The organism is Paraburkholderia sp. HP33-1 (genome assembly GCF_021390595.1).
GTDB lineage: Bacteria > Pseudomonadota > Gammaproteobacteria > Burkholderiales > Burkholderiaceae > Paraburkholderia.
Genome location: NZ_JAJEJR010000001.1, coordinates 2,344,524 through 2,459,584, shown reverse-complemented (window position 1 = coordinate 2,459,584; position 115,061 = coordinate 2,344,524). Strand labels below are relative to the sequence as shown.

Annotated in this window: 102 protein-coding genes and 6 tRNA genes (2 of these 108 cut by a window edge); 74 read left to right on the top strand and 34 right to left on the bottom strand. The window is 64.0% G+C overall.

Going from position 1 to position 115,061, the window contains the following annotated elements; genetic code table 11:
• Positions 1-460, bottom strand: partial view of a GTP 3',8-cyclase MoaA gene (gene moaA / locus L0U81_RS11145; RefSeq protein ID WP_233802603.1) — the 5' portion only. It extends 650 nt beyond the left edge of the window; the window shows 460 of its 1,110 coding nt (coding positions 1-460); it begins with the start codon at positions 458-460; its stop codon lies beyond the left edge, outside the window.
• 190 nt (positions 461-650) lie between these two features.
• A complete protein-coding gene (locus tag L0U81_RS11140; protein ID WP_233802600.1) occupies positions 651-3,893 on the bottom strand; it encodes an Rne/Rng family ribonuclease in 3,243 nt (1,080 codons plus the stop codon).
• Between the two features lie 728 nt (positions 3,894-4,621).
• Here L0U81_RS11140 and L0U81_RS11135 point away from each other — a divergent pair.
• From L0U81_RS11135 to L0U81_RS11120, 4 genes are read left to right on the top strand one after another with little or no spacing between them, the layout of a single operon-like run.
• Positions 4,622-5,671, top strand: coding sequence for an RluA family pseudouridine synthase (locus L0U81_RS11135; protein WP_233802599.1), 1,050 nt, complete (start codon positions 4,622-4,624; stop codon positions 5,669-5,671).
• A complete protein-coding gene (locus L0U81_RS11130; RefSeq protein WP_233802597.1) occupies positions 5,664-6,323 on the top strand; it encodes an HAD-IA family hydrolase in 660 nt (219 codons plus the stop codon). The genes L0U81_RS11135 and L0U81_RS11130 overlap by 8 nt, the downstream gene beginning before the upstream one ends.
• Entirely contained in the window at positions 6,320-6,736 is a 417-nt protein-coding gene (locus tag L0U81_RS11125; RefSeq protein WP_233802595.1) for a Rieske (2Fe-2S) protein, read from the top strand. Before L0U81_RS11130 ends, L0U81_RS11125 begins: the two co-directional genes overlap by 4 nt.
• 28 nt (positions 6,737-6,764) lie before the next feature.
• The gene (locus L0U81_RS11120) at positions 6,765-7,766 is read left to right on the top strand and encodes a S49 family peptidase (RefSeq protein WP_233802593.1); all 1,002 of its coding nucleotides are present in this window, start codon (positions 6,765-6,767) and stop codon (positions 7,764-7,766) included.
• A 115-nt stretch (positions 7,767-7,881) separates the two neighbouring features.
• On the opposite strand, the gene L0U81_RS11115 is transcribed toward L0U81_RS11120, so the two are convergent.
• Positions 7,882-8,601 carry an SAM-dependent methyltransferase gene (locus L0U81_RS11115; protein ID WP_233802591.1) on the bottom strand — a complete coding sequence of 240 codons (720 nt, stop codon included), beginning with the start codon at positions 8,599-8,601 and terminating at the stop codon, positions 7,882-7,884.
• Positions 8,598-9,215, bottom strand: coding sequence for a Maf-like protein (locus L0U81_RS11110; protein ID WP_233802589.1), 618 nt, complete (start codon positions 9,213-9,215; stop codon positions 8,598-8,600). The genes L0U81_RS11115 and L0U81_RS11110 overlap by 4 nt, the downstream gene beginning before the upstream one ends.
• 302 nt (positions 9,216-9,517) lie before the next feature.
• Between L0U81_RS11110 and L0U81_RS11105 the strand changes: the two genes are divergently transcribed.
• From L0U81_RS11105 to nagZ, 22 genes are all read left to right on the top strand, one after another.
• Positions 9,518-10,174, top strand: a complete 657-nt coding sequence (locus tag L0U81_RS11105; RefSeq protein WP_233802587.1) for a DUF177 domain-containing protein — start codon at positions 9,518-9,520, stop codon at positions 10,172-10,174.
• Between the two features lie 102 nt (positions 10,175-10,276).
• Positions 10,277-10,456: a 50S ribosomal protein L32 gene (rpmF, locus tag L0U81_RS11100; RefSeq protein WP_006401275.1), complete on the top strand. Its 180-nt coding sequence runs from the start codon at positions 10,277-10,279 to the stop codon at positions 10,454-10,456.
• 171 nt (positions 10,457-10,627) lie between these two features.
• Complete coding sequence (gene plsX / locus L0U81_RS11095; RefSeq protein ID WP_233802585.1) at positions 10,628-11,734, top strand: phosphate acyltransferase PlsX; 1,107 nt, start codon at positions 10,628-10,630, stop codon at positions 11,732-11,734.
• Positions 11,734-12,723, top strand: a complete 990-nt coding sequence (locus L0U81_RS11090) for a beta-ketoacyl-ACP synthase III (RefSeq protein WP_233802583.1) — start codon at positions 11,734-11,736, stop codon at positions 12,721-12,723. Before plsX ends, L0U81_RS11090 begins: the two co-directional genes overlap by 1 nt.
• 115 nt (positions 12,724-12,838) lie before the next feature.
• Entirely contained in the window at positions 12,839-13,774 is a 936-nt protein-coding gene (fabD, locus tag L0U81_RS11085; protein ID WP_233802581.1) for an ACP S-malonyltransferase, read from the top strand.
• 79 nt (positions 13,775-13,853) lie between these two features.
• A complete protein-coding gene (gene fabG / locus L0U81_RS11080) occupies positions 13,854-14,603 on the top strand; it encodes a 3-oxoacyl-ACP reductase FabG (protein ID WP_233802579.1) in 750 nt (249 codons plus the stop codon).
• A 152-nt stretch (positions 14,604-14,755) separates the two neighbouring features.
• On the top strand, positions 14,756-14,995 hold the full coding sequence (gene acpP / locus L0U81_RS11075; protein ID WP_004197638.1) for an acyl carrier protein: 240 nt from the start codon (positions 14,756-14,758) through the stop codon (positions 14,993-14,995).
• 255 nt (positions 14,996-15,250) lie between these two features.
• Positions 15,251-16,489, top strand: a complete 1,239-nt coding sequence (gene fabF, locus L0U81_RS11070; RefSeq protein ID WP_233802578.1) for a beta-ketoacyl-ACP synthase II — start codon at positions 15,251-15,253, stop codon at positions 16,487-16,489.
• An 11-nt stretch (positions 16,490-16,500) separates the two neighbouring features.
• A complete protein-coding gene (locus L0U81_RS11065; RefSeq protein ID WP_233802576.1) occupies positions 16,501-17,019 on the top strand; it encodes a hypothetical protein in 519 nt (172 codons plus the stop codon).
• Between the two features lie 101 nt (positions 17,020-17,120).
• Positions 17,121-17,720, top strand: coding sequence for an RNA polymerase sigma factor RpoE (gene rpoE / locus L0U81_RS11060; RefSeq protein ID WP_006051939.1), 600 nt, complete (start codon positions 17,121-17,123; stop codon positions 17,718-17,720).
• A gap of 86 nt (positions 17,721-17,806) precedes the next feature.
• A complete protein-coding gene (locus L0U81_RS11055; protein WP_233802574.1) occupies positions 17,807-18,424 on the top strand; it encodes a sigma-E factor negative regulatory protein in 618 nt (205 codons plus the stop codon).
• A gap of 4 nt (positions 18,425-18,428) precedes the next feature.
• Positions 18,429-19,469, top strand: coding sequence for a MucB/RseB C-terminal domain-containing protein (locus tag L0U81_RS11050; protein WP_233802572.1), 1,041 nt, complete (start codon positions 18,429-18,431; stop codon positions 19,467-19,469).
• A gap of 37 nt (positions 19,470-19,506) precedes the next feature.
• Positions 19,507-21,024, top strand: a complete 1,518-nt coding sequence (locus L0U81_RS11045) for a DegQ family serine endoprotease (protein ID WP_233802570.1) — start codon at positions 19,507-19,509, stop codon at positions 21,022-21,024.
• Complete coding sequence (locus L0U81_RS11040; RefSeq protein ID WP_233802568.1) at positions 21,021-21,293, top strand: glutaredoxin family protein; 273 nt, start codon at positions 21,021-21,023, stop codon at positions 21,291-21,293. The genes L0U81_RS11045 and L0U81_RS11040 overlap by 4 nt, the downstream gene beginning before the upstream one ends.
• Positions 21,294-21,497: 204 nt before the next feature.
• Positions 21,498-23,291 (top strand): translation elongation factor 4, encoded by a 1,794-nt coding sequence (gene lepA, locus L0U81_RS11035; protein WP_233802566.1) that lies wholly within the window; start codon positions 21,498-21,500, stop codon positions 23,289-23,291.
• Positions 23,292-23,309: 18 nt separating this feature from the next.
• Complete coding sequence (gene lepB, locus L0U81_RS11030) at positions 23,310-24,203, top strand: signal peptidase I (protein WP_233802563.1); 894 nt, start codon at positions 23,310-23,312, stop codon at positions 24,201-24,203.
• Positions 24,204-24,388: 185 nt separating this feature from the next.
• Positions 24,389-25,681, top strand: a complete 1,293-nt coding sequence (rnc, locus tag L0U81_RS11025) for a ribonuclease III (protein WP_233802561.1) — start codon at positions 24,389-24,391, stop codon at positions 25,679-25,681.
• A 54-nt stretch (positions 25,682-25,735) separates the two neighbouring features.
• Entirely contained in the window at positions 25,736-26,635 is a 900-nt protein-coding gene (era, locus tag L0U81_RS11020; RefSeq protein ID WP_233802559.1) for a GTPase Era, read from the top strand.
• On the top strand, positions 26,622-27,527 hold the full coding sequence (gene recO / locus L0U81_RS11015; RefSeq protein WP_233802557.1) for a DNA repair protein RecO: 906 nt from the start codon (positions 26,622-26,624) through the stop codon (positions 27,525-27,527). The genes era and recO overlap by 14 nt, the downstream gene beginning before the upstream one ends.
• A complete protein-coding gene (gene pdxJ / locus L0U81_RS11010; RefSeq protein ID WP_233802555.1) occupies positions 27,524-28,288 on the top strand; it encodes a pyridoxine 5'-phosphate synthase in 765 nt (254 codons plus the stop codon). The genes recO and pdxJ overlap by 4 nt, the downstream gene beginning before the upstream one ends.
• 24 nt (positions 28,289-28,312) lie before the next feature.
• Positions 28,313-28,780, top strand: a complete 468-nt coding sequence (gene acpS / locus L0U81_RS11005) for a holo-ACP synthase (RefSeq protein ID WP_233802554.1) — start codon at positions 28,313-28,315, stop codon at positions 28,778-28,780.
• Positions 28,781-28,847: 67 nt separating this feature from the next.
• A complete protein-coding gene (nagZ, locus tag L0U81_RS11000) occupies positions 28,848-29,876 on the top strand; it encodes a beta-N-acetylhexosaminidase (RefSeq protein WP_233802552.1) in 1,029 nt (342 codons plus the stop codon).
• 111 nt (positions 29,877-29,987) lie between these two features.
• Here the strand turns inward: nagZ and L0U81_RS10995 are convergent, their stop codons facing one another.
• The 3 genes from L0U81_RS10995 to earP form a co-directional block, all read right to left on the bottom strand.
• Positions 29,988-31,370 carry a sigma-54-dependent transcriptional regulator gene (locus L0U81_RS10995; RefSeq protein ID WP_233802550.1) on the bottom strand — a complete coding sequence of 461 codons (1,383 nt, stop codon included), beginning with the start codon at positions 31,368-31,370 and terminating at the stop codon, positions 29,988-29,990.
• Between the two features lie 399 nt (positions 31,371-31,769).
• Entirely contained in the window at positions 31,770-32,327 is a 558-nt protein-coding gene (gene efp, locus L0U81_RS10990) for an elongation factor P (protein WP_008919334.1), read from the bottom strand.
• Positions 32,328-32,721: 394 nt separating this feature from the next.
• Positions 32,722-33,915 carry an elongation factor P maturation arginine rhamnosyltransferase EarP gene (gene earP / locus L0U81_RS10985; protein ID WP_233802548.1) on the bottom strand — a complete coding sequence of 398 codons (1,194 nt, stop codon included), beginning with the start codon at positions 33,913-33,915 and terminating at the stop codon, positions 32,722-32,724.
• A 226-nt stretch (positions 33,916-34,141) separates the two neighbouring features.
• Here earP and uvrC point away from each other — a divergent pair, with 226 nt between their 5' ends.
• The 5 genes from uvrC (at position 34,142) to L0U81_RS10960 (ending at position 37,706) form a co-directional block, all read left to right on the top strand.
• Positions 34,142-36,337, top strand: coding sequence for an excinuclease ABC subunit UvrC (uvrC, locus tag L0U81_RS10980; RefSeq protein ID WP_233802546.1), 2,196 nt, complete (start codon positions 34,142-34,144; stop codon positions 36,335-36,337).
• Positions 36,338-36,495: 158 nt separating this feature from the next.
• A complete protein-coding gene (gene pgsA, locus L0U81_RS10975) occupies positions 36,496-37,089 on the top strand; it encodes a CDP-diacylglycerol--glycerol-3-phosphate 3-phosphatidyltransferase (protein ID WP_233802544.1) in 594 nt (197 codons plus the stop codon).
• A 199-nt stretch (positions 37,090-37,288) separates the two neighbouring features.
• A tRNA-Gly gene (locus L0U81_RS10970) sits at positions 37,289-37,364 on the top strand.
• A 63-nt stretch (positions 37,365-37,427) separates the two neighbouring features.
• Positions 37,428-37,503: transfer RNA gene (locus tag L0U81_RS10965), tRNA-Gly, on the top strand.
• A 129-nt stretch (positions 37,504-37,632) separates the two neighbouring features.
• Positions 37,633-37,706, top strand: a tRNA-Cys gene (locus L0U81_RS10960).
• Positions 37,707-37,802: 96 nt separating this feature from the next.
• Here L0U81_RS10960 and L0U81_RS10955 read toward each other — a convergent pair.
• Complete coding sequence (locus L0U81_RS10955) at positions 37,803-38,837, bottom strand: hypothetical protein (protein WP_233802543.1); 1,035 nt, start codon at positions 38,835-38,837, stop codon at positions 37,803-37,805.
• A 733-nt stretch (positions 38,838-39,570) separates the two neighbouring features.
• Between L0U81_RS10955 and L0U81_RS10950 the strand changes: the two genes are divergently transcribed.
• Positions 39,571-40,320, top strand: coding sequence for a TraB/GumN family protein (locus tag L0U81_RS10950; RefSeq protein WP_233802541.1), 750 nt, complete (start codon positions 39,571-39,573; stop codon positions 40,318-40,320).
• 129 nt (positions 40,321-40,449) lie between these two features.
• Positions 40,450-40,950 carry a GNAT family N-acetyltransferase gene (locus L0U81_RS10945; protein WP_233802539.1) on the top strand — a complete coding sequence of 167 codons (501 nt, stop codon included), beginning with the start codon at positions 40,450-40,452 and terminating at the stop codon, positions 40,948-40,950.
• An 11-nt stretch (positions 40,951-40,961) separates the two neighbouring features.
• Here L0U81_RS10945 and L0U81_RS10940 read toward each other — a convergent pair whose 3' ends face one another.
• The 3 genes from L0U81_RS10940 to L0U81_RS10930 are packed head-to-tail and all read right to left on the bottom strand — an operon-like array spanning position 40,962 to position 42,981.
• Positions 40,962-41,846, bottom strand: a complete 885-nt coding sequence (locus L0U81_RS10940; protein ID WP_233802537.1) for a cytochrome c oxidase assembly protein — start codon at positions 41,844-41,846, stop codon at positions 40,962-40,964.
• Between the two features lie 39 nt (positions 41,847-41,885).
• Positions 41,886-42,347: a copper chaperone PCu(A)C gene (locus tag L0U81_RS10935; RefSeq protein WP_233802534.1), complete on the bottom strand. Its 462-nt coding sequence runs from the start codon at positions 42,345-42,347 to the stop codon at positions 41,886-41,888.
• A 28-nt stretch (positions 42,348-42,375) separates the two neighbouring features.
• The gene (locus tag L0U81_RS10930) at positions 42,376-42,981 is read right to left on the bottom strand and encodes an SCO family protein (protein WP_233802533.1); all 606 of its coding nucleotides are present in this window, start codon (positions 42,979-42,981) and stop codon (positions 42,376-42,378) included.
• A 408-nt stretch (positions 42,982-43,389) separates the two neighbouring features.
• Between L0U81_RS10930 and otsB the strand changes: the two genes are divergently transcribed.
• Together otsB and otsA are read left to right on the top strand one after the other, a co-directional pair.
• Positions 43,390-44,139: a trehalose-phosphatase gene (otsB, locus tag L0U81_RS10925; RefSeq protein ID WP_233802531.1), complete on the top strand. Its 750-nt coding sequence runs from the start codon at positions 43,390-43,392 to the stop codon at positions 44,137-44,139.
• Between the two features lie 52 nt (positions 44,140-44,191).
• Positions 44,192-45,670 carry an alpha,alpha-trehalose-phosphate synthase (UDP-forming) gene (gene otsA / locus L0U81_RS10920; protein WP_233802529.1) on the top strand — a complete coding sequence of 493 codons (1,479 nt, stop codon included), beginning with the start codon at positions 44,192-44,194 and terminating at the stop codon, positions 45,668-45,670.
• Between the two features lie 86 nt (positions 45,671-45,756).
• Here the strand turns inward: otsA and L0U81_RS10915 are convergent, their stop codons facing one another.
• Positions 45,757-47,592 (bottom strand): ABC transporter ATP-binding protein, encoded by a 1,836-nt coding sequence (locus L0U81_RS10915; protein WP_233802528.1) that lies wholly within the window; start codon positions 47,590-47,592, stop codon positions 45,757-45,759.
• A 697-nt stretch (positions 47,593-48,289) separates the two neighbouring features.
• Here L0U81_RS10915 and L0U81_RS10910 point away from each other — a divergent pair.
• The 3 genes from L0U81_RS10910 to L0U81_RS10900 all read left to right on the top strand — a co-directional run bounded on the left by L0U81_RS10910 (position 48,290) and on the right by L0U81_RS10900 (position 51,083).
• Positions 48,290-49,354, top strand: coding sequence for a glycosyltransferase family 4 protein (locus tag L0U81_RS10910; protein WP_233802527.1), 1,065 nt, complete (start codon positions 48,290-48,292; stop codon positions 49,352-49,354).
• A 259-nt stretch (positions 49,355-49,613) separates the two neighbouring features.
• Complete coding sequence (locus tag L0U81_RS10905; RefSeq protein WP_233802526.1) at positions 49,614-50,468, top strand: hypothetical protein; 855 nt, start codon at positions 49,614-49,616, stop codon at positions 50,466-50,468.
• A 150-nt stretch (positions 50,469-50,618) separates the two neighbouring features.
• Positions 50,619-51,083, top strand: coding sequence for a DUF2214 family protein (locus L0U81_RS10900; RefSeq protein ID WP_233802524.1), 465 nt, complete (start codon positions 50,619-50,621; stop codon positions 51,081-51,083).
• A gap of 84 nt (positions 51,084-51,167) precedes the next feature.
• On the opposite strand, the gene L0U81_RS10895 is transcribed toward L0U81_RS10900, so the two are convergent.
• The 5 genes from L0U81_RS10895 to L0U81_RS10875 all read right to left on the bottom strand — a co-directional run bounded on the left by L0U81_RS10895 (position 51,168) and on the right by L0U81_RS10875 (position 55,804).
• Positions 51,168-53,024: an ABC transporter ATP-binding protein gene (locus L0U81_RS10895; RefSeq protein ID WP_233802522.1), complete on the bottom strand. Its 1,857-nt coding sequence runs from the start codon at positions 53,022-53,024 to the stop codon at positions 51,168-51,170.
• Between the two features lie 517 nt (positions 53,025-53,541).
• A tRNA-Val gene (locus L0U81_RS10890) sits at positions 53,542-53,616 on the bottom strand.
• A 48-nt stretch (positions 53,617-53,664) separates the two neighbouring features.
• Positions 53,665-54,399 (bottom strand): DNA polymerase III subunit epsilon, encoded by a 735-nt coding sequence (dnaQ, locus tag L0U81_RS10885; RefSeq protein WP_233802520.1) that lies wholly within the window; start codon positions 54,397-54,399, stop codon positions 53,665-53,667.
• An 80-nt stretch (positions 54,400-54,479) separates the two neighbouring features.
• Entirely contained in the window at positions 54,480-54,926 is a 447-nt protein-coding gene (rnhA, locus tag L0U81_RS10880) for a ribonuclease HI (RefSeq protein WP_062127769.1), read from the bottom strand.
• Positions 54,923-55,804, bottom strand: a complete 882-nt coding sequence (locus tag L0U81_RS10875; protein WP_233802518.1) for a class I SAM-dependent methyltransferase — start codon at positions 55,802-55,804, stop codon at positions 54,923-54,925. The genes rnhA and L0U81_RS10875 overlap by 4 nt, the downstream gene beginning before the upstream one ends.
• Before the next feature lie 18 nt (positions 55,805-55,822).
• Between L0U81_RS10875 and gloB the strand changes: the two genes are divergently transcribed.
• The 7 genes from gloB (at position 55,823) to L0U81_RS10840 (ending at position 66,044) form a co-directional block, all read left to right on the top strand.
• Positions 55,823-56,614: a hydroxyacylglutathione hydrolase gene (gene gloB, locus L0U81_RS10870; protein ID WP_233802516.1), complete on the top strand. Its 792-nt coding sequence runs from the start codon at positions 55,823-55,825 to the stop codon at positions 56,612-56,614.
• Positions 56,615-56,771: 157 nt separating this feature from the next.
• A complete protein-coding gene (locus L0U81_RS10865) occupies positions 56,772-58,427 on the top strand; it encodes a transglycosylase SLT domain-containing protein (protein WP_233802514.1) in 1,656 nt (551 codons plus the stop codon).
• Positions 58,428-58,689: 262 nt separating this feature from the next.
• Positions 58,690-59,931 (top strand): MFS transporter, encoded by a 1,242-nt coding sequence (locus L0U81_RS10860; RefSeq protein WP_233802512.1) that lies wholly within the window; start codon positions 58,690-58,692, stop codon positions 59,929-59,931.
• 385 nt (positions 59,932-60,316) lie between these two features.
• Positions 60,317-61,471: a glutamine-hydrolyzing carbamoyl-phosphate synthase small subunit gene (gene carA / locus L0U81_RS10855; RefSeq protein ID WP_233802510.1), complete on the top strand. Its 1,155-nt coding sequence runs from the start codon at positions 60,317-60,319 to the stop codon at positions 61,469-61,471.
• Positions 61,472-61,629: 158 nt separating this feature from the next.
• The gene (gene carB / locus L0U81_RS10850; protein ID WP_233802508.1) at positions 61,630-64,884 is read left to right on the top strand and encodes a carbamoyl-phosphate synthase large subunit; all 3,255 of its coding nucleotides are present in this window, start codon (positions 61,630-61,632) and stop codon (positions 64,882-64,884) included.
• A 153-nt stretch (positions 64,885-65,037) separates the two neighbouring features.
• The gene (gene greA, locus L0U81_RS10845; RefSeq protein ID WP_062127755.1) at positions 65,038-65,514 is read left to right on the top strand and encodes a transcription elongation factor GreA; all 477 of its coding nucleotides are present in this window, start codon (positions 65,038-65,040) and stop codon (positions 65,512-65,514) included.
• A gap of 20 nt (positions 65,515-65,534) precedes the next feature.
• On the top strand, positions 65,535-66,044 hold the full coding sequence (locus tag L0U81_RS10840; protein WP_233802506.1) for a DUF4149 domain-containing protein: 510 nt from the start codon (positions 65,535-65,537) through the stop codon (positions 66,042-66,044).
• A gap of 197 nt (positions 66,045-66,241) precedes the next feature.
• Here the strand turns inward: L0U81_RS10840 and L0U81_RS10835 are convergent, their stop codons facing one another.
• Entirely contained in the window at positions 66,242-66,772 is a 531-nt protein-coding gene (locus L0U81_RS10835; protein ID WP_233802504.1) for a YhbY family RNA-binding protein, read from the bottom strand.
• 190 nt (positions 66,773-66,962) lie between these two features.
• Here L0U81_RS10835 and L0U81_RS10830 point away from each other — a divergent pair, with 190 nt between their 5' ends.
• From L0U81_RS10830 to phoR, 11 genes are all read left to right on the top strand, one after another.
• On the top strand, positions 66,963-67,625 hold the full coding sequence (locus tag L0U81_RS10830) for an RlmE family RNA methyltransferase (protein ID WP_233802502.1): 663 nt from the start codon (positions 66,963-66,965) through the stop codon (positions 67,623-67,625).
• 189 nt (positions 67,626-67,814) lie between these two features.
• The gene (gene ftsH / locus L0U81_RS10825) at positions 67,815-69,704 is read left to right on the top strand and encodes an ATP-dependent zinc metalloprotease FtsH (protein WP_233802500.1); all 1,890 of its coding nucleotides are present in this window, start codon (positions 67,815-67,817) and stop codon (positions 69,702-69,704) included.
• A gap of 83 nt (positions 69,705-69,787) precedes the next feature.
• Entirely contained in the window at positions 69,788-70,687 is a 900-nt protein-coding gene (folP, locus tag L0U81_RS10820; RefSeq protein WP_233802498.1) for a dihydropteroate synthase, read from the top strand.
• Between the two features lie 29 nt (positions 70,688-70,716).
• Positions 70,717-72,075 (top strand): phosphoglucosamine mutase, encoded by a 1,359-nt coding sequence (glmM, locus tag L0U81_RS10815; protein ID WP_233802496.1) that lies wholly within the window; start codon positions 70,717-70,719, stop codon positions 72,073-72,075.
• 397 nt (positions 72,076-72,472) lie between these two features.
• Positions 72,473-73,504: a phosphate ABC transporter substrate-binding protein PstS gene (gene pstS, locus L0U81_RS10810; RefSeq protein ID WP_233802494.1), complete on the top strand. Its 1,032-nt coding sequence runs from the start codon at positions 72,473-72,475 to the stop codon at positions 73,502-73,504.
• Positions 73,505-73,674: 170 nt separating this feature from the next.
• Positions 73,675-74,676 (top strand): phosphate ABC transporter permease PstC, encoded by a 1,002-nt coding sequence (gene pstC, locus L0U81_RS10805; RefSeq protein ID WP_233802492.1) that lies wholly within the window; start codon positions 73,675-73,677, stop codon positions 74,674-74,676.
• A complete protein-coding gene (gene pstA / locus L0U81_RS10800) occupies positions 74,673-75,569 on the top strand; it encodes a phosphate ABC transporter permease PstA (protein WP_233802490.1) in 897 nt (298 codons plus the stop codon). Before pstC ends, pstA begins: the two co-directional genes overlap by 4 nt.
• 16 nt (positions 75,570-75,585) lie before the next feature.
• On the top strand, positions 75,586-76,434 hold the full coding sequence (gene pstB / locus L0U81_RS10795) for a phosphate ABC transporter ATP-binding protein PstB (RefSeq protein WP_233802488.1): 849 nt from the start codon (positions 75,586-75,588) through the stop codon (positions 76,432-76,434).
• A gap of 28 nt (positions 76,435-76,462) precedes the next feature.
• Positions 76,463-77,167: a phosphate signaling complex protein PhoU gene (phoU, locus tag L0U81_RS10790; protein WP_233802486.1), complete on the top strand. Its 705-nt coding sequence runs from the start codon at positions 76,463-76,465 to the stop codon at positions 77,165-77,167.
• Between the two features lie 26 nt (positions 77,168-77,193).
• Positions 77,194-77,895, top strand: a complete 702-nt coding sequence (gene phoB, locus L0U81_RS10785; RefSeq protein ID WP_008922879.1) for a phosphate regulon transcriptional regulator PhoB — start codon at positions 77,194-77,196, stop codon at positions 77,893-77,895.
• Between the two features lie 80 nt (positions 77,896-77,975).
• Positions 77,976-79,289 carry a phosphate regulon sensor histidine kinase PhoR gene (gene phoR / locus L0U81_RS10780; RefSeq protein WP_233802485.1) on the top strand — a complete coding sequence of 438 codons (1,314 nt, stop codon included), beginning with the start codon at positions 77,976-77,978 and terminating at the stop codon, positions 79,287-79,289.
• Positions 79,290-79,408: 119 nt separating this feature from the next.
• On the opposite strand, the gene ppk1 is transcribed toward phoR, so the two are convergent.
• Positions 79,409-81,472 carry a polyphosphate kinase 1 gene (gene ppk1 / locus L0U81_RS10775; RefSeq protein ID WP_233802483.1) on the bottom strand — a complete coding sequence of 688 codons (2,064 nt, stop codon included), beginning with the start codon at positions 81,470-81,472 and terminating at the stop codon, positions 79,409-79,411.
• A gap of 203 nt (positions 81,473-81,675) precedes the next feature.
• Here ppk1 and ppx point away from each other — a divergent pair, with 203 nt between their 5' ends.
• Entirely contained in the window at positions 81,676-83,328 is a 1,653-nt protein-coding gene (ppx, locus tag L0U81_RS10770; protein WP_233802481.1) for an exopolyphosphatase, read from the top strand.
• A gap of 93 nt (positions 83,329-83,421) precedes the next feature.
• On the opposite strand, the gene L0U81_RS10765 is transcribed toward ppx, so the two are convergent.
• The 4 genes from L0U81_RS10765 to L0U81_RS10750 all read right to left on the bottom strand — a co-directional run bounded on the left by L0U81_RS10765 (position 83,422) and on the right by L0U81_RS10750 (position 85,542).
• A complete protein-coding gene (locus L0U81_RS10765) occupies positions 83,422-84,234 on the bottom strand; it encodes a GNAT family N-acetyltransferase (RefSeq protein WP_233802479.1) in 813 nt (270 codons plus the stop codon).
• 156 nt (positions 84,235-84,390) lie between these two features.
• A complete protein-coding gene (locus tag L0U81_RS10760; RefSeq protein WP_233802477.1) occupies positions 84,391-84,849 on the bottom strand; it encodes a SixA phosphatase family protein in 459 nt (152 codons plus the stop codon).
• Between the two features lie 204 nt (positions 84,850-85,053).
• A tRNA-Pro gene (locus L0U81_RS10755) sits at positions 85,054-85,130 on the bottom strand.
• A gap of 235 nt (positions 85,131-85,365) precedes the next feature.
• The gene (locus tag L0U81_RS10750; RefSeq protein ID WP_233802475.1) at positions 85,366-85,542 is read right to left on the bottom strand and encodes a hypothetical protein; all 177 of its coding nucleotides are present in this window, start codon (positions 85,540-85,542) and stop codon (positions 85,366-85,368) included.
• A 183-nt stretch (positions 85,543-85,725) separates the two neighbouring features.
• On the opposite strand from L0U81_RS10750, the gene L0U81_RS10745 reads away from it, so the two are divergent.
• Positions 85,726-85,893, top strand: a complete 168-nt coding sequence (locus L0U81_RS10745) for a hypothetical protein (protein WP_233802473.1) — start codon at positions 85,726-85,728, stop codon at positions 85,891-85,893.
• A gap of 259 nt (positions 85,894-86,152) precedes the next feature.
• Here the strand turns inward: L0U81_RS10745 and L0U81_RS10740 are convergent, their stop codons facing one another.
• From L0U81_RS10740 to L0U81_RS10720, 5 genes are all read right to left on the bottom strand, one after another.
• Positions 86,153-87,532, bottom strand: coding sequence for an MATE family efflux transporter (locus L0U81_RS10740; RefSeq protein WP_233802471.1), 1,380 nt, complete (start codon positions 87,530-87,532; stop codon positions 86,153-86,155).
• Positions 87,529-87,837 carry a DUF2288 domain-containing protein gene (locus L0U81_RS10735; RefSeq protein WP_233802469.1) on the bottom strand — a complete coding sequence of 103 codons (309 nt, stop codon included), beginning with the start codon at positions 87,835-87,837 and terminating at the stop codon, positions 87,529-87,531. Before L0U81_RS10735 ends, L0U81_RS10740 begins: the two co-directional genes overlap by 4 nt.
• 974 nt (positions 87,838-88,811) lie before the next feature.
• Complete coding sequence (locus L0U81_RS10730) at positions 88,812-89,138, bottom strand: hypothetical protein (protein ID WP_233802467.1); 327 nt, start codon at positions 89,136-89,138, stop codon at positions 88,812-88,814.
• Positions 89,139-89,235: 97 nt separating this feature from the next.
• A complete protein-coding gene (locus tag L0U81_RS10725; protein ID WP_233802453.1) occupies positions 89,236-89,961 on the bottom strand; it encodes a peptidoglycan DD-metalloendopeptidase family protein in 726 nt (241 codons plus the stop codon).
• 153 nt (positions 89,962-90,114) lie between these two features.
• A complete protein-coding gene (locus L0U81_RS10720) occupies positions 90,115-91,023 on the bottom strand; it encodes an aldose epimerase family protein (protein WP_233802451.1) in 909 nt (302 codons plus the stop codon).
• 538 nt (positions 91,024-91,561) lie between these two features.
• Between L0U81_RS10720 and L0U81_RS10715 the strand changes: the two genes are divergently transcribed.
• From L0U81_RS10715 to L0U81_RS10695, 5 genes are all read left to right on the top strand, one after another.
• Positions 91,562-92,392, top strand: coding sequence for an undecaprenyl-diphosphate phosphatase (locus L0U81_RS10715; RefSeq protein WP_233802449.1), 831 nt, complete (start codon positions 91,562-91,564; stop codon positions 92,390-92,392).
• A 119-nt stretch (positions 92,393-92,511) separates the two neighbouring features.
• A tRNA-Arg gene (locus tag L0U81_RS10710) sits at positions 92,512-92,588 on the top strand.
• A gap of 195 nt (positions 92,589-92,783) precedes the next feature.
• On the top strand, positions 92,784-94,349 hold the full coding sequence (locus L0U81_RS10705; RefSeq protein ID WP_233802447.1) for a methyl-accepting chemotaxis protein: 1,566 nt from the start codon (positions 92,784-92,786) through the stop codon (positions 94,347-94,349).
• Positions 94,350-94,452: 103 nt separating this feature from the next.
• On the top strand, positions 94,453-94,836 hold the full coding sequence (locus tag L0U81_RS10700; RefSeq protein WP_233802445.1) for a hypothetical protein: 384 nt from the start codon (positions 94,453-94,455) through the stop codon (positions 94,834-94,836).
• Positions 94,833-95,282 (top strand): NUDIX hydrolase, encoded by a 450-nt coding sequence (locus tag L0U81_RS10695; RefSeq protein ID WP_233802443.1) that lies wholly within the window; start codon positions 94,833-94,835, stop codon positions 95,280-95,282. Before L0U81_RS10700 ends, L0U81_RS10695 begins: the two co-directional genes overlap by 4 nt.
• A gap of 16 nt (positions 95,283-95,298) precedes the next feature.
• On the opposite strand, the gene L0U81_RS10690 is transcribed toward L0U81_RS10695, so the two are convergent.
• Both L0U81_RS10690 and L0U81_RS10685 read right to left on the bottom strand, forming a co-directional pair.
• Positions 95,299-96,279 carry a transporter substrate-binding domain-containing protein gene (locus L0U81_RS10690; RefSeq protein ID WP_233802441.1) on the bottom strand — a complete coding sequence of 327 codons (981 nt, stop codon included), beginning with the start codon at positions 96,277-96,279 and terminating at the stop codon, positions 95,299-95,301.
• A 104-nt stretch (positions 96,280-96,383) separates the two neighbouring features.
• Positions 96,384-98,093: a glutamine--tRNA ligase/YqeY domain fusion protein gene (locus tag L0U81_RS10685; protein WP_233802439.1), complete on the bottom strand. Its 1,710-nt coding sequence runs from the start codon at positions 98,091-98,093 to the stop codon at positions 96,384-96,386.
• A gap of 295 nt (positions 98,094-98,388) precedes the next feature.
• Between L0U81_RS10685 and ggt the strand changes: the two genes are divergently transcribed.
• Positions 98,389-100,188, top strand: coding sequence for a gamma-glutamyltransferase (gene ggt, locus L0U81_RS10680; RefSeq protein WP_233802438.1), 1,800 nt, complete (start codon positions 98,389-98,391; stop codon positions 100,186-100,188).
• 47 nt (positions 100,189-100,235) lie between these two features.
• On the opposite strand, the gene L0U81_RS10675 is transcribed toward ggt, so the two are convergent.
• Positions 100,236-101,456: a CaiB/BaiF CoA transferase family protein gene (locus tag L0U81_RS10675; RefSeq protein WP_233802436.1), complete on the bottom strand. Its 1,221-nt coding sequence runs from the start codon at positions 101,454-101,456 to the stop codon at positions 100,236-100,238.
• A gap of 320 nt (positions 101,457-101,776) precedes the next feature.
• On the opposite strand from L0U81_RS10675, the gene alaS reads away from it, so the two are divergent.
• The gene (gene alaS / locus L0U81_RS10670; protein ID WP_233802434.1) at positions 101,777-104,401 is read left to right on the top strand and encodes an alanine--tRNA ligase; all 2,625 of its coding nucleotides are present in this window, start codon (positions 101,777-101,779) and stop codon (positions 104,399-104,401) included.
• 158 nt (positions 104,402-104,559) lie between these two features.
• Here alaS and L0U81_RS10665 read toward each other — a convergent pair whose 3' ends face one another.
• A complete protein-coding gene (locus tag L0U81_RS10665; RefSeq protein WP_233802432.1) occupies positions 104,560-105,492 on the bottom strand; it encodes a LysR family transcriptional regulator in 933 nt (310 codons plus the stop codon).
• A gap of 101 nt (positions 105,493-105,593) precedes the next feature.
• Between L0U81_RS10665 and L0U81_RS10660 the strand changes: the two genes are divergently transcribed.
• The 9 genes from L0U81_RS10660 to L0U81_RS10620 all read left to right on the top strand — a co-directional run bounded on the left by L0U81_RS10660 (position 105,594) and on the right by L0U81_RS10620 (position 114,078).
• On the top strand, positions 105,594-106,907 hold the full coding sequence (locus tag L0U81_RS10660; RefSeq protein ID WP_233802430.1) for a YbfB/YjiJ family MFS transporter: 1,314 nt from the start codon (positions 105,594-105,596) through the stop codon (positions 106,905-106,907).
• Positions 106,908-106,994: 87 nt separating this feature from the next.
• Entirely contained in the window at positions 106,995-108,026 is a 1,032-nt protein-coding gene (locus tag L0U81_RS10655) for a threonine aldolase family protein (protein ID WP_233802427.1), read from the top strand.
• Between the two features lie 49 nt (positions 108,027-108,075).
• The gene (locus tag L0U81_RS10650) at positions 108,076-108,606 is read left to right on the top strand and encodes an NUDIX domain-containing protein (protein WP_233802425.1); all 531 of its coding nucleotides are present in this window, start codon (positions 108,076-108,078) and stop codon (positions 108,604-108,606) included.
• A gap of 64 nt (positions 108,607-108,670) precedes the next feature.
• Entirely contained in the window at positions 108,671-109,819 is a 1,149-nt protein-coding gene (locus tag L0U81_RS10645) for an iron-containing alcohol dehydrogenase (protein ID WP_233802423.1), read from the top strand.
• Positions 109,820-109,836: 17 nt separating this feature from the next.
• Positions 109,837-110,286, top strand: a complete 450-nt coding sequence (locus tag L0U81_RS10640; protein ID WP_233802421.1) for an acyl-CoA thioesterase — start codon at positions 109,837-109,839, stop codon at positions 110,284-110,286.
• 4 nt (positions 110,287-110,290) lie between these two features.
• Positions 110,291-111,229 (top strand): branched-chain amino acid ABC transporter permease, encoded by a 939-nt coding sequence (locus L0U81_RS10635; RefSeq protein ID WP_233802419.1) that lies wholly within the window; start codon positions 110,291-110,293, stop codon positions 111,227-111,229.
• Complete coding sequence (locus L0U81_RS10630) at positions 111,222-112,559, top strand: branched-chain amino acid ABC transporter permease (RefSeq protein WP_267956659.1); 1,338 nt, start codon at positions 111,222-111,224, stop codon at positions 112,557-112,559. Before L0U81_RS10635 ends, L0U81_RS10630 begins: the two co-directional genes overlap by 8 nt.
• Positions 112,556-113,356: an ABC transporter ATP-binding protein gene (locus L0U81_RS10625; protein WP_233802417.1), complete on the top strand. Its 801-nt coding sequence runs from the start codon at positions 112,556-112,558 to the stop codon at positions 113,354-113,356. The genes L0U81_RS10630 and L0U81_RS10625 overlap by 4 nt, the downstream gene beginning before the upstream one ends.
• On the top strand, positions 113,353-114,078 hold the full coding sequence (locus tag L0U81_RS10620; protein WP_233802415.1) for an ABC transporter ATP-binding protein: 726 nt from the start codon (positions 113,353-113,355) through the stop codon (positions 114,076-114,078). The genes L0U81_RS10625 and L0U81_RS10620 overlap by 4 nt, the downstream gene beginning before the upstream one ends.
• Positions 114,079-114,087: 9 nt before the next feature.
• Here the strand turns inward: L0U81_RS10620 and iolB are convergent, their stop codons facing one another.
• Together iolB and iolE are read right to left on the bottom strand one after the other, a co-directional pair.
• A complete protein-coding gene (iolB, locus tag L0U81_RS10615; protein ID WP_233802413.1) occupies positions 114,088-114,888 on the bottom strand; it encodes a 5-deoxy-glucuronate isomerase in 801 nt (266 codons plus the stop codon).
• On the bottom strand, positions 114,885-115,061 hold the final stretch of the coding sequence (gene iolE / locus L0U81_RS10610) for a myo-inosose-2 dehydratase (protein WP_233802411.1). Its footprint extends 732 nt past the window's final position; 177 of the gene's 909 nt are visible here — the last part of the coding sequence; the start codon falls outside the window, past its right edge; it ends in the stop codon at positions 114,885-114,887. Before iolE ends, iolB begins: the two co-directional genes overlap by 4 nt.

Here is a 115,061-nt window from a genome sequence, read left to right as displayed (position 1 = left end):
GGCTGACGGTCACGCGCGTGAGGCCGGCGTCCTTCAGGCTGCGCGCCTTGCGCGCGAGCAGCGACCCATTGGTGGTCAGCGTGAGATCGAGCGGACGGCCCGCGGGCGTGGTCAGGCGAGCGAGCCGGTCGATCAGGAATTCGAGGTTCTTGCGCAGCAGCGGCTCGCCGCCGGTCAGGCGAATCTTCTCGACGCCATGCGCGACGAATAGCTGCGCGAGCCGTTCGATCTCCTCGAAGCTCAACAGCGCGCTGTGCGGCAGGAACGCATAGTCCTTGTCGAACACCGCTCGTGGCATGCAGTAGACGCAGCGGAAGTTGCAGCGGTCCGTCACCGAGATGCGCAGATCCCGCAGCGGACGCGCGAGCGCATCGTGCAGCGCGCCGCTAGGCGTCTGCGTCGGGCCGGCGATGACCGGCGCCGTGCTGAGATCGGCAACGGGGATGATGCGTCGGGACATGAAGTGCTTCGTCGGGTGCTTGAACGGACCGCGGATGATTCATTCTATCGGAAATGCCCGTGGCAGCAGGCCTGCGGCGGGCGTTGTCGGGGTATACCAGGGGCGGCATGACGCGGCTCGCGGCCACGAAAGGCCACCAAAAAAAGAGCCCGCCGGGAAGGGCGGGCTCTTTTACTGACAACGACGCGGCTTACTGCGGATGCTTGATCGTTTCGACCTGTTGCATCGGCGTGCTGTCGGCCGGCGGCAACGCCTTGCGCTCACGGATCACGCGCGGCGGCTTGATCGTCTGCGCCGCCGCTTCCTGCGCGGCGCGCAGCTTGTCGGCGTCGGTGTTGACCCAGGTCAGGCCAGCCTGTTCGAGGACCGGCTTCAATGCATCGGCCGATGCGGGTGCGGCGCTGCGGGCGGGAGCCTGCTGCGCAGCCGCGGCGACGGGTGCCGGTTCGACCGCGGCCGGCTCCGTTGCGACGGCCGGTTGCGGCTCGACGATTTCGGCCTGTGGTGCCGGCTCAGCTGCCGGGGCCTCGACGATCGTGGCCGGAGCCGCGGTGTCGAGCGCAGCCGGAGCGGCTTGCGGTTCGCTCGGGACGGCAGGTTGCATTTGCGAGGTCGGCTCGACTGCCGGCGCTTCGACATGCGCGACCGGTTCAGCCGGCGCAACCACTTCGCTCACGGCCGGCGCGGCTTGCTCTGCTACCGCCGGCGCTTGGACAGCCGGTTCCACCGCCGCTGCCGGTTCGATCGATGCCACCGGAGCCTCTTCGACCGGCACTACTTTTTCGGCCTTTGCGGCATTTTCCGCAGCCAGGGCCGGCGTTTCGGCTGCCGCGTGCAGTTCGGTCACGACGACGGTTTCCGTCGCGACCGCGGCGACGACCACTTCGACCGGCGTCACGTCTTTTGCCTTGCTGGCTTCAGCCGTGTGCTCGAGCGGCTGGTCGATGCGCACCGGCGCTTCGTCGCCGGCGGCTACGTTGTCGCCTTCTGCTTCCGCGACATCCGCTGCGAGGTTGCCGTTCACGTCCTCTTCACGCTCACGACGGCCACCACGACGGCCGCGGCGGCGACGACGACGCTCCTCGCCGTCACGCGCGACCGCTTCCTGATCGAGCGGCGCACCGTTTTCACCCACTGCGGCGCGGTTGCGCGCCTGTTCATCGGCGGCCTGAGCGTCGGTTTGCGTCAGTGCCGCGGCGACTTCCGCCTGCGGCTTGCGGCGCTCGCCTCGTTCGACGCGTTCAGCGCGCTCGCCACGCTCGCGGCGCTCACCGCGTTCCTGGCGCTCGGCGCGTGCCGTGCCTTCGACGGCTTCGGCGCGCTCAACACCACGGTTGTCGCGCTCGCGACCTTCGCGCGGTTCACGTGCTTCACGCGGCTCGCGGCCCTCGCGCGGTTCGCGGCCTTCACGGGCCTCACGCGGTTCGCGCTGTTCACGCGGAACGCGCGGTTCGCGGCCCTCACGTGCCTCACGGCCTTCGCGTTCCTCGCGACGCTGCGACGGTTGCTGACCTTGCGCCTGACGGCCGCCGGTCACGCCTTCGCCGCGCGCTGCCGCGTCGCGTCCGCCTGCACCGCCACGGCGGTTGCGGTTGCGATCGCCGCCACGCTCGCCCGTGCGCTCACCGCGCTCAGTGCGTTCGCCGCGTTGCGGACGGGCCTGCTTGTCGGTCGCGGCCGGCGCGGCGGGTGCCGGAGCAGCCGGCTGCATGCCGAACAGATTCTTCAGCCAGCCGATGAAGCCGCCGCTGGCCGGTGTCACCGCGACCGGAGCCGGCGTGGCCGCCGGGCGGACCGGTGCGCTCGGCGCCGGCTTCTCGGGCGTAATGCCCTTGACCGCCGCTTCCTGCTTCGGCTTCACTTCCTCGGTGCGCTTGCTGTAACCAGTTTCGGATTCGAGCTCGCGGGCCGCTTCTTCGGCCATCTTCCACGATGCGCGCGGGTCGTCGAGACGCGCGTCGTCGTGACGCAGGCGCTCGAGCTTGTAGTGCGGCGTGTCGAGGTGCTTGTTCGGGATCAGCACGACGTTGACCTTGAAACGCGACTCGATCTTGTTGATTTCGGCGCGCTTCTCGTTCAACAGGAAGGCGGTCACTTCGACCGGCACCTGGCAGTGGATCGCCGCGGTGTTTTCCTTCATCGCTTCTTCCTGAATGATCCGCAGCACTTGCAGCGCGGACGATTCGGTATCGCGGATGTGGCCCGTGCCGTTACAGCGCGGGCACGTCACGTGGCTGCCTTCCGACAGTGCCGGACGCAGACGCTGGCGCGACAGTTCCATCAGGCCGAAGCGCGAGATCTTGCCCATCTGCACGCGGGCACGGTCGTGCTTGAGCGCGTCTTTCAGGCGCTGCTCGACTTCGCGCTGGCTCTTGGCCGATTCCATGTCGATGAAATCGATCACGATCAGGCCGCCCAGATCGCGCAGGCGCAACTGGCGGGCGACTTCGTCGGCGGCTTCGAGGTTCGTGCGCGCGGCCGTTTCCTCGATGTCCGCGCCCTTGGTCGCGCGCGCCGAGTTCACGTCGATCGCGACGAGTGCTTCGGTGTGGTCGATCACGATCGCTCCACCCGACGGCAGCGGCACCGTGCGCGAGTAGGCGGTTTCGATCTGGTGCTCGATCTGGAAGCGCGAGAAGAGCGGCACGTCGTCGTGGTAGCGCTTCACCTTGCCGACGTTGTCCGGCATCACGATATCCATGAAGGCGCGTGCCTGGTCATGGATTTCGGTGGTGTCGATCAGGATTTCGCCGATATCCGGCTGGAAGTAGTCACGAATCGCGCGGATCACGAGGCTCGATTCGAGATAGATCAGCATCGGCTGACCGCTCGCGCCGCTTTGCGACGCGGCTTCGATCGCGCGCCACAGTTGCATCAGGTAGTTCAGGTCCCACTGCAACTCTTCGGCACTGCGCCCGATGCCGGCCGTGCGCGCGATGATGCTCATGCCTTCCGGCAGTTGCAGCTGCGCCATGGTTTCGCGCAGTTCCTGACGGTCGTCGCCTTCGATCCGGCGCGACACGCCGCCGCCACGCGGGTTATTCGGCATCAGCACCAGATAGCGGCCGGCGAGCGAGATGAACGTGGTCAGGGCTGCGCCCTTGTTGCCGCGTTCTTCCTTTTCGACCTGGACGATCAGTTCCTGACCTTCCTTCAGCGCGTCCTGGATACGCGCGGAACGCATGTCAACGCCTTCGCGGAAGTACTGGCGGGCGACTTCCTTGAACGGCAGGAAGCCGTGGCGGTCTTCGCCGTAATTGACGAAGCAGGCCTCGAGCGACGGCTCGATGCGCGTGATAATGCCCTTGTAAATATTGCCTTTGCGCTGTTCGCGGCCGGCAGTTTCGATGTCAATGTCGATGAGTTTTTGCCCATCGACGATGGCGACGCGCAGCTCTTCCTGCTGCGTCGCATTGAACAACATTCGTTTCATTGAACGACTCCAGAGCGGCCTCGCCGGTCCAGCTGCGCGGTTGTCAGTCGCGAGAGCGGAGGAGGCAGGCGTGCCGCGTCTTATTGTGTTTTCACAAGCACGCTGGAGCGGGAAAGATGGCGGGAGAATTGCCTGAGAGGGCCCGCCCCCAATAAAAAGAAGGGCGCGGTGCCGCAGGGCACATGCGAACACGGCTTCAAATCATGGCCTGACACGCCGCGTTTTGCCAGCAGACCTTCATAAGCCTTCGGCCTGTGGTGCCGGCGCGCCAAATGGGCGCGCGAGCAAAGGGTCGAAGTCCGCGGTCATGCCGCAACGGGAAGTTCGCGCAGGCGGCGCGTCTTTTCCTGCTGGGGGTGTCTCGCCTTCTTTTGACGTCGCCATGTCTTGTACTTTCTACAAGACGCCTCGGGCGCACGCCGTATTTTCGCGACTTGCAGCTTCGTCCAGCAGGGCGTCATACCACCCGGATCACGAAGCTGAAAGCTAAATTCTTTTTTACCAAAATTCCGTTACCGTCGAAGCCGACCTTGACCGAACGCGCCTGTGGGCGCCGTCCCTGCCGCGTGCCGACTTCGTGCGTGCAACTTGTTGCATCTCATTTTAAGGGTGAGCAACCAGACCCCAGCGCAAGTAAAATAATGGTTTATCGCTTGCGCTCGCGCAGTCCACCCACATTCCGGACACTGCGCCGGCCGTCGCAGACTGCTGGGCAAATTATATTCAGAATGAAAGAGTTAGGCAAAACATCCCAGAGATCGGTTGCAGGCGCGGTCGAAGGCTCGGTTTCAAGCGACCAGGTCTCGCTGATCGAGATCGACGACAGCTCGGCCGGTCAGCGCATCGACAATTTCCTGCTGCGCGTCTGCAAGGGCGTGCCGAAAAGCCATATCTATCGGATCCTGCGCAGCGGTGAAGTGCGCGTGAACAAGGGCCGGATCGACGCGCAGTACCGTCTCGAACTGGGCGATCTCGTGCGTGTGCCGCCGATCCGCGTCGCCCAGCCGAACGAAGCCGCAGCCCATGTGCCGGTGCCCGCCGGCGGCTTTCACATCCTGTTCGAAGACGAGCATCTGCTCGTGATCGACAAGCCGGCCGGTGTCGCGGTGCACGGCGGCAGCGGTGTTGCATTCGGCGTGATTGAACAGATGCGCGAGGCGCGGCCGCAGGCGAAATTCCTCGAACTCGTGCATCGGCTGGATCGCGAGACCTCGGGCATCCTGATGCTCGCGAAGAAGCGCTCGGCGCTCGTCAATCTGCATGAGCAGATTCGCGAGAACCGGATGGACAAGCGCTACTACGCATGCGTGCATGGCGAGTGGGCGAGCGACTGGGGCCGCCGTCGCGCGGTGAAGGAGCCGCTGCACAAGTACCTGACCGCTGACGGCGAGCGCCGCGTGCGCGTGCAGGCCGATGGCCTCGCTTCCCACACGATCTTCAATCTGGTCGACCGCTGGCCGCACTATGCGCTGCTGGAGGCCGAGCTGAAGACGGGGCGTACGCACCAGATTCGTGTTCATCTGCAACATCTGGCGCTACCGATCGTCGGCGACGCGAAATATGGCGATTTCGCGCTGAACAAGGCGCTTGCGCGCGCTAACGCGAAGCCGGGCATCAAACGCATGTTTCTGCACGCTTACCGGCTCAAGCTGACGCATCCGGCCACTGGCGCGCCGCTGCAGCTGGATGCGCCGCTGCCGGCCGACTGCCGCGGCTTTATCCAGCAACTCAACGAACTACGCACTGGGTCCAACCCGGAGACGACCTTGCATGGCTAGAGAACAATTTGATCTGATCGTGTTTGACTGGGATGGCACGCTGATGGATTCGACCGTGCACATCACGCGCAGCATTCAGGCGGCGTGCCGCGACCTCGGCCTGCCGGTTCCCGCCGACGAAGCCGCGAGCTACGTGATCGGCCTCGGCCTGCGCGACGCGCTGCAGCTTGCCGCGCCGACGCTTGATCCTGCCGACTATCCGCGGCTATCGGAGCGCTACCGCTTCCATTATCTGGTAAAAGACCAGACTACCGAGCTGTTCCCGGGCGTGCGCGAGATGCTTCAGGAGTTGCGTGACCTCGGCTATCTGCTTGCGGTCGCGACCGGCAAGAGCCGCGTTGGCCTGAATCGCGCGCTCGACCAGGCGCGCCTGACGAGCCTGTTCGACGGCACGCGCTGCGCTGACGAAACCTTCTCGAAGCCGCATCCTGCGATGCTGCACGAGCTGACTCGCGAATTGGGGCAGGACACGGCGCGCACGGTGATGATCGGCGATACGACACACGACCTGCAGATGGCGCTCAATGCCGGCGTGGCGGGGATTGGCGTGACCTACGGCGCGCATCCGGCAATTTCGCTGAATGCGATGTCGCCGAAGTTCGTCGCGGCGAGCGTCAGCGATTTGTCCGGCTGGCTGCGGGAGAACGCATGAGCGCTGACGGCGTGCACACCGCTGCTTCCGTCGCTGCGCAGGTCGTGCGCATCTGCGCGGCTGACGAGCTGGTCGACGGCGGTGACGGCATCCGGCGCGACGCGCGGCTCGGCGGGCAGGACGTCGTGGTGTTTTTCGTCCGCTATGATGGTCGCGCATACGGCTATCTGAACCGCTGCGCCCACGTGCCGATGGAGCTTGACTGGCAGGAAGGGCAGTTCTTCGAATCGTCCGGTTTATACTTGATGTGCGCGACACATGGCGCGATTTACGCGCCGGATACCGGCAAATGCGTCGGTGGTCCGTGTCGCGGGGCCAGGTTGCGTCCCGTGCAGGTCGAGGAGCGCGATACGCCCGAGGGTCGTGCGGTATTCTGGCTGCCTGACGGCGAATTGCTGCCGGTCACGCGCTGATTTCCTTTTCAATCTTTCCACTGCCCGCATGTCCGACAATTTAACCCCCGAAAAGGACCCAAACTCGGGCGGCCGTTCCCGTACGCCCGCCGACGAGCCGGGCTGGGAACGGGCCGCGCTCGAGCGCATCGCGCTCGCCGCGATCAACGAGCAACGCGCCGCGCGGCGTTGGCGAATTTTCTTCCGCTTTGTGTTCCTCGCCGTACTCGCACTGGCCGCGTGGGGCGTGCTGAACTTCTCGGGCGAGCGGGTCGCGACCACTGGCCGTCATACGGCAATGGTTTCGCTTAACGGCGAGATCGCGACGGATGCGAGTGCAAACGCCGAAGATATCAACACCGCGCTCGATTCCGCGTTCGAAGACTCCGATACCGCTGGTGTGATCCTTTACTGCAACAGCCCGGGCGGCAGTCCGGTGCAGGCGGGCATCATCAACAGCGAGATTCGGCGGCTGCGCGGCAAATATCCGTCGATCCCGCTGTACGTCGTCGTCGGCGATACGTGCGCATCGGGTGGCTACTACGCGGCCGCGGCAGCAGAGAAGATCTATGTCGACAAGGCGAGCATCGTCGGTTCGATCGGCGTGCTGATGGACAGCTTCGGTTTCACCGGACTGATGGACAAGTTGGGGATTCAGCGCCGCCTGCACACATCGGGCGAGAACAAAGGCTTTTTCGATCCGTTCTCGCCGGAAACGCCGAAGATGGACGCACATGCGCAGGATATGCTCGATCAGATCCACGCACAGTTCATCGACGCGGTGCGTCAGGGACGCGGCAAGCGTCTGCATGAGACGCCGGATATGTTCTCGGGCCTGTTCTGGACGGGGCAGAAGAGCGTCGAACTGGGTCTCGCGGACGGTTTCGGCGATGCGGATTACGTTGCGCGTGAAATCTTCAAGGCGCCGGATATCGTTGATTACACGGTAAAAGAGAGCATTTCGGATCGTGTTGCGCGCAAGTTCGGCGCGGCGGTCGGCGCCGGCGCAGTTCGGGCGATGGCGCTTGGCGAGAAGATGAATCTGCGTTGAGTTCGCAGTTATAAGAAAGCCCGCGCGACTGGCCTGGCCGGTTGCGCGGGCTTTGTCATTGTGCGCGGCGTCTCCTCTCTCTGGCCGCTTTTCCCTGTCTGGCCGGTGTCTGCGCTCAGGTCGCCAGAATCAGAAAAATCGCCGGCCGCTTATGCAGGTCGATTTCGGGCTTCTTTTTCCAGTCGGTGACAGTCCGGCTCGCGATCACCTCGGTCGGCAGCGTCAGATCGACCGCCACGCAGACGAGCGTCGACGGCGCGCAGGACGCGAGCAGCGTATCGAGCAATGCGCGATTCCGGTACGGCGTTTCGATGAAAATCTGCGTCTGCTTGCTCTTGCGCGACTGTTGCTCGAGATCGCGCAGCCGCTTGGCGCGCTCGGCGGCGTCGACGGGCAGATAGCCGTGAAACGCGAAGCTCTGGCCGTTCAGCCCTGATGCCATCAGCGCCAGCAGAATCGAACTCGGCCCGACCAGCGGCACGACCTTAACCCCGCGCTCGTGCGCGCGTCGCACGAGCAGCGCGCCCGGATCCGCGACCGCCGGGCAGCCGGCTTCGGAGACGAGGCCCGCATCGGTGCCCGCGAGCAGCGGTGCGAGCAGCTTGTCGATCTCGCCGGCCGGCGTATTGACGTTCAGTTCGCGAATCTCGATTTCCTGAATCGGCCGTTCGGTGCCGACCTTTTTCAGGAACGCGCGCGTTGTTTTCGCGTTTTCACCAATGTAATAGTGCAGCGACGCCGCGCGGGCGCGCACGGGCGCGGGCAGCACCAGATCGAGCGCGCTCGCGTCGCCTTCGCCGAGCGTGTTTGGAATCAGATAGAGCGTGCCGGTCATCGCGCCCCCAGAAGCGGATAGTTGGCCGCGAGCAGCATGTTCGACAGCGCGATCAACGGCAGGCCGACGAGCGCGGTCGGGTCGTCGGAATGGATGGCGTCCAGCAGTGCGATGCCGAGCCCCTCTGATTTGGCGCTTCCGGCCACGTCGTACGGCGTTTCGGCACGCAGGTAGGCGTCGAGCGCCGCGTCCGGCAGGTTGCGGAACCGCACGCGGGTGATCACGTCGACGCTTCGCGCGCAGTCCGACGCGCTGTCGAACAGGCACAGCGCACTATGGAACAGTACGTCGCGGCCGCGCATCGCCTGCAATTGCGCGAGGGCCTTTTCGTGCGTACCGGGCTTGCCGATCTGAAGGCCGTCGTAGGTGGCGACCTGGTCCGAGCCGATCACCAGCGCGCGTTCGTCGGCGGCGAGCCCCTGGGCGACCGCGCGGGCTTTGGCTTCGGCGAGGCGCAGCGCAGTGGCTTCGGGCGTTTCGCCGGCGAGTGGGGTTTCGTCGATCGCGGGCACGACGACGTCGAACGGCACGCGCAGGCGTTCGAGCAACTTGCGGCGATACCGCGAACTCGACGCCAGAATCAGGCGTGGCGGGCGTTTGGAGGAATCAGACATGGTGTGCGGGCAACGGGGGAGGCGGGTCGTACGGGGCCGCGAGAGGCTCGCGCGCGTACGGGCTTAAGTGTTTGACTCGAAAAGACAAAACGGATATGATTTTGGGCTCTTCACGGTATGCTTGCGCTTGAAGGGTCTCGGCGCGTTCAGCGGCTTTCGGGCGTTTGACGGAGGCGCAGCAGGGTTGGACGTAATGGCCGCGGGCTCCACTGGCTGCCTCGCACACCGGATTATCTTCGCGGCGGATCTGATCGTCCTTCGCGAATCACCCCGGCAACATACTTGCCGACGCAGGAGCGCACATGACTCAACATCCTGGCAAACCTGCAGGTCTGTCCGACCCGCATGAACTCGATCTGTTCGAATTTACGCGGAGCGGGCGCCAGGCCGCGGGTGTCGTGCGCGTTTCGCAACTGCCGCGCATGTTAAACGAAGTCCCGGCGGAAGCGCCAGATCGCGACACCGCGTTCACATGGCAGGCCGAAGGGACGACGCAGCCGGAATTGCAGGACGATGGCACCGAAGGTCCCCAGCCTTATCTGCGGCTGGCGATTCACGGTGCCGCGTGGCTCGAATGCCAGCGGTGCTTGACGCCGTATTCGCAGGCGTTCAACGTCGATGCAACTTACCGGATCGTCAATACGGAGGCGGAAGCTGAAGAGTTTCCGCTGGACGAGGATGAAGTCGAGGTGATCGTGGGCTCGCGCCAGTTCGATCTCATCGACTTGATCGAAGAAGAGTTGCTGCTTTCCTTGCCGCTCGTGCCCAAACATGAGATCTGCCCTGAAGTGCACGAGAGTCTTGTCTCGGGCGCCGATGGCAGCGAAGGTGAGGGCGACGAAGCCGCGCCGGACGAGGCTGGCGGTGCCAGCGAGTCGAATCAGTCCAACGAGCGGCGCAATCCGTTCGCGGCGCTCGAAAGTCTGAAGCGCGACGAGTCGGGCGGCAAGAAGCACTAAACAGTTGCAGGGGGCGCGATGCGGGCATATTGGCCACTTGGCCAGTAGTTAAGACCGTATCGGGCTGTGTTAGAATTCGGAAAATTTTTTGGAGTTTTAGTCATGGCAGTTCAACAAAACAAGAAGTCGCCGTCGAAGCGCGGCATGCACCGTTCGCACGATTTCCTGACGGCAGCGCCGCTGGCTGTCGAGCCGAGCACGGGCGAAGTGCATCTGCGTCACCACATCAGCCCGAACGGCTACTATCGCGGCAAGAAAGTCGTCAAGACGAAGAACGACTAATCGTTGACTGCGATGCGCCCTGTGGCGTTTCGCGAAGCGATCGGCTCGCTTGACATTTTCCTGGTTCGGCAAGAAGGCGGCATTCAACTGCCGCTTTTTTGTGTCGATCGCAGTTGGCGCTGTAGCGCTTCCCGCGATTCCAAGCAGAGCGTCTGAAATTCGTCGCACTCCATGACAGTAAAGCTCACGATAGATTGCATGGGTGGCGACCACGGCCCGTCCGTGACCGTTCCCGCTGCCGTCAACTTCGTTCGTTCGCATCCCGATGCGCAGTTGCTGCTCGTCGGCATTGAAAGTGCGATTCGTGCGCAGCTGAAGAAGCTCAAGGCTCAGGATCTGCCGGCGCTGACCGTCGTGCCTGCTACCGAGGTCGTCGCGATGGACGATCCGGTCGAGGTCGCGCTGCGCAAGAAAAAAGATTCGTCGATGCGTGTGGCGCTGACCCGCGTCAAGGAAGGCGAGGCTCAAGCCTGCATTTCCGCCGGCAATACCGGTGCACTGATGGCGGTCTCGCGTTATGTGCTGAAAACGCTGTCGGGCATCGAACGTCCGGCCATCGCGTCCGCCCTGCCCAATCCCACCGGCTATACGATGATGCTCGACCTGGGTGCCAACGTCGACTGCGAGCCGCAGCACCTGCTGCAGTTCGCCGAGATGGGGCACGCGCTCGTGTCCGCGCTCGAGGGCAAGGAGCGGCCCACCATTGGCCTGCTCAACATCGGCGAAGAAGTCATCAAGGGCAACGACATCATCAAGCGCGCCGGTGAACTGCTGCGTGCGAGTACACTGAACTTTCACGGCAATGTCGAAGGCGACGACATCTACAAGGGCACCGTCGACGTAATCGTCTGCGATGGCTTTGTCGGCAATGTCGCGCTAAAGACGTCGGAAGGTCTTGCGCAGATGCTGTCCAACATCATCAAGGAAGAATTCGGCCGGTCATGGCTGACCAAGGTGATGGCGGTGCTCGCGCTGCCGGTATTGATGCGTTTCAAGAAACGCGTCGATCATCGGCAATACAATGGCGCCGCGCTGCTCGGCTTGCGTGGCCTCGTGATCAAAAGCCACGGTTCCGCCGATGCCTACGCGTTTGAGTGGGCCATCAAACGCGGGTATGATGCCGTCAAAAACGGCGTGCTGGAGCGCCTTGCGCGAGCGATGGAAGAGAATGCGGGTTCTCTCGAACAGGCAGCGCGCGACGCAAGCGGTGCGGGTCACGCAAGCCCGATCGCAGGCCAGCCGGCCGAGCCCTACGCTGCGCAATCCTCGAAGGCATAATGGCTCAATTCACAATCTACTCCCGCGTGCTCGGCACCGGCAGCTGCTTGCCGCCCAACCGCGTCACCAATCAGGATCTGGCCGAGCGTCTCGCGAGGCAAGGTGTCGAGACCAGCGACGAATGGATCGTCGCGCGCACGGGCATCCATGCGCGTCACTTCGCCGATCCGGACGTCACGACCAGCGACCTCGCCTTGATCGCCTCGCAGCGTGCGATCGAAGCGGCGGACATCGATCCGCAGTCCATCGACCTGATCGTCGTCGCCACCTCCACGCCGGACTTCGTGTTCCCGAGCACCGCTTGCCTGCTGCAGAACAAACTCGGCATCAAGAATCACGGCGCCGCGTTCGACGTACAGGCGGTCTGCTCCGGCTTCGCTTACGCGGTCGCGACCGTGGACAGCCTGATTCGCAGCGGTCAGCATCGCACGGCGCTCGTGGTCGGTGCGGAAACTTTCTCGCGCATTCTCGATTTCAATGACCGCACCACCTGTGTGCTGTTCGGCGACGGCGCGGGCGCGGTTATCCTGCAGGCGTCCGACGAACCGGGCGTGCTGGCAAGCGCGCTGCACGCTGACGGCAGCCATTCGAACATTCTCTGCACACCGGGCAACGTGAACGGCGGCGTGGTCGCGGGCAGCGCGTTCCTGCACATGGACGGCCAGGCGGTGTTCAAGCTCGCGGTCAACGTGCTCGAGAAGGTCGCCATCGAAGCACTGGAAAAAGCCGATCTGAAGCCCGAGCAGATCGACTGGCTGATTCCGCATCAGGCCAATATCCGCATCATGCAAAGCACTTGCCGCAAGCTCGGCCTGCCGCAGGAGCGCATGGTTGTCACGGTGGGCGAGCACGGCAATACGTCGGCGGCGTCCATTCCGCTTGCACTCGACGTCGCGGTGCGCGACGGCCGCATCAAGCGCGGCCAGAACGTGCTGATCGAAGGCGTCGGCGGCGGCTTCACGTGGGGCGCGTCGGTCATCCGCTACTGAGCGCGAGACGCATCGCAGGGCGCCGCTGGCGGCGCCCTGCGGCCGGAGCAACGCGCGCGCCATGCAGCGCGCGCGGCCGGCCGCCACATCCGATTAAACAGAATTTGGGGACGATATGAAATTTGCGTTCGTTTTTCCTGGGCAGGGTTCGCAGGCAGTCGGCATGCTGAACGCATTCGCCGATCATGCAATCGTGCGTGAGACGGTTCAGGAAGCTTCCGACGCACTCAACCAGGACCTCGGCAAGCTGATCGCCGAAGGCCCCGCCGAAGATCTCAATCTCACCACCAACACCCAACCGGTCATGCTGACCGCAGCCTACGCGATCTATCGCGCGTGGCAGCAGGCGGGTGGCCCCGCGCCGGCGATCGTCGCCGGTCATAGCCTCGGCGAATACACTGCGCTCGTCGCGGCCGGCGCGCTCGCGTTTCGCGATGCGGTGCCGCTCGTGCGTTTCCGCGCGCAGGCGATGCAAACCGCGGTGCCGGTGGGCGAAGGCGGCATGGCCGCAATTCTCGGCCTCGACGACGACACCGTGCGCGCGGTCTGCGCGGAAGCGTCGGTGGCGGGTGTCGTCGAAGCGGTCAATTTCAACGCGCCGGCGCAAGTCGTGATCGCGGGCCACAAGGCCGCGGTCGAGAAGGCCTGCGAAGTCGCGAAGGCGAAGGGCGCGAAGCGCGCGTTGCCGTTGCCGGTGTCGGCGCCGTTCCACTCGTCGCTGCTCAAGCCCGCGTCGGATCAATTGCGCGAATACCTCGCGAGCATCGACGTGCGGGTGCCGTCGATCCCCGTCATCAACAACGTCGACGTCGCGGTGGTCAACGAGCCCGCTGGGATCAAGGACGCGCTGGTGCGCCAGGCGGCTGGTCCGGTGCGCTGGGTCGAGAGCGTTCAGGCGATGGCCGCGCAGGGCGTCACGCACGTGATCGAATGCGGTCCGGGTAAGGTCCTTGCAGGTTTGACCAAGCGCATCGACGGCAATCTCGTCGGCGCGTCGGTGTTCGATCCCGCCTCGCTCGAAGAAACGCTGAAGCTCGTGACGGCAGGCTGAGCGCGCGGGAGCGGCATCCCTCGGCAGAAGAATCAACAAGAATCAATGAGCCCTATTTGAAGGGCATCCGGACTGACAGATGGAAAAGACTCTCGACAAGCAGATCGCAATCGTGACGGGCGCGTCGCGCGGCATCGGCCGTGCGATCGCGATGGAGCTCGCGCATCAGGGCGCGACGGTCATCGGCACCGCGACGAGCGAAAGCGGCGCGACGGCGATCACCGAAGCGTTCAAGGCGGCCGGCGTGAACGGTCGCGGTGCGGTCCTCGACGTCAACGACGCGGCCGCGGCCGAAGCGCTGATCGACGGCGCGGTCAAGGAATTCGGCGCACTCAACGTGCTCGTGAACAACGCCGGCATTACCCAGGACCAACTGGCGATGCGCATGAAGGACGACGACTGGGACGCGGTGATCGACACCAATCTGAAGTCGGTGTTCCGCCTTTCGCGCGCGGTGCTACGCCCGATGATGAAAGCGAAGGGCGGCCGCATCATCAACATCACGTCGGTGGTCGGCTCGGCCGGCAACCCCGGGCAGATCAACTATGCGGCCGCGAAGGCCGGCGTCGCGGGCATGACGCGTGCGCTCGCGCGCGAGATCGGTAGCCGCGGCATCACGGTCAATTGCGTGGCGCCTGGTTTTATCGATACCGACATGACGAAGGCGCTGCCCGAAGAGCAGCAGACCGCGCTGAAAACTCAAATTCCGCTGGGCCGTCTCGGCAGCCCGGAAGACATCGCGCATGCGGTCGCGTTCCTCGCGTCGCCGCAAGCGGGCTACATCACCGGCACGACGCTGCACGTGAACGGTGGCATGTATATGCAGTAACCAATTTCGGTTACTATCCGCGCCTTGATGCGTTTGCAGAAAGCACGAGGCGCATGCGTTGACAGGAACCCGATGCGCCGCTTTTTTGCCGGGTCAAACCTGATAAAATGCGCGCACCAGTATTTTTGAACTTCTTTTCCCTTGGAGGGGTAATGGACAATATCGAACAGCGCGTCAAGAAGATCGTCGCGGAACAACTGGGCGTTGCGGAAGCGGAAATCAAGAACGAAGCGTCGTTCGTGAACGATCTCGGCGCCGACTCGCTCGACACCGTTGAGCTCGTGATGGCCCTCGAAGACGAATTCGGCATGGAAATTCCGGATGAAGAAGCCGAGAAGATCACCACCGTTCAGCAAGCGATCGATTACGCTCGCGCGAACGTCAAGGCCTAAGGTCATTCGCACCTGCGTTTCTGCACGGGCCGCGCATGACGCCCTGCCGTGCCGCTTGCCGGCGCCAGCAGGGTCGACGCTATTGGAAGTGTCTGTTGGCACACCATGCACCGCGCCACTTGCCACGCAGGAGCCAGCGATGTTGACAGCGCAACTTTTCGCGCGATTGCCGACTTAAACAGCCACAGGGCACACAGGGCGATTCCTGTGGCCGCTGTGGCTTTTGCTTTTGTCATCTATGAAAAAGGGGTTACCGTGAGCCGCCGTCGTGTTGTTGTTACAGGCCTGGGGCTGATTTCGCCTGTTGGCAATAATGTTGCCGATGGCTGGGCCAATCTGGTCGCCGGCAAGTCTGGGATTGCCAATATCACGAAGTTCGATGCGTCGAACTTCTCGACTCGTTTCGCCGGCGAGGTGAAGGGCTTCAATATCGAGGACTACATCCCCGGTAAGGAAGCGCGCCACATGGATACGTTCATCCATTACGGCGTGGCTGCGGGCATCCAGGCGATGCAGGACAGCGGCCTCGAAGTCACCGACGAGAATTCGGAGCGCATTGGCGTGGTGGTCGGTTCAGGCATCGGCGGTCTGCCGATGATCGAAATCACCCAAACCGAATTGCTCAATCGTGGCCCGCGTCGCATTTCGCCGTTCTTCGTGCCGGCTTCGATCATCAATATGATCTCCGGGCACCTGTCGATCAAGTTCGGCATCAAGGGTCCGAATCTGTCGATCGTTACCGCGTGTACGACCGGTCTGCACTGCATCGGCGAGGCTTCGCGCCTGATCGAATACGGCGATGCCGACGTGATGATCGCCGGTGGCGCGGAATCGACCGTGTCGCCGCTCGGTATCGGCGGCTTTGCGGCGGCGCGCGCGCTGTCCCAACGCAATGACGATCCGGCGACCGCGAGCCGTCCGTGGGACAAGGATCGCGACGGCTTCGTGCTCGGCGAAGGCGCGGGCGTGATGGTGCTCGAAGAGTACGAGCACGCAAAGGCGCGCGGCGCGAAGATCTACGCGGAAATCGGCGGCTACGGCATGAGCGGCGATGCGTATCACATGACCGCGCCGCTCGAAGATGGCGACGGCGCACGCCGCTGCATGCTCGCCGCGCTGAAGAACGCGGGCATCAATGGCGATCAGGTGAGCTACCTGAACGCGCACGGCACGTCTACGCCGCTCGGCGATCTGGCGGAAACGACCGGCATCAAGCGGGCGTTCGGCGACCATGCGAAAAACATGGTCGTCAACTCGACCAAGTCGATGACGGGTCACCTGCTGGGCGGCGCCGGCGGTCTGGAGTCGGTGTTCACGGTGCTCGCCGTGCATCACCAGGTCTCGCCTCCGACCATCAACATCTTCAACCAGGACCCGGCTTGCGATCTCGATTACTGCGCGAACACCGCGCGGGAAATGAAGATCGACGTCGCGCTGAAGAACTCGTTCGGGTTCGGCGGCACGAACGGCACGCTGGTGTTCAAGCGCGCCTGACCTGATCACGGGTGACGCGTCAGTTCACGACGCCGGCTTCGCCGGCGCTTTCCCCCGAACCAGTGACGTTGGGCAGGGTGACGCGGCGGATTGCGCTGCGTCCCTCGGTCGCACTGCGTGCCACGGCGGGGGTGTTCGTGCTGATTGTGACGTTAGCCGTCTACACTTGCCTCGCGCCGCGGCTGGGCGCGGGGCAGGCCGCTCCGTTGACGCTTGCCCTGGCAGCGCTGCTCGCGCTTTGCGCGGCAAAGTATGACGCGGCGCAGCCCATCTCGCTGCATATCGCGAAGGGCGAGATTTCCGCCTGGAACCGCGCGGGTGCGTTGCTCGCGCGAGGCCGCGTGGTCGGTTGCGCGCAGTGGAGCGGCCGCTTGCTGGTGCTCGCGCTCGAGCCAAATAGTGGTCAAGGGCGCGGACCCGCGCTCAGGCCCCACGGTCGCACACGCGTCATACTGCTTGCGGCCGACGCGCTGCCGCCTACTCTTTTCCGCGAACTTTCCGTGCTAGGCCGGCGTGTGGCCGGCGCCTGACTGTAACGACTGTAACCGCTGTTACCGTAGTAACGTGCCCTCACGAGGGGGACGCTACAATGGTCCCCCGCCATGCGCCCTATAGTTAACGGATTTATCAGGTGAGCGAAAAAGAAATTGATCAGGTGCTGGTCGAGCGCGTCCAGAAGGGCGACAAGGCCGCGTTCGAGCTTCTGGTCTCCAAATACCACCGCAAGATTCTCCGGCTGATCTCGCGTCTCGTGCGGGATCCCGCTGAAGTCGAAGACGTCGCGCAGGACGCTTTTATCAAGGCGTATCGCGCGTTGCCGCAGTTTCGCGGCGAGTCGGCGTTTTATACGTGGTTGTACCGGATTGCGGTCAACACCGCGAAGAACTACCTTGCCACCCAGGGACGGCGCGCACCGACCTCGACCGAAGCGGATGCTGAAGAAGCTGAAACTTTCTCAGACGCCGACCAACTAAGGGATATCAACACGCCTGAGTCGATGTTGATGAGCAAGCAGATCGCCGAGACGGTCAATGCTGCGATGGCGGTTTTACCGGAAGAATTGCGCACCGCCATTACTCTTCGAGAAATTGAGGGTTTGAGCTACGAGGAAATCGCGGAGATGATGGGTTGCCCAATTGGCACAGTCAGATCACGAATTTTCCGCGCTCGCGAAGCCATTGCGGCAAAATTGCGACCGTTGCTTGACACACCCGAGGGCAAGCGCTGGTAGATGTATCTGAGCGGCCTAGCGGGGCAGCGGTGCAATATCTGGATTAGTGGTGTCACTACGGGTTATTTGGAAAGATGGGGAGCATCATGGGGTCGGTCTCGATGCAATCGCAAGTGGGCTCGCACGGCGAGCGTCTGTCCGCTTTCGTCGACGGTGAGCTGTTCGGTGAAGAGCATCTGAATCTGGACAAGTTTCTTGCGGACCTCGACGGCGACGATCGTGCCGCCTGGTCGAGCTACCACCTGATCGGCGATGCGCTGCGTTCCGACGATCTGGCGGTCAGCCCCGCAAGGAGCAGCGCATTTCTGAGCGGCTTCGCTGCGCGTCTCGAAAGTGAGCCGCACGTGCTGGCGCCAGCCGCCGCGTCCGCGTCGGTCACGCGGCGCCTGCTCGGGCTGCGCCGCCGTGTCGTGCCGGCGTTTGCCGTCGCCGCCGCGGCCGCTACGCTGACCTGGATCGTCGTGCCGCAGTTGCAGGGCGTGTCGGGTGGTCCCGGCGCCCAACTGGCTTCGCTCCAATCGCACGGCGACGCGGTGCAGCGAGTCGCCATGGCGTCGGTGCCCGCGTCGCAGGACTCAAACATCATTCGCGACGCGAGCCTCGATCAATACCTCGAAGCTCATCAGCAGTTCGCGCAACAACCGGTGATGGCAGGCTCGATGCCGGTGATTCGCGCTGCCTCAGTCTCCACGCAGGGCCAATAGTTTGATGCAGACTCCGCGGTTAAATAAAACGACTATCTGGGGGCGGTTGCCAGCATTTCTGTTCTGCGCAGCCGTGTTGTTGTCCGCTACACCGCGGGTCTTCGCACAAGACGATGCGGTCGTCGCCCGTCGCACGGCCGCGGAACTGCTCGATCGCATCCATCAGGCTGCCCAGCAGCAGAACTACGAAGGCGCGTTCGTCTATCAGCGTGGCAATTTCGTGCAGACGTCGCGCATTGCCCACTACTCCACGCATACGGACGGCGAGTTCGAGCAGCTCGAAAGTCTCGACGGCAAGCCGCGCAAAATGCTCCGGCATAACGACGACATGTACACGTTCGTGCCGGAGCGGCGTCTCGTCGTCTTTGAAACGCGTCAGAACAAAGACTCGTTCCCCGCGCTGCTGGCCGTGAACGGCTCGCAGGTGCTGTCCGTCTACGAGCCGAAGATGCTTGGCGATGACCGCGTCGCGGGCGTCGACAGCCTCGTCATGGAGCTCGATCCGAAAGATGCGTACCGTTTCGCGTACAAGCTGTGGGCCGACAAAAAGACCGGTCTGCTGCTGCGCGCGCAGACGCTCGACCCAAGCGGCCAGGTGCTCGAACAGCTGTCGTTTTCGCAGGTCCGCATCGGCGTGCCGGTTGACAAGGCGGATATCGTCAACGGCATTCGAAATCTCGCGGGCTGGACCGTTGTGCGTCCGCCAGTCGAGCCGGTCGACATGGCCGCGCAGGGCTGGCAGATCACGCCGTCGGTGCCGGGCTTTCACATCATCCGCCAGCTGCGCCGCCCAATGGCGTCGCGCGAGGCGGGGCAGCCGCCGATCCCGGTCGACCAGGCCGTATTTTCCGACGGCCTCGCGGCGATTTCTGTGTTCGTCGAGCCGGTCGAGAACAATACGCGCAAGGAAGGCACGGGCGATAGTGGCGCAACCCACGTACTGGTCAAGCGTCAGGGAGACTTCTGGATTACCCTGCTGGGTGAGGTGCCCCAAACCACATTGCAGCAGTTCGCGTCTGCCATAGAATACAAAGCTCCAAAGTAATCCTTCTGAATCCTGAAATCCCTCGGCTTGCTACGATATGACGACTTTCTCGGTGCGCAAATTCCTCGCGGCCGTAATGGTGGCGGCTTGTTTGCCGCTTGTGCCGCATGTGGCGTCGGCGGCTCCCGCCGCCAATCTGCCCGACTTCACTGACCTCGTAGACAAGGTCGGCCCGGCGGTCGTCAACATTCGCACGACAACGCATGTGTCGAGCGGCAGTTCACGCGGCGGCCTGCCGCCGGGTATGGACGACGGGGACATGTCGGAGTTCTTCCGTCGCTTCTTCGGGATTCCGATGCCGCAGTCCCCGCAGTCGCCGCACGGTGGTGATAACGGCGGTGGCGGCGGTGGCGGCGGTAGCGGCGGCAGCCCGGATACGCCGGACAACGCCGACGCCGAACAGAATAGTGGCGTTGGCTCGGGCTTCATCCTGTCGGCGGACGGTTACGTGATGACCAATGCGCACGTCATCGACGATGCGGACACGATCTACGTGACGCTGACAGACAAGCGCGAATTCAAGGCGAAGCTGATCGGCGTCGACGACCGTACCGATGTCGCCGTCGTGAAGATCAACGCGTCGAACCTGCCGACCATCACGATCGGCGATTCGAACAAGGTGCGCGTCGGCGAATGGGTCGTCGCGATCGGTTCGCCGTTCGGTCTCGAAAACACAGTGACGGCGGGCATCGTGAGCGCGAAGGGGCGCGACACGGGCGACTACCTGCCGTTCATCCAGACCGACGTGGCCGTCAATCCGGGCAACTCGGGCGGTCCGCTGATCAACATGCAGGGAGAAGTGATCGGCATCAATTCGCAGATCTATAGCCGCACCGGCGGATTCATGGGCATTTCGTTTGCGATTCCGATCGACGAAGCAATGCGCGTGGCCGATCAGCTGAAGAGTTCGGGCAAGGTGGTGCGCGGCCGCATCGCGGTGGCAATCGGTGAAGTGACCAAAGACGTCGCGGACTCGCTCGGTCTGCCGAAGGCGCAGGGCGCGCTCGTTAGCAGCGTCGAGCCGGGCGGCCCGGCCGACAAGGCTGGTGTGCAGCCGGGCGACATCATCCTGAAGTTCAACGGCCATCCGGTCGACACCGCGACGGACTTGCCGCGCATGGTTGGCGATACGAAGCCGGGCACGAAGACGTCGATCACGGTCTGGCGCAAGGGTCAAACGCGCGACCTGCCGGTCACGATCGCTGAAATGCAGCCGGACAAGGTCGCGAAGACGGATCAGAAGAAACCGCAGGCGCCGAAGCAGCGCGCGACGAACGCGCTCGGCGTCGCCGTCAGCGACATTCCTGCCGACCAGCAGAAGGCGCTGAAGATTCAGAACGGCGTGCAGATCGACGCGGTCGACGGTCCGGCCGCACGTGTCGGGCTGCAAAAGGGCGACATCATCCTGCGGGTCGGCGACACGGATGTGACGAGCGCGAAGCAGTTCGAGGAACTGACCTCGCACCTCGATTCGCAAAAGATGGTTGCGTTGCTGGTTCGTCGTGGCGACAACACCCAGTTTGTGCCGATTCGCCCGCGCACCGCGCAGAAATGACGACGACGGCATCGCTCACGCTTTATGGGCGCGCGTGGTGCCATCTGTGCGAGGAGATGCGCGTCGCGCTCGGGCCGTTACTGGCCGAGTTCGGCGCCCAGCTGACGGTGATCGACGTCGACACCGATCCGCTGCTTGAGGCGCGTTACGACGAGTGGGTGCCGGTGCTGGTCTGCGATGGCGTCGAGCTGTGCCACTACCATTTCGACGAAGTGCGCGTGCGGGCGGCATTGGCCGCGCACGCGTCGCGTGTCGCTGCGGCATCCTGATTCGCGCTATCCATGCGCGTTTTGCCGGCACTCACCGCAATACACACGGTAAATTTCTCGCATCTGCTTCGCTTTCTTTCGGCCTGCGCTTCGCAGGATGCGCCGGCCGATGGGCTTTTCGGCTAAAATAGATAGGTTTTTCACCTACTTACAAGGCGTGCTCCGCTATTGTCCGGGCGCGCCTTTTCGCTTGATCGGCACTGAATGGATCATATTCGTAACTTCTCGATCATTGCGCACATCGACCATGGCAAGTCGACGCTCGCCGATCGCATCATCCAGATTTGTGGCGGTCTGTCCGACCGCGAGATGGAAGCTCAGGTGCTCGACTCGATGGATCTCGAGCGCGAGCGCGGCATCACGATCAAGGCGCAAACCGCCGCGTTGACGTATCGCGCGCGCGACGGGCAGGTGTACAACCTGAACATGATCGACACGCCGGGGCACGTCGACTTCTCGTACGAAGTCAGCCGCTCGCTGTCCGCCTGCGAAGGCGCGCTGCTCGTCGTCGACGCGAGCCAGGGCGTGGAGGCGCAGACCGTCGCCAACTGCTACACGGCCATCGAACTCGGCGTCGAAGTGGTTCCGGTGTTGAACAAGATCGACTTGCCGGCGGCGAACCCCGAAAACGCGATCGCCGAAATTGAGGACGTAATCGGCATTGACGCGACCGACGCCACGCATTGCAGCGCGAAGACGGGCCTCGGCGTCGAAGACGTGCTCGAAGCACTGATTGCGAAAGTGCCACCGCCGAAGGGCGATCCGGAAGCGCCGCTGCAGGCGCTGATCATCGACTCTTGGTTCGACAACTACGTCGGTGTCGTAATGCTCGTGCGCATCGTCAACGGCACGCTGCGTCCGAAGGACAAGATCCGGCTGATGGCAACCGGCGCACAGTATCCGGTCGAACATATCGGCGTGTTCACACCGAAGTCGAAGGATCTCGAGTCGCTATCGGCGGGGCAGGTGGGCTTCATCATCGCCGGCATCAAGGAACTCGCGGCGGCGAAGGTCGGCGACACGGTCACGCTCGTGAACCAGCCGGCGGCCGAGCCGCTGCCGGGCTTCAAGGAAGTGAAGCCACAGGTGTTCGCGGGTCTTTACCCGGTCGAGGCGAATCAGTATGACGCGCTGCGCGACTCGCTCGAAAAGCTGAAGCTGAACGACGCGTCGTTGCAGTACGAACCGGAAGTTTCGCAGGCGCTCGGTTTTGGTTTTCGCTGTGGCTTCCTCGGTCTGTTGCACATGGAAATCGTCCAGGAACGTCTCGAGCGCGAGTTCGACATGGACCTGATCACGACGGCGCCGACCGTGGTCTACGAAGTCCTGCAGCGCGACGGCACGACCCTCATGGTCGAGAACCCGGCCAAGATGCCGGAGCCGTCGAAGATCGAGGAAGTGCGCGAGCCGATCGTTACCGTGAACCTGTACATGCCGCAAGACTACGTCGGCGCGGTGATCACGCTGTGTACGCAGAAGCGCGGCAACCAGATCAACATGCAGTATCACGGCCGTCAGGTCCAGCTCACGTATGAAATCCCGATGGGCGAAGTTGTGCTCGATTTCTTCGACCGTCTGAAGTCGATTTCACGCGGTTATGCGTCGATGGATTACGAGTTCAAGGAATACCGCGCGTCGGACGTCGTGAAGGTCGACATGCTGATCAACGGTGACAAGGTCGATGCGCTGTCGGTTATCGTGCACCGTTCGCAAAGCCAGTACCGTGGCCGCGAAGTGGCCGCGAAAATGCGCGAGCTGATTCCGCGTCAGATGTACGACGTGGCGGTGCAGGCCACGATCGGTTCGAACATCATTGCGCGCGAAAACATTAAAGCGTTGCGTAAGAACGTGCTGGCAAAATGCTACGGCGGCGATATTACGCGTAAGAAGAAGCTGCTCGAAAAGCAGAAGGCAGGCAAGAAGCGAATGAAGCAGGTGGGTTCGGTTGAAATCCCGCAAGAGGCTTTTCTCGCTATTCTGCGTGTCGAAGACAAATAAGTTGAATAACGGAACCCTATGAATTTCGCGCTGATTCTTTTTGTGCTCGTCGTTTTGACGGGTGTCGCATGGGTCGCGGACAAACTGGTTTTTCTGCCGAAACGGCGCCGCGAGGCGGAAGCCGCAGTCGCCGAATTCGATCGTCAGCAGGCACGCATCGGCGAGCGTTTCGCCGATGAAAACGCCGCACAAACGCGCGCGCGTCTACGTGACGACAAGCTGCGTCAGCCGTGGTGGCTCGAATATACGGCGAGCTTTTTCCCGGTGATTCTGGTGGTGTTCGTCGTGCGCTCGTTCGTGGTCGAGCCGTTCAAGATTCCTTCGGGGTCGATGGTGCCGACGCTGCTGGTGGGCGACTTCATTCTCGTCAATAAATTCGAATATGGTCTGCGTTTGCCGATCACCAACACGAGGATCACGCAGGGCAGTCCGGTCCAGCGCGGCGACGTAGTGGTGTTCCGTTATCCGAAGGACGAATCGGTCGACTACATCAAGCGCGTAATTGGTCTGCCGGGCGACGTGATCGAGTATCAGGACAAGAAGCTCACGATCAACGGCAAACCTGTGCCCGAAACGCCGCTGCCCGATTATCTCGACGAAGAGCGCCTCGGTTATGCGAAGCAGTTCGAAGAAGATATCGACGGCCGCAAGAATGCGATTCTGAATAATCCGGCGGTGCCTCCGTTCATCGTTGGCGCGGAAGATTATCCGTTTCGCGACAACTGCCAGTACAACGCGCGTGGCGTGATCTGCAAAGTGCCGCCCGGCAATTTCTTCATGATGGGCGACAACCGCGACAACAGCGCTGATAGCCGGTACTGGGGTTTTGCGCCGGAACGCAATATCGTTGGTCGCGCGTTTTTCATCTGGATGAACTTCAGCGATCTGCGGCGCATCGGCTCGTTTCAGTGAGTCGAGTGCATTGATCGTTTCGTAATCGCTTCTCACACGCCGCGCGAATAGCCGGTATCCGGTTATCCTGGTCGCGGCGTGTTGTCACACCACCTTAAGAACGCGCGGTAACGCCGCTTCACCATGCTTTTTCCGCTGGCGCCCCGCGTTTCCGCCGGGTCAGGCGCCCGCGTTATACTCTGCCCATGCCCCTATCTCCGTTGGAAAGCCGTTTGCGCTACGAATTTCGCAATGCGGAATTGTTGCGCCAGGCTTTAACACACCGCAGTCATAGCTCCACGCATAACGAACGGCTCGAATTTCTCGGCGACTCCGTTCTGAATTGCGCGGTGGCTGCGCTTTTGTTCCAACGTTTCGGCAAACTCGACGAAGGCGACCTGTCGCGCGTGCGCGCCAATCTGGTCAAACAGCAGTCCCTCTACGAGATTGCTCAGGCGCTCAATATTTCCGAAGGCCTGCGGCTCGGCGAGGGCGAGCTGCGCAGCGGCGGCTTCCGCCGGCCCTCGATCCTCGCTGATACGCTCGAGGCGGTGCTCGGTGCGGTATTCCTCGACGGTGGCTTCGATGCCGCCCAGACGGTCATCAAGCGCCTTTACGTGCCGATTCTCGACCATATCGACCCGCGCACGCTCGGCAAGGACGCGAAGACGCTGCTGCAGGAGTATCTGCAGGGCCACAAAATTGCTTTGCCGACCTATACGGTCGTCGCCACGCATGGTGCGGCGCACAATCAGCAGTTCGAAGTCGAATGCACGGTGCCGAAGCTGGACGTCAAGGTTTCAGGTTCGGGGGCCAGCCGTCGCGCGGCGGAGCAGGCTGCCGCAAAGAAGGCGCTCGACGAAGTAATGGCCGCCGCGCCCGCCGTCGTCGCGAAGTCGAAGCGCTCGAAAGGCGCACGCGCCGCGAAAAACGCCGAACAGGACATCGTGCCGGGCGTGACCGGCGTGCAGGCCGCGCTGGATTTGCGTACGCCGGATCGCAAGAGTGAGCGCGGTACGGCGCGCGGCGAGGCGCGTGTGGCTGCCACGCTGGAAGCCCATGCCGACAAGCCTGGCATGGAAAAATCGGCCGCTGAAAAGCCTGCGGCCGAGCGTGCCGCGCCGGCTGCCGTCGGTGCGCCTCTGGCCGTGATCCGAGCCGCGCACGTGGAGTACAGCGGGCAGGACAAGCCGGAGCGTGCCGAGAAGTCCGACAAGGCGGAGAGAGCCGACAAGGTTTCGGTCCACACGGGCGAGAAACCTGTCGACAAGCCGGCCGAAAAACCCGCCGCGGACAAAGCCCCCGACCTCAAAGCCGACGCACCGTCACACGCTCGCGGCGCAGACCGTCAGCGCAGCCGCGAAGCCGCGCCGGGCATTGCTGCATCGAGCGCAACCTCCGCGCCCGTGCCGGCCGCCTCGCCGGCCCCGGCATCTGCCGAACACGAACCCGGCGTCGCCGACGCGGTGCAAACGCGCGTCGCCGATGCGGGCCATTGATTGCCATTGGCGTGCGCGTCGCGTGCGCCAAACCGAACCTGCCGTAGTCCGAATATGAACGCTCCCACTCCCACTGGTTTTCGCTGCGGCATGGTCGCGATCGTCGGCCGTCCGAACGTCGGCAAGTCCACGCTGATGAACGCGCTGGTCGGCCAGAAAGTCAGCATCACCTCGCGCAAGGCCCAGACCACGCGCCATCGCATCACCGGCATCAACACGCTCGAAGACGCGCAGTACATCTTCGTCGACACGCCGGGTTTCCAGACCAAACATAGCGGCGCGCTGAACCGCTCGCTGAATCGCGCGGTCACGTCGACGCTGACCTCGGTCGACGCGATCCTGTTCGTGATCGAAGCGGGCCGCTTCGGCCCCGACGACCAGAGGGTGCTCGACCTGATCCCGTCGAAGGTGCCGACGTTGCTGATCGCGAACAAGCTCGATCGCGTGTCGGATAAAGACTCGCTGTTTCCGTTCATGCAGCAGATGAGCACGCTGCGCGAGTTCAACGAGATCGTGCCGCTGTCGGCGAAAAACATCGACGACATCAAGCGTCTGATGGCGACCATCAAGCCGTTCCTGCCGGAAAGCCAGCCGATCTACGGCGAGGACGACCTGACCGATCGCAGCGAACGCTTCCTCGCGGCCGAAATCCTGCGCGAAAAGGTCTTCCGCTGGACCGGCGACGAGCTGCCCTACACGAGCACCGTGCTGATCGACAAGTTCGAAACCGAAGGGCGCCTGCGCCGTATCTTCGCGACGATCCTCGTCGATCGCGACATGCACAAGGCCATGATCATCGGCCAGAAGGGCGCGAAGCTGAAGCAGATCAGCACCGAGGCGCGCCTCGACATGGCGAAACTGTTCGACGGGCCGGTATATCTCGAGACCTTCGTCAAGGTGAAGAGCGGCTGGGCCGACAACGAAGCCGGGCTTCGTGCGTATGGGTATGAATGACGCGTCGATGACGCTGAATTCAGACGCGGGTCCGGACCAACCGGAGCACGAGCCGTCACGGCCCGCGCGTAGCGCGCGGAAAGCGTCGGCCGAAACCAAAAGCGCGAAAAGCGCCCCCGCCGCCGATGGCGATCCGCCCAAAACGCCGTCGCGCCGACCGCCGCGCGCCTCCGCTTCCGACTACCGGATCACCGAGCAGCCCGCGTTCGTCCTGCATAGCTACCCGTATCGCGAGACCAGTCTGATCATCGACGTACTGTCACGCGATCACGGCCGTCTCGCGCTCGTCGCGAAGGGCGCGAAGCGCCCACACTCCGCGCTGCGCGGTGTGCTGCAAACCTTCCAGCCGTTATCGCTGGCGTGGTCGGGCAAATCCGAAATGCGCACGCTGACCGGCGCCGAATGGGTCGGCGGCATGCTGCCGCTGACCGGCGACGCGCTGCTGTGCGGCTTCTACGTCAACGAACTGCTAGTGCGCTTCTGCGCGCGCGAAGACCCGCATCCGCAGCTGTTTCACCACTACGTCGTCACGTTGACGCGGCTCGCGCACGATGAGCCGCCGGTGCAGGTGCTGCGCTCGTTCGAACGCGTGCTGTTGCGCGAAACCGGTTACGCGATGGCGCTCGATCGCACGGTCGCGCGCAAAGCGGTGCTCGCCGACGGCCGCTACGTATTCGATCCCGAGCGCGGCGTCCGGGAGGCATCGGACGAATGGCCCGCGCAGTGGCCGGTGGTGTCGGGACAAACCTTGCTCGATATGGAAAAGGACGATTACCATCGAGCGCAGACCGTCGCGCAAAGCAAAACGCTGATGCGCTTTCTGCTCAACACCTATCTCGGCGGCGCGCCGCTTGCGACCCGTCAGATCCTGATCGACCTGCAGAACTTATGAGCTTCTTCCTGACTTCGCCAACCGTGATCGACCTCGGCGTGAACATCGACCACGTCGCTACGCTGCGTAACGCGCGCGGCACGTCCTATCCCGATCCGATCCGCGCCGCGCTGATGGCGGAAGAGGCCGGCGCCGATGCGATCACGCTGCATCTGCGCGAAGACCGCCGGCATATCGTCGACGCCGACGTGCGCAAGCTGCGCCCGCTCCTGAAAACGCGCATGAATCTCGAATGCGCGGTCACGCCGGAAATGCTCGACATCGCGTGCGAAGTGCAGCCGCACGACGTGTGCCTCGTGCCGGAAAAACGCGAGGAGCTGACGACCGAAGGTGGTCTCGACGTCGCCGGACAATTCGCGGCGGTGCGCGCCGCGTGCAAGCAACTAGCCGACGCGAAGTCGCGCGTGTCGCTCTTCATCGACCCCGAAGAATCGCAGATTCGCGCCGCGCATGAAGCCGGCGCGCCGGTGATCGAGCTGCACACCGGCCGTTACGCGGAGGCGCACGATCCCGACGAACAGCAGCGCGAATACGAGCGCATCGTGCGCGCGGTCGAATTCGGCGCGACGCTCGGCCTCAAGGTGAACGCAGGCCACGGCCTGCACTACACAAACGTGCAGCAGATCGCAGCGATCGACGGCATCGTCGAACTCAATATCGGCCATGCGATCGTCGCGCACGCGATCTTCGCGGGCTGGGACAACGCGGTGCGCGAGATGAAGGCGATCATGGTCGCCGCGCGTCTCGGCGCGCGCGCGTAACGCAATCTGGCGACGGACGCACGCATGGCAATCTACGGCATTGGCACCGACATCGTTCAGGTGAGCCGCATCGCTGCGGTGATGACTCGCACCAATGGCCGCTTCGCCGAGAAGGTGCTCGGTCCCGACGAACTGCGCGTCTACCACGCGCGCCACGCCCGCTCGGCGGCGCGCGGTCTGGCGTTTCTCGCGACGCGTTTCTCGGCGAAAGAAGCGTTCTCGAAGGCGATCGGCCTCGGCATGCACTGGCCGATGACCTGGCGCGCGCTGCAGACGTTGAACCGGCCGAGTGGCGAGCCGATGGTGGTCGCCTCCGGCGAGTTGGCCGAATGGCTCGACGCGCGCGGCATCACGGCGCGCGTGACGATCAGCGACGAGCGCGATTACGCGGTGTCGTTCGTGATCGCCGAGACGCAGCGGGAGGGCGGGGCGCAGGCCTCGTTTGCTGCGTCGGCATCCTGGGCTTCGTCCGCGCAATCCGCCACCGAATAAAAACGTTGAACGCGACCATTGCCGGTCGCGTTTGTCTTTGCCTCAAGCTCCTTTCCAGCGGAATTCGATGAAAACCACACCCGGACCGGTGATGCTCGACGTGGTCGGCAAAACGCTCAACGGTGATGATAAAAGGCGTCTCGCTCACCTGATGACCGGGGGCGTGATCCTCTTCGCGCGCCACTACGAAAGCCGCGCGCAACTGGTCGCGCTGACCGATGCAATCCGGGCGATTCGCCCGGATCTGCTGATCGCCGTCGACCACGAAGGCGGCCGCGTGCAGCGTTTTCGCACTGACGGCTTCACGGTGCTGCCGTCGATGGGCAAGCTCGGTGCGCTATGGGACCACGACGTGCTGCACGCGACCAAGGTGACGACCGCGGTCGGCTATATTCTCGCCGCGGAGTTGCGCGCGTGCGGCATCGACATGAGTTTCACGCCGGTGCTCGACCTCGATTACGGCCACTCACAGGTGATCGGCGATCGCGCGTTCCATCGCGATCCGCGCGTGGTCGCGCTGCTCGCAAAGAGCCTGAACCACGGCCTCGCGCTCGCCGGCATGAGCAATTGCGGCAAGCATTTTCCGGGGCACGGCTTCGCGCAGGCGGACTCGCACGTCGCAATGCCGGTCGACGAACGGCCGCTCGACGAGATCCTCGGCAACGACGTCGCGCCGTACGACTGGCTCGGTTTGTCGCTTGGCGCGGTGCTACCCGCGCACGTCGTCTATCCGCAGGTCGATGAGAAGCCGGCCGGCTTCTCGCGCATCTGGCTGCAGGACATCCTGCGCGGCAAGCTTGGCTTCGAAGGCGCGATCTTCAGCGACGATCTGTCGATGGAAGCCGCGCGCCAGGGCGGCACGCTGACGCAAGCGGCGAGCGCCGCCTTGCAGGCCGGCTGCGACATGGTGCTGATCTGCAATCAGCCCGACGAAGCGGAGAAGGTACTCGACGCGCTGCGCGTCACGCCATCGAAGGAATCGCGGCAGCGTCTGGAGCGCATGCGGCCGCGCGGCAAGGCGCTCGCGTGGAGCAAGCTGATGGCCGAACCGCGGTATGCCGAAGCGCAGAGGCTGGTGCGCGGTGCGTTTGCATAAACGGAAATGGCGCCTTGAAGGAACTCAAGGCGCCATCTTTTTATGCGCTTCGAGCGGTGCGAGCCGCCGTCAAGCTTCAGCAAGCATCCGCGCCACGCGCCATTCGATCACTCAGTTCAGGCGCATGCGCTGCAACTTGTTGTAGAGCGTCTTTGGGCTGATTCCGAGCAGCGATGCCGCGCGATGCCGCGTGCCGCCGACCGCGTCGAGCGTCGCGCGAATCAGCATTTCCTCGACGTCCGCGAGCGGCGTGCCGACCGTCACCTGCACGCGGCTGCCGTTCAGGTCGCGGCCGTGCGCCGTCCCTGCCTCGTCGGCGCGCAACGACTCGATCACATCGCCCGATGCCAGATACGCGCGCCGCACGCGCTCCTGCAATTCGCGCACATTGCCCGGCCAGTCATACGCGAGGCATTCGCGCAGGAAGTTCGGCGTCGTCTGCTTCGCGACCTCGGACGCGCCGTGCGCGCGCGCTGCGAGATTCAGTTCGTCGACGATCGCCTGAGCGATCAGCACCGGATCTTCGCTGCGCTCGCGCAGCGGCGGCAACATGACCGCGGCGGCTTCGAGACGCAGCGCGAGGTCCTGATGCAGTGAACCGTCCGCGACCGCCGCGCGTGGCGGCTTGCGCGTCGATGCAATGAGCCGGAAGTCGGTCACGATCTGGTTGGTGCCGCCGACGCGCATGAACGTCTGCGAATCGAGCGCGCGCAACAGCGCTTCCTGCTGTGCGCGCGGCAGCTCGGTGATTTCGTTGATGAGCAGCGTGCCGCCGCTTGCCTGTTCGAAGAGGCCCGGCTCGCGCTGCTCGGCTCCGCCAGTCGCGCCGCGTCCGTGACCGAACAGCACGCTGTCGAGCGAGCGATTGAGGCCGTCGGCCGCCGCGTTGCGGCAGTCGAACGTGACGAACGGGCCTTTGCGGCGACGGCTCATGTCGTGCAGCGTGCGCGCGGCGATCTGTTTGCCGGTGCCGGCCTCGCCCGAGATCAGCACTGCGGCTTCGGTCGGCGCAAGACGCTCGATCGTGTCGTACACATGCTGGATCGTGCCGCTGCGGCCGAGCATCAAGCCGAAGCGCCCAAGCTGACGCAGCGACGCGCGCAATGCCTGCACTTCCTCGGTCAGCTCGTACGGCCGCGGGATGCGCGCGAGCAGGCTGCGCAGACGCGGGATGTTGACCGGCTTCAGCAGATAGTCCCAGATGCCGTGCCGCAAGCCCTCGATCGCGCTCTCGACCGTCGCATTGCCGGTCATCACGATCACCGGAAGCTCACCGCCGGGCGGATGCGCGGGCAGGTGCTGCAACAGATCGAGGCCGCTACCGTCCGGCAGATTCAGGTCGACGAGCACGACGTCGGGAATGAAGCGCGTCAGCGCGGCGCGGGCCTCGGCGAGCGTAGTCGCGGTGTCGACGGAAAAGCCGTCGGCCGCGAGGATCGCCGACAGACCGGACAGGCTATTGGGATCGTCTTCAACAATCAGAGCGTGTGGCATGGCGAGCGCAATTTTATGACTGAGTTAAATTCCCGGTGCGCCGCCAACTCTGATGGCGCGCACGGCAGGTTCTGGCGGGCTCGATGACAGGGCTAAATCCATTTGCCTTCAGCGATGTCGTTATTCACGGTGCATCTCCCAGGTTGGAAAAATCAGCGGTACTCGCATAACCCTCCACCCAGCAGAGACCGTGCCAAAGGCCTTTGTTGCTATGAATCAAGGACTTGCCGCGCGCGCGACGCGAAATCGGGATGTCGTGATGGCAATTTTGAGAAACTTGCCGGTAAAGTTTTCCTAAACCATACACGGCGCGACAGAAAAGAAAAAGCGCCCAAAATTGAGCGCTTTTTGTGCAGGCCGGCAGGGCGCCGGCGCTGGCGGGGTGACGCAGACAGGCGCTTAGGCGCGGCTGCGGTATTCGTGCGTACGCGTGTCGATTTCGATCTTGTCGCCGATGTTGCAGAAGAGCGGCACCTGCAGTTCGAAACCGGTGTTCAGCTTGGCGTTCTTCAGCACCTTGCCCGACGACGTGTCGCCCTTGACAGCCGGTTCCGTGTAGATGATTTCACGAACCAGAGTGGTCGGCAGTTCGACCGAAATCGCCTTCTCGTTGTAGAACACGACTTCGCAAGCCATGCCGTCTTCGAGGTAGTGCATCGCGTCGCCCATCATTTCGGCTTCGACTTCGTACTGGTTGTAGTCGGCGTCCATGAACACGTACATCGGGTCGGCGAAGTACGAATACGTCACTTCCTTGCGCTCGAGCACGACGACGTCGAACTTGTCGTCCGCCTTGTACACGGTTTCCATGCCGGCGCCGGTCAGCAGGTTCTTGAACTTCATCTTGACGACGGCGGAGTTACGGCCCGATTTGTTGTATTCGGCCTTTTGCACGACCATTGCGTCTGCGCCGATCATCACGACGTTGCCGGTGCGGAGTTCCTGTGCGGTCTTCATAAAACTGTCCTGTACGAGATAAATAGCTTAACTGTTGCTCAACGGCATACGGCGCAAGCGGCTTCGGCGTTTCGCTCACCACCTGCCGTGCGCCGCGTAAAGCGGCGGCACTGCCCGGATGCTTGAAACGGGATCGGCTCGCGGCGGAGACCCGTGACGAGATGCCACGGCGTTTCCACCTGTCCGTTACCTGATCTTTACCCTTTCGGGCGTGTACACGAGTGGCGCCGATCTGCAACACGCCCAAACATGCGTCCCTTTTTTGACATTTGCGTGCCCAGCCCGAAGACAGAGGCGCGTGCTGTGTTTTTCCACGGGGACCGGTCAGACGGGCTGACCACGGGTTGTGGCTCGAATCGGGCCGCGCTTGCGTCGTCGGCCGTTGGATAACCGCTTATTTTAACTGAGTTTTTGCGAATGAGGTCAGATTTCCGGCGAGATCGCCAACTTGCTCGAGTTCGACCGCCCACGCGGCGGCGCGCCGCTTCAGCGCCGCACTGTGGCGCTGGAATTCTGCCCAGTCCGGCTGTCCCGCGCCGTTCCACGCGTGCCAGAAATGTTCGAGTGCGGCGCGCGCTTGCGCGGGCAGCGTGCGCGTGTAGTGCGCGAGTGCGGCGTCGAGCTTGGGCAGATGGGCGTCGTCGGCCTGCGGATAGATGTGCCAGACGAACGGCTTCGCGGCCCACTGCGCGCGCACAAACGAATCCTCGCCGCGCACGAAATTGACGTCGCTCGCCCAAAGAAGCGCGTCGTAGCCGGGCTGTTCGGTGAACGCGAGCGAATGGGCGCTGAGGTTGCCACGCGTCGCATGGGTGCCCGCCGTAAACGACGGCAGCCCGAAAAAGCGCGCGAGCGCGCCGGAAATGCGTCCCTCGGGCACCAGCAGCACGATCGGGCTCACGCTGTCGCGCCATTGTTCGAGCAGGCTGTCGACCGCCGGATTTTCGTACGCGAACAGCGACACCACGGTTGCGTCGGCTGGCGGCGGCGCGTGGCCGGTGGTCTTGCGCCACCAGTCGGCGCGGGCGGCCGGCGAGCCCTCGAACGCGGTGCGCGCCGCATCGAGATCTCGCTCCTTCAGCACGCCGCCGGTGCCGGGGCCGAGTCCGGGGAAAAAGAAGGTCTTGTTGAGCGCGTAGCGCGGGTGCGGCGACGGCCGCAGATGAAAATCGGCGATCCAGTCCTCGGCGCTCAGATATTCGAGGTTGAACCACAGCGGCGCGCGCGCGCGTTCGGCCATCGCCGCGATATAGACGGGCGGCAGCTCGCAGGCGAACGCCTCGATCACGACGTCGGCGACTTCGAGCGTATCGCCCGCGTGGGCCGGTTCGTGCCAGTGCTCGATGATGATGCCGTCGAGCGTCTGCCGCGCCCGCTCGAGCGCGAGCGAGGGACACAGCCGCTGGAACGCATGCAGATCGTCGACGAACACACGCACCTGCCAGCCATGCTCGCGTGCGAGTTGGCGCGCGAGGCGCCAGCACACGCCGATGTCGCCAAAGTTGTCGATCACCGCGCAAAAGATATCGCAGGCGATCGGGTTGGCAGGGGCAGCGGGTGGTCCGGAAACGGGCGCGACGGAGGACATGGCGGCTCGGCTGGCTCGGTGACTCCGCCGACGCGGAGCAGGTTCGAACGAACTCGGAATGTTCTAAACTGGCGATTCTAAAGCCTCGCTCGCGATCGCGCGCGCCCTTTGCCCGACACGCGGGCCGCATGGCGCGACGCGCGACACGACCTCCGGTGCCCGATATCGGTCGCCAGACGGCGCAAGCGGCGAGGCAACGCGAGACCGTCCCACCCAATCGACCCGCATGACCGAACCCGAAGCAACCGACGCCCCCGACGCTTTCGAGCCGAAAAAAGTGCTCGCCCAACTGCCGCATCTGCCCGGTGTCTATCGCTATTACGACACGAGCGGCGCGGTGCTCTACGTGGGCAAGGCGCGTGATCTGAAGAAGCGCGTATCGAGCTACTTCACGAAGACGCAGCTGTCGCCGCGCATCGCGATGATGGTTACGCGGATCGCGCGCATCGAGACCACGGTCACGCGTTCCGAGGCCGAAGCGCTGCTGCTCGAGAACAATCTGATCAAGGCGCTCGCGCCGCGCTACAACATCCTGTTTCGCGACGACAAGTCGTATCCGTATCTGAAGCTGACCGGCCACAAGTTTCCGCGCATGGCCTATTACCGCGGCTCGGTCGATCGCAAGAACCAGTACTTTGGTCCGTTCCCGAGCGCGTGGGCGGTGCGCGAGAGCATCCAGATCCTGCAGCGCGTATTCCAGCTGCGCACCTGCGAAGATTCGGTGTTCAACAACCGCACGCGGCCGTGTCTGCTGCATCAGATTGGCCGCTGCACGGCGCCGTGCGTCGCGAACATCAGCGAAGAGGATTACGCGCGGGATGTCGCCAACGCGTCGCGCTTTCTGCTTGGCCGCCAGGGCGAGGTCATGAAGGAGCTCGAGCAGAAGATGCATGCGTTCGCGAGCGAGCTGAAGTTCGAGCAGGCCGCGGCGGTGCGCAACCAGATGAGCTCGCTGTCGACGGTTCTGCATCAGCAGGCGATCGAAGTCGGCAGCGATAGCGACGTCGACATTCTTGCGGTGGTCGCGCTGGGCGGCCGCGTGTGCGTGAATCTCGCGATGGTGCGCGGCGGGCGGCACCTCGGCGACAAGGCGTACTTTCCCGCGCACGTGGAGAGCGCGTTGACCGCGGAGGAGGGGGGGCTCGAAGACGAAGCCGGGCAGGACGACGCATCGGCGCATACGCAAGCGGTCGCGCCGTCAGCCGAAGCGGCGAGCGCCACGGCCGATGCGCTCGCGATCGCGCGGGACATGCCATCGGAAGACGAGGACGCCGATGGTAGTGACGAAGAAGCGATCGAGGCGATTGCGGACGATACGAGCGAGGAAGCAAACGAACCAGCTCCCGCTACCCGGCGACGCCAAGGCCGCGCGCCCGGCGGCGTCGAATCCGAAGTGCTCGAAGCGTTCATTGCGCAGCATTACCTCGGCAATCGCGTGCCGCCGGTGCTGGTGGTTAGCCATGCGCCGGCGCGCGAGCTTGTCGACGTGCTGATCGAGCAGGCGGGGCACAAAGTCACCGTGCTGCGTCAGCCGCAAGGGCAGCGACGCGCGTGGCTTGCCATGGCCGAGCAGAACGCGCGGCTCGCGCTCGCGCGGCTGCTGTCGGAGCAGGGCTCGCAGCAGGCGCGCACACGCGCGCTGACCGACACGCTCGGCATGGAGTGTGACGACCTTGCGCATCTGCGCATCGAATGCTTCGACATCAGTCACACGATGGGCGAGGCGACCCAGGCGTCGTGCGTCGTCTATCACCATCACAAGATGCAGTCGTCCGAGTATCGCCGCTACAACATCACCGGCATCACGCCCGGCGACGACTACGCGGCGATGCGCCAGGTGCTGACGCGCCGCTACGAGAAGATGGTCGCGCAGGCAGCCGCGAACGCGAGCGACGAAGCCGCCGGGTCGCAAAGCGACGCGGCCGCCGATCCGTCGCTTGCCGCCGATGCCGCCGAGCCGGCCGCGGCCGGCGGCGTGCTGCCGACCATCGTGCTGATCGATGGCGGCAAGGGGCAGGTAGAAATCGCGCGGCAGGTGTTCACGGAGCTGGGGCTCGAGACGGGCATGCTGGTCGGCGTCGCGAAGGGCGAAGGGCGCAAGGTCGGTCTCGAGACGCTGATTTTCGCGGACGGCCGTACGCCGCTCGAACTCGGCAAGGAAAGCGCCGCGCTGATGCTGGTCGCGCAGATCCGCGACGAAGCGCACCGCTTCGCGATCACCGGCATGCGCGCCAAACGCGGCAAGACGCGCCAGACCTCGCGGCTCGAAGAACTCGAAGGCGTGGGGGCGAAGCGACGTCAGCGCCTGCTCGCGCGCTTTGGCGGTTTGCGCGGCGTGGTGGCCGCGAGCGTCGAGGATCTTGCGAGCGTCGAAGGTATTTCGCAGGCGCTCGCCGAGCAGATCTACCGGCAATTGCATTGAATTTGCGGTCGAGTCGCTGAGCCAGCCGCAGCGCGAACCACGCGCCGCGCGCGGCGCGCGTGCCGCCCCTGTACGGCCATGCCCGCGCCCGCTTGCTTGTGGCGGCCCTTGCGACACGGCACAATTGCAACTCACTCGTCAGACGCTGCGCCTGCCCCATGCCGTTTAATTTCCCGATATTCCTGACCTGGCTGCGGATCGTCCTGATTCCGCTCGTCGTCGGTGTGTTCTATTTGCCCGACATGATGATGAGTCCCGCACACCGCAATCTGGCGGCCGCGACGATCTTCATCCTTGCGGCGCTTACCGACTGGTTCGACGGCTTTCTGGCCCGCAAATGGAATCAGACCTCGGCATTCGGCGCGTTTCTCGATCCGGTCGCCGACAAGCTGATGGTGACCGCAGCGCTGCTCGTGCTCGTGCAACTCACGCGGATCGATTCGGCGATCGCGCTCGTGATCGTCGGGCGCGAAATCGCGATCTCGGCGCTGCGCGAATGGATGGCGCAAATCGGAGCGTCGAAGAGCGTCGCGGTGAACTCGCTTGGCAAGTTCAAGACGGCTTGCCAGATGGCCGCGATTCCGATGCTGCTGTTCTATGGCCCGCTGCCGCTCGGCGCCGGTGTGATGATCGACACGCGTGTGTGGGGCCTGTGGCTGATCTATCTTGCCGCGTTCCTGACGATCTGGTCGATGCTGTACTACATGAAGCTTGCGTGGCCGCAGATTCGCGAGCGCGGTGGCATCGCGTGAGGGCGTGAAAGAAGGGCCGCGTGGGAGCGCAAAAGTGTGTTCGAACCCCGCACAACTACGAGTGAAATGTTTTCTTTAAAAGAGGCCGGCAAAAGGGGTTGACACGTTTCAGTCGTTTCTCCATAATCTCGTTTCTCCGATGCACGCAACGCGAAACGCCGGAGACGCAGTAGGGCAGTAGCAGTAAATGCAGTACAACGCGGGAATAGCTCAGTTGGTAGAGCGCAACCTTGCCAAGGTTGAGGTCGCGAGTTCGAGCCTCGTTTCCCGCTCCAGTTTTCGAAGCATCGCGATGTTTGGCGAAGTAAAAAACGCAGCGCGGTGTGAAGCAGTTCAGTGCGGGAGTAGCTCAGTTGGTAGAGCGCAACCTTGCCAAGGTTGAGGTCGCGAGTTCGAGCCTCGTCTCCCGCTCCATACATCAGGGGAAGCAACGCTTCCCTTTTTGTTTGGAAGGCCGGTCGTTCTGAACTTTCCAGAGCTTCGGTTCTTCTGGTGACCGCCAGATAAATCTGAGAACCCGTGTCTAGGTTCCAGTCCGCTTGCGGCGCGATAGCAAAGCGGTTATGCAGCGGCCTGCAAAGCCGTTTAGGCCGGTTCGACTCCGGCTCGCGCCTCCAGTCTTTGATGTAAAGCAAAAGCCCCGACTTGTCGGGGCTTTTGCTTTTTCTGTTCCTCTTTCGCCGGCCTTTGCCGAAACGTCGTCTTCAATGCGATCAGAAGTTGATCGCCGATTTGATCGACTGCACGGCAGCGTTGTTCAGAAAGTAGTAGTTCTCTTGCGGCGTACCGCCGCCGAGCGGAGCGATCTGCATCGTCGTGCCGCTCCTGATCATGTAACCCGCGTAGATGCCGCCGTTGTACTGGTAGTACACGCGGTAGTCGGTCGTGCTACCTCCGAGCACGCTATTGGCCACCCATGCGCGAACGCCCTGCAACGTGACGATCTGGCCATCGGAGAGCTGGTAGGTCTTGCCGTCCGTCGTGCTCGCGTAGGGGAAGAAACTTTCCAGTATCGATATCGTTCCCGAGCAGGGCGTCGGACTATTGCCTGTCGTGGCCGGTGAGGCGCAGTCGTAGGTGTACAACTCGTCTCCGACCGTTTGCCGTACCACCTTGATGTAGGCTGCGCCTGCTTGCCAGGTTGCCTGCGCGTTGTACAGGGATTGCCCGTTGATCGTATTCGTGATCAGGCCCAAGGCGCTATTCGTGAAGAGTTCGGACGGCGACGCGGAAATCAGGCCGCTCAGCGAAACGACGGTGTAACTGGTGCCGAGCAAGGTTTGGATCACGGTACTGCCGTCCGTTGCCAGATAGTCTGCCTGCACGTTGGATCCCACATAGCTGATCCGTGCTTGCGCTGGAACCGCACCGACATAAACCGCGCCATTGACGATCTGGCGTCCACTACTCACGGTTGCCGCCTTGAGCGTCGACGAGAGCGAAGTGGTCCCGGCAATCAGCGACTGAGTGCCCGTGGAAGGGCTTTGAGCAATGCTGGAGTCCGTGGTGAAAAACGTGCTACTCGAACCGACAGACACCGCGCCCGCCGAACTCGTGCTGAACGAGAGGCTGCCCTCCACGTAGTGGAGTCCACCGTTGGACGTGAGCGCAAAGCTCTCATAGTTCTTCTGCGCATCGCTCAGACTCGAGGTGCTTGCCGTCGATCCCGAATCGCCGGACGAACCTCCGCCACATGCGGACAATACCAACGCGCTCGATGCCGCCAGAATGGCAGGTCTTATTGTCATTCGCTTTTTGTGGTATTTCATTTGTATTTTGTTTTTTTCGATTTGTATGGTGATTATTGGTGGATTCAATTCGGCGTGGGGCGCAACCATTCTAGCGACGTTCATGTAAAGTACTCGCCGGCTTCGTGCTTTTCAATGTTGGTTATCGAGCATTTGCCGGGATTGTCGGGGTCATTTATTTTTTGTGCATAAAATTTATATTCGACCTATGAAGAAAATCAGAACCGCCGCGATGCTGTTGAGTCTCGCTTTGCCGTTGTCGGCGGGCAAGACCATCGATTACACCGAGTAGCATCCGAAACGGACGTTCGCTTCGCAGAAGTAGAATTCGCAGTATCGTGTGGTCGGAACGGAAACCGTCGAATTGCCGGCCGGCAAATTCCAGGCGATCAGGATCGGATCCGAAGGCGATTGGCTCGCGCAGGTCGACACCGCGATGATCACGGACGCGCAGAAAATCGGTCCTGCTCAAATGATGAGGCGCACCCTATAAAGCGTTCCGTACAGTAGCAATGGCGTGAGAAACTGGCGCTATACGACCGAACTCGAGTCGTTTAAAAAGGCGGGAAATAATAGGAATTTTAGAATCAGATATATCACCGCAATATTTCTGTATCGCTATTTATCGCGTGTGCTTTTAACTCGCGCACGAGTAGCGCGTCCCGATTAACGCCCGATCGAGATCAGGCGATAGAATCGCAGCATCGTCATCGCCCGTATTCATTGAAGCCGCATGTATTTCCAACTCACCGGCACCCACGTCCGCCTGCTCGGCTCGATGCATCTGTTTCCCGCAACGAGCCGTCGAACGCCGCCGTGGATCGCCGAGGCCTATGACTGGGCCGACGCGTTCGTATTCGAGTCCGACCCAGCAACGATCCTCCCGTTTCTCAAAGCCGAGGCGCACCCCGACGCGGCACAACTGCGGCCGCTCATGCGCGACGAAGCCTGGACGCAGCTTCAGGCGCTCTGGCCAGCCGATGGCCTGCTCGCGCCGCTTGAAACACTGCGTCCGTGGGCCGCGCTGATCGTCGCGCCGACTCTGTTGCAGCAGGTCGTCGAGGGTGTCGAGCCGCGCATGCTGCGCTCGGCGATCGCGCAGGCGAAGCCGTATCGCTATCTCGAGTCCGCGCAGGACGTGGCAGTCGCGCTCGAATCGATTCCGCTCGAAGCGATCGCTGCCGCGCTCGACATGCTGATGGCCGACCGCGGCGAGCCGCAGCGCACACTCGAACGGATGCACGCGGCGTGGCTGGAAGGTGATCTGCACGCGATACAGCAGATCGCTGTCGAATCGCCGATGTTCAATCTGCCCGGCATCCGTCACGCGATACTCGACGCGCGCAATCGCGCGTGGGCTGCGCGGCTGAACGGATTGCTGGACACGCGCGAGCGCACGCTGGTGGTCGTCGGGGCGCTGCATCTGTGCGGCCCCGGCAATCTGTCCGACTGTCTCGCACGACCCGTCCAGGCGGTGTTCTGAGCACGTGTGCGGATTTCGCGACTGAACACAGCCAGTCGGCCGGTCGCGCGACGTGTCATTCCGCGCGCACGGGCGGCATAATTGCGGATCATTGCCCGCGCTGTCGCGCATTGACTCTAAAAGCTACCGATGATTGATTTGCAGCACTCCGCCGCCATACGGCTCGCCCAACTCGAATGGCGCTGGAAGGCGTTCGTGGACCTGACGGGCGTCGAGGTCTATGAGATGCTGGCCGCACGCAGCGCGGTGTTCGTCGTCGAACAGAACTGCGTGTATGGCGATATCGACGGGCTCGACGTCGAAGCCTGGCATCTGCTCGCGTATGGCCCCGGCGACGATGCCGCGCTGCCACCGCTCGCCGGCTATCTGCGCGTGCTGTTGCCCGATGCGGCGGATGCCGACGTGCGCATCGGCCGGGTGTTGACGACCGCGCCGTTTCGCGGCATCGGTCTCGGCAAGGCGATGCTCGAACGCTCGCTCGCGCATATCCGAGCCCAGTGGTCCGATACGCCGATTCGTCTGCACGCGCAGGCGCATCTACAAGGCTTTTACGGCGCGTTCGGCTTCAGGCCGGTCTCGGAGGTCCACGACGAAGACGGCATCCCTCATGTATGGATGCGCTCGGTCTGAGTGCGAACGTGTCAGCGCTGCCCGCTCGCGGTGGTCGACGCCGCATGGGTGAGCCCGCGCACCTCTTGCGCGCGCCGCTCGGTGCGCAGGCGTCCGCGTGACGACAGTCGCATCCAGTGACGCAGCGCGATCAGCGCGCCGATCACGCTCATCATCGAACCCGGAATCCATAGCAGGAGCCCGCCGATCTGCTGATCGCGCATCGGGCTCAGCCACGTGAACGCGCGGCCGCAGATCGAATAGATCGGATATAGCTCGTGGGGCGTAAAGAAGATGAACGCGCCGAGGATGATCTGCGGCGGGATCGCCGCGATCACGACGAGCACGCGCTTGCCAGGCGCCAGACGCGCGGGCGGCGCCGGACGCGGATCGAGCACGAGCCACCAGAACAGCAGGCCGTCGATCGCCATGCTCCAGTTCATGACGCGATAGAGCCGCCAGTCGAGCATTGCGACGAAATGGATCGGCGACAGCAACCAGAAATAGATCAGCCCGACGAACAGCGTGACCGCGACGACCGGGTGCATGACGACGTCGAGCACCTTGCGCACGAGCGGTGTTTTCAGCGCGGGCAACACGAAGCGCTGTCGCCACCGCAACGGAATTCCCGCGCGTAACGCCGCACCCGGATACGACAGTGCGATGAAGAACGGCCCGAGATGATGCAGCACCAGATGCTGCAAGCGATGCATGAAGAACTCATGCTCGAAGAAATAATCGAGCCGCGTATGCAGCACGACATACAGCGCGACCAGCCCGAACCAGAACGACAGACGCCGCGCGAACGACAGCCGCGCCTTGCGTGCGCCGCGCACGAACAGGATCGCCGGGATCAGCAGCGCGATCACGACGGTCGGCGAAACCTCCCAGGGATCGAGCCAGTAGAGCAGGTTCATGGCGATGGCGTTTGCGGTGGGGGTGGCCCGTGGTGCCGCTTACTTGGTCTGGGCCGGCGACTTGACCGCGAACGGCGCGCTCAGCGTTTCGCCATCGGAGAACTTCAGCGTCAGATGCACGGTGTCGCCGGGCGCGATCTTGTGCTTCGCGTCCTCGAGCATCACGTGATAGCCGCCTGGCGCGATCGCGACCTGGCCATGCGCGGGCACCGTCAGCTTGTCGACCATCACCATCTTCTGCGACGAGCCGCTCGATACCGTTTGATGCAGCATTGCGTCGCCGTAGTCGTCGCTCGAAATATCGACGAGGTCGATCGGCTTGTCGCTCGCGTTGACGAGCGTCGCGTAGCCGGCGGCGGGCAGGTTGTTCGGCAGCCAGCGCACCCACGCGTCCTTGACGCTGATCGCGTGAGCGTCGGCCGCCTGCGCGGTCGACAAGACGCCGAACGACAGCGCGAGCGCGCAGGCGAGGGAAGCGAACGGTTTGAGCTTGATCGTCATGTCGGGATGGATTGGGATCGGTTAAAAATCAGGATTGGTCATCGATGACGCGGCGCAGGTCCTGCGCGATCGCATCGGGCGTGTCGTGATCGGTGGCGAGCAGGCGCGCATGGCCCTGGCTGTCGAACACATAGACGGCGGAGCTGTGCGTGACCTCGTAGTTGCCATTCGGGTCGCGCTTTTCCATCTGATACGCGACACGATAGCGCTTCGCCAGCGACTCGATCTGCCAGTCGGTGCCGGTCAGCCCTTCGGCGTGCTCGGCGTCGAACGCGCCGACGTAGTCGTGCAAAGCCCGCGGGGTGTCGCGCGCCGGATCGACGGTGATGAACAGGATGCGCACTTTCTGCGCATCGGGGCCGAGCCTGGCGAGCACCTGCATCAGGCGACCCATCGTCTCGGGGCAGACGTCCGGGCAATGTGTGTAGCCGAAGTAGACAAGCGATGCCCGGCCTTTGAACGAAGCGGCGCTGACGGGGCGACCGGCGTCGTCGGTCAATGTGAAGTCCAGATCCGGCAAATGGCCGGTCACGTTGGTCAACAGCCACGGCTCGGCGCGCTGCGTGCACCCGGTCAGTGCGACGAGCGCGACCAGCGTACCCAGCGTCGCTCCCACGGCGAAACGGCGTGCCAACCCGTGCGTGAGTCTCCAGGGTCGTGAGCGGAGCAGGTTCGGCTGGGGGCGCTGGGGTGGGAGGATCGGGAACAAAGCAGGGTTCAATGACTCGATTGAATAGCAGGCACCACGAATCGATGGAGGATGTAGACCACGCCGACAGACCGCGTGGCAGCGACTGTAGCGCAAAATCGCCGCCGGCGACGGCCGGCGGGCCCGGCGCACGATTCGCGAGGCAATATGACGCAGGTGGCTGAAAGCCGCGTGAAGCCCGATCGTTGCGCTTTTGAACGCGGCCGAACCAAACGGTCGGGCAGACCGCCCGCCGGGCTTGAGTCCCGGCTTACTTTCTCGAAAAATTGACGGATGCGCGGTAAGATGCGCACACTTTTCCGGCCGCACATGGCTGAAAGGCGAACCCAGGCGATGCAAGCACTTCCGGCTGTTCTGTCTCCGAGCGAGACCGCATTTTTCTTCGATTTCGACGGCACGCTCGTCGAACTCGCGCCCACGCCGGATGGCGTGCTGGTGCAGCCGCGCGTCATCGACCTTCTGCGCGAGCTGCGCAGTCTGACGAATGGCGCGGTCGCGGTGGTGTCGGGGCGCGGCATCGACAGTATCGACAGTTTTCTCGGCATGCCCGATCTGCCGGTCGCTGGCCTGCACGGCGCCGAGCGGCGCGATGCGAATGGCGACACGCAGCGCATCGGTTTTCACGACCAGCGCCTCCTGCGCATGGAGCAGGTGCTCGCGCAGGTCGTCAACGAACACCCGGGCATGCTGCTCGAGATCAAGGGCGCGGCGCTCGCGCTGCACTACCGCAACGCACCGGACCGCGAGCCGGTCGCGCGCCAGGCGACCGAGCGGCTCGTCGCCGATTACCCCGCGTCGTACGTGCTGCAGCCGGGCAAGATGGTCTACGAGATCAAGCCGAAAGATGTCGACAAGGGCCGCGCGACGCGTGCGTTTCTCGACGAGTTGCCGTTCACCGGACGCACACCGGTATTCGCCGGCGACGATCTGACCGACGAAAAGGGCTTTGCGGTCGTCAACGAGCGCGGTGGCCTGTCGATCAAGGTCGGGGCTGGCGAAACGATGGCGCGCACGCGCGTCGAATCGGTATCGTCACTGCTCGACTGGCTCGAAACGATTGTCGCGGCGGCGCGCGGGGCGTGACGCCCGCGCCCCGCTCAACTAAAACAACATACTGCACCGGGAATCGCGCTTCATGAGCCGACTGATCATTGTTTCGAACCGGGTTGCGCCTATTTCGGAGGGCGGCCCGGCGGCGGGCGGTCTGGCGGTTGGCGTGTACGACGCGCTGAAGGAGACCGGCGGCATGTGGTTCGGCTGGAGCGGCGACGTGCTCAGCTCCGGCCAGCCGCAGATCAAGGTCGAGGAGCGCGGTCCGGTGACCTTCGCGACCGTCCCGCTGATGCGACGCGATTACGACCAGTATTACCGCGGTTTCTCGAATGCGACGCTGTGGCCCGCGTTTCACTATCGATCCGACCTGTTGCAGTACGACCGTCACGACTTCGAGGGCTACTGGCGCGTCAACGCGTGGCTCGCGCAGCAACTCGTGCCGCTGTTGCGCGAAGATGACGTGATCTGGGTGCACGACTATCACCTGATCCCGTTCGCGCAGGCACTGCGCTCGGCAGGCGTGAAGAACCGCATCGGTTTTTTCCTGCACATTCCGTTTCCGGCCGCGCAGGTACTGCTGACGGTGCCGCCGCATCGCGAACTCGTCGAGGCGCTGTGTTCGTTCGACCTGCTCGGCTTTCAGACCGGCCCCGATCTGCGCGCGTTCTGCGACTACGTGATCAACGAGGCGGGCGGCTCGGTCGACGTGCCGGCGAAAGGACCGCTCACCGTGCAAGCATTCGGTCGCACGCTGCGCGCATCGGCTTATCCGATCGGCGTCTATCCGGACGAGATCGCCGAGCTCGCGAAAGCGGGCGAGCGCGACAAGCCGGTACGCACGATGAAGGCGACGGTGCATTCGCGCAAGCTGATCATGAGCGTCGACCGGCTCGATTATTCGAAGGGACTGGTCGAGCGATTCCGCGCGTTCGAGCGCCTGCTCGAGCATGCGACCGCGCAGCGCAACAAAGTGTCGTTCCTGCAGATCGCGCCGCCGACGCGCGCCGACCTGCACGCGTATCAGGACATCCGGCTGCAGCTCGAAGGCGAGTCGGGACGGATCAACGGACGTTTCGCCGAGCTGGACTGGACGCCGATCCTTTATATCCACAAGCAGTACGAGCGTTCGGTGCTGGCGGCGCTGTTCCGTACCGCGCACGTCGGCTATGTGACGCCGCTGCGCGACGGCATGAACCTCGTCGCGAAGGAATACGTATCGGCGCAGGATCCGGAGAATCCCGGCGTGCTCGTGCTGTCGCGCTTTGCGGGCGCGGCGCAGGAGCTGGATGGCGCGCTGATCGTCAATCCGGTCGATATCGACGGCATGGCCGAAGCGCTCGCTCAGGCGCTCGATATGCCGCTCGCCGAGCGTCAGGCGCGCTATCGCGACATGATGGCGCAGCTGCGCGAGAACAACGTGTCGGTGTGGCGCGATAACTTCATGCGCGATCTGCAGAACGCCGACGGCGCGAAGCGAGGTAGAAGCGGGAAGACGCGCGCGGCCACAGGGGCGGCGGGCGCCGCGAGGAAGAGGGCGGCGCGCGAGAGCGTGAGCGGCTGAGCCAGCCGCAAGCCGAACAGCAAAAAGCCGCTCCACGGAGCGGCTTTTTTCATGGGACCTGCAGCCGGCGCGCGGACCGTGCGTACTCAGACCACGTGCTGCTCGTCGACCTTCTTGCCGCCGACATGCAACGTCTGGCCCTTGCCATACTGCTTCGCGAGCAGGTCGCGATAGAGGCCCGGACGCTGGCGCAGTTCTTCCGGCGTGCCGTCGTCGATGACCTTGCCGGCACTCATCACGATGATGCGGTCGAAGTTGTTCAGCGTCGACAGACGGTGCGCGATCGCGATCACCGTGCGGCCGACCATCAGCCGGTCGAGCGCCTTCTGGATCGCTTCTTCGGACGCGCTGTCGAGCGCGGACGTGGCTTCGTCGAGCAGCAGGATCGGTGCGTTCTTCAGAATCGCGCGCGCGATCGCGATGCGCTGGCGCTGACCGCCCGACAGTTTCACGCCGCGGTCGCCGACGATCGTGTCATAGCCTTCCGGCATCGCCTCGATAAAGTCCGCGCAACGCGCCTCGCGGGCGGCGGCGAGCACTTCCTCGCGGCTCGCTTCGGGGCGGCCATACGCGATGTTCTCGTACACCGAGCGATGGAACAGCGAGATGTCCTGCGGTACCAGCGCGATCGCGTGGCGCAGGCTATCCTGGGTGATCGCCGCGATGTCCTGCCCGTCGATCCTGATCGCGCCACCCTGGGTCTCGTAGAAACGCTGCAGTAGCGCGAGCACCGTCGATTTGCCGGCCCCCGACTTGCCGATCAGGCCGACGCGCTGACCCGGTTCGATATTCAGGTCGAAGTGATCGAGAATCGCCCGGCGGCGCGGATAGGCGAACGTGACGCTGTCGAACGTGACGCGGCCGCCCTGCGGCACGAGTTCGGTCGCGTCGTCGCGATCGGGCATGCCGTGCGGTTCGAGCAGCGTGCGCACGGCTTCCGCGAGTCGTGCGACGTGCTGCGTGACGTCGACGAGTGCCACGGCGAGGTCGCGCGTGCCGTGCAGGATCGTGAAGCCGAGCGAGCTGACGAGCACGATGTCGCCCGAGGTCGCGCGTCCCTGGTCCCACAGCCACAGCGCCCAGCCGAGCAGGCCGGCCGATAGTAGCGCCGTGATCACGGCGTGCAGCAGACGAAGCTTTTCCAGATACAGCAGGCTTTGCTGGCGCGCCTCCATTTCCGACTTGACCGTCGAGGCAAAACGGCGCTGCTCGCGAAACGTCATGCCGAACGCGCGCACGAGGCCCATATTGCTGATCACATCGACGAGTTCACCGTCGACCGATGCCGCCTTGGTCGCGAAATTATGGTGGCGCGCGGAGCCGCGGCCCGCGAGCTTGTACAGCACGACCGAAAGGATCGCCGAGCAGAACATCAGGCCGGCGGCCATCAGCGGGTTCACCGCGATGATCATCACGATTGCGCCGAGCACCGCGATGCAGGGCGGAAGCACGTTCCACGCGGTGGTGTTTTCGGCGGTGTAGACGGCGTTCGAGGTCGCGGTGATCCGGCTCGCCAGCATGCCAGGCTGTTTTTCGGCGTAGTAGGTCGGCGAATGGCCGCTCAGGTACTGGAACAGATCGCGCCGCAGATCGCCCGTCACGGCGACGAACGTGTGCGCGGCGAACCAGCCGCCGACCCGCCACAACAGGTTGTCGGCGGCGATCAGGCCGACGAGGATCGCGAACGCGCTCCACAGCGGCCCCGGATGATGCCGGCCGCCGGCGAGCACGTCGATCAGGTGTTTGATCGCGTATTGCGAAGCGAGCGCACAGCCCACGGCCGCAAATACGCTGCACAACACGATCGCATGCGCGACCGGATGGCGGCGGATAAAGCGGAAGAGAAACGCAAGCGGCCGGTGCGCATAGCTCGCGAGCTTTGCGTTCTGGGCGTTACGCTGGGCGATGGTCAAGTGTTCCAATTGAGCTGAGATCGATGTGTTGCGGGTTGTGCATGCAAAGCGCGGACCACACGGAAAAGCATCGCTCTCCGTGAAGCCGATGCTTCGCATTGTAAACATGCAAAGACGATTGCGCCCTGTGTATCCGGGCTTTTGGCGCGATTGATTTCGCGATGGACCTCCGCGATCTGCGTCCTCCGGACGCACCACTCGACGGGCGATCCACGCAAATTGCGGACAATTTCGAGATACAATTACAAATAGCATTCAACTGCAGCGCGGCAATTTTTCAATGTTTGCCGGCAAGGTTGGTGCAAGAGTGTTCACAGACACAGTACCGCCGTGCCACTCCGAAACCCGTAGAGACTGTAGAACTGTCTTAGAAAACAAGGGTTTGCAAAGTGTTTCGCGTTTGTAACAACGTAAAGACTTTGAAATGCTGTGGTGCGGCAACAATCCGGGCATCGATAATGCGTGTTCGTTAGCCCGGCAAATTTTCTGACAGTTTGTCAACGTAGGTGCCGCATGCGCGTTTACTCGCACATGCACAGACGCTGATCCACTGGTCTGGGCTCTTTATCGAAGCGATCCATCGCAGGATTTCTCAAAAGAATCAGGCCCGCGCCGGCATCTCCGGCCAGACTGCCCTGGCGAGCAAGCGAGTCGCTTTTTCCAAACGCGGTACTTTTGCCTGATTTTTTACTAGGAGTTCGTCAATATGCGAATCGCTCAAATCGCTCCGTTGCACGAGGCGGTTCCTCCCAAGCTGTATGGTGGTACGGAACGCGTAGTGTCCTATCTGACCGAGGCGCTGGTCGAGCAGGGCCACGACGTCACGCTGTTTGCAAGCGGCGATTCGCAAACTTCGGCGAAGCTCGAAGCTTTCTGGCCGCAGGCGCTGCGCCTCGACCCGACGATCCGCGACGTGATGGCGCCGCACATGCTGCTGCTCGAAGAAGTGCGCCGCCGCGCGGACGAATTCGACGTGCTGCATTTCCACATCGACTACTACCCGTTCTCGCTGTTCGCGCGTCAGCCGGTGCCGTTCGTGACGACCATGCACGGCCGTCTCGATCTGCCGGAACTGCAGCCGATCTTCAACACGTTCAACGACGTGCCGGTCGTGTCGATCTCGGACAACCAGCGCATTCCGCTTGCCCAGGCAAACTGGCAGCAAACCGTCTATCACGGTCTGCCGGAAGACGTGCTCAAGCCGATTCCTAACGTCGAGCCTGGCTACCTCGCATTCCTGGGCCGCGTCTCGCCGGAGAAGGGGCTCGACAGGGCGATTCGCATCGCCGGGCAGGCAGGCATGAAGCTCAAAGTCGCCGCCAAGATCGACAAGGCCGACCGTGCCTACTACGAAGAAGTCATCAAGCCGCTGATGTCGTTGCCGCACGTCGAGTACATCGGCGAAATCGGCGAAGCTGAAAAGCGCGAATTTCTCGGCAATGCGCAGGCACTGGTGTTCCCGATCGACTGGCCCGAGCCCTTCGGTCTGGTGATGATCGAAGCGATGGCGTGCGGTACGCCGGTGATCGCGTTCAATCGCGGTTCAGTGCCGGAAGTGATCGAAAACGGCGTGTCGGGCTTCGTCGTCGAAGACGAAATCAGCGCGGTCGCCGCCGTGAAGCGTCTGCACACGCTGCCGCGCGCCGGTGTGCGCAAGGCATTCGAATCGCGTTTCTCGTCGAAGGTCATGGCGAAGAACTACGTCGCCGTGTACGAAGAGTTGCTGCGTCAGAAGCACCGCAAGGTGCTGCGTGAAGTCAACGCAAGCTGATTGGCGGTTGATTCGTCACAGCTGATGCGCAGTAAGTAAAACGCTTGCAGCAAGGAAACCCATTGCGCGTTTCCTTTGCTATTCTCAACGCCCCGCCGGCACCTTGCCGGCGGGGCGTTGTTGCATGCGCGCCGCGCTTTTCGTCGGCGCGCATCCGAAAATACGGGATTCCGCGCGGCGCGATCGAGCCAGTCTCGGTAATATCCCTATAATGGCCGTGCCGCAAAATGGGCGGCGCCGCCGACGACAGGAGGATGCCTTGGCGAGTAGGAAAGAGACGCGTGCGAACGCAGCGCCCGGCGCTGGAACGATTTTTACGTTACGCGCCATCGGTCTCGTGCTCGCCGTCCGCTGGTTTTTCTCGATGTCGCAGATGAGCCTGACCACCGCGCTGACCGCGATGGCGTCTTCGCCATGGGCGTGCATCAATCTCGTCTTTCTGTTCCTGCTGATATTCCAGCCGGGCGCGCGCGCCGTCGCCGAGCGTCCGTTTCATCCGCTGCCGCAATGGCTGCGTCAGGCGCTGCGCCTGTTTGCGTTCCTCGGGTTGCTGTTTGCGCTGTGGTCTGTCGGCGCGTTCGTCGCGAGCGCTGGCTGGCGTCGCGCGATGCAGACGGTCGCTGCCACCAACGGGTGGCTGCTCGCGGCGCCCGCGCTGTATGCGATCGTCGTGTGGATCTGCCGGCCGCTGCCCTTGTGGCGGACCAACGTCGCGGCACGGCGTTTCGCGATCGGCCGTTATGCGGTGTCGCTCGATCCGCTGACGCGCACCGTCGTCGTGTGGGCCGAGCGGCGCAAAGTCGGGCAATACGATGCGCGCGAATTGTCGGTGCGTTGGGCGAGCGGCCCCCAGGTGCGCTCGACGCCGGCTCCCACGCCCGCGGTCGTGTTCGGCGCGGCGGGCGAGGCCCGCGCGTCAGCGGCGCCGATGGGGTCGGTCGCGGCGCCCTCGCTTGCGCGCAGCGCGTTCGGCGTGCGTCCGAAGATCGAGTTGCTGTGGGATTCGCCCGCCGCCGCGGGTCATAACCGGCAGACCGTTTTCCGCGCCGCGCTGACGACCGAAGGCGATCGCGTCGCCGCCCGCGCGCTCGACACGACGTTGCGCCAGGTCTGACGCTGCACGTTTTGTGCTATCGACCACATCGCGTGGCCGATGCATGCATCCCGGAGCGAAGCTTCGCCGATAATGCAATCAAGGCGCCCGGCCAGCAGGCGGGCGAGTGGGACACTCATCGATCGTATCGCGTCTTTCGCAGGAGTCGCTATGCTGGTTCGCTGGTTGCTTGCCGCGCTTCATCTGCTTGCTTATGGCTTTGCGCTCGCGTCGATTCTCAGACGCACGTGGTCGCTGCGTCGCGCGTCGGTGCCCGCCGCGTTGCGTTCAGTGTTTCGTGCCGATTCACGCTGGGGCATCGCTGGGCTGGTGCTGATCGTGACCGGCCTGATGCGCGTGTTCGGCAGCTATGAGAAGGGCGCCGACTACTATCTGCACGAGCCGCTCTTTCACGTGAAGATGGGGTTGCTGGTGCTGATCCTGATCCTCGAGGTGCCCACGATGCTCGGCCTGATGCGCTGGCGTGCGTCGATCCGCAGCGGCGCGGCGCCGAATCTGAAGAAGGCGCGCTCCTACGCCCATTTCAACGTGATCCAGACCGTGCTGATGGTTCTGTTGGTGTTTGCCGCGGCGGGCATGGCGCGCGGCATCGGGCTGCCCGCCGGCGCGGTTTAGCGCGACGAGCCTTCTACTGCTGTGGACATGTGGCGCGAGGCGTGGCGCCGCTCGACGCCGCGGCGAGAGCATCCCTTCGTCGCGCTAGCCGACCAGCAAGCCCGAATCATCGACCCGGTCAGCCTTGAAGTCCGCTGGCTCGCCGAGACCTTTGATCAACTCCAGCGCCTGACGCTCGAACAGGCGCCGGTACAGACCGTTGTCGCGTTTGATCAGCGCGTCGTGGCTGCCTTCCTCGACTACCTTGCCCTTGTCCAGCACCAGCAGCCGGTCCAGCGCACGTACCGTCGATAGCCGATGCGCGACCACCAGCGTCGTGCGGCTCTGCATCAGTCGCTCCATCGCGCGCTGGATCAGCACTTCGCTTTCACTGTCGAGGCTCGACGTGGCTTCGTCGAGAATCAGGATCGGCGCGTCCGCGAGAAAAGCCCGCGCGATCGCGACGCGTTGACGCTCGCCGCCCGAAAGCTTGATCCCGCGTTCGCCGACCAGTGTGTCGTAGCCGTTCGGCAGCGCGGCGATGAAATCGTGCGCGCTCGCGAGCCGCGCGGCCCGCTCGATGTCGGCACGGCTCGCGCCGGGCCGTCCATACGCGATGTTCTCGGCGAGCGAGCGGTGAAACAGCACCGGCTCCTGCTGAACGATCGCGATCTGACTGCGCAGCGACGCCTGCTGGACCTGCGCAATATCCTGACCGTCAATCGTGATCCGGCCGCCCGAAATGTCGTGAAGGCGCTGAATCAGCTTGATGAAGGTCGTCTTGCCCGAGCCCGAATGGCCGACCAGCCCGACGCGCTCGCCCGGCGCGATGCGCACCGAGAAGTCGTCGTAGAGCGGCCGGCTGTGTGCGCCATAGTGAAACGACACGTGCTCGAAGCGGATCTCGCCGTTGCGGATCGAGATAGGGCCGGCGCCGGGCCGGTCCTCGATGCCGAGCGGCTGGCTTTCGAGCGACACCAGTTCCTCCATGTCATTGACGGAGCGCTGCAGGTTGCGGATGTGCATGCCGATGTCACGCAGATAGCCTTGCAGCATGAAAAACATCGTCAGCGCGAACGTGATGTCGCCGACGCTCGCTTCGCCGCGTGCCCACAGCAGCAACGCCACGCCGAGAATCGCGGCCTGGATCGCGGCCAGCATGCCGCCCTGAAGGCCGCCGTTGAGCGTCCCGCGCACCCATGTGCGGCGCGTGCGCTGCCGCCATTTGCCGATCACGTGCGCGAGGCGTGCTTCCTCGCGCGCTTCCGCGCCGAACGCCTTGACGACGCCGTTGCAGCTGACCGCGTCGGCGAGAGCGCCGCCCATGCGCGTGTCCCACGCATTCGCGAGACGCGCGGACGGCGCGACGAAGCCGAGCGACACCGTCACGGTCACGCCGATGTAGAGCGCCGAGCCGATGCCGACGACGAGGCCCATCATCGGCCAGCGCCAGCCGAGCAGCGCGGTCGCGCCGAACAGCATCACGAGCGACGGCAGCAGCGCGATCAGCAGCGTGTCGTTCAGCAGATCGAGCGCCCACATGCCGCGCGTAATCTTGCGCACGGTCGAGCCGGCGAAGCTGTTCGCGTGCCAGTCAGTCGAAAAGCGCTGCACGCGATGAAACGCGCGCGCGGCAATCTCGCTCATCATCTTCAGCGTGAAACGGATGATGTTGAAGTAGACGCCTTGGCGCAACAGCGTTGCGCTCAGGCCGAGCGCGGCGAGCACGCCGAAGGCCTCGAGCGCGTGATGCCGGACTGGCGCCGACGAAGCCGGGCCGGCCGCGATCGCGTCGACGAGGCGTCCGGCGAAGACCGGCGTCAAGATGTCCGAGCCCGCCGTGAGCAGCGCGAGCGCCGCAATTACGACGATGCGCCACGGCTGTTGCGTCCAGTGACGGAAGGTGAAGCTGAGGACATCCTTGAAGGCTTGTCCGCGAAAGTCGAGTTTTCTGTTGGCCATTTACTTTCGACCCGGCGTCGCGCGAGCGCGCCGAGGTTCCAGTCAGAAGCGAAAAGGGCAGACAGCCAGCGGATGCCGGAATGCGCAAGGGAAACGCGCGGGAAAAAACGACGGCAGACAACGGCAACGGAACAACGGACTGTCTGGAATTAATGCGGCGCGCCTGTCGAGGTGGCTGCGCATCGGCGAAGACTGTGCGGCTTTTAAGGTCGCATCGGTCGTGTCGGATGGGCCGACGGTCGCGAGACCATGCGAGGGAGCGCGCGATGCACTGTGAACATGTGGCGCCTCCCTGTGATGGTTCAAGATGGACAAACCGGACGGAGCCGGACCGGGCGAATGCCCGAGTGCTGAATATATCAGCCGTGCGCGGCGCTCGCCAACATACGGAACGACGTGGTTCTGCCGCCAGCTTTGCTCAGAGTGACATCCGCGATGTATTGCCGGCAAATAGAAAAAGGGCTTACGCATTGCTGTGTAAGCCCTTTTGTCTTCGGTGATCGACACACCAAGAATCTGGTGGGTAGTACTGGGATCGAACCAGTGACCCCTGCCGTGTGAAGGCAGTGCTCTACCGCTGAGCTAACCACCCGAAGAGATTGAGATTATGTCAGGGAAATTCGGGTTCGTCCAGTCTTTTTTAAGTAGTTTGCTCATCGGCGGCCGGAGCGGGTTCAAGACGCCAGACGCTCGCGCCTTTGACGGCCTTGTCGAGACCATCGAGCACGGCTTCGTGCGCGGCGCTCTCGTCGTCGCTCGCGGCGATCACGACCAGCTCCAGCGAGTCGAGCGCGACGCGCGGCGCATGCGTATCGGCGCCGGCTTGCGCTTCACCGAGCATGTCGATGACGAGACTTTCCTGGCCACGAGTCATCGCCAGATAGACTTCGGCGAGCAGTTCCGAGTCGAGCAGCGCGCCGTGCAACGTGCGGTGCGCGTTGCTGATGCCGAAGCGGTCGCACAGCGCATCGAGCGAATTGCGCTTGCCTGGGAACATCTGCTTGGCTTGCGCGAGTGTGTCGATGATCTCGCCGCAATGCTTGCTCACCGGCGGTAGGCCGAGCAGCGCGAACTCGGCATCGAGAAAGCCGATGTCGAACGGCGCGTTGTGGATGATCAGATCCGCGCCCTGGATGAAGTCGCGGAACTGGTCGATGATCTCGGCGAACTTCGGCTTGTCGCTCAAAAATTCCGTGGTCAGGCCGTGCACTGCGAGCGCGCCCGGATCGCTGTCGCGCTCCGGGTTGATATAGAAGTGCAGGTTGTTGCCTGTCAGCCGGCGGTTCACCAGCTCGACGCAACCGAGTTCGAGAATCCGGTCTCCGCCACGGGGGTTCAGGCCGGTAGTTTCGGTATCGAGGATCAGTTGACGCATGTCGGATTAGCCTGCTTCAAAAAAATTGCAGAAAAAAGCGGGGAGGGCGGTGCGTGTCGTTGCCGACGCGCGCAGCCTCTTTACATCTCAGCGAGCGACGCCACGCCGCGATTGGCCAGCTGATCGGCGCGCTCGTTTTCCGGATGTCCGTTGTGTCCGCGCACCCAGCGCCATTCAATCTCGTGTTGCGCGACGAGCGCATCGAGCCGCTTCCACAGATCGGCGTTCTTGACGGGCTGCTTCGCCGCGGTGATCCAGCCTTTCTTCTTCCAGCCGTGAATCCACTCGCTAATGCCTTTTTGAACGTACTGCGAGTCGGTGTGCACGATCGCCTTGCACGGGCGCTTCAACGCCTCGAGCGCGGAAATCACGCCCATCAGCTCCATGCGATTGTTGGTCGTGTTGGCTTCGCCGCCGAACAGTTCTTTTTCCTGGCTGCCGAAGCGCAGCAGCGCGCCCCAGCCGCCGGGGCCGGGATTGCCCTTGCAGGCGCCGTCGGTATAGATATCGATGTGATCAGGAGTCATTCGGTGTGGTTACGTGTGTTCGGGGTGGCGGCGGGCGCGAGGCCTGTCGCAAGGACGGGCTTTTTCACTTTGAGCGGCCCGACGAGGTGCATGCCGCGCACGCGCTTGATTGCCTTGATCATGTAGGTTGCGCCGAAAATCGGCCACCAGCGGTCACCGGCTGCTTCCATGAAGCCGTAGCGCGCGAGCCATTGATCGCTCGCGAGCGGCGGACGATAGCAGCCGAAACGCCCGCGTTCAAGGTCGAAGCCGAGCAGCTTGATCCAGTCCTTCAGGCGCGTGAACGCGATCAGGTCGATGGCGGCAGGGACGAAGGGGTGGCCTGCCATCTTGCCGACCGACTGCCGCATGCCCCACAGCGACAATGAGTTGAAGCCGAGAATGATCAGCTGGCCTTCGGGCACCAGCACGCGTTCGGCTTCACGCAGCAGCCGGTGGGGGTCGCTGGTGAATTCGAGCGTGTGCGGCATCACGAGCAGGTCGACGCTTTGGGCTTCGAACGGCAGATCGAGCAGGTCGCACCAGACCGCGCTGCGCCCGCCCGGTGCGTGTAGACCGGAGGCATCCGGCGCCGCATTGCCGGGATTGTCGCCGCCGACATTGCCGACGCCGCTCGTGCCACTCACACCGCCGCGACGCGCCGCCCGCGGATACGTGTACGGCGCGCTCGCGCCGCTCGCCGCGTCGAGCACGAGGCCGCGACACGGCATGCGGTTCTCGCGCAGCGCGTCGAGCTGCGGCAGGCCGAGTTGCAGCGCATGATAGCCGAACACGTCCGACACCACGCGATCGAGCTGGGTTTGCTCCCAGTCGAGCACGTAGCGGCCAGGCGGTGATTCGGTCCAGGCGGGCCAGTCTATAATCGCTCGGTCAGTCATATAAAAAATGCGTCGCCTATGAATGCGCTCGAGTACGTACCGGTCCCGGCGTTTGAAGACAATTACATCTGGGTCATTGCCGACGGACACCACGCGGTCGTCGTCGATCCGGGCGAAGCCGCCCCTGTGCGCGCCTGTCTGGCCCAACGAGGTTGGCGGCTGAGCGCTATTTTACTCACGCACCACCATCAAGACCACGTCGGTGGGGTGGCCGATCTGCTGAACGTCCAGGACGTGCCGGTCTACGGCCCTGCCGGCGAGGCGATCGCGCACCTGACGCATCGTCTCAAAGGCGGCGATCACGTGACGATCGCGGCACCCTCGCTCGAATTCAGCGTGCTCGAGGTGCCTGGCCACACGAGCGGACACATCGCTTATTTCCAGGCGGCCGATTCGCGCGGCACGCCGCACGTGTTTTGCGGCGACACGCTGTTCGCGTGCGGCTGCGGGCGCCTATTCGAAGGCACGCCGCAACAGATGCTGACCTCGCTCGATGCGCTCGCCGCGCTGCCCGGCGCGACCGAGGTGCATTGTGCCCACGAGTACACACTGTCGAATATCCGCTTCGCGCTCGCCTGCGAGCCGCACAACGCCGAACTGCAGGCGTGGCGCGACAAGGCGAACGAGCTGCGCGCCCGCCATCAGCCGACGCTGCCGACCACGATCGCGCACGAGCGCGCGGTGAATCCGTTCCTGCGCGCCGGGGAGCCGACGGTCCAGTCGAACCTCGAAACCCAATTGCACGAAACCGTGTCTGATCGGCTAACTGCCTTCACATTGATGCGCGAATGGAAGAACCGCTTCCGTTGATCCGGAGCGCATTTGGACGTTCTTCGCGCGATGAATCGGAAAAATTCGCCAAGCCCCAGATTTGGTTGATTTTTTTCTCAATTTTCCAATTGACGGAAACGTTGACGTTTCGTACTATCGGCTGCAAATTCCAGCCCTTGTGGAAGCCGAGACGTTCATGCGATTCATCTTAAGTGCGTTCTTGGTCCTGACACTCGCCGCCTGCGCGAGTCAGGGACCAATGACGAATAACGCCAATAACCCTGCCAGCCAGCAAGCCGTAGCCGACGCCCTTCGCAAGAACGCCACTGCCAAAGAAACCATCAATGTCGACCAGGGCTCCGTCAATCAGTTGACGAGCCAGGACGCCGATCTGTGGGGCCGCATTCGCCGTGGTTTCCAGATGCCGGATCTGCAGAGCGACCTCGTCGACATGCAGCTCAACTGGTATCTGCAACGTCCCGATTACGTGCAGCGCATGACCGAGCGCTCACAAAAATACCTGTATCACATCGTCGAAGAGCTCGAGGCGCGCCATATGCCGACCGAGCTCGCGCTCCTGCCGTTCATCGAGTCGGCGTATAGCCCGCAGGCGTTGTCGGTCGCCAAGGCGGCCGGTATGTGGCAGTTCATGCCGGGCACAGGCCGCACCTACAACCTGAAGCAGAACATGTGGCAGGACGAGCGCCGCGACGTGCTCGCGTCGACCAGTGCCGCGCTCGACTATCTATCGAACCTGCACGACATGTTCGGCGACTGGCAGCTCGCGCTCGCCGCGTATAACTGGGGCGAGGGCAACGTGCAGCGCGCGATCGCGCGCAACGAGGCAGCGGGTCTGCCAACCGATTACATGAGCCTGCGTCTGCCGAGCGAAACGCGCAACTATGTGCCGAAGCTGCAGGCGGTCAAAAACATCGTGACGAACCCGCAGATGTACGGGCTCTCGCTGCCGTCGATTCCGAACCACCCATATTTCGTGACGGTGACGACCTCGCACGACATCGACGTCGACGTCGCCGCGCGGCTCGCCAATATGTCGACGGACGAGTTCCGTTCACTGAATCCGTCGTTCAGGAAGCCGGTGATTCTCGGCGCGACGCAGCCGCAGATCCTGTTGCCGTTCGACAACGCGTCCGCGTTCGAACGCAACCTGAAAACTTACTCGGGCTCGCTGTCGTCGTGGACCACCTACACGGTCGACGAGCGCGCGACGCCGGCGGCGATCGCGCAGAAAATCGGCGTCGACGCTGGCACGCTGATGGAAGTGAACAAGATTCCCGTCGGCATGCGCCTCAAACCGGGCTCGACGATCGTCGTGCCGCGCGGCTCGGACGACGACGAGGACATCAGCGCCGACGTCGCCGAAAGCGGCGTGCTCGCCATGGAGCCCGACGTCCCCGATACGCGCAAGATGCTGATCCGCGTGCGCCGCAATCAGTCGATGGCCGCGATCGCGGTGCGCTACGGCGTTTCGGTCGGTCAGCTGAAGGCGTGGAACAGGACGCATCGCGATCAGGTTTCGCGCGGCCAGGTGATCGTGCTGCACGTGCCGGTCGGCAAGCCGGTGCCGAGCGAGCCGGGTCCGGAAAAGATCGCCACCGACGTGCAGGGCGCCAGTGTGCAGAAGATTGGCGTCCGTGTCGCAGACACGCACAGCGATTCGCGCTACGATAAAAAGAAGGGGCACGGCCGCTCTGCCATCGTCAAGGTGTCTGAGCCGGGCGGCAAGGGCAAGGTTGAGAAAGTGTCGGCCCCTGGGCCCGACAAGGCGTCGAAGGCTGCGGCAGAGAGCCGCCCGAAGACCGTGGCCAACGCGAAGAAGAAGAGTAAATAGACCAATAGCGGCTCCCACGGTAGTGACCACATGCGTTGCGGGGGCAGCGCATGGATTGCGCTCCGATCACGCACCGTGTTCATCAAACGCCGTCACCTTCGGGTGGCGGCGTTTTTCATTGTGCTGACGATTCCTGCGGGTTTGTCGCATTTACTTTATCGTTCGTGCTTTGACCGCGTCGGCCGTTGGGTGCCGTTTTGTCCCGATTCGGCCGAACCTCAGGTCACGTTTTGAGACTACTTCCAGGCTGACTTCCTGATCTATGTCGTCGACCCAACTGCGCGTCTTTCTGCTGTTTTCCGCCGGCTACTTCGTCTCCTACGTGTTTCGCGGCGTCAATCTCGGTTTCGCGCCGTTCATCACGCGCGATCTCGGTTTGTCCGCTGCCGATCTGGGTGTGCTGACGAGCCTGTATTTCCTCGGCTTCGCGGGCGCGCAGATTCCTGCCGGCGTATTGCTCGATCACTTTGGCGCGCGTCGCGTGACGGCCGGCACGCTGCTCTTTGCCGCGCTCGGCATCTGGGTGTTCGGCGCCGCGCACAGTCTCGGCGTGATGATGGTCGGACGGCTGCTGATCGGCGTCGGCGTGTCCGTGTGTCTCGGCGCCGCGTTCAAGGCGCTCGCGCAGCATTTTCCGACGGCGCGTCTGCCGCTGATGAACGGGCTCGTGATGGCGATCGGTGGCTTCGGCGGCGTGATGGTCGGTTCGCCGCTCACGTGGGTGCTCGGTTTTTCAAGTTGGCGCGCGGTCTGTGTGGGGCTCGGCGTGCTCACGGTGCTGGTCGCGCTCGCGCAATGGACGCTCGCGCCGGACGCTCGCGAAACGCATCGCCAGGCGAGCCTCGTCGCGCAGTTCAAAGGGACGTGGCACATTCTGCGCAGCGCGGCGTTCTGGAAGATCGCGTCGTTTTCGGTCGTGACCCAAGGCGTTTTCTACGCGATGCAGTCGTTGTGGGTCGGATCATGGCTGCGCGACGTGCAGGGCTTCGAGCCGCGTCAGGCGGCGGCGCTCGTGTCGATTCTCGGCTTCGCGATGATGGCCGGCTGCGTCGTTTTCGGCGCGGCGGCGCGCAGCCTCGAGCGACGCGGCATCTCGCTCTATGCGTTTTGCGGCATCGGCATGGCGCTGTACGTGCTGACCCAGTTGCTGATCATGTTCAAGGCACCGCTGCCGGCGAGCCTGCTGTGGGCTGCCTACGGAATCTTCGGCGGCACCGGCATTCTCAGCTACGCGGTGATGGCGCGGCATTTCCCGCCGCAGATGATCGGCCGGGTCAACACGACGCTGACGCTGATCATCTTTCTGCTGATCTTCGGTTTTCAGATCGGCGTCGGCGCGGTGCTGTCGCGCTGGCCGGCGAGTGCTGGCCACTATCCGGCGGTCGCGCATCTGACTGCGTGGGAGGTTCTGGTTGCGCTGCAAGTGCTGAGCGCGATCTGGTACGCGTTGCCGGGCCGCCAGCTCTCCCGCTCGGCCGAGATTCGTGCCGAGCAGGAGGCCTGAGGGCGCACGCGGCAGGCCTTGCATCTGAGCGGGTGGTCACCGCTGTTCCGTCCCCGCCAACATTGCTTTGTCGCGCTGCCCTGAGTTCGCGTCCTATCTCAGATTTGGAGGGAAGGGCCGATTCAGGCTATAATTTGAAGGTTTGAGCTTATCAACCCGCACCCTAGCGCCTACCTCCCCCATACCGTTCATCCGCCGCGCGCCATTGGCGTAGCAAGAAGGGCCCCGCACCCAGCCGAGTCGTCCAGAAAATGGACCCATCGCGCCCCTTGCAGCGTCACCGGCAGCTCGCGAGCGAGTCTGCGCGCGCATCCAGGATGTGTTTCGCTGCGGCTCGAAATCGGATAGACAGGTGGCAACAGGGTGTTCCCCCAAGGAGTCTCCCGTGTTGCCGTCATTTTCTCCAGCTCTACTCGCGCTCGCCGACGGCACGGTCTTTCGTGGTTATTCGATCGGCGCCCCCGGGCATACCATCGGTGAAGTCGTGTTCAACACCGCCATCACCGGCTATCAGGAAATCCTGACTGACCCGAGCTACGCGCGCCAGATCGTGACCCTCACGTACCCGCATATCGGCAACGTCGGCGTGAACGCCGAAGACGTCGAAGCGACGAAAGTCCATGCCGCTGGCCTGATCATCCGTGATCTGCCGGTTCTCGCGTCGAACTTCCGCATGGAGCGCACGCTCCCGCAATACCTGCAGGATGAAGGCGTGGTCGCCATCGCCGGCATCGACACTCGCAAGCTGACCCGCGTGCTGCGCGACAAGGGCGCGCAAAACGGCGCGATCCTCGCCGGTTCGGACGACGAAGCCAAGGCCATCGAGCTGGCGCGCTCGTTCCCGGGCCTCGCAGGCATGGACCTCGCGAAGGTCGTGTCGACGAAGGAAACCTACGAGTGGACCCGAACCGAATGGCGTCTGGGTACCGGCTACGGCGAGCAGAACGCGCCGAAATACCGCGTGGTCGCATTCGACTACGGCGTCAAGCAGAACATCCTGCGCATGCTTGCCGAGCGGGGCTGCCACGTCACCGTGCTGCCGGCGCAGTCGAGCGCCGCTGACGCGCTCGCGCTCAACCCGGACGGCGTGTTCCTGTCGAACGGCCCGGGCGACCCGGAACCGTGTGACTACGCGATCGCGGCGACGAAGGCGTTCATCGAGCGCGGCATTCCGACCTTCGGCATTTGCCTCGGCCACCAGATCATGGGCCTCGCGGTCGGCGCGAAGACGATGAAGATGAAGACCGGCCACCACGGCGCGAACCACCCGGTCAAGGATCTCGAAGACGGTCGCGTGGTAATCACGTCGCAGAACCACGGTTTCGCGGTCGATGCCGACGCGCTGCCCGCCAACGCGCGCGTGACCCATGTGTCGCTGTTCGACGGCACGCTGCAGGGCTTCGCGCTGACCGACAAGCCGGCGTTCTGCTTCCAGGGCCACCCGGAAGCCTCGCCCGGTCCGAACGACGTCGCGTACCTGTTCGATCGCTTCACCGCGTTGATGGACGCGCACAAGAACGGCAAGAGCGCAGCGGCTTGAAGCAGTAATGGCCGGCCGCAGAAGCCAGCCGGAAACGGCTCGCGGCGGCCGCGGCGGCCCGCAGCACTACGCGGCGGGCGTGCCGCGAAACAGCGCGCGCAACGTGAAAACGGCGCGCGCCGACGGAAAGAATTCAGGAATACATTAGCGAGAGCGTTATGCCCAAGCGGACAGACATCAAGAGCATCCTCATCATCGGCGCGGGTCCGATCATCATCGGCCAGGCGTGCGAGTTCGATTATTCGGGCGCGCAGGCATGCAAGGCGCTGCGTGAGGAAGGCTACAAGGTCATTCTCGTCAACAGCAATCCGGCGACGATCATGACCGACCCGAACACGGCCGACGTGACCTATATCGAGCCGATCACGTGGGAAGTGGTTGAGCGCATCATCGCGAAGGAGCGCCCGGACGCGATCCTGCCGACGATGGGCGGCCAGACCGCGCTGAACTGCGCGCTCGACCTGCACGCGCATGGCGTGCTGGCGAAGTACGACGTCGAGCTGATCGGCGCATCGCCGGAAGCGATCGACAAGGCGGAAGACCGCCAGAAGTTCAAGGACGCGATGACGAAGATCGGCCTCGGTTCGGCCAAGTCGGGCACCGCGCATTCGATGGAAGAAGCGCTGCAGGTGCAGGCGAAGATCGCCGCGGAAACCGGTAGCGGCGGCTATCCGGTCGTGATTCGTCCGTCGTTCACGTTGGGCGGCTCGGGCGGCGGCATCGCGTACAACCGCGACGAGTTCGAAGAGATCTGCAAGCGCGGTCTCGACCTGTCGCCGACGCGCGAACTGCTGATCGAAGAGTCGCTGCTCGGCTGGAAAGAGTACGAAATGGAAGTGGTCCGCGACAAGGCGGACAACTGCATCATCGTCTGCTCGATCGAAAACCTCGACCCGATGGGCATCCACACCGGCGATTCGATCACGGTCGCGCCGGCACAAACGCTGACCGACAAGGAATACCAGATCCTGCGTAATGCGTCGCTTGCGGTGCTGCGCGAGATCGGCGTCGACACGGGTGGCTCGAACGTGCAGTTCTCGATCAATCCGAAAGACGGCCGGATGATCGTGATCGAAATGAACCCGCGCGTGTCGCGTTCGTCGGCGCTGGCCTCGAAGGCCACCGGCTTCCCGATCGCGAAGGTCGCGGCGAAGCTCGCGGTCGGCTATACGCTCGATGAACTCAGGAACGAAATCACCGGCGGCCAGACCCCGGCGTCGTTCGAACCGACGATCGACTACGTCGTCACGAAGATCCCGCGTTTCGCGTTCGAGAAATTCCGCGAAGCCGATTCGCGCCTGACGACGCAGATGAAGTCGGTCGGTGAAGTGATGGCGATCGGCCGCACGTTCCAGGAGTCGTTCCAGAAAGCGCTGCGCGGCCTCGAAGTCGGCGTCGATGGTCTCGACGAAAAGACCGCCAACCGCGACGAGATCATCCGCGAGATCGGCGAAGCCGGTCCGGATCGCATCTGGTACGTGGGCGACGCGTTCCGCGTCGGCATGAGCGCGCAGGAAATCTTCGAAGAGACCGCGATCGATCCGTGGTTCCTTGCGCAGATCGAGCAGATCGTGCTGAAGGAAAAGGCGCTGGCCGGCCGCACGCTCGCGAGCCTCACGAAGGAAGAGTTGAAGTATCTGAAGCAGAGCGGCTTCTCGGATCGTCGTCTTGCGAAGCTGCTCGGCGCGAAGCCGGCGGATGTGCGCGCACGCCGTATCGAGCTGAACGTGCGTCCGGTGTACAAGCGCGTCGATACCTGCGCGGCCGAGTTCGCGACGAAGACCGCTTACATGTACTCGACCTACGAGGAAGAGTGCGAAGCGAATCCGACCAGCAACAAGAAGATCATGGTGTTGGGCGGCGGTCCGAACCGGATCGGTCAGGGTATCGAGTTCGACTACTGCTGCGTGCACGCCGCGCTCGCGATGCGCGAGGACGGCTATGAAACGATCATGGTCAACTGCAATCCGGAAACCGTGTCGACCGACTATGACACGTCCGATCGTCTGTACTTCGAATCGCTGACGCTCGAAGACGTGCTCGAAATCGTCGACAAGGAAAAGCCGGTCGGCGTGATCGTGCAGTACGGCGGCCAGACGCCGTTGAAGCTTGCGCTCGATCTCGAGGCGAACGGCGTGCCGATCATCGGTACATCACCGGACATGATCGACGCGGCCGAAGACCGCGAGCGTTTCCAGAAGCTGTTGCAGAACCTCGGCCTGCGCCAACCGCCGAACCGCACCGCGCGCGCCGAAGACGAAGCGCTGAAGCTCGCCGACGAAATCGGCTATCCGCTCGTTGTGCGTCCGTCGTACGTGCTGGGCGGCCGCGCGATGGAAATCGTCCACGAGCCGCGTGATCTCGAGCGCTATATGCGCGAGGCGGTGAAGGTGTCGAACGACTCGCCGGTGCTGCTCGACCGCTTCCTGAACGACGCAATCGAATGCGACGTGGATTGCATTTCGGATGGCGAAGCCGTGTTTATCGGCGGGGTGATGGAGCACATCGAACAGGCGGGCGTGCACTCGGGCGACTCGGCCTGCTCGCTGCCGCCGTATTCGTTGTCGAAGGCGACCGTTGCCGAACTCAAGCGCCAGACCGCCGCGATGGCGAAGGCGCTGAACGTGGTCGGGCTGATGAACGTGCAGTTCGCGATCCAGCAGGTGCCGCAGGCTGACGGCTCGAAGGACGACATCATCTACGTGCTCGAAGTGAACCCGCGCGCGTCGCGCACGGTGCCATACGTGTCGAAGGCGACCAGCCTGCCGCTCGCGAAGATCGCGGCGCGCGCGATGGTCGGTCAGAAGCTCGCCGCGCAAGGCGTGACGAAGGAAGTCGAGCCGCCGTACTTCAGCGTGAAGGAAGCGGTGTTCCCGTTCGTCAAGTTCCCGGCGGTCGACCCGGTGCTCGGACCTGAAATGCGTTCGACCGGCGAAGTGATGGGCGTCGGGCAGACGTTCGGCGAGGCGTTGTTCAAGTCGCAGCTTGCAGCGGGTTCGCGTTTGCCCGAATCGGGCACGGTGCTCCTGACGGTCATGGACGCCGACAAGCCGAAGGCGGTCGAAGTCGCGCGCATGCTGCACGAGCTCGGCTATCCGATTGTCGCGACAAAGGGCACGGCTGCCGCGATCGAAGCGGCCGGCGTGCCGGTCAAGGTCGTCAACAAGGTGAAGGACGGCCGTCCGCATATCGTCGACATGATCAAGAATGGCGAGATCGCGCTGGTCTTCACGACCGTCGACGAAACGCGCGCGGCGATCGCTGATTCGCGTTCGATCCGCATGAGCGCGCAGGCGAACAAGGTCACCTACTACACGACGATGTCGGGTGCACGCGCGGCGGTGGAGGGTCTTCGCTATCTGAAGAACCTGGAAGTCTATGATTTACAAGGACTCCATGCTCGCCTAAACTAAGGCTTCGAGTACCTGTCCAAGATGTAAGTGCCGCGGTTAAGCGGCGTTCCGCAGGTGCTGCGGCCCGGGTCTGTCAACGGGCAGCGGCTTTCGCGGAATGCACTTAACCGCGGTGATTTTTTTTATGGCCGTTTTTTGCCTCCAGAGTTGTTTATGAGCACTATTCCATTGACGAAGCGCGGCGCAGACATGCTGCGCGATGAATTGCAGCGCCTGAAATCGGTTGAACGTCCGGCCGTGATCAACTCGATCGCGGAAGCGCGCGCCCAGGGCGATCTGTCGGAAAACGCGGAATACGACGCTGCGAAGGAAAAGCAGGGCTTTATCGAAGGCCGTATTGCCGAAATCGAATCGAAGCTTGCCGGCGCGCAGGTGATCGACCCTTCGCAAGTCGAAGCGGACGGTCGCGTGGTGTTCGGCGCGACGCTCGAGCTCGAAGACCTCGAATCGGGTGCGTCGGTCAAGTACCAGATCGTCGGTGACGATGAAGCGGACATCGATCACGGCCTGATCTCGATCAGCTCGCCGATCGCGCGTGCGCTGATCGGCAAGTCGGAAGGCGACGTCGCATCGGTGCAGGCGCCGGGCGGCGTACGCGAATACGAAATCATCGCGGTCAGCTACGTCTGAGGATGGGGCCGGTGTCTCTGATGCCGCATCGTTTATTCCGCCTCTTGACGGCGGTGTGGGTCGGTAGTCTGCTGACTATCGGCTATGCGGTGGCGCCCGTGCTGTTCACGACGCTCGACCGGATGACGGCGGGTTCCGTCGCCGCACAGCTGTTTCGTATCCAGGGTGTGATTGGTGTCGTGTGCGGCATTTTGCTAATCGGTCTCGCCAACCTGCTCGTGCGGCGCGGTAGTGGCGCGTATCGCCGCTTGCGCTGGCTGCTCGCCGGCATGCTCGTATGCGTGCTGGTCGGATATTTCGCGTTGCAGCCGTTCATGAACGCAATGCGCGCGGCCGCGCTCGAAGCGGGCAGCGACGTTGGGCATTCCGTTTATGCGACCCGATTCGGCATCCTGCACGGCGTGTCAAGTCTGTTCTATCTGATCGAAAGCCTGCTGGGTATTGCGCTCGTGTGGTTGCTGCCGGCGCGTGTCGGCGTGGCGGCTGAGGAAGAGGTCGCGCGCAGCGACGTGGGAAAGGTGACGGGCTGAGGCTCGCGGGTGGCCGATGGTGTTACGCGGCGCGATTGCCGCTGGTTGTTGCCGATGCCTGTGAGGAGCGTCGCGTTGCGGCGAATCGTCCGAATCCCGCGGCCAACTGCGGCTCATTCTCGGGGTGATTCGAGCCTTTCGCTCACGGTCGTCGATGGGTGGTGCGGATCCGGTCCGCACCCTGGCCGCGTCTTCGCTTACTTCGACGACTGATGCGAGCGCTTCGCGCTGGTTTGACGCTTCTTCGCGCGCTTGATGTTGCCACCCTGCGTCACGCGTTCATTGCCGCGCACCAGCACCGCCTTGGCTCGCGGCTTGCGCAGCGGCACATCGGTCGGCTTCACGACCTTGACGACGCGCGGTGCGCGCCCCTTGGCCGGCCGGGTTTCTTCGGCCGCCGCTTCGCGGGCGCTCGGCAAGGCGCCACGCTTCGACTTCGCAGCCGGCTGTGCCGATTCGGGCTTCCAGATCACGAGCAGCTTGCCGATATGCTGGATCGGCGCGGCGTTCAGGGTGTCGCAGATTTCTTCGTAGATGGCGACGCGTTCCTCGCGCTCGTCACCGAACACGCGGATCTTGATCAATTGGTGCGCGGCGAGGTGCACCTTGATTTCAGCGACCACAGCGTCGGTCAAGCCTTCGGCGCCGACGAGCACGACCGGTTTGAGCGCATGTGCCTGGGAGCGCAACTCGGCGCGTTGGTCGGGAGAGACTTTGAGGGCTGGCATGGAAAGTGGAAGACTCGACTAAAATAGCGGCTCCTGCGTTTTTCGTCCGAGCGATTCGGGCGGCTTGATTCGGCAGGGCGCGCGTCAGAACAACAGAGTCGCGGATGGCCGCCAGTCTGGCGGGGCCGCGCGAATTAACCGCGTATTATCCCCTAAAGCGCGACCCGACGCAGCAACAGTTCAATCTTTAATGGCAAAAAACAAGTTCAATACCGCGTGGCTGCATGACCACATCAACGACCCGTACGTCAAAATGGCCCAACGGGAGGGTTATCGTGCCCGTGCGGCCTACAAGCTCAAGGAAATCGACGAGCAGGACAAGCTGATCCGTCCGGGGCAGGTGATCGTCGATCTGGGTTCCTCGCCGGGCAGCTGGAGCCAGTACGCGCGCAACAAGCTCGCGAGCGGCGCGCAGCGCAATGCGGAGCGCGAAGGCGGTATCGACGGCACGATCATCGCGCTCGACATCCTGCCGATGGAGCCAGTGGCCGACGTGCACTTCATCCAGGGCGATTTCCGCGAAGACTCGGTGCTGGTTCAGCTCGAAGAATTGGTCGGTGCGCGCCAGGTAGACCTTGTAATTTCGGATATGGCACCCAACCTGTCCGGCGTGGCGATCGCGGATGCGGCGCGGATCGAGCATTTATGCGATCTCGCGCTCGAATTCTCGCAAAATCACCTGAAACCGGATGGCGCCCTTTTAGTGAAATGCTTTCACGGCAGTGGTTATAGTCAGATTGTCGAAAAGTTCAAGCGCCAGTTCAAGGTGGTGGGAGCCCGCAAGCCGAAGGCGTCGCGGGATAAATCGTCAGAAACATTTATTTTGGGTAAGCATCTTAAGCGTCCCGCATAGGGGCGCGGAGAGACAGTTCCACCTCTGCCAATAATGAGCCCGACGCGCCGGAGGCCGGCGACAAGCCGGCCCGCTACCCTATTTCCACGGTAGTGAAACGTTATGGCAGGGGTCTGCGGACTGGATTAGAATGCTTTCGTGGTGCCGCAAGGCAAATGTAGGCGCCCGTCTAAGTGAAGGAGTGGTGCTTTGAACAACAATATGTTTTCGAAAGCAGCAGTGTGGCTGGTGATCGCACTGGTGCTGTTTACGGTGTTCAAGCAGTTCGACAAGCCCCGTGTTCAGGAAGGCGTTTCCTATTCGCAGTTCATGGACGACGCGAAGAACGGCAAAGTCAAGAACGTCATTGTCCAGGGGCGGAACCTCACGGTCACTCCAGCAGACGGCCAGAAGTACCAGATCGTGTCGCCCGGCGACATCTGGATGGTCGGCGATCTGATGAAGTATGGCGTACAGGTGAGCGGCAAGGCTGACGACGAACCCAATGCACTGATGTCCGTGCTGTATTACCTCGGACCGACGATCCTGATCATCGGTTTCTGGTTCTACATGATGCGACAGATGCAGGGGGGCGGCAAAGGCGGGGCCTTCTCGTTTGGCAAGTCGCGTGCGCGACTGATTGACGAGAACAACAACGCAATCAATTTCACCGACGTTGCCGGTTGCGACGAAGCCAAGGAAGAAGTGTCGGAGCTCGTCGACTTTCTGCGCGATCCGCAGAAATTCCAGAAGCTCGGTGGTCGGATTCCTCGCGGCGTGCTGCTCGTTGGCCCGCCGGGAACCGGCAAGACGCTGCTTGCCCGTGCTATCGCCGGCGAGGCGAAGGTGCCGTTCTTCAGCATTTCTGGGTCGGACTTCGTGGAAATGTTCGTCGGTGTCGGCGCGGCTCGCGTGCGCGACATGTTCGAACAGGCCAAGAAGCACGCACCGTGTATCGTGTTCATTGACGAAATCGATGCGGTCGGTCGTCATCGCGGCGCCGGCATGGGCGGCGGTAACGACGAGCGCGAACAGACGCTGAACCAGATGCTCGTCGAAATGGACGGTTTCGAGGCAAATTCGGGCGTCATCGTGATCGCCGCGACGAACCGTTCGGACGTGCTCGACAAGGCGCTGCTGCGTCCCGGTCGTTTCGACCGTCAGGTGTATGTCGGTCTGCCCGATATCCGCGGCCGCGAGCACATCATGAAGGTGCACCTGCGCAAGGTGCCGATCTCGAACGACGTCGATGCGGCAGTGATCGCGCGCGGCACGCCGGGTTTCTCGGGCGCCGATCTCGCGAACCTCGTCAACGAAGCAGCACTATTCGCGGCGCGCCGCGGCAAGCGCATCGTCGAAATGACGGACTTCGAGGATGCGAAGGACAAGATCTTCATGGGTCCGGAGCGCAAGTCGGCCGTGATCCGCGAAGAATCGAAGCGTGCTACGGCGTATCACGAATCGGGTCACGCGGTGATCGCGAAGCTGCTGCCGAAGGCCGATCCGGTGCACAAGGTCACCATCATTCCGCGCGGCCGTGCGCTGGGCGTCACGTGGCAGTTGCCGGAGCATGACAACGAAACGTACTCGAAGGACTACCTGCTCGATCGTCTCGCCATCCTGTTCGGTGGCCGTGTCGCGGAAGAGCTGTTCCTGAACCTGATCAGCACGGGCGCGTCGGACGACTTCAACAAGGCGACGCAGACGGCTCGCGCGATGGTCGCCCGCTTCGGCATGACGGACGCGCTCGGACCGATGGTCTATGTCGACGACGAGAACGACGCTTCGCCGTTCGGTCGCGGCTTTACCCGGACCATTTCGGAGGCGACGCAGCAGAAGGTCGACGCGGAAATCCGCCGTGTGCTGGACGAGCAGTACAATCTCGCGCGGCGCCTGCTCGAAGAGAACCGCGACAAGGTCGAAGCGATGACCGCCGCGCTGATGGAATGGGAGACGATCGACGCCGATCAGATCAACGACATCATGGCAGGTCGGCCGCCGCGCTCGCCGAAGAGCTCGCCGCCGTCGGCAAGCGACGCCTCTTCGGGCGGCAGCCCCGGCACCGAAGTCAAGCCGGGCAGCGCAACGGCGCCGGCCTGATCGGTAATCAGTAGAAAGTGCGGGCCGGTGTGCTACACACCGGCCCGTTTTGCATTCATCCGTTCCAAGTGAAGCACTGCTACGTGTCGAAAGTCGATTCTTCTTCCTTTCCCTTTCCAGAGCCGCTGCAATGCGGCCGCTTCAAGCTGACGTTTGAACGCCCGTTGGTCATGGGCATCCTGAACGTCACACCCGATTCCTTCTCCGATGGCGGCAAGTTCGCGATGCGCGGCGATGCGCTGCGCCAGGCTGAGCGCATGATGCTGGAGGGCGCGGACATCATCGATATCGGCGGCGAATCGACGCGTCCTGGCGCGCCGCCGGTGCCGCTCGACGAAGAGCTGGAGCGCGTGCTACCGCTCGTCGAGCAACTGCGCGGCGCGAACGTGCCGTTGTCGGTCGATACGTACAAGCCGGAAGTGATGCGTCAAGCGTTGAACGCGGGCGCCGACATGATCAACGACGTCTGGGGCTTCCGCTTGCCCGGCGCCATCGACGCGGTGCGCGACAGCGACTGCGGCCTTTGCGTGATGCATATGCTCGGTGAGCCGCGGACCATGCAGCGCGGCGAGCCGCACTATGACGACGTGGTCAGCGACGTCCGCCACTTCCTGGAAGAGCGTGTCGCGACGTTGCAACAGGCGGGGATTGCGCGGGAGCGCATCAGTGTCGATCCGGGTTTCGGCTTCGGCAAGACCGTCGTCGAGCACAACTACGCGCTGCTCGCGCAACTGCGGGACACGGCGCCGCGCGCCGCGTCGCCGTATCCGATTCTTGCGGGCATGTCGCGCAAGTCGATGCTGGGAGCGGTGACGGGGCGGCACACGGCAGAGCGCCTGGCCGGCAGCATCGCCGCGGCGGTGTGCGCGGCCGAGCGGGGCGCCGCGATCCTGCGTGTACACGACGTCGCACCAACCGTCGATGCATTAAAAGTATGGGCAACCCTGCGCGACGCGGCCAATGCGAGCCGCGCGCACGGTTGAGCCCACAGCCACATACAGGGAGATCAAACATGGCACGTCGTTACTTCGGAACGGACGGCATTCGAGGTAAGGTCGGCGAAGCGCCGATCACGCCGGAATTCGTGTTGCGGCTTGGCTACGCTGCCGGCAAGGTGCTGGCGGGCGCTGATCAATGGGCGAAAACGGGCACTCGCCCGACGGTGCTGATCGGCAAGGACACGCGGGTCTCCGGCTACATGCTCGAAGCCGCGCTCGAATCGGGCTTTTCGGCAGCCGGCGTCGATGTGATGCTGGCCGGTCCGATGCCGACGCCCGGCATTGCCTATCTGACGCGCGCGCTGCGGCTTGCCGCGGGCGTCGTGATCAGTGCATCGCACAACCCGTACTACGACAACGGCATCAAGTTCTTCTCGGCCGACGGCAACAAGCTGCCGGACGACGTTGAAGCGCAGATCGAGGAGCAACTCGAGCTGCCGCTCGCGTGCGCGCCCTCCGAGCGACTGGGCAAGGCACGCCGTCTCGATGACGCGGCCGGCCGCTACATCGAGTTCTGCAAGAGCACGTTCCCGGCCGCGTACGACCTGCGCGGCATGAAGCTCGTCGTCGATTGCGCGCATGGTGCCGCGTATGACGTCGCGCCGCATGTGTTCCATGAACTCGGCGCTGAAGTGATCCCGATCGGCGTCGCGCCGAACGGCTTCAACATCAACGACGGCGTCGGCGCGACTGCGCCGGATGCGCTGGTCCGCGCGGTGCGCGCGAACCACGCGGACCTCGGTATCGCGCTCGATGGCGACGCCGACCGTCTGCAGGTCGTTGACGCGTCCGGCCGCCTGTTCAACGGGGACGAGCTGTTGTACGTGCTGGTCAAGGATCGTATCGCGACCGCCGGCCACGTGGAAGGAGCGGTCGGCACGTTGATGACCAACATGGCCGTGGAAGTCGCGCTGCAGCGTACCGGCGTGAAGTTCGTGCGCGCCGCGGTCGGCGATCGCTATGTACTCGAACAGCTTCGCGAGCACGGCTGGCAGCTCGGCGCGGAAGGCTCGGGCCACATTCTGTCGCTGGATCGCCATTCGACTGGCGACGGCATCGTGTCCGCGCTGCTCGTGCTGGCGGCGATGCAGCGCAGCGGCAAGTCGCTCGCGGATCTGCTCGACGGCGTCACGCTGTTCCCGCAGAAGCTGATCAACGTGCGCATGAAGCCCGGCGCGGACTGGAAGGGCAGCGAGACGATCCGCCGGGCGATCAAGGTGGCCGAAGGCGCGCTTGACGGCCGCGGTCGCGTGCTGATCCGCGCGTCGGGCACCGAGCCAGTACTGCGCGTGATGGTCGAGGCGCAGAACGTCGCGGACGCGGTTCAGCATTCAGAAGCGATTGCCGATGCGGTGCGCGAAGCGACGACCTGATCGATACACGGGGCAGGCGGCGGGCGGTGGCGACCGCCGCCTGCCCGGTCGTCGCAATCAGGGTTGGCTCAGCGGTCCCGCGAACCGCATGGCCGACCTTCACCCTCAAACGAACACGCGTTCTCCACCCGCCAAAAGATCGGCATATCCCGCGCAAAAACCACCCTCGACGCTGAGCGCAAACGTTCACGCCCCATCTTTTTCGCCTACCTTAGAGGAGGCGATGCAAAGTGCATTGTCACGGCAGCAATTCGTCGGCTCCGACACCTTTCACCCAGTAATATTAGTGTCACATGTGTTTCACGGTTAGTCACGTTTTTGTCATAAAGAGACCCTAAGCTTCGCGGTGTTCAAGTTTCACGCTCACACCACACGCTCACACTGCCTTGGAGGTCTCATGAAATTGATGCAAACCGTGTTCGCTGGCGTCGCTGGCGCGCTCTTCGCAATCGCAGCGCAAGCCGCAGACATCACGGGCGCGGGCAGCACGTTCGCAGCACCGATCTACACGAAGTGGGCTGACGCTTATCAGAAGTCCGGCGGCGGCAAGGTTAACTATCAGGGCATCGGTTCGTCGGGCGGCGTGAAGCAGATCGTCGCGAAGACCGTCGATTTCGCCGGTTCGGACGCTCCGCTGAAGGACGACGAACTCGCGAAGGATGGCCTGTTCCAGTTCCCGACGGTGGTCGGCGGCGTGGTGCCGGCAGTCAACGTGCCGGGCGTGAAGCCGGGCGAACTGGTGCTGTCGGGTGAAGTGCTCGGCGACATCTACCTCGGCAAGATCAAGAAGTGGAATGACCCAGCAATCGCCGCGCTGAACCCGAAGGCCAAGCTGCCGGATCTGGACATCGCCGTGGTGCGCCGCGCTGACGGTTCGGGCACCAGCTTCATCTGGACGAACTACCTGTCGAAGGTCAATCCGGAGTGGAAGGCGAAGGTCGGTGAAGGTTCGACGGTCAACTGGCCGACCGGCACGGGCGGCAAGGGCAACGACGGCGTCGCGGCATTCGTGCAGCGCCTGCCGGGTTCGATCGGCTATGTGGAATGGGCGTACGCGAAGCAGAACCACATGAACTACGTCGCGATGAAGAATGAAGCCGGCGCAGTGGTTCAGCCGCAGACCGAAACGTTCAAGGCAGCGGCTGCTGGCGCTGACTGGTCGAAGTCGTTCTACCAGATCCTGACGAACGAGCCGGGCAAGAACGCATGGCCGATCGTCGGCGCGACGTTCGTGCTGCTGCACACGACGCAGGACAAGGCGCCGCAAGGCACGGAAACGCTGAAGTTCTTCGACTGGGCGTTCAAGAACGGCGGTCAGGCTGCGAACGAGCTGGACTACATCTCGCTGCCGGAATCGGTCGTTTCGGAAATCCGCACGCAGTGGAAGCAGAAGGTGAAGGATTCGGCAGGCAAGTCGCTCGCCGAGTAACAGGCACAAGCGCGTTGATAGCGCGGGCGCGGTCGATCGCCGCGCCCTGCAGTACCCCGGCCGTCCTCGCATGAGGACGGCCGATGGCTTTAACGCGGCATGCGCCGCATGCGTCACCAGCCGCCCGACATGTGTCGTCCGGCAACTGGAATCAGGTCCATCAGGCTCTCATGTCCGATATTCATCTGGCGTCCGGCACGAGCCACGCCACTCCGCCTGGCAGTGCGTCGCAGCAGAAAGCGCCGGGCCGCTCCGGCGACGTGATCTTCGGCGGCCTCGCACGCCTTTCCGCCATCGTGACGCTGTTGCTGCTCGGCGGCATCATCGTCTCGCTGATCATCTCCTCGATGCCGTCGATTCGCGAGTTCGGTCTCGCGTTCCTGTGGACGGCAGTCTGGGATCCACCCAGCAAGCAATTTGGCGCGCTCGTGCCGATCTACGGCACCCTGGCGACGTCGATCATCGCTCTTCTCATTGCTGTGCCGGTCAGCTTCGGCATCGCGCTATTTCTGACCGAACTGTCGCCCGCATGGCTGCGCCGGCCGCTCGGCATCGCGATCGAGCTGCTCGCCGCGATTCCGTCGATCGTGTACGGCATGTGGGGTCTGCTCGTGTTCGCGCCGATCTTCGCGATGTGGTTCCAGAAGCCGCTCGGCGCGGTGCTCGGTAGCATTCCGATCGTCGGCGCGCTGTTCGCGGGTCCGCCGATCGGCATCGGTATTCTGTGCGCAGGCGTGATCCTCGCGATCATGATCATTCCGTACATCGCATCGGTGATGCGCGACGTGTTCGAAGTGACGCCGGTGCTGCTGAAGGAATCGGCGTACGGGATCGGCTGCACGACGTGGGAAGTGATGTGGAGGATCGTCCTGCCGTTCACGAAGAGCGGTGTGATCGGCGGCATCATGCTTGGCCTCGGTCGCGCGCTGGGTGAGACGATGGCGGTCACGTTCGTGATCGGCAACACCAATCTGCTCGACAATATTTCGCTGTTTTCGCCGGGCAACAGCATCACGTCCGCGCTCGCCAACGAGTTCGCGGAAGCGGATCCGGGCCTGCATACGTCGGCGCTGATGGAGCTCGGCCTGATCCTGTTCGTGATTACATTCATCGTGCTGTCGATTTCGAAATTCATGCTGCTGCGTCTCGAGAAAGGGGAGGGCGCGAAATGAGCGGACCATCCCTGAACATGCCGGGTCTGAAGGACCCCGCGACGCTCGAAACGATGCGCGTGCGCCTGCAAGGACGCCGGCGCTTGACCAACGCGGTCGCGCTGACGCTGTCGCTCGCGGCGATGGCGTTTGGTCTGCTGTGGCTCGTGTGGATTCTCTATACGACGCTGCGTCTCGGTATCGGCGGTCTGTCGGTCGATCTGTTCACGCAGTCGACGCCGCCGCCGAACACCGACGGCGGCGGTCTCGCCAACGCGATCGTCGGCAGCCTGATGCTGGTGGGGCTCGCGACCTTCGTCGGCACGCCGATCGGCATCATGGCGGGCGTCTATCTCGCCGAATACGGCCAGAAGGGCTGGCTTGCGAACGTTACGCGCTTCATCAACGACATCCTGCTGTCGGCGCCGTCGATCGTGATCGGTCTGTTCGTCTACGCGCTCGTCGTCGCGAAGATGGGCCACTTCAGCGGCTGGGCCGGCGTGCTCGCGCTGGCGCTGCTGCAGATTCCGATCGTGATCCGCACGACCGAAAACATGCTGAAGCTTGTGCCGAACGCGATGCGTGAAGCCGCGTTCGCGCTCGGCACGCCGAAGTGGAGGATGGTGCTGGCGATCACGCTGAAGGCGTCGATCGCGGGCATCGTCACCGGTGTGCTGCTCGGCGTCGCACGGATTGCCGGCGAAACCGCGCCGCTCCTCTTCACCGCGTTGTCGAACCAGTTCTTCACGGTCGATATGGGCCAGCCGGTAGCAAACCTGCCGGTCACGATCTACAAGTTTGCGATGAGCCCGTTCGCGCAGTGGCAATCGCTCGCGTGGGCCGGCGTCTTCCTGATCACGCTCGCGGTGCTGGGACTGAACATCCTCGCGCGCACGATCTTCTCGAACAAGTAAGGGCGGAGCGAATCCGATGAACATGGCAGAAACCCAACTCAATCCGATCGGGCACACAGCCGCGCCCGCGGGCTCCGACCCCGAACAGAGCGCTCACGCGCAAACTCCGTCGCGTCCCAAGATCGAGGTCAAGGACCTCAACTTCTTCTACGGCAAGTATCACGCGCTGAAGAACATCAATCTGGAGATTCCCGAAGGCAAGGTGACCGCGTTCATCGGCCCGTCGGGCTGCGGCAAGTCCACGCTGCTGCGTACCTTCAACAAGATGTACGCGCTCTATCCGGAGCAGCGCGCGGAAGGCGAAATCGTGATGGACGGCGAAAACCTGCTGACTACGCGCCAGGATATTTCGCTGCTGCGCGCGCGCATCGGCATGGTGTTCCAGAAGCCGACGCCGTTCCCGATGTCGATCTACGACAACATCGCGTTCGGCGTGAAGATGTTCGAGAAGCTGTCGCGCTCGGAAATGGACGACCGCGTCGAGTGGGCGCTCACAAAGGCGGCGCTTTGGAACGAAGTGAAGGACAAACTCGGCCAGAGCGGCTATGGTTTGTCGGGCGGCCAGCAGCAGCGCTTGTGCATCGCGCGCGGCATTGCGATTCGCCCCGAAGTACTGCTGCTCGACGAGCCGTGCTCGGCGCTCGACCCGATTTCGACGGGCCGTATCGAAGAGCTGATCGCTGAGCTCAAGAGCGACTACACGGTCGTGATCGTCACGCACAACATGCAACAGGCGGCCCGCTGTTCGGACTACACTGCCTATATGTACCTCGGCGAACTGATCGAATTCGGCGACACCGAAAAGATCTTCATCAAGCCGGTCCGCAAGGAAACCGAGGACTACATCACTGGCCGCTTCGGCTGATTCGCCGGGCAACACAACGGAGTACGACATGACCGACAAACATCTGTCCAGCCAGTTCGACGCCGACCTGAACCTCGTTTCGTCGAAAGTGCTCGAAATGGGCGGCCTCGTCGAGTCGCAAATCATCAACGCGATGCAGGCGCTCAACGAATTCGACCTCGGTATCGCCGAGCAGGTCATCGCCGCCGAAGATCGTCTGAACAAGATGGAAGTCGAGATCGACGAGGAGTGCAGCAACATCATCGCGCGACGTCAGCCGGCCGCGCGCGACCTGCGCTTGCTGATCGCGATCTCGAAGACCATCACGAACCTCGAGCGCGCCGGCGACGAAGCCGAAAAGATCGCGAAGCGCACCAAGCGCCTGATGGAAGACGGCGCATCGCGCACGATCAACATCGCCGAGATCAAGCTGTCCGGCGAGATGGCGGTGTCGATCCTGCGTCGCGCGCTCGACGCGTTCGCGCGTCTCGACACGGTCGCCGCCGCGCAGATCGTGCGCGATGACAAGGCGATCGACGAGGAATTCCGTGCGTTCGTGCGCAAGCTGATTTCGTATATGACCGAAGATCCGCGTTCGATCTCGGTCGGCCTCGACTTCCTGTTCATCGCGAAGGCGATCGAGCGGATTGGCGACCACGCGAAGAACATCGCTGAGTTCATCATCTACATCGTGAAGGGCACCGACGTGCGGCATCAGCCGCGCGACACGCTCGAACGCGAAGCGCTCAGCTAATCCAGAGATAAGGAACAGAGGTGTCGATGCCCAGCAGCATTCTCGTCATTGAAGATGAGCCCGCCATTTCCGAACTCATTTCGGTCAATCTTCAACACGCCGGGCACTGCCCGATTCGCGCGTACAACGCGGAGCAGGCACACAACCTGATCAGCGACGTGCTACCCGATCTCGTGCTGCTCGACTGGATGTTGCCGGGCAAATCGGGCATTTCGTTCGCGCGCGATCTGCGCAACAACGAGCGCACCAAGCATATCCCGATCATCATGCTGACCGCGCGCGGCGACGAGCAGGACAAGGTGCTCGGCCTCGAAATCGGCGCCGACGACTACGTGACGAAGCCGTTCTCGCCGAAGGAACTGATGGCGCGTATCAAGGCGGTGCTGCGCCGCCGTGCGCCGCAGCTGACCGAAGACGTGGTCGCGATCAACGGCCTGAAGCTCGATCCGGCCACGCATCGCGTCGCCGCGCATGCGGAAGGCAGCGAGATCAAGCTCGATCTCGGCCCGACCGAATTCCGTCTGCTGCACTTCTTCATGACCCACCCGGAGCGCGTGCACAGTCGCACCCAACTGCTCGACCAGGTGTGGGGCGATCACGTGTTCGTCGAGGAGCGTACCGTCGACGTGCATATCAAGCGTCTGCGCGCGGCACTCAAGCCGGCCGGGTGCGATGCTATGATTGAAACGGTTCGCGGCAGCGGCTACCGGCTGGCGAAGAGCGCCTGATAGCCGCCGGCGGTGCAGTGCGTTGCGCTGTGCCGCCGCACCTTCTTCCTGCGCTGTATTTTCTCTTCGATCGCTAGACCATGAACATCATCTGGGCGCGCTCCATCGTGTCGGTCGTGCTGCTTGCTGTTCTGTGCGCGGTGGTCGGCGCACTGGTGAACGTCAAGGCGGGCCTCGCTCTCGCGATCCTCATGCTGCTCGCACAGAGCATCTTCAGTACCTTCCACAAGCAGCGCCTGTGGCGTCTGCTCGACGCGCCGGTGTACGGCGAAGTGCCGAGCGCCCCCGGTATCTGGGGCGAAATCTACTACCGTCTTCACAAGCTCGCGAAGCGCTGGCACGCCCAGGTGCGCCAGGTCGAGCAGCAGCATTCGCGTTTCATCCAGGCGATCCAGGCGTCGCCGAACGGCGTCGCGATGCTCGACGATCACGATCAGATCGAGTGGTGCAATGCGATTTCCGAAAGCCACTTCGGGCTCGACGCGAAGCGCGATCTGCGTCAGCACATCACGCATCTGGTGCGTCATCCGGATTTCGTGCGCTATCTGAATTCGCATCGGTACGAGGAAATGCTGATCATGCGCGGCATGGGCGAGAAGCGCCAGAACGTGCTGTCGGTGCAGGTGTTTCCTTACGGCGACAATCGCAAGCTCGTGCTGTCGCAGGACATCACGGAGCTCGAACGCACCGATGCGATGCGGCGTGACTTCGTCGCTAACGTATCGCACGAATTGAAAACGCCGCTCACCGTGCTGTCCGGCTTTCTCGAAACGATGCGCGAGCTGCCGTTGAGCGAAACCGAGCGGGCGCGCTATCTCGACCTGATGGAGCAGCAGGCGTCGCGCATGCGTCATATCGTCAGCGACCTGCTCGTGCTCGCGACGCTCGAGGGCGACAACAGGACGCCGAGCGATCAGATGATCGACATGCAAGCGGTGTTGCGGCATCTGCAGGACGACGCACAAAGCCTCTCCAGCGATCATCACAAGATCGTCTTCGACGCCGATGAAGCGCTGACGGTCACCGGTGTCGAATCCGAGATTCTCAGCGCGTTCGGCAATCTGGTCACGAATGCGATCCGCTATACGCCGGATGGCGGCTCGATCAAGGTGAGCTGGCGCGCACACGGCGGCCATGCGGTGTTCTCGGTTGCCGATAGCGGCCTCGGTATTCCGGCCGCCGATATCCCGCGACTCACCGAGCGCTTCTATCGCGTCGATCGCAGCCGTTCGCGCGACACGGGCGGCACCGGGCTTGGTCTTGCGATCGTCAAGCACGTGCTGCAGCGGCACGATGCGCAACTCGAGGTGAAGAGCGAAGAAGGGCGCGGCAGCACGTTCACGGTCCGCTTTCCGGTGTCCCGGACGGCGCGTTGCCAGACCGCGCAGGTTTGAGCGCGGCAGTCGGCCAGAACGCTGATCCATGAAGAAAACCGCCTGAGAAAGGCGGTTTTTTTATGCACGCTCATGTCGGAGTGGCCACCGTCGCGGCGAGCACTCCGACCCGAGGGCGACTACGTACAGAACTTGCCGAGCAGACTCATCTGCGCATTGCGCGACGCCTTGCCCGGGCGACGCCGGCGATAGTGACCGTCGCTTTGCATCAACCAGGCCGACTGGTTGTCGCCGAGAAACGCCGAGAGCCCTTCCGCGATCACGCGCCGCTTCAGGCGCCGGTTGTTGACCGGGAATGCGACTTCTACACGCCGGAACAGATTGCGATCCATCCAGTCGGCGCTCGACAGATAGACCTGCTCCTGGCCGCCATCGTAGAAGTAGTAGATGCGATGGTGCTCGAGAAAGCGTCCGACGATCGAGCGCACCGTGATGTTCTCGGAGAGCCCTGCCACGCCGGGCTGCAGCGAGCACACGCCGCGCACGATCAGGTCGATCTTCACGCCGGCCTGCGATGCTTCGTACAGCTCGGCGATCACCGTCGGTTCGAGCAGCGCGTTCATCTTCGCGACGATGCGCGCCTTCCTGCCCGCACGCGCATGCTCGGCTTCCTTGCGGATCGCGTCGACGAGTTTGGGATGCAGCGTGAACGGCGACTGCCACAGCTCGTGCAACTTCAGCTCGCCGCCGATGCCGGTCAGCTGCTGGAACACGTGGTGCACGTCCTCGCAGATTTTCTGATCGGCGGTCATCAGACCGAAGTCGGTATAGAGGCGCGCGGTGCGCGGATGATAGTTGCCGGTGCCGAGGTGCACATAACGCTTGAGCGTCGATTTGCCGTTCGTCGACACGCGTCGCACGATCAGCATCATCTTCGCGTGGCACTTGTGGCCGACCACGCCGTAGACCACATGCGCGCCGACCGCTTCGAGCTGCGAGGCCCAATTGATATTGGTTTCCTCGTCGAAGCGCGCGAGCAGCTCGACGACCACCGTCACTTCCTTGCCGTTGCGTGCGGCCTGCATCAGCGCGTCCATCAGCGGCGAGTCGGTGCCGGTCCGGTAGATGGTCTGCTTGATCGCGACTACGTTCGGGTCCTTGGCCGCCTGCAGCAGCAGCTCGAGCACCGGCTGGAAACTCTCGTACGGATGATGCAGCAGCACGTCGCCCTGATCGATCACGTCAAACATGCTTGCGCTGTTGGCGATCTGCGGCGGTGTCGACGGAATATGCGGCACGAACTTCAGATCCGGCCGGTCGACCATCTCGGGCAGCTGCATCAGCCGCACCAGATTGACGGGGCCGTTCACGTAGTAGCAGTCCTTGTTCGACAGACCGCTTTCGTCGAGCAGGCGCTGCACCACATGCGCGGGGGTTTCCGCCGACACTTCGAGCCGCACCGCATTGCCGAGATGGCGAGCGGGCAGTTCGCCCTGTAACGCGACGCGCAGATTGGTGATTTCGTCTTCGTCGACGAACAGTTCGCTATTGCGCGTGATGCGAAACTGATTGCAACTGCGCACGACCAGACTCGGAAACAGCTCGCTGACGAAGCGTTGGAGCAGCGAGCTCAGCAGCACGAAGCCATGCGGGTAACCCGACAGCTCCTGCGGCATGCGCACGAGGCGCGGCAGCGCGCGTGGCGCCTGCACGATGCCCATCATCGCCTGCCGGCCGAACGCGTCCTTGCCTTCGAGTTCGACGACGAAGTTCAGGCTCTTGTTCAGCACCCGCGGAAACGGATGTGCGGGATCGAGGCCGATCGGCGTGAGCACCGGCAACAGTTCGTCGAAGAAGTAGTTGCGCGCCCATTCGGTCTGCGCGTCGCTCCATGCTTCGGTGCCGTGGAAATAGATGCCTTCCTGTTCAAGCGCGGTGAGCACCGTGTCTTGCAGCATCGTGTACTGGCGATGCACGAGCTTCTGCGCACGCTCGACCACGAGGTCGTACGCATGCTGTAGCGACATGCCGTCGGGCGACAATGCGCCGGGGTTGTCGCGCATCTGTTCCTGGAGCCCGGCCATACGGACTTCGAAGAATTCGTCGAGGTTGCTGCTGGTGATGCAGATAAAACGGAGGCGTTCGAGCAGGGGGACGGCGGGATCGGCGGCCTGCGCCAGTACGCGCTCGTTGAAACCCAGAATGCCCAGCTCGCGATTCAATAAGGGATAGCGGACGGACATCGGCGGTGAGATTGGAATGTCTGAAATGGTGACAGAAAGACGCTCGGAAATTCTCACGATTTGATGACGTCCTGATGACATCGGCAGTGTTTTTAACATTTATGCCGTATTCGTATTCTGTCGTCAATATGACGCACCACCTATGCGACGATACCGAACTCCCTGCGCCGCGAGGTGACATTGTGAAGGCTGCTACGCTTAGAATGGCGTCTTTGAACAGTGCGGCAGGCCGCGACACGCATCATGCCCCGAAGGCGCAGGGCAGGCGCGTGGCGGTGCCAGCGGCAGCCGCCACGCCAGCGGTCGCAGGCGCCGCGCTCGCGCGCATGGAGTACCCTTACCCGATGCCACATACCCCTCACCTCCTCGCTGCCGTCGATCTTGGTTCGAACAGCTTCCGGCTGATCGTGGGCCGGGTCGAGGAAACCGACGCGGGCAGCCAGATCTATCAGGTCGATGCCTTGCGCGAGCCGGTGCGGCTTGCCGCCGGGTTGTCGCGTGACAAGATGCTCGATCGCGCCTCGCAGGTGCGCGGCTGGGATGCGCTGAAGCGCTTCGGCGAGCGCCTGCGCGATTTTCATCCGGACCACGTGCGCGCGGTCGCGACCAATACGCTGCGCATCGCCAAGAACGCGGGCGAATTTCTCGGCGAGGCACAGGCCGCGCTCGGATTTCCGATCGAAGTGATCGCGGGGCGCGAGGAAGCGCGTCTGATTTATGCGGGCGCAGCGCACTCGGTGCCGGCAAGTCCGGGCAAACGGCTCGTCGTCGATATCGGCGGCGGCTCGACGGAATTCATCATCGGTTCGCACTACACGCCGATCATGATGGAGAGCCTGTATATCGGCTGCGTGAGCCATAGCCGCGCGTTTTTCCCGGCCGGCAACGTCGACGAGTACACGATGCGCCAGGCCGAGCTCGCCGCGCGCCGCGAAATCCAGATCATTTCCGCCGAGTACAAGAAGACCGGCTGGGAGCAGGCGATCGGCTCGTCGGGTACCGCGCGGGCGCTCGCCGAACTGGTCGAGGCGAACAATTTCAACGATGCGGGCGTGACCCACGGCATCTCGCGCGGCGGCCTCGAGCGGCTCAAGCGCGCGCTGATCAAGGCCGAAAACGTGAACCGGCTGAAACTGGTCGCGCTGAAGAGCGACCGCGTGCCCGTGCTCGCGGGCGGTTTGTCGATCATGATCGCGGTGTTCGACGAACTGGGCATCGATTACGTCGACACCACCGACGGTGCGCTGCGGCTCGGCGTCATGTACGACCTGCTCGGGCGTACGCAGCACGAGGACATGCGCACGGTGACGGTCGAGGGCTTCATGCGCCGCTATGGCGTCGATCGCCCGCAGGCGGGCCGTATCAGCGATCTGTCGACGAGCTTCTACGACCAGTTCGCTGAGCCGGACGAAGAACGCCGCGAGGAAAATCGCATGTTCATCGGCTGGGCGGCCTCGCTGCATGAAATCGGGCTGTCGATCTCGCATAGCGCGTATCACAAGCATTCGGCGTATATCGCGAGCAACGCCGATATGCCGGGCTTTTCCCGCACCGACCAGGCGCGCCTCGCCGCACTCGTGCTCGGTCATGCGGGCAAGTTAGGCAAACTGTCGCAGACGCGCGAGGTCGAATGGCCGCTGCTGTTCTGCCTGCGACTCGCGGCGTTGCTGTGCCGTCGACGCGCGGATGTCGGCCTGCCCGGCATCACGGTTGCTCAGGCCAATGGCGGTTACGAGGTGCGTCTGCCCAACGAGTGGGTCGCCAACAATCCGTTGACGGACTACAGCCTGATCCAGGAAGCGGCGGAGTGGGAGAAAGTTGGGATTCCGTATCGTGTGGTTTATACGGACGATTGATGCGACCCAAGTCGGCGCACGCGTCGGTTAGAAGCGTGCGCATGAATAAAAAAAGCCCTGCAAATGCAGGGCTTTTTCATCTCTCAGCGCAGCTTATCGGGGCAACGCATCGCCAAGGAAGTGCCGCGCGTAACGCGCATTGATTTCCGACAGACGGAACAGCGTCAGAAAGTCCGCGGTATTGAAGTCGGGATCCCATGCCGGTGCGCCGCAAATCTTCGCGCCCAGACGCAGATAGCCTTTCACGAGCGGCGGCGGCGCGACGGCGGCGCCCGTCTGCAGCTCGTCGACCGGCAGCGGCGTATGCGGGAACGCGCGATATTCGGGCGCGGTCAGCGCGTTATCGCGCAGCGAGCAATACAGATTCGCCGCATAGTGGCCGCCGTCGGCCATCGCGACGCTCGCGCAGCCGAGCATGGTCTCGTAGCCATTGTGCTTCATGTACGCACCGAGCCCCGCCCACAGCGACATGATCACCGAGCCGCTGCGATAGTCGGGATGCACGCACGAGCGGCCGACCTCGACCATCTTCGCGCGCAGGTGCGTAAGACGCGACACGTCGAACTCGCTTTCCGCGTACAGACGGCCGATGCGCGCGGCCTGATGAGGTGGCAGCGCGCGATATGTGCCGACTACTTTGAGCGTGTCGAGATCGCGCACCAGCAAATGATCGCAGTACGAATCAAATGCATCGACGTCGAGACCGGCGGGGCCGCTCAGGCGAGCGCCCATTTCGTCGGCAAATACACGGTAGCGCAGCCGCTGTGCTTCGCGCAGCTCTTCGTCGGTACGCGCCCACGACACTTGCAGGCGATGCTGCGCGGTAACCGTTTCCTCGGCGCGCGGCAGTCGGCGCGATTCGAAGAGCGAGGCGAAGGGCAGGGTGGGCGTCGGCAGTTCTCGCATTGGCGGTCCTGGTCAAAAAGAGTGAGGATTTCTTTTTTCGCCAATGTAGTAATGCGGGGTGACGCTCGCGTGGCAAAGCCATGACGATTGGATGACTGCCCGTAAGCCCTCGCGTGCGCACCTGTCATGCCGGATGCGTCGTGCGACCGCGCAAAGTCAGACCAGATCGGGGCTGATCGCGGCGCGCAGCACTGCCTGTGCTTCGCCCTCGCGCTCGCGACTCTCGATCCACCAGATGGCGGATTTTTTCAGCGGCCAGCTCGCGCCGCTGTCGCCAAGCAACTGAGCGGCGACGTGGCCGAGCGTCGGTTGATGGCCGACGATTACCACGGTCTGCGCGATGCCGCCGGGCCAGCCGGCCGCTTCGAGGACATCGTCCGCGCTCGCGTTGGGCGCGAGCTCGCGGACGACGCGATACTGGTCGCTCAACGTCTCGGCGGTCTGGATCGTGCGCACGGCGGGGCTCGCGAGTATGACTGCATCGTCGGGCAGACGGGCGCGCAGCCACTTCGCGGTGTTCTGCGCCTGCTTGCGGCCGCGCGTGGTGAGCGCGCGGGAGAGATCGCTCGCCGCGACATCTTCGGCTTCGGCGTGACGCCAGAGGATCAGGTCCATTTGGGAGTCTCCTTTCTGAGCGGCTTGGGATGGCGTTGCTGCGGGTTGGCGATCGGCTTTGCGCGTGTTCGGAGCGACGTACGTATCCAAGCACTGTCGCATGCACGCGTGATGAATTGCAAGGCGGGCGCATGGGCCAAACGCGAGCCGAAAAAGCAAAAACCCGCGAAGCCGGAGGCTTCGCGGGTTTCGTATTGCTTTTCGTGGTCGGAGCGATAGGATTCGAACCTACGACCCTCTGATCCCAAATCAGATGCGCTACCAGGCTGCGCTACGCTCCGACGAATCCGAGAGTATAGGGGGTCCTGGCAGGAGCGTCAATCCCTTGGTGCGACGCCAGGGAAGCGTTGTCGTTTGATGTGTGCGCTGGGAGCTGGAAAGACGTTGCGCACGTCGCTGCACACGGCGAGCTTACGCGCCGCAACGCCGGTCATCACGCGGACGCGAAGCTAAGGCATCGAGCCATGCCGGTGCCGCGACTGGAAGCCATTCGATCCGAGTCGAATATCTCCCAAGTCAATGCCGTGGACGCCTCCAATGCGGCATATGCAGATGCTCATGCGCCCAGTGATGCAGCATGCCCTCACCATCGTGTTCACGTCGGTAGGTTCGCGATTCGAAAATCGACAATGCCACCAGCACGAGCAAGCCTATTGTGAGCCCGATAAAGCCCGCGATCGATTCACCGTTCATGGCAGTCTCCCGATAGGTCCAGCCATGAAGTCATAGTAGCTCACGTCTCCCGAAATCTCACGAAATGCAAAGGGAGCGCCACAAGCGCGCGTGATGGCGTCGCGCAACGTGCTTTGCAGGTAGACTCTCGGCGCGCCGGCGGACGTCCGTTCGCCACCCCTTTGTTCCGGAGACGATTGCAAAATGACCCGCGTTCTGACTCTTGCCTTGCTACTGTGCGCCGGCGTCGCCGGCTGTGCGGACAATCCGTCCGCGCATCACGGCACTCCCCCACACGATCCCGCTGACTACCACGGCGTGCCCACCGACGATCGGCCGCCCTCGATGGTGCCCGCGCCCGACGCGCAATGAGCCGGTCGCGAGTGCCCGGTCAGCGAAACGCGCAGCGTGAAGAGGTCATTGAAGTGAAGACGACCGGGAAAGCGAGGAAATGGGAATGCGAAGCACCGGCGCGGGCACGCCGGTGCTTCTGACCCGTGCCAACTGTTCGCGCGGAGAGCACGGGCTGAGATCATTCTAGGGCGAGCGCGTCAGGCGATATGTATGCGCTTGTTTCAAGCCGTAACCGCCTGTGGCCCGCTGAACCGCCAACGAAACGCAGCGTGCCGCATTACGCCGCCGCAATCCCCCGCGACACCCCTGGCAAATAACGCGCGAGCGTCACGCCGCGCGTCGCCATGAAGATCAGCAGTGCGACCCACAGCCCGTGATTGCCATACGACGCGAGCAAGGCCGACGACGCCACCACGAACACCGCAAGCGACGCCACCATCGCCAGCATCAGCTCGCGCGTACGCGTCGCGCCGATAAACACGCCGTCGAGCAGGAAGCCCCACACCGAGATCACCGGCGACAGCGCCGCCCACGGCAGATAGGTTTCGGCCGCGGCGCGCACCGCGGCCTGATCGGTGAGCTGTTCGATAATCCACGCACCCGCGCCCCCGTACACGCACGCGAACCCGATCGCGCCGAGCGCCGACCACAGCGCGGTTACCTTGACCGCCTGCGCGAACGCGTGACGGTCGCGCGCGCCGATTGCCGCGCCGACCAGCGCCTCGGCCGCGTGTGCGAAGCCGTCGAGCCCGTACGCCATGAAGGTCTGAAAGTTCAGTAGCAGCGCGTTGGCCGCGAGCGTCGCGTCGCCTTGCCGCGCGCCAAGATGCGCGAACCAGCCGAACGACGACAGCAGGCACAGCGTGCGCACGAAGATGTCGCGATTGAGCACGACGAGCCGCTTGAGCGCCGCGGCGTCGAACAAAGCGGCGCGATTCAGCGCGGGCAGGCCGCGCGGCCTGCCGTGCCAGAGCAGAGCGAGGCCGAGCACGAAGCCGAGCGCGTCGGCGGTCGCGGTGGCCGCGCCGATGCCGGCCACGCCCCAATGAAACGCGTACACGTACAACAGCACCGCGACGATGTTCACGCTGTTGATGAACACCTGCGAGAGCAACGCAAGCCGCACCCGCTGCGTGCCGAGCAGCCAGCCGAGTACCACGTAGTTGCCGAGCGCGAGCGGCGCGGCCCAGATGCGCGCGTGGCAATAGACCTGCGCGTGCTGCTGCACGGCGTCGCTGCCGCCGATCAGCCGTAGCGCGTAGTTGATCAGCGGTTGTTGCACGAGCAGCACCAGCGTGCCGATCGCGGCCGCCATCAGCAGCGCGCGCACGACGGTGTTGCGTAGCTCGTCGCTCTGGCTCGCGCCGTGGGCCTGCGCCACAAGGCCGGTCGTGCCCATGCGCAGGAAGCCGAAGCCCCAGAACACGAAGTTGAAGAAGAGCCCGCCGAGCGCAACGCCGCCGAGATACGACGCGCTGTCGAGATGACCGGCAACGGCGGTATCGACCGCGCCGAGGATCGGTTGCGTCAGGTTCGCGAGGACGATCGGAAACGCGAGCGCGAGCACCCGCCGGTGCCAGCGCGCCGGCAGCGCGGGCGTGCTGGCTGGGTGTGCGGCGGCTTCAGGATTCGCCGCGTCGGGCGCGGCGTCGCTCAAGAGCGCTCCTGCACGCAGACCCACGGCGAGACGACGACCGCCCACAGGTCGGGGTCGCGCGCGGCGAAATCGGCGGCCGTCTCCGACTGCACGCGCTCGATGAGGCCGGCGGACAGCCATTGCGCGACCTGGGTGGTGTTGTCGCTGGCGATCGCTTCGGCGACGCTCACCAGATCGAGGTCGCGCGCGACGCGCAGCAGCATGCCGCGCGCAAAGAAACGTTCGAGTTCGCTCCAGCCGATCTTGGCGGTTTCGCCGAGCAGCTTCGCGTAGAGGGGGCTCTGGGAGGCGTCGTTGGAAGTCATCGTAAGCGGGGGCGGACGGGGCCGTCACTATAAACCAAAGTCGCGGGCCGGCGGGCCGCGCGGCGACCTTGCGCAACGCGGTGCGCGGTCTTTCGCGCCAAACCGGGCTGAGTCGGATTCTGAACTTGGACGCCGGCGGATTCAATGACGGCGGCTCGCCAGCGGTGCCGCACTTAACCGCCGCCATTAATCGTCCGATTTATTAAAACTGAAAAGGAGTTTGAATGCGGTTTCAGGTTTGTCGGTTGATTTGTGGATTTTGCGTATTTCGCCGTTCGCGAATTTGTTGTGATGCAATATCTCAACTTATTCGGAAGCATCGTCTGGACTAACCGATCCGTTACGTGCGTTTCCGCACCAAGTTAATATCCGCAACCAAAGGCGACCTTAATGCCGGATGAATTAGTGTTAATCGGCCAGATGTCTTTCATCTGCTGTTTTGGGATGGCTTTCCGCCGATTGTCCGGGAACATTGGCTGATACGGCGTTCGCGCGATCCGGTTTGGATGGATTCGCACATTGAGTATTGCGGCGGCGGCGCATTTGGCCGGTCTCATTCCGACATTTTCAATTCACGGATTGCGGAATCCGTACGGCGTGCAACATTGATTGCAAGATTAATCGATTGCACGTGTAAATGCGGGTTGTTACATTTCGTTCTGGCGCATGGTGAACCGGTCCTTTACCGATATGCGCCGAACCCCCGTTAGCCCGGCTTCGTGCCGGGCTTTTTTTTAATGGACTTGCGTGGATGTTTAGACCTGCCGCAGCGGTGTGCACCGCGAATTCATATACGCGGCAGACGACGCCGGATTATCTTTTCGGGGCGAGGCTCATGACCTGGGTGATCATCTTTGTCGGCGCGTGGGTGATCGCGCTCGCGTTGCTGCTGCGCTTCGCCGCGGGCATCGATCCGCGCTCGGGGCGCTGGCGGCGCCGCTAATCGGTGTCACTAGTCGGCGGCGCTGCCGTCATTACTGCTTGCAGCGAATCACCATCGAGCGGTTTTTCACATTCGCGCCGAAAATCCCACCGATCGTGCCGCCCGACGTCGCACCGTTGTCGACGTCTTTCGATACCACGTCGTACCCGTAGTTGCCGCAGGCCTCGCCCGCGCGCTTGTAGCATTCGGCCCAACTCGTGCTGGCGTCGCTGCCGCTGCAGTTGATTGCGAAACCGGTGTCGCCGCTCGGAAGATAGGTCATCGTGGTCGTGGTCGAGCAGCCGCCGAGGCTGCCGAGCGTCAGGAGGCCAAGACAGATCGTTGCAGCCGTCGCGACGCGCGCCAATGGGCTTTTCATTTCAGATTCCTTGCAAATAACGGCAGCGGCGTGGCGCGCAGCCACGCCGCTTCGAATTGAGCGCTTATAACCCGGTGGGTTCCCGCTCCTGCGCCGCCTAGCGTGGCGGCAGCTCCTTCGACGGATCGATCGAGCGTCCCTGGTAGCGCAGCTCGAAATGCAGCATCACGCGATCGGTATCGGTGTCGCCCATTTCTGCGATTTTCTGGCCGCGCTGGACCGATTCGCCTTCCTTCACGAACAGCGCGCGGTTATGCGCGTAGGCGGTCAGGTAGTCGGCGTTGTGCTTGAGGATCAGCAGATTGCCGTAGCCGCGCAGGCCGTTACCCGCATACACGACGGTACCCGGTGCCGCCGCGATAATAGGCGTGCCGGCTGCCGCGGAAATATCGATGCCCTTCGAGTTGGCGCCGTCGAAGCGGCGGAACACGGTGCCGTCGGCCGGCCAGACCAGCGAGATCGGCGCAGGCGCGGTGGCCGGCGCAGTGTCCGCCGGCGCCGGACGCGGCGCGGTCGACGCGCTCGACGCGCTCGACGCGCTCGTGTTGCCACCACCACTGCGGATCACGCCGCTTGCCGACGCCGCGCCCCCTGGAGGCACGACGCGCAGCACCTGGCCGACCTCGATGCTGTCGGGATTGGTCAGGTTGTTCCAGCGCGCAACGTTCTGCACCGATTGCCGATTGCTGCGCGCAATTTTCGACAGCGTATCGCCCCGTTCGACCCGGTAGTAGCCCGGCCCCACCGGCGCCGACCCGCACGCGGCGAGCAGCGCTAGCCATGCCGCGCAGCCGAGTTGCTTGATTCTCGTTGTTTCCAGCATTGGACCTCGCAAAGCGTGGCCGCGCGCCGATCCCGATCACGCGGCACAGACTGACAAAGCGTTTGATTCTAACGGTTTTGTGTTGCGGCCCCCGCCGAGCGGGGTGAGGGCGCGGGCGGCGGCCCCATCCGGCGCCTTGACCCCCGCGGCCTTTTAGCCGGTTTTCTCGACGGTAATGCGCAGTGCCGCCGTTTCGGTCTGTCCAGGTTCGAGCCAGCGCAAACCTCGGCCGTTATGGATCGCATCGGGCAGTCCGAGCCACGGCTCCACACAATAAAAGTCCGACTGCGGCGTCTCGGTCCACGTCGTCACCGCGTACCAAGGTATCGAGCCCGGTCGCTGCAGATCGATCGTGATCACACGTTTGATGCCGGGAGCCTCGACCCGCACCGGTCGATCGGGCGTACCGGTCAGGCAATGGAAGCGGTCGTAGATGCGGTCTTCGTCGAGCGTGTAGCTCGCTTCGCCCGGCTCGGCGGCGCTGATCGAGCCGTCGTCGAGCTGACGACACCGCTCGGTGCGCGGCAGCTCGAGCGTGGTCTCGCCACGCTGCGTATGCGGCAGCGTGAAGTAGAAATGATGGCCGGCGTAGTAGGGCAGACGCGTGTGGCCGGTATTGGTGGTAGTGAGCGTCACGTCGAGCGTGCGCGGATCGACGAGTTCGTAGGCAGCCTCGAAGCGGAAGCTGAACGGATAACAACCGCGGGTCGCTTCGCTGTCGGTCAGGACCATGCGCAGGCCGGCGCCATGCACGTCGGCGTGGGGCTCGAACGGCAGGTCGCGCGCGAAGCCGTGCATCGGCAGTTCGCGCACGGTGCCCTGCGCGTCACGCCAATAGCCGATCTTGCCGTCGACGCGATGACGGCCGAGAAACGGAAACAGGAGCGGATTGCCACCGCGAATCCGCGCGGGCACGCTCCAGTCGGCGTGCTCGGGCCAGTGGATCACCTCTTCGCCGTCGATCGTCCACGACAGCAGGCGGCCACCTGCTTGCGGCGAAAAGCGGAGCACGGAAGCGTCCTGGGCGATCTCGAGAATGTCCTGTTCCGGGGAGAGTGGCATGGTCAATAGGTAGCCAGATAAAGGTTGAGGGTCGCGCAAAGCGCACGCGCGTCGCACGCGGTGAAACCGCGATTTTGCGCTGCTTTGCGTTACGGGGAAACCCTTCCCGGGAAATTGCGGGTGTCGTAAAAGTACGAATGCTACCGATAATCTGCGTGAGCGTCCGGTCAATCCTACTGCCGGGCGAATCGGCTCAGGAGGCATCATGGATCTCGCAATGGCAATGGCGGTAGGCTTGTTCGGTATTTTCACGGCCAGCACGTACTACTTCTTCCACTCGCTCAAACGCTGATTCCGCCGCCGGTCGTTCGTCACTATTCGCAATACATCCCGCTGCGCTCTTGCGCGCAGCCTACTTCCTTGCTCTCGCGTAACAACGGTGTCGAGTTGTGACGCAGCGCGTCAATATTTCCCCGAATGTGGTCTAACCGCTTGGCGCTGACTGTGCAGCCAGGCATAATCGGTGCGCTTTTGACGCGCCGGCTTCCTTTTTGTGCGGCGCGTAGTTCCCCGACACTTTCCTTACAAGGACCGCCGCGTGAACCTGTCGTTTCTGATTTTTCTGAGCGTGCTGCAAGGCGTTACCGAACTGTTTCCAGTGAGCAGCCTCGGCCACACGTTGCTCGTGCCGGCGGTGTTCGGCATGCATATCGATAAGCATGCGCCGCAATTGCTCCCGTTCCTCGTCGCATTGCATCTTGGCACCGCGTTAGCGTTGCTGTGGTACTTCCGCTCGCGCTGGGTTGCGCTGGTGCGCGGTTTCTTCGCGTCGCTAGGCGGCCGCCGCAACGACGACGGTCATATGATGTGGGCGCTGATCATCGGTACGATTCCGGCGGGTCTCGTCGGCCTCGTGCTCGAAAAACGCCTCGAGGCGCTTTTTCATGATCTGCGGATCGTCGCGATCGCATTGATCGTCAATGGCGTGCTGCTGTGGTTCGGCGATCGTCTGCAACGCGCGCGCACGCATCAGCCTCCTGAGAAGCTGACGTTTCGCCAGGCGTTCTTCGTTGGCCTCGCGCAGATCGGCGCGCTGATTCCGGGCTTCTCGCGCAGCGGCCTGACGATGATCGCCGGCAATGCGGCCGGCCTCACCACCGAGAAAGCCGCCGAGTTTTCGTTCCTGCTCGGCACGCCGATCATTTTCGCGGCTGGCGTGCTCGAACTGCCGAAGCTGCTGCATGCGCCGGGCCAGCTGGCCGACGCGGTGCTCGGCGGCGTGTTGACAGCGATCGCCGCGTACCTGAGCGTGCGTTTCCTGATGCGCTATTTCGAAGGCCGCGGACGTCTCGCGTCGTTCGGCGTGTACTGCGCGATCGCGGGGATACTGTTCCTCGGCTGGTTCATGCTGCATCCGCAGCCGGTCTGAGCGCGCCGGGCGATCGGTTATAATCCGGGCCCGGTTGGTTGCAGGTCAGTTAGAATTTTAGTTTGCGGGAAGTCGGACGGCTCGCTGCGAGCGCCGGTTTCATGCAGATGTCGATCCATACGGCAGTAGCTCAGCTGGATAGAGCATCGGCCTTCTAAGCCGAGGGTCGGGGGTTCGAGCCCCTCCTGCCGTACCAGCATCATCGAAGGGTTACAGACCTCGCGCCTGTAACCCTTTTTTCTTTTCGCGCCTCCCGCGGATCAGTCGAACGCCACCCCCAACGTGTTCTCGTAGATTCGCCCATCCTTCAGGCGTTTCCCGACTCAGGAAATCGCGCGCGGCGCCGTTAATCCATTAGAACTGCTTGACGCACCGCGATGGAGGAACCTGCGTGAACCGACTTAGCCTCAACACCAAACTCTGGCTCGCGCTGCTGATTACGTGGCTCGGCTTGCTCGGCCTCGGCGGTTGGGCCGCATGGCAGTCACGCGCGACGATGCTCGCTGAGCGCAAGTCAGCAGTGCAAAACGTCGTCGAGAGCGCGTACAGCATCGTCGCCGACTACGAGCAGCGCGCCGACCATAACGAGCTGACGCCCGAGCAGGCGAAGCAGCAGGCGATGGCGCGGCTGTCCGCGATACGCTACCCCGGCAGCGGCTACATGATCGTGACGACCGCGACACCGGTCGTGATCATGCATCCGATGCTCGCCGATCTGCGCAACAAGGACGTGTCGCACTACGCGGACAGCGACGGCAAGCTGCTGTTCGTCGAGATGGTCAAGGTCGCGCAGGCGCAGGGCCAGGGCTTCGTCGATTACATGGGGCGCGTTCCCGGCAACAATGAGCGCGTACCGAAGATCAGCTTCGTCAAGCGCTTTCAGGCGTGGGATTGGTATCTGATCTCGGGCGTCTACGTGAACGACATCGACGCGGCGTTCCGCGCCGATCTGCTGCGCTATCTGCTGACGATCCTCGTGATCGGCAGCTTCAGCACTGTCGCGCTCGTGCTGATCATCCGCAACGTCAAGCGCAGCCTCGGTGGCGAGCCCGCCTATGCGGCGAGCGTCGCGGAGACGATCGCCGACGGCGACCTGTCGCGCCCGGTCGCACTCGCCGGCGACGATCAGCAGAGCATGCTGTTCGCGATGCAGCGCATGCAGAGCCGGCTCGCCGACGCGATCCGGCGGATTCGCGGCGGCACCGAAACGATCACGGTCGCGGCCGAAGAAATCGCCGCGGGCAATCTCGATCTGTCGGCGCGCACCGAAGAGCAGGCCTCGTCGCTCGGCGAAACCGCCGCGAGCATGGAGCAGCTGACGGCGACCGTCAAACAGAACGCCGACAACGCGCTGCAGGCCAACCGCATGGCGCGCTCCGCTTCGCAGCTCGCGGGCGAGGGCGGCGAGGCCGTGCAGCACGTCGTCGCGAACATGCAGAGCATCGCGGCGAGCTCGGCGCGGGTGGTCGATATCATCGGCGTGATCGAAAGCATCGCGTTCCAGACCAACATCCTCGCGCTGAACGCGGCCGTCGAAGCGGCGCGCGCCGGCGAAGAGGGCCGTGGCTTCGCGGTCGTCGCGGGCGAGGTGCGCAATCTCGCGCGCCGCAGCGCCGACGCGGCCAAGGAGATCAAGACGCTGATCGAGGATTCGGTCGAGCGCGTCGGTGACGGCCAGGCGCTCGTCGAGAAGGCGGGCGGCACGATGGCGTCGCTCGTCGATGCAGTGAAGCGCGTGACGGACATCATCAGCGAGATTTCCGCCGCGTCCGACGAGCAGAGCCGCGGCATCGAGCAGGTCAATCTCGCGATCGCGCAGATGGACGAAACCACCCAGCAGAACGCGGCGATGGTCGAGCAGGCGGCGGCCGCCGCGCAGTCGATGCAGGAGCAGGCGCAGATGCTGCGCGACGTCGTCAACGTGTTTCGCCTGCAGGGCACGGCCGCCGCGCGTTGATGGCCGTGCTGTCTCGCAAAGTGTGCATGCTATGCTTTTGAGGTCTTGATCAGAAGCCGCCGCGCGCCGCCGTGCGCCGTGCACACTTCGAGGAGAGTCCTGCATGTCGACGCGAACCCGTGTGCTGTTCCACCTCAGTGCCGCGAGCCTGCTGCTCGGCACGGCGATCGGTGCGCAAGCGGCGAACCTCGCCTTTCTGAACGACACGCCGATCACCTACATGAAACAGCGCGACAACGATTCGATCAAGTATGCGGTCATGAGCGCGCTCAATGACAGGAAGGACGGCGAGAGCTTCACGTGGGTCAACGACGGCACAGGCAACAGCGTGAAGATCGACGCGACCATCACGATGGACAGCACCTCGACCGAAGGCGGGCGCACTTGCCGCATCCTCGGCGTCGTACTCAATGCGAAAGGGCAATCGATGAATCTGCGTCCGAACTTCTGCAAGGAAGGCGGCGCCTGGCAACTGCAGAAGCGATGAGCCCACGAGTCGTCTCGTGTGGGATCGTGCTGCTCGATCCCGACGGTCGCGTTCTGCTCGCGCACGCAACCGAAACGACCCACTGGGATATTCCGAAAGGACATGGCGAGGACGGCGAAGCGCCGTACGTGACCGCGCTGCGCGAGATGGTCGAGGAAACCGGCATCGCGCTCGGGGCCGGTCGCCTGAAGGATCTCGGCCTGTTTGTCTACCGCCGCGACAAGGACCTGCATCTGTTCGCAGCGCGTGCGAGCGCCGACGAACTCGACCTCAGCACGTGCACCTGCACGTCGCTGTTTCCGCGCCGCTCGGACGGCACGCTGATCCCCGAAATGGACGACTACCGCTGGGTGTCGGTCGATGAAATCCCGCGCTATGCGAGCCGCAGTCTGACACAGCTCTTCGAGACGACGCTGTCGCTCGCGCAGTTGCACCGGTCGCTATAGACGGCGCACGCCGCCTTCAATCGAGCGCGCGGTCGTTCGGATGCGCGAACAACGCGCGGTTCTGCTCCGACAGCGGGAAATTGACGTTGATGCCGTGCGGCGGAATCGGCTGCGTGAACCATAGTCTGTAGAGACGCTCGGCGTCGCCCGACGTTTGCGAGTGCGCGATCACGCGGTTCACGAGCGCGCGGAATGGCTCGTCGCCCTTACGGAACATGCACGCATAAACCTCGTAGCCGAGGGGCGTGCCTGTCACGATGAAATCGTCCGAATGCGGGTCGGTCGCCTTGAAGCCGTAGACGATCGGCTCGTCCATCACGAACGCGACCGCATGGCCTTCCTTCATCGCGTTGAATGCGTCCTGATGGTCGCGCACGCTCATGATGCGCATGTTCAGCTGCTTGTCGGTATTGAGGCTGCGCAGCAGGCGCTCGTCGGACGTGCCCGCGGTCGTCACGACCGGCTTGCCGGCCAGATCGGCGAAATCGGTGATGCCGCTGTTCTTGCGCGTAATCATGCGCACCGCGTACTGGAAAATGCTGTCGGAGAACGCGGCGACGTTTTCGCGCTCGACCGTGTGTGTGGTCGAGCCACATTCGAGGTCGATCTGGCTGTTGAGCAGCATGGGCGTGCGGTTCGACGACGTCACCGTGACTTCGTGAACCCGCAGCTGCGGCATGCTGAGCGTTTTCCTGATTTCATCGACGATCTGCATGGCGATCGCCTGCGAGTAGCCGACCGTGCGCCCGCCGTCGAAGTACGAGAACGGGATCGACGCCTCACGCACACCGAGCACGACGACGCCGTCGTCGTGGATCTTTCTCAGCGTGCCGGTCAGTTCGTCCGCGCGGGCGGCACCGGCGAACGCGAGCGCGCCGCAAGCGGCCAGCGCAAGCAGCACGCTGTGCGTGCCGCGCACGAGCCGCGAGAAAGGCGGGCGCCGGACGATGCGAACGATGCCCTCAGTCCGTTCCCCGCGGAGGGCTGCAACTTTCATCGGACCTCCCGGACCAGCGCGCTCCCGCGAGCGCGCAGTGAGTGTCGATCGAACATCATCCAACCTGGATGGGCCGGCAGCCTCGGGACGTCGCTGGCACATGCTTACGCCGGCTTGCCCCAACTGTCGCGCAGACTGACGATGCGGTTGAATACGGGCCTACCCGGCTTCGAATCGACGCGGTCGGCGACGAAGTAGCCGTGGCGCTCGAACTGGTAGCGCTGCTCCGGCAGCGCATGACGCGCGCCGGTTTCGAGGTAGGCCTGGACCACGCGCTTCGAGTCCGGATTCAGCGCTTCGAGGAAGTCGCGTCCGCCGGCGTCCGGTTGCGCTTCCTTGAACAGCCGGTCGTAGATGCGCACTTCCGCCGGGCACGCGGCCGCCGCGCTGACCCAGTGGATGTTGCCCTTGACCTTGTAGTTGTTCGCGCCTTCGGTGCCCGATTTGCTGTCCGGGAAGTAGTTGCAATGCACCGCGACGACGTTGCCGTTCTCGTCCTTGTCCGCGTGCGTGCATTCGATCACATAGCCGTAGCGCAGGCGCACCTTGTTGCCCGGGAACAGGCGGAAATAGCCCTTCGGCGGCGTCTCCGTGAAGTCCTCGCGCTCGATCCACAGCTCGCGCGAAATCGGGAACTCGCGCATGCCGTGTTCCGGATGATGCGGATGCACCGGCGCGTGGCACGGCTCGGTCAGGTTTTCGGGGAAGTTGTCGATGATCAGCTTGACCGGGTCGAGCACGGCGACGGTGCGCGGCGCCTTCGCGTCGAGGTCGTCGCGCAGCGCGCCTTCGAACACGCTCATGTCGATCCATGAGTCGACCTTGGTCACGCCGATGCGCTCGCAGAACAACTGGATCGACTCGGGCGTGAAGCCGCGCCGGCGCACGCCGACGATGGTCGGCATGCGCGGGTCGTCCCAGCCGTCCACATGGCCTTCGTTGACGAGTTGCAGCAGCTTGCGCTTGCTGGTGATCGCATAGGTCAGGTTCAGGCGTGAAAACTCGATTTGCTGCGGCAGCGGACGCTTGAAGATGCCGGCTTCGGCGAGCTCGTTCAGGATCCAGTCGTAGAGCGGCCGGTGGTCTTCGAACTCGAGCGTGCACAGCGAATGCGTGATGTTTTCAAGCGCGTCCGAGATGCAGTGCGTGTAGTCGTACATCGGGTACACGCACCAGGCGTCGCCGGTACGGTAGTGATGCGCGAAGCGAATGCGGTAGATGACCGGGTCGCGCATGTTGAAGTTCGGCGACGACATGTCGATCTTCGCACGCAGCACGTGCTCGCCTTCCTTGAACTCGCCCGCTTTCATGCGGCGGAACAGGTCGAGGTTTTCCTCGACCGGGCGCTCACGGAAGCGCGACGGCGTACCGACCTGGGTGGCCGAGCCGCGGTTCAAGCGGATTTCCTCGGCCGACTGGCTATCCACATACGCCTTGCCGCGCTGGATCAGCAGCTCGGCGAACTCGTACAGCTTGTCGTAATAGTCGCTCGCGTAGTACAGATGCTCGGTGCGGTCCTTTTGCCACTCGAAGCCGAGCCAGCGCACCGAGTCGATGATCGACTCGACGTACTCGACGCTCTCCTTCTCCGGATTGGTGTCGTCGAAGCGCAGATGGCACACGCCGCCGTAGCTGCGCGCGACGCCGAAGTTCAGGCAGATGCTCTTCGCGTGACCGATATGCAGATAGCCGTTCGGCTCCGGCGGGAAGCGCGTTTCGACGCGCTGGCTCCATTTGCCGGTACGGTTGTCGTCGTCGATGATGTTGCGGATGAAATTGGATGCCGCGGGCGCGTCGTTGCGTTCGGTATTCATGCGAGAAGGTGAGAGTCTGTGGGGGCGCGCAATGCGCCCGCTTAGGCTTCAATTCTACCTGACGAGCCCGCTCGCGGCAGTCGCTTGGGGCGCGCACCGGGCTGTAACAGGAGGTAAAACGGGTTGGCGGCGCGCAACGCGGCGACTTAGGATGCGCTGCTGCGCGCGACCCGCGCGCTGTCCCGGACCTGCGCGCGGGCGCGGTTACCCCAGCCGTTCGCGCGGTCCCTTGTCGGCTTGCACTGAGCGCCGCCGTTCGTGCGCCATGCTGGCCACGTTGCCGGAGTTTTCTCGGATGTCTGTCCCGACGCACGGCGCGTTGCACGCGCCATTCGCCTGCGCTTTGGCTAGCGCCCGCTTTTCTTGCCGAACCCGCCGCGTTGCGCTTGCTTCGGCGTGGTTTGTCGCGCTCGCCGCGAATCTCGCCGCGCCTTTTCCGGCTCTCGCGAAAACGCCGCCGCCAAAGCCGGCGCTCGACGCATCCGCCGTCGCCGCGCCCGATAGCTACAGCGCCGACACCGCGCAGCAGATCTTCGCCGCAGGCGGCAACGCGGTCGATGCCGCGGTCGCGATGGCCTTCACGCTTGCCGTCACGCGGCCCGACGCGGGCAACCTCGGCGGCGGCGGTTTCATGACGCTGCTGGTCGACGGCAAGCCGTATTTTCTCGACTATCGCGAGCGCGCGCCGCAGCAGGCGACCCGCGACATGTATCTCGACGACAAGGGCAACGTGGTGCCGGGCATGAGCACGGTGGGTCATCGCGCGGTGGCGGTGCCGGGCACCGTCGACGGCATGTGGGAAGCCCAGCGGCGCTTCGGCAAGCTCAAATGGAAGCAGGTGCTCGCGCCCGCGATCCACTACGCGAGCGACGGCTTCCAGGTCGATCCGCGGCTGCAGCAGCGCCACGACGCGGCCGCGAAGAATTTCGCCGGCAAGACCAACTTCGACGCCTATTTCGCGAACCTGAAGGCAGGTACGACGCTGCGCCAGCCGGAACTCGCGCAGACACTCGGGCGGATCGCGAGCGACGGCGGCCGCGAGTTCTACGAGGGCCGCACGGCCGGGATGATCGCCACGCAGATGTACGGCCACGGCCTGATCACCAGCCAGGATCTGAGCCAGTACAAGGCGGTGTGGCGCGAGCCGCTCGCCGCCGACTGGCAGGGCTACCGTGTGATCACCGCACCGCCGCCTGGCTCGGGCGGCATCGGCCTGATCCAGATGCTGAAGATGCGGACCGATCTGCAGCCGGCGTTCGACGGTCTCGCGCTGAATTCGGCGCCGTACATCCATCTGATCGCGCAAATCGAGGACCGCGTGTTCGCGGACCGGCAACGCTATATCGGCGATCCGGACGCTTCGCCCGTGCCGGCCGCGAAGCTGATCGACGACGCCTACCTCGCGCAACGCGCGGCCGAAGTCAAGGCCGACGAAGCGCCCGGCACTGTGACGGTGAGGCCTGGCCTCGACACGTCTGCTCAGACGGAAAAGGCGCAGACCACGCATTTCTCGGTGGTCGACAAGTGGGGCAACGCGGTGTCGAACACCTACACGCTGAACGGCGATTTCGGCTCGGGTGTCGTGGCGGACGGCGGCGGGTTCCTGCTGAACGACGCGATGGACGATTTCGTGATCAAGCCGTCGGGCGCGGGTACGGCGGGCACGGCCTCGGCACCGGGCGTCGCCGATGCGGAAGTGAACGTGATCGCGCCGGGCCGCCGCCCGATTTCGTCGATGACGCCCACGCTGCTGCTGAAGGACGGCAAGATCGCGCTCGCGATCGGCACGCCCGGCGGCTCGCGCATTCTGACGACGATCTTCCAGGTGATGACGAATCTGTACGATTTCGACATGCAGCCGACGGACGCGCTCGCCGCGATGCGATTCCACCATCAGCTGCTGCCGCAAAAGACGATCTACTTCGAGCCGTACCGTCCCGCGCCGGACGAGCTTGCCGAGCAACTGAAGGCGCTGGGTTACACGGTCGAGCAGCAGTCGTTCAACGGCGACGTGCAGATGATCCGCGTGAACGGCACGACACCCGAGCCCGCCAGCGATCCGCGTGGTGCCGGCGTGGCACGCGTGATACGGTAGACGGCCCGCCGGACTATTGCGCGCGAGCCCGATAGCGGCCGCGGCGATCAGATCACCGATTTCCCCTTCAGCTCCGCAATCTTTTGCGCGTCATAGCCGAGCACGTCGCGCAGCACGCGCTCGGTATGCTCGCCGAGCAGCGGCGGATGGCTCAACGCCTGCGGCGGCGTGCCGCTCATGTTGATCGGATTGCGCACGAGCTTGACCGTGCCGCCCGACGGATGCGGCAGCTCCACCTGCAGACCGCGCGCGACCACCTGCTCATTCTCGAACACCTCGTCGATGTTGTTGATCGGCCCGCAAGGCACGCCGGCCGCTTCGAGCGCCGCGATCCATTGCTGCTTGCCCTGCAGGCGGACCATGTCCGCGAGAATCGGCACGAGCAGTTCGCGGTTGCGCACGCGCGCGGGGTTGGTCGCGAAACGGTCGTCGTCTGCGAGTTCGAGGCGGCCGCCCGCTTCGACGAACTTGCGGAACTGCCCGTCATTGCCGACCGCGACGATGATCCAGCCGTCGCTCGTCTGGAAGGTCTGGTAGGGCACGATGTTCGGATGCGCATTGCCCCAGCGCACCGGCGGCTGGCCGCTCGCGAGGTAGTTCGAGTTCATGTTGGCGAGCATCGCGACCTGCACGTCGAGCAGCGCCATGTCGATGTATTGGCCTTCGCCCGTGCGGTCGCGGTGCGTGAGCGCGGTCAGCACGGCGATCGTCGAATACATGCCGGTCATCAGATCGGCGATCGCGACGCCGGCCTTCTGCGGGCCGCCGCCCGGCTGGCCGTCGCGCTCGCCGGTGATGCTCATGAAGCCGCCGATGCCCTGCACGATGAAGTCGTAGCCCGCGCGCTGCGCATAGGGGCCGGTCTGCCCGAAGCCCGTGACCGAGCAGTAGATCAGATCGGGCTTCACCTGCTTCAGCGATTCATAGTCGAGGCCGTACTTCTTTAGCTGTCCAACCTTGTAGTTCTCCAACACCACGTCGCTTTGTGCGGCCAGCTCGCGGACGATCCGCTGGCCCTCGGCCGACGCGATGTCGAGCGTGACCGAGCGCTTGTTGCGGTTCGCCGCGAGATAGTAGGCGGCTTCGCGCGTGTCCGCGCCGTCCGGTGTTTTCAGATACGGAGGCCCCCAGTGACGCGTGTCGTCGCCGACTTCGGGGCGTTCGATCTTGATGACGTCGGCGCCGAAATCGGCAAGCGTCTGCGCGCACCACGGGCCGGCGAGCACGCGGGTGAGATCCAGCACGCGGATGTGACTGAGAGCGCCCATATTGTTGAATGTCTCCTGACGTAGGCTGGCGGCAGCGCGAGCTGCCGTGCGTGGTTTCGCGCGAAGATTCGTGAAAGTCATCTTAAGCGATTCCCGCGTGCGGGCGCAGTCGGCCGAACGTCATAGCGCTGATCGGACGGGGGGCACGCGAGCGTCACATCGGGCTTATCACGCCCTGGCCGAATGGCCAGCCAGGCGGCGTGCGGTGCCGCGCGCGCTTGCCGATCCCGTATAATCAGTCGTTTAAGAAACAGACAGTTGGCGCATCTCTCCGACCGCCATTCTCAGTCAGGAACCGTCAGGACCGTCCCCCGCACGCTATGAAAGCCGCTGAAATCCGCGAGAAATTCCTCAAGTTCTTCGAATCGAAGGGCCACACGATTGTCCGTTCGTCGAGCCTCGTGCCCGGCAACGACCCGACGCTGCTCTTCACCAATTCGGGGATGGTGCAGTTCAAAGATGTGTTCCTCGGCGCGGAATCGCGTCCGTATGCGCGCGCCACGACCTCGCAGCGCAGCGTGCGTGCCGGCGGCAAGCACAACGACCTCGAGAACGTCGGCTACACCGCGCGTCACCACACGTTCTTCGAGATGCTCGGCAACTTCTCGTTCGGCGACTACTTCAAGCGCGACGCGATCCACTACGCGTGGGAACTGCTGACCGAGGTCTACAAGCTGCCCAAAGAGAAATTGTGGGTCACCGTCTACCAGGAAGACGACGAAGCGCACGACATCTGGGCGAAGGAAGTGGGCGTGCCGGTCGAGCGCATCATCCGCATCGGCGACAACAAGGGCGCGCGCTACGCGTCGGACAACTTCTGGCAGATGGCCGACGTCGGTCCGTGCGGCCCGTGCTCGGAAATCTTCTTCGACCACGGCCCGGACGTGTGGGGCGGTCCTCCGGGATCGCCTGAGGAAGACGGCGACCGCTACATCGAGATCTGGAATCTCGTGTTCATGCAGTTCAGCCGCGACGCGCAAGGCAACATGACGCCGCTGCCCAAGCAGTGCGTGGACACCGGCATGGGCCTCGAGCGTATCGCGGCGGTGCTGCAGCACGTACACAGCAACTATGAGATCGACCTGTTCCAGGCGCTGATCAAGGCCGCTGGCCGCGAAACCGGTGTGACCGATCTCGGCAACAACTCGCTGAAGGTGATCGCCGATCACATCCGCGCGTGCTCGTTCCTGATCGTCGACGGCGTGATTCCGGGCAACGAAGGCCGCGGCTACGTGCTGCGCCGTATCGTGCGCCGCGCGATCCGCCACGGCTACAAGCTCGGCAAGAAGGGTTCGTTCTTCCATCGCATGGTCGCCGACCTCGTCGCGCAAATGGGCGATGCCTACCCCGAACTGCAGCAGGCCGAGCAGCGCGTGACCGACGTGCTGCGTCAGGAAGAAGAACGCTTCTTCGAGACGATCGAGCACGGCATGTCGATTCTCGAAGCCGCGTTGGCCGATCTGGACGCGAAGGGCGGCAAGACGCTCGACGGCGAACTCGCGTTCAAGCTGCACGACACCTACGGCTTCCCGCTCGACCTGACCGCGGACGTCTGCCGCGAGCGCGAAGTGACGGTCGACGAAGCCGCATTCGACGATGCGATGGCGCGTCAGCGCGAACAGGCGCGCGCGGCGGGCAAGTTCAAGATGGCGCAGGGCCTCGAATACTCGGGCGCGAAGACCACGTTCCACGGCTACGAAGAAATCGTCTTTGACGACGCGAAGGTCATCGCGCTGTACGTGGACGGCGCGTCGGTGCAGCAGGTGCGGGGCGGCCAGCAGGCGGTCGTCGTGCTCGATCACACGCCGTTCTACGCGGAGTCGGGCGGGCAGGTCGGCGACCAGGGCGTGCTCGCGAACGCCAGTACGCGCTTTGCCGTCGTCGATACGCTGAAGGTCCAGGCCGACGTGGTTGGCCATCACGGCACGCTCGAGCAGGGCACGCTGAAGGTCGGCGACGTTCTGAAGGCGGAAATCGACGCGGTGCGCCGCGCCCGCACGGCGCGCAACCACTCGGCCACGCACCTGATGCACAAGGCGCTGCGCGAGGTGCTCGGCTCGCACGTGCAGCAGAAGGGCTCGCTCGTCGACGCCGACAAGACCCGCTTCGACTTCGCGCATAACGCGCCGATGACGGACGAGCAGATCCGCCGCGTCGAGGAAATCGTCAATGCCGAGGTGCTCGCGAACGCACCCGGTATCGTGCGCGTGATGTCATACGACGATGCGGTGAAGGGCGGCGCGATGGCGCTGTTCGGCGAAAAGTACGGCGACGAAGTGCGTGTGCTCGACCTGGGCTTCTCGCGTGAGCTGTGCGGTGGTACGCACGTGAATCGCTCGGGCGACATCGGTTTCTTCAAGATCGTGATGGAAGGTGGCGTTGCGGCGGGTATCCGTCGCGTCGAAGCGATCACCGGCGACAACGCGGTGCGCTATGTGCAGGAACTGGAAGCGCGCGTCAACGCGGCCGCGGCGGTGCTGAAGGCGCAGCCGGCGGAACTCACGCAGCGCATCGGCCAGGTGCAGGACCAGGTGAAGGCGCTCGAGAAGGAGCTGGGCGCGCTGAAGTCGAAGATGGCGTCGAGCCAGGGCGACGAACTCGCGGGCCAGGCGGTCGAAGTCGGTGGCGTGCATGTGCTCGCGGCGACACTCGAAGGCGCGGACGTCAAGACGCTGCGCGAAACGGTCGACAAGCTCAAGGACAAGCTGAAGAGCGCGGCGATCGTGCTCGCGTCGGTCGAAGCCGGGAAGGTCAGCCTGATCGCCGGTGTGACCGCCGACGCAAGCAGGAAGGTCAAGGCGGGCGAGCTGGTCAACTTCGTCGCCCAGCAGGTGGGCGGCAAGGGCGGCGGCCGTCCGGACATGGCGCAGGCTGGCGGTACCGAACCGGCCAAACTGCCGGCGGCGCTCGCGGGCGTCAAGGCCTGGGTCGAAGGGCAGCTTTGAATTGATACGGGATTGAATCCGGTTTGACCCGAGTCGAGCCGGATTTGACGCAGGGGCCACGCGGCGCGCCAGCAGGATTGGCGAGCCGCGTGGCCCCTTCGCTTTTGCTGAAACCGATCGGATAGCGCCGGGCCCGGTAACCGGCGCGAATTCAACAATCAGACAACATTTGCACCCGCCGACGCCGCCTCCCCGCGCGGCGGATCGCCCTCGGCGGTCCCGTCCCGCGACGCCACCAGCGTGCGCCGCAACGCATTGAGCGCCGACGAAAAATGCCCGCGTCGCCAGATCAGCAGCGTGTCGAGCATGCCGATCTCGGGCAGCTCGTGCACCGCGATATTGCTCTTATCGGTCTGCAGATCGAGTACCGAGCGCGGCGCGACCGCGACGCCCGCGCCGGCGGCCACGCACGCGATGATCGCGTGATACGAGCCGAGCTCCAGCACGCGCGCCGGACGCACGCCGTGATCCAGGTACCACTTTTCGATATACGTGCGGTAAGCGCAGCCGGGCTCGAAGGCGATCAGCGTCGATAGCGCGACGTCGCGCACCTCGCGGATCGGCCGATGACCCCGCGGGGTCAGCAACACGAGTTCCTCGCGGAACACCGGCACGGTCTCGAACAGATCGCCGAGCGAGGCGGGATCGAGCGGTGTGGCGACCAATGCGGCATCGACCTCGAACTCGCGCACCCGCTCGATCAGCTTGCCGGTCGTGCCGGTTTCCAGCTCCAGCCCGACCGCGGGCCATTGCTGGTGGTATTGCGCGAGCAGGCCCGGCAGACGCGTCGCCGCGGTGCTTTCCATCGCGCCGAGACGCAGCCGCCCGCTCGGACGATCCTCGCGCACCGCGTGACGTGCCTCGTCGGCGAGCGCGAGCAGGCGCTCCGCGTAGGGCAGCAGGGTCTCGCCGGCCGGTGTCAGCACGAGGCGGCGGCCGTCGCGGATGAACAGCTCGGTGCCGAGCTGTTCTTCGAGCTGCTTGATGCGCGTGGTCACGTTCGATTGCACGCGATTGAGCTTCGCCGCGGCACGGGTCACGCCGTTTTCGCGCACGACCGCACGAAAGATGGTTAGAGCGGCCAGATCCATGATTCTCTCCTGGCGATGGATGGCATCCTTATTATTCATTTTTCGTGATCGATAGGTCAAGCTAAGATAGATTCATGTCATCGCCATTTGAGCGTCCGATCATGAATGACCTTGCTTCCCACGCGTATCGACGCTTGCACGAACCTCACGCCGCGCGGCGCGCGGCGCTTGCCTGCATGGTGACGCTGGCCGTCGCGCTCGGCATCGGGCGTTTCGCTTTCACGCCGCTGCTGCCGCTGATGCTGCACGGCGCCGCGCTCGGCCAGCCGCAGATCGATATCCAGCACGGCGGGTGGCTCGCGTCGTTCAATTACGCCGGCTATTTCGCCGGCGCGGTCTCGTGCGCGGCGCTGCGGGCCGACCCCGCGCGCATGGTGCGCGCCGGGCTCGCCGCGACGGTGCTGCTGACGCTTGCTATGGGCGTCACGGGCCAGTTCTGGGTGTGGGCGCTGGTGCGCTTCGTCGCCGGCGCGGTCAGCGCGTGGACCTTCGTGTTCGCGTCGCAGTGGGGCCTGCGCCGGCTTGCCGAACTCGGCGCGCATGCGTGGAGCGGGGTCATCTATACGGGGCCGGGCGTGGGCATCGTCGCGACTGGCCTGCTGGTGAGCGTCGCGAGCGGTTATGGCGCGGTGGCAGGCTGGATCGGCTTTGCGGTGATCGGTGCAGTGCTGTCGGCGTTGATATGGCCGGTGTTTGGCGATGCGCCGCGTGTGAGTGCGGCGAGCGCCGCTGTCGCAAGCGCCGCCGTCGCAAAAGCTGCCAGCGGTTCGCGCGTCAGCGCAAGCCAGCCACCCCGTCCGGCAGGGATTCATGCGCGCCCCGCCACGCACCGCGCCGACGCGTTCTGGCTGATCCTGCTCTACGGCATCCCGGGCTTCGGCTACATCATCACGGCGACGTTCCTGCCGGTCATCGCGCGACACGCGTTGCCGGGCTCGGCGTGGCCGGACCTGTTCTGGCCGATGTTCGGCGCGGCGCTGATCGTCGGCGCGTTGCTCGCCGCGCGTTTGCCCGTGCATTGGGACAACCGCGCGTTGCTCGCGGGCGCGTATGTGCTGCAGGCGCTCGGCATCGCGCTGGGCATCGTGTGGCCGACGGCGAGCGGTTTTTCGCTCGGCAGCATCCTGATCGGCCTGCCATTTACGGCGATCACGTTGTTCGCGATGCGCGAGGCGCGGCGTCTGCGCGGCGACGACGCGGCGGGGCTGATGGGTTATGCGACGGCGGCCTATGGCATCGGTCAGATCGCCGGTCCGCTGGTGGCCGCGCCGATTGCCGCGCACACGGGATCGTTTTCGCCGGCACTGTGGCTGGCAGCGGGCGCGCTGCTGGCTGGGGCGGTGGTGCTGATCGCGGTGACGCGTATGCCGCGTGGCCGGGGCCGTGGCCGCATGCCGGATTGCGGCTGCAACTAGCACCCAGAAACAAATCTCGCACGAGCGCACTAAAATGACCGCTTTCCGTCATTCCCATGCGCCTGTCGCCGGGTGCGTCGCTCGACCATGCAACATTTCGCATCCGACAACTACGCCGGCATCTGTCCCGAAGCGCTCGACGCGTTGATCGCCGCTAACCACAGCGGCCACGAGCCGGCCTATGGCGACGACTCGTGGACCAACCTGGTCTGCGACCGTCTGCGCGACCTGTTCCAGACCGATTGCGAAGTCTTCTTCGTGTTCAACGGCACGGCGGCCAATTCGCTCGCGCTCGCGTCGCTGTGCCAGTCGTATCACTCGGTGATCTGCCACGAACTCGCGCACATCGAGACCGACGAATGCGGCGGCCCGGAGTTCTTTTCAGGCGGCTCGAAGCTGCTGACGGCGCCGGGCATCGGCGGCAAGCTCACGCCCGATGCGATCGAGGCCATCGTCACGCGGCGCGCCGATATCCACTATCCGAAGCCGAAGGTGGTGACGCTGACACAGTCGACCGAGGTCGGCACCGTCTACAGCGTCGAGGAAGTGCGCGCGATCGCGGCGATCGCGAAGCGTCGTCATCTGAAGGTGCACATGGACGGCGCGCGCTTCGCGAACGCGGTCGCCGCGCTCGACGTCCATCCGTCGGAAATCACGTGGCGCGCGGGCGTTGACGTGTTGTGTTTCGGCGGCACGAAGAACGGCTTGCCGGTCGGCGAGGCGGTGGTGTTCTTCGACCGCGCGCTCGCCGGCGATTTCGCCTATCGGCTGAAACAGGCGGGGCAGCTTGCCTCGAAGATGCGCTTCATCTCTGCGCCGTGGCTCGGCCTGCTCGACAATGACGTGTGGCTGCGCAATGCGCGTCACGCGAACGCGATGGCACGTCTGCTGGAGACGCGGTTGCAGGAAATCCCCGGCGTGAGCATCATGTTTCCCGGCGAATCGAACGCGGTGTTCGCGCAACTGCCGCCGCGCGCCGCGAAGGCGATGCGCGCGCGCGGCTGGAAGTTCTATGAGTTCATCGGCGCGGGCGGTTGCCGGCTGATGTGCGCGTGGGACACGCAGCCCGACACGGTCGAGCGTTTCGCCGCCGACGTGCGCGAGCTGTGCGCCGCGTGATCGGCGCCGACATAGACGAAACAAAGAGACAAAAGAGACGTTCCCCGCCATGACCGAGTACCGATTCTGCCCTCGCTGCGCGAAGCCCCTGACCGAACGCGTCGACCCTCAGCACGAGGGCGGCCGCGTGCGTCAGAGCTGTCCCGATACCGGGTGCGGCTACGTCCATTGGAACAATCCGCTGCCGGTCGTCGCCGCGATCGTCGAGTACGAGGGCAGGATTCTGCTCGCGCGCAATGCGGCGTGGCCTGAGGGCATGTTCGCGCTGATCACCGGCTTCCTCGAAAACGGCGAGACGCCGGAACAGGGCATCGCGCGCGAAGTGCTCGAAGAAACATCGCTGCACGCGGAGTCGGTCGAGCTGATCGGCGTGTACGAATTCATCCGCAAGAACGAGCTGATCATCGCGTATCACGTGAAGGCGCATGGGACGATCGCGCTGTCGCCCGAACTGCTCGAATACCGGCTCGTCGAGCCCGCGAAGCTGCGGCCGTGGCGCGCGGGCACCGGCCAGGCGCTCGGCGAATGGATGCGGCGGCGCGGATTGCCGTTCGAATTCGTCGAGCGGCCGGGGCAGTGAAGCGCTGCACCGAACGAGCCGCGACTCAAGCCAGAACACGGCTAACTCAGGGAGAAGCAACGGCATGGCCTACATCTACTACCTGACCCACATTCATCTGGGCTACGAAGCACTGTCGCAACTGTCGTCCGAGTGCGCGCGCATCGGCATCAGACGGCCGCTCGTGATCAGCGACAAGGGCGTCGTCGCGGCCGGCATCGCGCAGCAGGCGCTCGACGCGCTGAAGCTCGGCGACGTGCCGCTCTTCGACGACACGCCGTCGAACCCGACCGAGGCAATGGTGCTCGCGGCTGCCCAGGTGTATCGCGACCAGCGCTGCGACGGGTTGATCGCGGCGGGCGGCGGTTCGTCGATCGATCTCGCCAAGGGCGTCGCGATCGCGGCCACCCATCCGGGGCCACTCACACAGTACGCGACGATCGAAGGCGGCAGCACGAAGATCACCGATGCCGTCGCGCCGCTGATCGCGATTCCGACCACCGCCGGCACCGGCAGCGAAGTCGCGCGCGGCGCGATCGTGATCCTGAACGACGGCCGCAAGCTCGGCTTTCACTCGTGGAATCTGCTGCCGAAATCGGCGCTGTGCGATCCCGGCCTCACGCTCGGCCTGCCGCCGGGTCTGACCGCCGCGACCGGCATGGACGCGATCGCGCACTGCATCGAGACTTTCCTCGCGCCGGCCTTCAATCCGCCCGCCGACGGTATCGCGCTCGACGGACTCGAACGCGCGTGGGCGAGCATCGAGCGCGCGTGCGCGGACGGCAGCGATCGCGAGGCGCGCCTGAACATGATGAGCGCGTCGATGCAGGGCGCGATGGCGTTCCAGAAGGGCCTCGGCTGTGTGCACTCGCTATCGCATCCGCTGGGCGCCCTGAAGGTGAACGGCCGCACCTCGTTGCATCACGGCACGCTGAACGCGGTGGTGCTGCCCGCGGTGCTGCGTTTCAACGAGCGCGCGCCGAGCGTGGTGGCCGAGCGGCGCTATGCGCGCATGCGTCGCGTGATGGGTGTACCCGAGCACGCGGATCTCGCGCAGGCGCTGTTCGACATGACGGCGCGGCTCGGTCTGCCGACCGGCCTCTCGCAGATGGGCGTCGACGAAAGCATGTTCGACCAGGTCGTGCAGGGCGCGTTGGTCGACCATTGCCATCGCACGAATCCGCGCGAGGCGAGTGCCGACGACTATCGCCGCATGTTGACCGAGTCGCTGTGACGCAATTACCCAATTCAATGAACAAACCCGCCCCCGCCGGCCGCGCCGCGTATCCGCATTTCCTGCCGATCACCACGCGCTGGATGGACAACGACGTCTACGGCCATGTGAACAACGTCGTCTACTACAGCTATTTCGACACCGTCGTGAACGAGTATCTGATCCGCGCGGGCGTGCTCGATTTCGAGCACGGCACGACGATCGGACTCGTCGTCGAGACGCAGTGCAATTACTTCGCGCCGCTCGTGTTTCCCGATCGCATCGATGCGGGCTTGCGGGTCTCGCGGCTTGGCACGTCGAGCGTGCGGTATGAGGTGGGGCTGTTTCGCGACGGCGACGCCGAGCCCGCCGCGCAGGGGCATTTCGTGCACGTCTACGTGGATCGCGCGACGCGTCGTCCCGTGAATCTGCCCGCCGAACTGCGCGCGGCGCTCGAACCGCTGTGCGTCGCCGGTCAGGCGGGCTAGACGCGTGCAGTCGTTCCTCGTCACTGTGCTCAACGGCCTGAGCTACGGGCTGCTGCTGTTCATGCTGTCGGCCGGGCTCACGCTGATTTTCAGCATGCTCGGCGTGCTCAACTTCGCGCATGCGAGCTTCTACATGCTCGGCGCGTACGTCGGCTTTTCGGTGGCGGCGCGCGGCGGCTTCTGGAGCGCGTTGGTGGTCGCGCCGCTCATCGTCGGTCTCATCGGCGCGGCGCTCGAGCGCTGGCTGTTGCGGCGCGTGCGCGGGCACGGTCATCTGCCCGAGTTGCTGCTGACCTTCGGCGCCGCGTATCTGCTCGGCGAACTCGTCAAGCTCGGCTGGGGACTCAGTCCGCTATCTGCAAGGATTCCGGCCGTGCTCGACGGTCCGCTGTTCTCGCTGTACGGCGCGGTTTTTACCCGCTATCGCGCGTTCATGATGGCGGTGTCGCTCGCGATGCTTGCGGCGCTCGTCGCGATACTGCGCATGTCGAAGACGGGCTTGATCGTGCGTGCCGCGCTCACGCATCCTCATGCCGTCGAAGCGCTTGGCCACAACGTGCCGCGCGTGTTCACCGGCGTGTTCGCGGCCGGCACCGCGCTCGCCGCGCTCGCCGGCGTGATCGGCGCGCCGCTCTTTGTGATCGAGCCGGCGATGGCGGAGTCGCTCGGCTCGATCGTGTTCGTGGTCGTCGTGATCGGTGGGCTCGGTTCGCTGAGCGGGGCGCTCGTCGCATCGCTGCTGGTGGGGTGCGTAGAGACGCTGGCGGTCGCGAGCGATCTGTCGTTGGGCGACGTGGTGTCGCTCGCCGGCGCGGTGCTGCCGCCCGCATGGGACGCGCTGACGCTCGCGCAACTCGCGCCGCTGTTGCCGTATCTGCTGCTCGTCGCGGTGCTGGCGTTGAGGCCGCGCGGGCTGTTCGGACGACGTGACGATCATGCGTAAGCAGGGTGGGACGTCGATCCCGGTGGAAAGCGGGGCGCCGCCTCGCAGGCCCGGCCGCGCGCTCGCGCCGTGGCTCGCGCTGGTCGCCTTTCTCGCCGTACCGCCTTGCATCTGGCCGCATAGCTGGCTGCTCGCCTACCTCGCGCAAAGCGCGACGATGATCGTCTTCGCGCTGTCGTACAACCTGCTGCTCGGCGAGACCGGGCTGCTGTCGTTCGGGCATGCCGCGTATGCGGGGCTCGGTGCGCTGATCGCCGCGCGCGTGTTCAACGCGAGCGGCATGCCGCTCGTGCTGCTGCCGTTCGCAGGTGGGATCGGCGGGGCGCTGTGCGGCGTGTTGTTCGGCTTCATCGCGACACGCCGCGCCGGGACCGCGTTCGCGATGATCACGCTCGGTCTCGGCGAACTCGTCGTCGCGGCCGCGTGGACGCTGCCGGGCTGGTTCGGCGGCGAGGCGGGCGTCGCGATCGATCGCGCGAGCGGCCCGCCTCTCGCCGGCTGGAGCTTCGGCCCGGCGCGTGAGGCCTATGCGCTGATCGCGCTGTGGTGTGTCGTGGCGAGTGTCGCGATGTTCGCGCTGTCGCGCACGCCGTTCATGCGGCTCGCGAACGCGGTGCGCGACAACCCGGCGCGCGCGGCGGCGATCGGCTGCTATCCGTGGCGGATTCGCTATGGCGTGGTCGTGCTGTCGGCGTTTTTCGCGGGCATCGCGGGCACGTTGGGACTGATCAATCTCGAACTCGTGTCGATCGAGAGCGTCGGCATGATGCGCTCCGGCGCGGTGCTGATCGCGACCGTGACCGGCGGCACGGCGGCGTTCTTCGGGCCGGTCGCGGGCGCGGTCGTGCTGACGTTTTTCAGCGTGGTGGTCGCGAGCGTCACGCGGGCGTGGCTGTTCTATCTGGGGCTGTACTTTGTCGTCGTCGTGATGGCCGCGCCGGATGGGCTCGTGGGCTTCGGCGCACGGCAGACGGCGCGGATTGCGGCCTACGGCTGGCGAAGTTGCCGCGCCGCGTATCTGTGGAGCGCCGCGGCGGCGATGCTGTGGCTCATGGTCATCGTGTTCGCGGTGCAGTGGGGCTATGCAGCGCAGTTCGGCGCGGACGAGGGCGCGGCGTTGGGCGCATGGTTCGGTGCCGGTGCGCAACCAGCTACGGGTGTCACCGGCGCGCCGTTGCTATCGACGCTCGCCGTCTCGCCATTGCCTCTCGCGCTCGCGCTCGGCGTGCTCGCGGCGCTGGCCGCGCTGAGCACCCGCCGCGCGCTGCGCGCGCATGCACGCGTCACTGCCCACGCACACGCGACACGATCCGCCGGAGCCGCGCGATGATCCCCGCACTCGCTCTTTACGGCGTCGAAAAGCGCTTCGGCCCGACGCCGATCCTGCGCGGCGTCGATCTCGAGATCGAGCCGGGCGAGCGGCACGCGCTGATCGGCCCGAACGGCGCGGGCAAGTCGACGCTGTTCAACCTGATCGGGGGCGGCGCGCGGCCGAACGCGGGGCGCATTCACCTGTTCGGCGCGGACATCACGCGGCTTGCGCCGGCCGCGATCGCGCGCCGCGGCCTCGCGCGCAGCTTCCAGAGCACCAGCGTGTTCGCGCGGCTGTCCGTGTTCGACAACCTGCGCTGCGCGGCGCAACTCGCCGAGCGCGATCGCACGCGCTGGTGGCAGCGTCTGACCGGCGCGGCTGCGGTCGATGCGCGCGCCGCCGACGTGCTCGACGCGGTCGGTCTCGGCGCGCGCCGCGACGTCGCGGCCGGCACGCTCAGCTACGCGGAGCAGCGCGCGCTCGATCTCGGCATCGCGCTCGCGAGCGGCGCGCACACGCTGCTGCTCGACGAACCGACAGCGGGTATGAACCGCGCGGAAGCGGCGCGCGCGATCGAGCTGATCCGCGACATCACCGCGGGCCGCACGCTGCTGATGGTCGAGCACGACATGGACGCGGTGTTCGCGATCGCCGATCGCATTTCGGTGCTGGTGCAGGGGCGCATCATCGCGAGCGGGACACCGGCCGCGATTCGCGCGGACGCGGCGGTGCGTGCGGCGTATCTGGGGGAGCGCTTCGACCGTAACCCGGGCGCGCGGGCCGGCGATCAAGCCGACAAGGGAGCCGGCCGATGAGCGCGCTGCTCGACATCCGCGACCTGAACGCATGGTATGGCGCGAGCCAGGCATTGCACGGCGTCACGCTGGGCATCGAGCCCGGTGAAGTGGTCGCGCTCGTCGGCCGCAACGGCTCGGGGCGCTCGACGCTCGCCCGCGCGATCATGGGCCTCGTGCATTGCGAGGGCGAGCTGCGTTTCGATGGGCGCTCGCTCGCCGGTCTGCGTACGTTCGAAATCGCGCGGCTCGGCCTCGGCTACGTGGCCGAGCATCGCGACGTGTTCGCCGCGCTGAGCGTCCATGAAAACCTGCTGCTCGGCATTGCACCAGTCACCGCGTCGCGCGTGCGCGGCCGCGCGCCGCGCTTCACGCTCGCCGACGCCTACGCGCTATTTCCCGTGCTCGCCGAGCGCAAGCGCACGCGTGCCGGCGTGCTGTCGGGCGGCGAACAACAGATGCTCGCGCTCGCTCGCGCGTTGCTCGCAGACCCCGATCTGCTGCTGATCGACGAGCCCGGCGAAGGGCTCGCGAGTCTCGTGATCGAGCAGGTCGCCGATTGTTTGCGTGCGTTGCGCGAGCGTGGCGTCGCGATCCTGTTGATCGAGCAGCGTCTCGTGATTGCGCAGGACATCGCGAGCCGCGTCGCGGTGATGGGGCATGGCGAGATCGTGTTCGACGGCGCGCTGGCGTCGTTTCTGTCGCGTGACGATGTGATGCGCGAGTGGCTCGGGGTGGGCTGACGCGCCTGGTCAAGCATCCTTATTGATGATCCATTCATGCGCCGGATCGTTGTGGAAATGCCAGACCCGCTGGCTGCCCGCCATCACGTTCAGATAATACGAGTCGTAGCCATACGGCACGACGACGGGGTGATAGCCGCGCGGCACCATGACGACGTCGTGATCCTCGACGGCCATCGATTCGTCGATATCGCGGGAGTCGGTGTACACGCGCTGGAACGCGAAGCCTTGCGGCGGATCGATGCGGTGGTAATAGGTTTCTTCGAGCGAGCTTTCGTGCGGAATGTTGTGGGTGTCGTGCTTGTGCGGTGGATAGCTCGACGCGTGACCGCCCGGCGTTCTCACTTCGACCACCAGCAGCGATTCCGCCGGCTCGGTCTGCGGAAGAATATCGCACACGTAGCGCGTGTTCAGCGATTTGCCGCGCGTCGAGCGCTTCATCGACGCCGGCTCGATCAGCCGCGCCGGATACTCGCCTTTGGCCGGCGCGCTCGCTGCACCAAGCTCCGCGTCGCGGCGCGCGCGCACGGTCGCGCGTACGTTGGGCGGCAGATACACCGCGTAAGGCGCCGCGTCTTCGAACACGCTGTCGCGCGAACCGATCGAACTCCACGTCGTGTCCGGCGTTTCGATATCGACCGCGCCGCTCAGCACGACGACGCACACTTCGCGCGCCGGCTCGAACACGTACACGACTTCGTTCTCGCCGAGCCGGTACGCGGCGAATCCCACATAGCGCCAGCAGGCCGACTGCGGCGTGACACGCGCGATCGTCTGGCCTTCGCGCTCGGCCTTCACCAATAAGCTCATGCTGCCTCCTTGCCGAGCGGCGCGTCGACCAGCGCCCGCAACGTCCTATATCCCTTCTGCGCATACTCGAACGACGGCGCGACGACCGGGTCCTGTTCCGCTTCGACGACGAGCCAGCCGCAATAACCATGCCGCTTCAAACGGTCGATGAGCGCCGGAAAATTCACCGCACC

Coding starts and splice junctions, on each gene's coding strand:
- L0U81_RS11140 (WP_233802600.1), bottom strand. CDS start 3,893: ATGAAACGAATGTTGTTCAATGCGACGCAGCAGGAAGAGCTGCGCGTC.
- L0U81_RS11135 (WP_233802599.1), top strand. CDS start 4,622: ATGAAAGAGTTAGGCAAAACATCCCAGAGATCGGTTGCAGGCGCGGTC.
- L0U81_RS11130 (WP_233802597.1), top strand. CDS start 5,664: ATGGCTAGAGAACAATTTGATCTGATCGTGTTTGACTGGGATGGCACG.
- L0U81_RS11125 (WP_233802595.1), top strand. CDS start 6,320: ATGAGCGCTGACGGCGTGCACACCGCTGCTTCCGTCGCTGCGCAGGTC.
- L0U81_RS11120 (WP_233802593.1), top strand. CDS start 6,765: ATGTCCGACAATTTAACCCCCGAAAAGGACCCAAACTCGGGCGGCCGT.
- L0U81_RS11115 (WP_233802591.1), bottom strand. CDS start 8,601: ATGACCGGCACGCTCTATCTGATTCCAAACACGCTCGGCGAAGGCGAC.
- L0U81_RS11110 (WP_233802589.1), bottom strand. CDS start 9,215: ATGTCTGATTCCTCCAAACGCCCGCCACGCCTGATTCTGGCGTCGAGT.
- L0U81_RS11105 (WP_233802587.1), top strand. CDS start 9,518: ATGACTCAACATCCTGGCAAACCTGCAGGTCTGTCCGACCCGCATGAA.
- rpmF (WP_006401275.1), top strand. CDS start 10,277: ATGGCAGTTCAACAAAACAAGAAGTCGCCGTCGAAGCGCGGCATGCAC.
- plsX (WP_233802585.1), top strand. CDS start 10,628: ATGACAGTAAAGCTCACGATAGATTGCATGGGTGGCGACCACGGCCCG.
- L0U81_RS11090 (WP_233802583.1), top strand. CDS start 11,734: ATGGCTCAATTCACAATCTACTCCCGCGTGCTCGGCACCGGCAGCTGC.
- fabD (WP_233802581.1), top strand. CDS start 12,839: ATGAAATTTGCGTTCGTTTTTCCTGGGCAGGGTTCGCAGGCAGTCGGC.
- fabG (WP_233802579.1), top strand. CDS start 13,854: ATGGAAAAGACTCTCGACAAGCAGATCGCAATCGTGACGGGCGCGTCG.
- acpP (WP_004197638.1), top strand. CDS start 14,756: ATGGACAATATCGAACAGCGCGTCAAGAAGATCGTCGCGGAACAACTG.
- L0U81_RS11055 (WP_233802574.1), top strand. CDS start 17,807: ATGGGGTCGGTCTCGATGCAATCGCAAGTGGGCTCGCACGGCGAGCGT.
- L0U81_RS11050 (WP_233802572.1), top strand. CDS start 18,429: ATGCAGACTCCGCGGTTAAATAAAACGACTATCTGGGGGCGGTTGCCA.
- L0U81_RS11045 (WP_233802570.1), top strand. CDS start 19,507: ATGACGACTTTCTCGGTGCGCAAATTCCTCGCGGCCGTAATGGTGGCG.
- L0U81_RS11040 (WP_233802568.1), top strand. CDS start 21,021: ATGACGACGACGGCATCGCTCACGCTTTATGGGCGCGCGTGGTGCCAT.
- lepA (WP_233802566.1), top strand. CDS start 21,498: ATGGATCATATTCGTAACTTCTCGATCATTGCGCACATCGACCATGGC.
- lepB (WP_233802563.1), top strand. CDS start 23,310: ATGAATTTCGCGCTGATTCTTTTTGTGCTCGTCGTTTTGACGGGTGTC.
- rnc (WP_233802561.1), top strand. CDS start 24,389: ATGCCCCTATCTCCGTTGGAAAGCCGTTTGCGCTACGAATTTCGCAAT.
- era (WP_233802559.1), top strand. CDS start 25,736: ATGAACGCTCCCACTCCCACTGGTTTTCGCTGCGGCATGGTCGCGATC.
- recO (WP_233802557.1), top strand. CDS start 26,622: ATGGGTATGAATGACGCGTCGATGACGCTGAATTCAGACGCGGGTCCG.
- pdxJ (WP_233802555.1), top strand. CDS start 27,524: ATGAGCTTCTTCCTGACTTCGCCAACCGTGATCGACCTCGGCGTGAAC.
- acpS (WP_233802554.1), top strand. CDS start 28,313: ATGGCAATCTACGGCATTGGCACCGACATCGTTCAGGTGAGCCGCATC.
- nagZ (WP_233802552.1), top strand. CDS start 28,848: ATGAAAACCACACCCGGACCGGTGATGCTCGACGTGGTCGGCAAAACG.
- L0U81_RS10995 (WP_233802550.1), bottom strand. CDS start 31,370: ATGCCACACGCTCTGATTGTTGAAGACGATCCCAATAGCCTGTCCGGT.
- efp (WP_008919334.1), bottom strand. CDS start 32,327: ATGAAGACCGCACAGGAACTCCGCACCGGCAACGTCGTGATGATCGGC.
- earP (WP_233802548.1), bottom strand. CDS start 33,915: ATGTCCTCCGTCGCGCCCGTTTCCGGACCACCCGCTGCCCCTGCCAAC.
- uvrC (WP_233802546.1), top strand. CDS start 34,142: ATGACCGAACCCGAAGCAACCGACGCCCCCGACGCTTTCGAGCCGAAA.
- pgsA (WP_233802544.1), top strand. CDS start 36,496: ATGCCGTTTAATTTCCCGATATTCCTGACCTGGCTGCGGATCGTCCTG.
- L0U81_RS10955 (WP_233802543.1), bottom strand. CDS start 38,837: ATGACAATAAGACCTGCCATTCTGGCGGCATCGAGCGCGTTGGTATTG.
- L0U81_RS10950 (WP_233802541.1), top strand. CDS start 39,571: ATGTATTTCCAACTCACCGGCACCCACGTCCGCCTGCTCGGCTCGATG.
- L0U81_RS10945 (WP_233802539.1), top strand. CDS start 40,450: ATGATTGATTTGCAGCACTCCGCCGCCATACGGCTCGCCCAACTCGAA.
- L0U81_RS10940 (WP_233802537.1), bottom strand. CDS start 41,846: ATGAACCTGCTCTACTGGCTCGATCCCTGGGAGGTTTCGCCGACCGTC.
- L0U81_RS10935 (WP_233802534.1), bottom strand. CDS start 42,347: ATGACGATCAAGCTCAAACCGTTCGCTTCCCTCGCCTGCGCGCTCGCG.
- otsB (WP_233802531.1), top strand. CDS start 43,390: ATGCAAGCACTTCCGGCTGTTCTGTCTCCGAGCGAGACCGCATTTTTC.
- otsA (WP_233802529.1), top strand. CDS start 44,192: ATGAGCCGACTGATCATTGTTTCGAACCGGGTTGCGCCTATTTCGGAG.
- L0U81_RS10910 (WP_233802527.1), top strand. CDS start 48,290: ATGCGAATCGCTCAAATCGCTCCGTTGCACGAGGCGGTTCCTCCCAAG.
- L0U81_RS10900 (WP_233802524.1), top strand. CDS start 50,619: ATGCTGGTTCGCTGGTTGCTTGCCGCGCTTCATCTGCTTGCTTATGGC.
- L0U81_RS10895 (WP_233802522.1), bottom strand. CDS start 53,024: ATGGCCAACAGAAAACTCGACTTTCGCGGACAAGCCTTCAAGGATGTC.
- dnaQ (WP_233802520.1), bottom strand. CDS start 54,399: ATGCGTCAACTGATCCTCGATACCGAAACTACCGGCCTGAACCCCCGT.
- rnhA (WP_062127769.1), bottom strand. CDS start 54,926: ATGACTCCTGATCACATCGATATCTATACCGACGGCGCCTGCAAGGGC.
- L0U81_RS10875 (WP_233802518.1), bottom strand. CDS start 55,804: ATGACTGACCGAGCGATTATAGACTGGCCCGCCTGGACCGAATCACCG.
- gloB (WP_233802516.1), top strand. CDS start 55,823: ATGAATGCGCTCGAGTACGTACCGGTCCCGGCGTTTGAAGACAATTAC.
- L0U81_RS10865 (WP_233802514.1), top strand. CDS start 56,772: ATGCGATTCATCTTAAGTGCGTTCTTGGTCCTGACACTCGCCGCCTGC.
- L0U81_RS10860 (WP_233802512.1), top strand. CDS start 58,690: ATGTCGTCGACCCAACTGCGCGTCTTTCTGCTGTTTTCCGCCGGCTAC.
- carB (WP_233802508.1), top strand. CDS start 61,630: ATGCCCAAGCGGACAGACATCAAGAGCATCCTCATCATCGGCGCGGGT.
- greA (WP_062127755.1), top strand. CDS start 65,038: ATGAGCACTATTCCATTGACGAAGCGCGGCGCAGACATGCTGCGCGAT.
- L0U81_RS10840 (WP_233802506.1), top strand. CDS start 65,535: ATGCCGCATCGTTTATTCCGCCTCTTGACGGCGGTGTGGGTCGGTAGT.
- L0U81_RS10835 (WP_233802504.1), bottom strand. CDS start 66,772: ATGCCAGCCCTCAAAGTCTCTCCCGACCAACGCGCCGAGTTGCGCTCC.
- L0U81_RS10830 (WP_233802502.1), top strand. CDS start 66,963: ATGGCAAAAAACAAGTTCAATACCGCGTGGCTGCATGACCACATCAAC.
- glmM (WP_233802496.1), top strand. CDS start 70,717: ATGGCACGTCGTTACTTCGGAACGGACGGCATTCGAGGTAAGGTCGGC.
- pstS (WP_233802494.1), top strand. CDS start 72,473: ATGAAATTGATGCAAACCGTGTTCGCTGGCGTCGCTGGCGCGCTCTTC.
- pstC (WP_233802492.1), top strand. CDS start 73,675: ATGTCCGATATTCATCTGGCGTCCGGCACGAGCCACGCCACTCCGCCT.
- pstA (WP_233802490.1), top strand. CDS start 74,673: ATGAGCGGACCATCCCTGAACATGCCGGGTCTGAAGGACCCCGCGACG.
- pstB (WP_233802488.1), top strand. CDS start 75,586: ATGAACATGGCAGAAACCCAACTCAATCCGATCGGGCACACAGCCGCG.
- phoU (WP_233802486.1), top strand. CDS start 76,463: ATGACCGACAAACATCTGTCCAGCCAGTTCGACGCCGACCTGAACCTC.
- phoB (WP_008922879.1), top strand. CDS start 77,194: ATGCCCAGCAGCATTCTCGTCATTGAAGATGAGCCCGCCATTTCCGAA.
- phoR (WP_233802485.1), top strand. CDS start 77,976: ATGAACATCATCTGGGCGCGCTCCATCGTGTCGGTCGTGCTGCTTGCT.
- ppk1 (WP_233802483.1), bottom strand. CDS start 81,472: ATGTCCGTCCGCTATCCCTTATTGAATCGCGAGCTGGGCATTCTGGGT.
- ppx (WP_233802481.1), top strand. CDS start 81,676: ATGGCGTCTTTGAACAGTGCGGCAGGCCGCGACACGCATCATGCCCCG.
- L0U81_RS10765 (WP_233802479.1), bottom strand. CDS start 84,234: ATGCGAGAACTGCCGACGCCCACCCTGCCCTTCGCCTCGCTCTTCGAA.
- L0U81_RS10760 (WP_233802477.1), bottom strand. CDS start 84,849: ATGGACCTGATCCTCTGGCGTCACGCCGAAGCCGAAGATGTCGCGGCG.
- L0U81_RS10750 (WP_233802475.1), bottom strand. CDS start 85,542: ATGAACGGTGAATCGATCGCGGGCTTTATCGGGCTCACAATAGGCTTG.
- L0U81_RS10745 (WP_233802473.1), top strand. CDS start 85,726: ATGACCCGCGTTCTGACTCTTGCCTTGCTACTGTGCGCCGGCGTCGCC.
- L0U81_RS10735 (WP_233802469.1), bottom strand. CDS start 87,837: ATGACTTCCAACGACGCCTCCCAGAGCCCCCTCTACGCGAAGCTGCTC.
- L0U81_RS10730 (WP_233802467.1), bottom strand. CDS start 89,138: ATGAAAAGCCCATTGGCGCGCGTCGCGACGGCTGCAACGATCTGTCTT.
- L0U81_RS10725 (WP_233802453.1), bottom strand. CDS start 89,961: ATGCTGGAAACAACGAGAATCAAGCAACTCGGCTGCGCGGCATGGCTA.
- L0U81_RS10720 (WP_233802451.1), bottom strand. CDS start 91,023: ATGCCACTCTCCCCGGAACAGGACATTCTCGAGATCGCCCAGGACGCT.
- L0U81_RS10700 (WP_233802445.1), top strand. CDS start 94,453: ATGTCGACGCGAACCCGTGTGCTGTTCCACCTCAGTGCCGCGAGCCTG.
- L0U81_RS10695 (WP_233802443.1), top strand. CDS start 94,833: ATGAGCCCACGAGTCGTCTCGTGTGGGATCGTGCTGCTCGATCCCGAC.
- L0U81_RS10690 (WP_233802441.1), bottom strand. CDS start 96,279: ATGAAAGTTGCAGCCCTCCGCGGGGAACGGACTGAGGGCATCGTTCGC.
- L0U81_RS10685 (WP_233802439.1), bottom strand. CDS start 98,093: ATGAATACCGAACGCAACGACGCGCCCGCGGCATCCAATTTCATCCGC.
- ggt (WP_233802438.1), top strand. CDS start 98,389: ATGTCTGTCCCGACGCACGGCGCGTTGCACGCGCCATTCGCCTGCGCT.
- L0U81_RS10675 (WP_233802436.1), bottom strand. CDS start 101,456: ATGGGCGCTCTCAGTCACATCCGCGTGCTGGATCTCACCCGCGTGCTC.
- alaS (WP_233802434.1), top strand. CDS start 101,777: ATGAAAGCCGCTGAAATCCGCGAGAAATTCCTCAAGTTCTTCGAATCG.
- L0U81_RS10665 (WP_233802432.1), bottom strand. CDS start 105,492: ATGGATCTGGCCGCTCTAACCATCTTTCGTGCGGTCGTGCGCGAAAAC.
- L0U81_RS10660 (WP_233802430.1), top strand. CDS start 105,594: ATGAATGACCTTGCTTCCCACGCGTATCGACGCTTGCACGAACCTCAC.
- L0U81_RS10655 (WP_233802427.1), top strand. CDS start 106,995: ATGCAACATTTCGCATCCGACAACTACGCCGGCATCTGTCCCGAAGCG.
- L0U81_RS10650 (WP_233802425.1), top strand. CDS start 108,076: ATGACCGAGTACCGATTCTGCCCTCGCTGCGCGAAGCCCCTGACCGAA.
- L0U81_RS10645 (WP_233802423.1), top strand. CDS start 108,671: ATGGCCTACATCTACTACCTGACCCACATTCATCTGGGCTACGAAGCA.
- L0U81_RS10640 (WP_233802421.1), top strand. CDS start 109,837: ATGAACAAACCCGCCCCCGCCGGCCGCGCCGCGTATCCGCATTTCCTG.
- L0U81_RS10630 (WP_267956659.1), top strand. CDS start 111,222: ATGCGTAAGCAGGGTGGGACGTCGATCCCGGTGGAAAGCGGGGCGCCG.
- L0U81_RS10625 (WP_233802417.1), top strand. CDS start 112,556: ATGATCCCCGCACTCGCTCTTTACGGCGTCGAAAAGCGCTTCGGCCCG.
- L0U81_RS10620 (WP_233802415.1), top strand. CDS start 113,353: ATGAGCGCGCTGCTCGACATCCGCGACCTGAACGCATGGTATGGCGCG.
- iolB (WP_233802413.1), bottom strand. CDS start 114,888: ATGAGCTTATTGGTGAAGGCCGAGCGCGAAGGCCAGACGATCGCGCGT.